Consider the following 83204-nt stretch of genomic DNA (forward strand, 5'->3'; position numbering starts at 1 on the left):
GCGGGCCGGAGCGAGGGCGGCGTCGACTGAAGGCTGGGCGGTCATGCGGTTCTCCGTGAAATTCGAGGGCTAAGCAGCGTTGCGCCGAGCACAACACCGACGATCAGCAGCAATCCGTAGGTGAATTCGATGAGGTTCGGTTGGACCCCGGCGGAAGTCAGCAGTTGCTGGAGGAGGTAGATGGCAAGCGCCCCAAAGAACGTCCCGAGCAGGCCGCCCCGTCCGCCGCCGAGACTGGTGCCGCCGAGAACTGCGGCTGCCAGGCCAAGGAGCGCATACGTGGTGGCAAGCGAGGATCCGGAGGCCTGTAACAGGGCCGACAGGGCAATCCCGGCGATGCCGGCGAACAAGCCGCCCAGCGTGTAGCCGAGCACCCGGATCGCGGTCACGTTCACGCCGGATCCGTAGGCTGAGGAGTCGCTCTCGCCGGTGGCGCGCAGGTTGCTGACAAAGACAGTCCTCTTCAACAAGAACCACACGAGTGCCGCGGCGCCCAGCGTGATGACCGCACCGGGTACGAGGCCGATGGAGCCTGCCAGCGGCCGAGTCCAGTTGTCCGGCGCGATGACGGGGTTCTTTGCGATGGTCAACGAGGCACCGATGAGCAGGAACAGTACGCCGGTGGTCGCCACCACTGGGTGCAGGCGGACGACCGCCACAAGAATGCCGTTGATGGCGCCGACCGCCATCGCGATGGCAAGCAAGAGAGGGATTGCCAGCGGCCAATTACCCAGTCCGGCGGGGATCAGGACGGCGACGAAAACGCAGTTGATCAGTGTGGCCAAGGGGCCCACGGAGATATCTATGCCTCCGGCCAGGATGGCCGGTGTGGATGCGAAGCCGACCAACACGAACGGTGCGAGGGTGGCCAGCGTGGTACCGATCCGGCCAGGGGAGACGAAGCTGGGAGAAACCATCAGGTTTATCAGCAACAGGACGGCGCAGAGCAGCATCGCAAACGCGAATGGCCATCGTTGAAACATGCTCAGCACCCGGTTCATGCGACACCTGCGACTTTCTGCCCGAAATAGGCTGCGACGATAGCTTCATGGCCGATCTCGGCCCGCGCAATTTCCGCGAACAGGCTCTGGTTTCGGAAAACGAGGACGCGGTCCACAAGCTCCACGTGTTCTTCGACCTCGCTGGAGAGCATGACCACACTCATTCCCTCCGCGCAGAGCTGTTGGAGGGCAGCGTAGATCTCACGTTTGGTGGTGATATCCACGCCCCGGGTCGGATCGTTCAACAAGAGCACCGCCGGGTCAGTTGCCAGCCACCGGGCCAGCAGTACCTTCTGTTGGTTCCCGCCGGACAGTGTTGAGATGGCGTCGGTGGCATTGCCGAATTTAATGCTCAGGCTCTTTGCGGCAGCGGCAAACCGTTCGGACATACGGTTGGAACTCAGCAGCGGTCCCCGGCCGTCTTTCTGCATGGTGGGAAGCGCGAAGTTTTCCCGGATGGACATCGGTTCAAACAGAGATTCTCCCCGACGCTCCCTGGGCAAGTAGGCGATGCCAGTTCTACCGGAGTCGGGGTGCCTCGTGCTTTCTCCGCCGGCCGGGACCTGAGCGACGACTCCGTCGCCGTCGATGAGTCCCGCCAGTCGCCTCAGGAACTGGTCTTGGCCATGTCCTTCAAGGCCCGCGAGGCCGACGAGCTCGCCGCGGCGCAATGCGAAATCGATGGGTTCTGCTGCCGGGGCAAGCCGGATACCTTCCGCCGCAAGAACGGTGGGGCCGAGTTCGCGGTCCAGCGTTCCGTGTTCGACGACGTTGGAAGTCCCGGTCATATCAGAGATCAGCTGGCCAATAGACATGCTGGCGCGGTCCACGGTGGAGATGGTCCGCCCGGAGCGGAGCACAGTGACACGGTCAGAGATCTCCTCGACCTCGTCCATACGATGCGAGATGAAGAGGATAGCGCAACCCTCAGACTTAAGCCGCCGCATTTCCGCGAACAGGCGGTCACGCGTTTGCACATCCAGCGCCGCTGTCGACTCATCCAGAACGAGGACGCGAGGGTTGCGGACCAGCGCGCGGGCAATGCAAATGGCCTGCCGGTCTGAAAGGGAAAGGGCTCCGGCAGGAGAATCCAAATGAATGCCGTCGACCAGGCGGCCCAGCACTTCTGCGGCCGTCGCGCGTTGTTCCGCGCTGCTGCGGCGGCGCCGGAACATGCCGTCCGTTCCGAGCCAGATGTTCTCGAGAACTGATTGGCTGGCCGCGGTGAGCACTTCCTGGAAGACCGTTGCGATCCCCGCGGCATTAGCCTGCCGGGGGGATCGGAAGACGAGGGCATCGCCGTCGAGCGTCAGGTCACCGTCATCCGGCCGGTGCACGCCGCCAATGATCTTGACCAGCGTGCTCTTACCCGAGCCGTTCTCTCCGAGGAGGGTGTGAACCTCGCCCGGTTTGACGTGCAGGTGGCCGTCGGCGAGAGCGATGGTTGCCCCAAAGCGTTTACGCAGCGCTGACAGGTGCAGACCTGTCGACCCTTCTTCCATATCACTCCTCCTCGAGTACGCCATGTGACGCATGCCACGAATAATACTAGACGAAACGTATCGCATCGGTCTACTGTTCTGTCAAAGGCGCATACGGCGCTGACTTAAGGAGGAGTGCAAAGATGAAGAAGCGCACGAATGTAGGGCGCCCTGCCCTGATCGGGACGGCAGTTGTCACGCTGGCGGCTCTCGGACTCGCGGGGTGCTCCGCGGCTGGGTCACCAGATGCCGATCAGGTCGCTCAGCCGGCCGCTTCGGCGGCCGCGGGCCAGTGTGGCTCTGTACCGGACCTCGGAGCGAACGATCCGGACGGGCTGCTCAAGGAGTTCAGCCCCGAGACTGCGGCGGCCTACAACGCCTACCCGCTGCCGATCAAGAAGTCGGTCTGGGCCGACTGGAAGTCGGAGAAGGACGGGAAATACACGGCAGCCATCGTCGGCATGCCTCCGGCCAGTGCGTTCGTCAACGTCATGCTGGATACGGTCCGAAAAGAGCTGGCAGCCGCCGACGTCGAGATCGTCGCCGACCTTGCACCCGACGACCCCACCAATGTGCCGTTGCAGTTGCAGCAGTTCAGCCAGGCTGTCGCTCTCAAACCGGACATCATCTTCTTCATTCCCTTGGCCGGCGAACCATCCGTCGACGCGGTGAAGGCCGCCGGTGAGGCAGGCATCCCCGTGGTCTCCATGCAGTCCATTGTCGACTCGGAGTATGCCGTATCCGTAACGGGCAACAGCGTGCTGCAGGCGATGAATGTCGGCGCGGGCACCCTGAGCGCCATCGGTGGCAAGGGCAACGTACTTCGTGTTACCGGAATCCCGGGAATCTCGAATGAACTGTACGCAGAGGAGGGCTTCCAGAACGTGCTTGAGCTGTGCCCCGACGTGTCGGTAGCTGGTGAGGTGACCGGATTCTTCGAAGCGACCACCGCGCAGACTGCCACCTTGCAGTACCTCGCTACGAATCCAGCTGGTGTCGACGGCGTCCTGCAATCGGGCACTATGGGCCTCGGTGTTCTCAACGCGTTCCACGAGTCGGGACTTGAGGCACCCCCTATTGCGGACATCGGCGCCACCCAGGGCTTCGCAAGCTGGGCTGCCCAGAATGCCGACTACCCCTACGTAGGGTCCACGACGCCAACGGTCAGGCAGTCGCAGGTAGCCGTGGATATCGGACTGCGCATCCTTAAGGGCGAGGGGCCGAAGATCAACCAGTTCGTCAACAACCCATTCGTTGTAGACCGGTCGAACCTCAAGGATTTGGTAGATCCTGCGTGGAAGACGACGGATTCAATGGATCTGGCGGGCGACCCGGAGATGTTCTTCCCGGACGAAGTTCTCAAGGAGTACTTCAACAACCCGAGCAGCTGACGCGTTCCGGGTACGGCATAGCTAAGATGGCACCCAAGCTTGCAAGTCCGACGTCGAACTAGTTCCACGGCAAGGACGACGAGACCTGCAGGCGGTCGCTCATCTGATCGGCGTGCACCATTGGTGCACGCCGATCAGTAGTCATAGGAGACAGATGAAAATGGGCTGGTTGCGCAGCGATGGGAAAGCTCAGCTCGTGATGTCGGCTGGGCTGGAGTGATGGCGCCCGTGCTGGACACCCGATCGGTATCACCCTCGGACCGTCAGGATTACTGGTCGGAGGGGATCGCGCAGCATTTTTTCCCGATGCGCGTTGAGGCAGTGGGGGCCACCTCGTTTGAGGCCCGCTTGGCAGGCGGCGACATGGGGCCGGTGGCGGTCCGGTCTATCCAGGGCCTCCCGCACCGGGTGGCACGTACACAGCAAATGATCGCGGCCGCCGATCCGGAATGCATTCTGCTTTACCTGCTGACTAAAGGGTCGATTTTTATTGAGCAGGACGACCGGAGCTGCGTTCTTCGGCCGGGAGCGATCGCCTGGCAGGACACGTCGCGGCCCTCGACGTTCGAGGGCCGCGACGGCTTCGAAGTGCTGGTGTTCAGCGTTCCGAAGTGGTTCATCGGGGCACGGGCTGATGGCATCGCCCGTCGCACCGCAACGGCGATCGGCGCAGGGGAGGGGCGGCTCACGCCCCTCGCAACGCCGTTTCTCGCGAGTCTCGCCCGGACCGTAGTCGACGGTGAGGGGTTGCCGAGCAGCGATGCCGAAGGGGCCGCCGAGATGTTGTTACCACTGCTGCGAAGTGGTGATGATCAGGAAGGAAAGCCCGAGGCAACACCGCGCTCCGAGATGCTCCTGATCCGAATGCAGCGGTATGCCATGGAACATCTTCAGGACCCTGAACTGGGTCCGGAGCAAATTGCACGGGCCCACTACGTATCGACGCGATATGTGCACAAGCTCTTTGCCACATCGGGCGCAGGCGTCTCGGCTTGGATCCGGGAGCACCGGCTTGAAGGCGCCGCGGCCGAGCTGCGAAAGTCACCGGAAACACCGATTGCAGCTGTTTCGACGAGATGGGGCTACCAAAATCCTGCAAGCTTCAGCAGAGCGTTCCGAGAGAAGCACGGTTGCGCCCCACGGGATCTCAGGCTTCTTCCGCAACTGGGATGACCCCGGCGTTAAGCCCTCCGTCCTCACCTGGCGACGTCTATAACGTCCAGATCCCGGCCAACGACCATACGTCCATCGAATCCCTTGGCGCATTCTGCCCAGACTGATTCGGGCTGGACGACAGGAACGAGGTGGGAGAGCACAAGTGTGCCGACATTCGCCTCGGCCGCGATGGCTCCCACTTCTGTCTTCAAGGTGTGCGCCTGGATCAGATGACGGTACAGGCCCTCTTCTGCCTCGCTTCTAGGGGCGGGGAACAGTGCTGCCGCCCAGTCTTCGTCGATGACCTCGTGCACCAGCACGTCGGCGTCCTGGGCCAGCCGCACCATATTCGCGCATTTTGCCGTGTCGCCGGAGAACACGACGGACCCGTCGTCCGTATCAAACCGGTAGGCCAGAGCAGGGAATACCGGAGCATGGTTCACCAAGGTAGCCGATACCTTGACACGATCATCTTCGAAGAAGGTAAATGGCTCCATATCCGGCGCTGGTGTGCCATTTGGATCCTTCAGGTACCTTTCGGGGACGGGAACATCCAGGGCTTCCCACAATTGGGATGGCGTTGGCTTTCGGTTGTCGAAGATGCGGTCGTTGAGGTCGGTCGCGAACATCTGCATCATGAGATCGGTCATCTCTTTGGTGCCAGGCGTCGGGTTACTCGGGTTGACGGGCTCAGGAGCCGGACCCTTGCCGAACAGCGGGGGAAGCGCCCCGCGGTTGCCGGGGCCCCAGACCGGGATCCGGCTGACACTTTGCAGGCCGTTATAGATCCCGTTGACCAGCACGTTGTTCAGGTCAACGACGTGGTCCGAATGCAGGTGGGTCAGGAAGACGCCGGCAAGGACGTCGAGTGGACCTTCCTGGGGCGATTTGTTCTCAGGTCCCAGATCGGCCTTGCGCAGTTGGGTAAGCACGCCGTGTCCCGCGTCGATCAGGTAGTAGCGGTCGCCGACAACCAAGGCGGAGGCGATGCCCGCGCTGTTATTGCCTGGAAAGTGGGTGGGCCCTCCGGCCGTGCCGAGCAGCACCAGCTTGGTCTTCGAACCGGAGGATGGCGGCGGCCCGAACTTGCGCTGGGGGGTCTCGGCCGTGCTGGCCTCACTCGGCGTGCAGGCTGTCAACGCGAGGCCGGCGGCACCGAGTCCGAGTCCCGCGATCAAACGGCGGCGTCCAAGGCCGGTCCGCATTTCGGCCGGTAGGTCAACACACATAAGTATTCCTCGTGTTCTAGGAGTGAAGGCCGATCGCCAACCGCAGCCAAGCGCATCGCGTGGTTTCGCAGTGGAGGGAAGATGAGTCTGAGTCGTCAGGGAAGCCCGCGCCATTAAGAGGGCGGGCTTCCCTGACTGCGCGATCAGGCTTGCGGGTAGCCGGCCTGCCGGAGGCGGCTGCCCCAGATCCCGGACTTGCCGGGAGCGATGATCCCGTTCGGGTCGAGCGTGTCCTTGATCGTCTCGTTGAAGCGACGCTGGGCGTGATCGTTGAAGCCGAACTGATCGGCCGCGAGGTCCATGAACGACAGGTGCGCGCGGTATTCGCCGTAACCGCGTTTGCCGGCCTCGGCGACCATGCGCTTCGCGATGGTGTAGGCCTTATCGACCTGCTCCGGGTTCTTCGTGTCGAACGGAATCACGTTGATGAACGTGGTTGCCCGCGCGTTGATCGGCAGCATGCCGCCGAGGAAGTCCAGCCCGGCCTCGGCGCACATTTCAGACATCAGCTTCTGCGCGGCCTGCGCGTGCTGGGACGTCAGCGGGATCACCGGCGAGAAGTCGACGTGGCCGCCTTCCTCGCCCCCGGACCAGCCGGCCATCTTGTACAGATCCTGGCTCGGCACGCCGATCTGCACCCGCTCGTGCGGATTCGGCAGCGTCTCCCACGCATCGGCGCCGTGCTTCTCACCTGAGATATCGACGCCCGGAATCTGCAGGAAACGCGCCTTGAGCTTCGCGAAGTTGTGGTCCACGACCGCCTCGTCGCCATAGAGCGCGAAGCGCATCATCCAACGGCCAATGCCGAGCTCCTTGGCGATCTTCTCGATGACCTCCTCGGGCATCGGCCCGTCGCCGTCGTACCATTCGGCGCGGGTCGAGAGCATCGAGGCGATGCACAGCGTATTCGACAGCTGCGGTCGCATGTCGATGGTGCCGGCAAGCATGAGCTCGCGCAGCGCATCGACGACGGCGGGCAGCTGCGAGTCGTCCCACAGGCGCAGCCAGAGCGGCATGTAGATTTCCGGCTTCGGCATGAGCCAGTAGCCCATCTTCGTGACGATGCCGTAGTTCGACTGCATGAACATTTCGGTAGAGGTGGGGCCGAGGCCACGCTTATACAGCGGCCAGGTCGGGTTATTGTCCATTGCGCCCGACCCGGTGCGCAGCAGGTCACCGTCGGGGAGCACGACCTCGAACCCGCAGTGCGAGGCCTGGTCGATCGAGTAGGGCATGTAGGTGAGCCCATGCTCAAGGGTGTTGGAGACGACGCCTCCCCAGCCGATGTCGACGATGGAGGCGACGAGGTCGTGTCCGCCGGCCTTGATCGCGTCATGCAGGTCGTACCAGCTCACGCCGGGCTCGACCATCGCGTAGCCGAGTTCCTCGTTAATCTCCACGCCGGTCATCTCCCGGAACGAGACCATCACGGAGCCTCGCACCTGGGGTGCGGCACCGCCGTAGCCGTTGTTCTTGCCCCGGCCGATGGGCCACAACGGAACCTTGTACTCATTGGCGATCCGCACCACTGCCTGGACGTCCTCGACGCTCGTCGGGCTGACGACGGCGGAGGGAACGTTGGTGGCGGTGCCCGGAACCTGGAAGGGATCCTGGAAGTCCTCCAGCGACGCGGCGTCGGTGGCGACCTTGTCCGCGCCGATCGCCGTGGCGAACGCGGTGAGCGCCTTTTCGAGTTCGGCCTCAGAGACTCCGGGTGGGGTCGGTAGCGTCGACGTTTCGGTGGTGCTGCTCATCGTCATCATCTCCTTTGATGCAGTGAATGTGGGTGGTGCGTGCTGTCCATGGTGCGCCACCTCACATCTGCGTAGGGGTCCACGGGCGCCATGGTGCAGTCCGTGCACAGAAGTGTGCGCGGACTGCACCATGCAACCGATCGGGTACCGGCCCGTATCGGTGCGTGGTTGCGTGGGGTGAGGTACTACGACGAGATGAACGGAGAAGATCCATGGCTGCTGGCCGCTTGGAAGGAAAAGTTGTCCTGCTGACGGGCATCGGAGGTGGGATGGGCCGTGTGACAGCGCGGCTGTTCGCGGCCGAGGGCGCGGTGGTGGTCGGAAGCGACCTCAATCCTGACAGTGCAGCTGAGACGGCCCGTCTGGTAGCGGCCGACGGCGGATCGATCGAGTCAAGCGCGCCGGTGGACCTGAGCGACCGGGCCGAGATCGATCGCTGGGTTGCCGACACTGCGGCACGCCACGGCCGCATCGACGTCCTCTACAACAACGCCAGCCTGCCGCGATTCGCGCCGTTTGCCCAGATGAGCGCTGATGACTACCAGTTCACCATCCAGAACGAACTGGACCTGGTGTGGCACGCCTGCCAGGCAGCATGGCCGCATCTGGAAGCAGCCCGCGGCGCGATCGTTAACATCGGCTCGGGAGCCGGAACCCAGGGCGCACGAGCTCTGCCGCAGGCCGCCCATGCCGCCGCCAAGGGGGCGGTCATCGCCCTCACCCGACAACTGGCGGCAGAAGGAGTCGCGGCCGGCATCCGCGTCAACTGCTTGAGCCCGGGAGTCATGGCGACGCCGCCTGTGCTCGCCATGTTCGACGAGTTCGGCGAGGATGCACCTGTCGCTCCGATCATTGAGCGCACTATCGATGGCAAGCCGGGAGACCCGCTTGCGGTCGCCTATGCGGGCCTGTATCTCGCCTCCGACGAGGCGAAGTGGGTCACTGGGATCAATCTTGTCGTCGATGGCGGAGCCAGCGCGATCATGTAGGCCGGCGAAAACTCCCACAGAACCACGACGACGGCGGTGCTCGCATAGGCGAGCCCGCCGTCGACGTCTTAACCGTTAGGGGATGGGTGCATTCAGGTTTCCCAGCAAGGGAGCCTGAATGCACCCATCTCAATCGTCAGTTCTTGGATGCCTTCGATTTTGAGCTCGCCAGCTTATCTGCGATGCCCATGAGGGTCGGTGATCCTGTGGCGGCGATCAGGGCGGCCTCCACCGGGCGCTTGAGCTTGACCGAGACGGGTTCCTTCGCCCCTCCGAGAACCGCTTCGCGTCCCATGGCCGGGTTCTTGTGGCAGCGGACGGGCACGTTGAAGATCAAACGGCGCAGGCACGAGTTGTCATGGTCGCACCAGACGATCTCCTCGAGCTTGCCCTGGAGCACCTTGTTGGGGAATTCGGGATCGGCCAGCAGTTGCCGGGCGAGCATGATGCCGTCCGCGTGGCCATTGGCGATCGCGTCGGCGCTCTGCTGCGGATCGTAGGTGCTGCTCAGGAGCAGCGAAATGTTCGGCATCGCGGCACGGAACGCCTGCGGCTCGCCGTGCTCCAGCATCGCCCCCGATGACGAAGAGACATTGGCATCCATCGACTCATAGTTCCCGTCGGTGAGCGCGATATACCCCAACCCCGCCTTCGCGACGATGGTAGCGATCTCCGCGAACTCCTCCGGACCCTGCCCGTCGGGCAGGTGGTCGTTCACACTCATCCGAAGACCTACCGGGTAGTCGGGGCCGACCTCGGCCCGGATTGCGCGCACCGTGTCGGTGAGGATGCGGGCACGGTTCTCGGCGCTCCCGCCGTATTCGTCGGTTCGCCAGTTGGTCCGCGGCGAGAGGAAGGAGGAGTAGAGGTAGCGCATGTGGGCACCGAGTTCGATGCCGTCGAAGCCGGCGGCCTTCGCGCGCCGGACAGCGGCGACCGTCTGTTCCTGGACCTTCAGGATGTCTTCCTTGGTGATCTCGGCGGGAGTCGGGTTCGTGCGCCCGCCGGGGATGTAGAACCCGTGCGGGAGGCGGGGCGCGCCCATGTGGACGGGTTTCGGGCTCGCCGCCAGCGTGGGCCGTCCTTCACCCGGCACGCCCATGGCCCCGAAGCTCGGAAAGATCTGGGCAAAGATCGGCACGTCGTGCGCGTGCACGGCATCAACCATGCGCTTGAGCCCCGGGATGAAATCGTCCCGGTCGAACCGCATCAGCGGCTGGAACGGTGCCTCTTGGTTCCCTCGTTCGGTGGCGACGCCGCCGCCGATGATCAGCAGCCCCGCGCCGCCGCGGGCACGAGTGGTGAGGAAGGCGATGGTTTGGTCGCTCGGATGCCCGTCCTTCGTGGGCTGCAGCACGGCCATCGGGCTGAGCACGAAGCGGTTCTTGATCGTGAGGCCGTCGATCTTCCAGGGGCTCGAGAGCACCTCGGCAACGGTGGTGGCTTCTGGGGACATTCTTTTTCTCCTTGGTCATCGTCAACAGTAGAGGGAGGGGGATCCGCGGGTTCACGGATCCCGGGGAAATTACGAAGGCGTGTGGTGTCCGTTGGAGTTCGCTAGTTGCTGATCGAGCGGGATCGCCGGCGGTTGCGGGACCCCGTCACGCAGGCCCTCGATGGAGTCAGTGCCTTGCTTGCCGGCTTCGAGGCGAAGACCGCCCAAGGTCAATATCAAGGCGCCGACCGGAAGCAGGAGAGCGAGGAACAGGCCGGATAAGCCCAGTCCTGCTCCGATGAGCGCGCCGCCGGCGACGCCGCCCGCTGCGGTGCCTACACGGGCTGCCAGGTTGGCCGTCCCAAGACCGGTGCCACGTGCATGGGCAGGATACGCGACTGCGGACAAGACGTCTCGGCTGGGGCCAAACCCTGTTGGCAGGATGAACCCGAGGACGGTGAAGATCACCAGGAGCGTGGCAAATTCCCGCAGGGGGAACAACCCAACGATGAGAAGTCCGACCAAGGAGGACAAGAGCACCAGAGAGATGACCGCGTACCTGGAAAACTTCTTCAGGAGAGCGCCGAGGATGAAGGTACCGACGACGCTCGCTGCGCCATAGCTGCCGACGATGGCGCTGCTTTGCACCGTGCTGAGGCCTGGGACCGGAGCCTGGAGCAACGTGGGCAGGTACTGCGCAATCAACAACTGCGTACCTAGCGCAATGAATGAGAAGACCCATAGCAGCACCGTGGTGACAGCGAAAGGGCGCGAGAGGATGAGTCGGAAGGCCCCGGAGTCAGCCTTCGACTGGCCCAACGGTGCAATGTCCACCATTGACAAGTCACGCCCTGGCGCGAGCCGGGCCAGCGCCCTTCTGGCCTTGTCGATCTCATTGCGGGATGCCAGGAGTATCGGCGATTCCGGCGTGATGACGGCAAAGGCAAAGGCGATCATGAGCGGGATGACGCCAGCGGCCACCATCAGTGGCCGCCAGCCACCCGAGGGAATGATGATACCGGCTAGCAGGGCGCCCGCTGTGGTTCCGAGGCCGACTCCCGCGTAGGCGAAGGCAAGCATCTGTGCGCGTCGTGCTGCTGGTACTAGATCGGCCAAGAGCGTGAGGGCGAGCGGCATGACTGCTCCAAGACCGAGGCAAGCCACGAATCGCCAGAGAACGAACATCTCGAAGTCCGACGCTGTGCCGCCGAGAATGGTGGCCACGCCCACGAGTAAGAGGGCAGCGGTCGTGACGCTCTTGCGTCCCCAGCGGTCGGCTAGTCTGCCGGCCACAATGGCGCCCAGGCCCATCGCAACGAATCCGCCGGTCACCACGAAAGCAATCCCGCCGATCGGGGTCCCCCATTCCTTGACCAGCGAGGGGAAGATATGGCTCACGATGGTGATGTCCATGCCATCAGCGAGCAGGGTCAGAAACAGCACCGTGAAGATCAGCCATTGACGCCAGCCGACGCCAACACTATCGATGAATCCCTGCACGTTTTGTCGTGCGGCTCCGCCTGGAGTCTTCATGCCTAGGACCGAACCTCTCTGTTCCGTTTGGTTGCAAGGAGCACTGCGCCTTCACCTCTAGAGCCAGGACCAAGGTGCCCCCAGTGCGTGGGCGATTTCCTGTGTGCTTGCCTCCAGCGGAGCAGTAAAGTGACGCCGGGTGGTGTCCTCGCTGCCCCCCGATCAACCGCTTGTCATGGGCAAGGAAAGGCCATGATGCCGTTCGGTGCAGGACGTATCGTATTGGTTAGAGTACTAGGGCAGCTGCTTGTGATCAAGGGCACGTCGTTGCGTGACGGATCTGCGGTCGCGGAGTCTGGTGTCGGGCAGCGGCATGGACGGCGGCACCCATTTGCCCACTTAATCGCCAGAGACGATGGTGAACGTTTCGTATAGGACGTTTCAGCCCGTAAAGTGAGCCTTATGGCGGTACGAAGCGAACAAAGTCACAAGGCAATTCTCGAGGCGACCATGGGGTTGCTGGACGAGTCGGGGCCTGCTGCGCTCACTGTTCAGAAGCTCTCCATCGAGCGCATCGCGCGCGAAGCCGGCGTGAGCAAGACGACGATCTACCGCTGGTGGCCGAGCAAAGCCGCCGTTGTCATCGACACTTTTCTGGAGAACCATGTCGCGCGCACTCCGGTTCGTGAAGATGTGCCTGCAATCGACGCCCTGCGGGAGCATCTCTCCTCGCTTGCAGTGATTTATGCAGGTCCGGAGGGGCGGCTCATTTCCCAACTTGTCGCGGAAGCGCAGTATGACTCGGCGACAATGGAAGAATTCAAGAACCGTTTCTGGCTTCCCCGTACACGCGCCGTGACGGCGATAGTGCGAAGGGCAATGGAAGAAGGGGCGATCCGTTCCGACCTGGAGCCAATGCTTGTGACGGAGCTGCTCTACTCCCCGGTGTACTTCCGCCTCCTCTTCCAGTCCGGTCCTCTAGACGCGGATGCGGCAAATGCCATCATGCAGGCGGCTCTCGAGGGGCTCGCGGTTTAGCGGTAGGCCGTCCACGTGGGCTCTGGGCTTTAGGAGCGGGTCCTAAATCGCGTTACGCAGCCCCATTCATCGTTGTACATCCGATACGGTTCGTATAGTATTGCGTCTCAGATGCTCGTCAGCTTCCTCTGCGTTGCGAGGACTCGCCGTACCAAGGTGGCGCCGTTGCTCGCCATGTTCCTAGAGCCTCCTGCCTGAGCTGGTTCTATCCCTCAGACTTGGACGGATCGACGAAGCATACGCTTCTCCCGAAAGGATGCTTCCTCGTGAACCCTGTCATCGGCCCTCACGACGCCGTCGTCGTCGCCTACCGCAGAACGCCCATCGGACGTGCCCGCAAGGGATCGTTCGCGGGGGAGCGGCCCGAGGATCTCGCACTGGCTGCCGTTACAGGAGTCCTTGATGCGACACCGCAACTCGACCCCACGGAATTGGCCGACGCGTATGTGGGCTGCGCGGTTCCCGAAGGGGCGCAGGGGGACAACATCGGCCGGCGGGTCATGGTCATGGCTGGGATGGACCATCTTCCCGCCGTCACGGTCAACCGCTTCTGCGCCTCGTCCCTGCAGGCGACGGCGATGGCGGCACAGGCTGTGCGCGCCGGGGACGGCGAGGCCTTCCTGGTCGCCGGTGTTGAGCACACGTCCTCGACGCCGCCGGTGACGACTTCTCCCTATCCGGGTTTTGCGGCTGCGGGGAACCGCGCCGGTGAACTCTTCGAATCCGGGGCGGAATGGTCAGACCCACGCAACCGCGGCGAGCTGCCGGACATCTACATCGACATGGGCAAAACCGCCGAGTTCGTTGCGCGATCCACGGGCACCACCCGCCGGGACCAGGATGAATGGGCGCTTGAGTCACAGCTCCGGGCCGCGCGAGCCATCGAGGCCGGCTACTTTGCCCGGGAAATCGTGCCGGTCACCACTGCCGACGGCAGGGTGGTGACGGCCGACGACGGCCCGCGCCCCGCAACAACCATGGACGGACTGTCCGGGCTTCAGCCGGTCTTCCACGCCTCGGGTACCGTCACCGCAGGCAACGCCAGCCCGCTAAATGACGGTGCCTCCGCCCTCATCGTCATGAGCGCCCGCCGGGCCAAGGAATTGGGGATCACCCCGCTGGCCCGCATTCTGGGGAGCACGGCCAGCGGGCTATCCCCGGAGATCATGGGGCTGGGCCCGGTGGGGGCCTCGCAACGGCTCTTGGCACGACTCGGTTTGTCGATTGACGACATCGACGTCGTGGAATTGAATGAGGCATTCGCCGCCCAGGTCGTGCCTGTTGTCCGCCAGCTCAAGGCGGACCCGGCGAAGGTGAACCCGTTCGGCGGGGCGATCGCGCTCGGCCATCCCTTCGGCGCTACAGGGGCCCGGCTTGTTGGCACGCTCATCAATGGCTTGCAGAGCAAGGACGCCACGCTGGGACTGGCCACGCTCTGCGTCGGCGGGGGCCAAGGCATGGCCATGGCCATCGAGCGCCTGTCATGAGCACGGTGATGACTATTGACGATCCGGCGCGCTCCATGCTGAAAGCAGACCGGAGCCTGGACCGGCTGGGCGTGATTGTGGAAGGCGCCAGCGGCGGCCGCTCGGTCGCAGTTCTCGAAGTCGAACCGTTGATGGCCAATGGGCATGGCATTGCCCATGGTGGCTTCGTTTTCAGTGTTGCCGATACTGCCTTCGCGATGGCAGCGAACACGCTGGGCCCCAGCATTGCGACGGCGGACGCATCCATCACCTACCTGTCTCCTGCGCACGTCGGCGAGCGATTGGTTGCCGAGGCCGAGGTTACTTTCAATGAATCGCGGCGGGTCATCGTGGACGTCATCGTACGCGCCGGAGACCGCACGGTGGCCATCTACCGCGGAACCGGCCGCGCACTCCGGGCACCTGCCGGCTAGGCCGCGCACCACCCTGCAGACGGGGACCCATCGCTCACCGAATCGAGCGATGGGTTCCGTCGCCTCTGGACAGCAGCACCCCCACGCAAACCGCTCCCCTGGAAGGACCGATTTCTAAGGTCACATCCAGGGGAGCGGTCTACCAGCGCTTCCTAGCCCAGGGAGCGTTAGGCCGAGACGCGGCCCCGCACGAACTCTTCATCCGGGGAGTCCGTGACCGGCAGGCCCGAGGCTACCAGCGAGGCCCGGAGCTGCTTCATGAAGCGGTCGGGCAGCTTCGGGGCGGGCGCGCGGAGGGCTCCACCGTTGAAGCCGGCGAGCCACTCCTGGTATTTCCACTGGGTGCGGTTGATCATGTTTGTCCCCGGCGTAGAGGTTGAGGACACGGCACCGTTGGCCTGGCGGGCGGGATGCACCTGCCAGTACAGCTTCATCGCTTCCTCCCACTGACCGGACTGGGCCAGTTGGAAGGCGCGGGGGTAGTAGTCACTCATCCAGTTCGTGTTGCTCGTGCCAGAGAACTGGAAGTCCAGGACGGACATCAGGGGGATGGTCTCGGCCTCGATCGGGCAAGAGATCAGCACCTCGTCGCGGAAGTGGTGGTACATCTCCATGACGCCGGGGATGCCGGGGTAGGCCTGCTCCGCCTTGATCGCGACGATGTTCGGGATGGCGTCGAGGACGCGTCGAACGAAGGCCACATCCATGCCTGCCGGGTGGATGCGCTCGAAGCCCCAGGCCGGAAGCGGGAACAGCATGGTGGCCAGCCCGGTCTCGTCGCAGAAGGCCTTGGTGTAGTCGAACACCTGGTCGTGGGACGTCGGCCAGAAGGACGCGGGGTAGGCCAGCAGTGCGCGGTCGACGCCGGCGGCTTCGGCGAGCTTGGCAGCGCGGATGTTTTCTTCCAGCGTGTTGAAGATGGCGTGGAAAAAGATGCCGAAGTCGGGTCCGGCGGCTTCGCGCGCCACTGCGGCAATTCGGGCGTATTCCTCCACCGTGACATTCACTTCGGCAACCAGAAGGGTGCCGGCAAAGCCGAGTTCCTTCAGCTTGAGCACGTCGTGGCGGATCGCGTTCTCGTTGATCCCGGAAAAGTCGGGTGTGTAGGACGGGTGGGTGACGGCGATCGTGCCGCGGAACTTCTCTTTCGCCCAGGCTCGGGCCTCGGACCGTGTGTAATCCACCATGGGTATTCTCCTTAATCCTTGTTTATTTTCTAGTGGTGACAATGCCGACGGGAAGTACGGTGCCGATGCCCTCGGCTCGGGCTCGGTTGAGGAGCATCTCGGCGACGACGATGTCCTGCAGGCCCGAGCCGGTCGATTTGTAGATCCGAATGCCCTGCTCCGGGTTGATCTGGGTTGCACCGCTGAGCACGGCGTTGAGTGTGACGACGACGGAATCCACGTCGATGCCGTCCGCGCGGGCGGCGATCATGTCGCCGCTGCCGTTGACCACCTCGTCATACGTGTCGACGACGACGACGGCGGCCCGGCCAATCAGGTCGGCGGGCAGTTCGCGCTGTGCCGGCGTGGTGGAACCGATGGAGACGATGGCGGTATTGTGGCCCACCCAGTCGCTCAGCAGGGTGGGTGACTCGTCCCTCGATCGCGCCGCACAGAGGATGAGGTCTGCACCCTCGGCTGCCTCTTGGGCAGAGCCGACCGCGACGGCCGCCGCACCAGAAACGCCGTCGAACTCGCGGGCGAACGCCTCACGATTCGAGGGTGTAGGACTGAACACGCGGATGCCGGCGAACTCGACCAGGTGGGACAGCGCCGTGAGGTGCGACCGCGCTTCGAAGCCCGAGCCGATCACGCCGATCTGCAAGGGCCGTTGCGGTACCAGCGTGGAGGCGCCGACTGCGGAGGTCGCCGCCGTGCGCAGGCCGGTGACCCGGTTGCCGTCCACCAGCGCGACCAGGTCCGCCGTGTCCTTCTCGAAGAGGGAGATGAGATAGCTGACGCGGAGCCCGTCCGCGAAGGATCCGACGATCGATTTCGCGCCGAACAGCTGGCCGCTTCCCGGGACGGACGGCATGATCCGCATCCACTCGCGTTCGGACTGGGCAAAGATCCTGCCTGGCGTCCGGGCCTCGTCGTCGGCGGCACTGTAGGCGGCGCGAATGGCCCGGATGGCCTCGGGCCAATCTGACAGCTTGGCTACATCGGAATCTGTCAGGAACAGCGGAAGGTTCTGCGGCAATTCGCCATCGGTACTCACGGGCTTTCACTCCTTCGTGTTACGGGGCCCCGCAACGAGCGGGTCGGAGAATGAGATGGGCATTACATCCGATACGAATCGTATCCCATATACTCGTCAACACAACCCCGTCTCAAGGAGGAGCGTTCAGCATATGGGAATCGCAACTGTGAACCCGACCACCGGCTTGACCGAAAAGGAATTCGAGCCCCATTCATCCGAAGAGGTCCAGGCTCGGATCGCCGAGTCCGCCGGGGCAGCAACTCGCCTCCGCGCCACCACCTACGAGCAGCGGGCGGCCTGGATGCTTGCTGCCGCGGAGATCCTCGACGACGAGGCGAACAGTCTCGCGGAGCTCATCACCGTCGAGATGGGTAAGCCCATCGCGCAGTCGGTCGCCGAGGTGCAGAAGTCCGCGAAGGCCATGCGCTACTACGCCGAGAATGCGGAAGCGTTCCTCGCCGACAGCCCGCTCCAGGACCCGGCGGCGGTGGGTGCCTCCCAGGCCTGGACCCGCTACGAGCCACTCGGCGCGGTCTTGGCGGTCATGCCGTGGAACTATCCGCTGTGGCAGGTGATTAGGTTCGCCGCCCCTGCGCTGATGGCGGGGAACTCCGGCCTGCTGAAGCATGCCTCCAACGTGCCCCAGGCCGCGATCTATCTCGACACGCTGTTCGAGCGGGGAGGATTCCCGGCCGGTTCCTTCCGGACCCTGCTGATCGGCGGCGGCGAGGTTGCCGGCGTTCTGGCGGATCCGAGGGTCAAGGCGGTCACATTGACCGGTTCGGAGCCCGCAGGGCGTTCCGTAGCTTCGATCGCAGCCGATCACGTGAAGAAAGCCGTTCTGGAACTCGGCGGATCGGATCCGTTCATCGTCATGCCGACCGCAGATATTGCCGAAGCGGCAGCCACGGCGGTGAGGGCCCGGATCAGCAACAACGGCCAGTCCTGTATCGCAGGCAAGCGCTTCATTGTCCACACCGAGGTCTACGACGCCTTCGCCGTCGAGTTCGCGGAGCGGATGGCCGACCTCGTCGTCGGCGACCCCCTCGATCCGCAGACCGAGGTTGGCCCGCTGGCCACCCGCTCCGGCCGCGACGAACTTGCCGAGCTCGTCGAGGACGCCCGGGACCGCGGGGCCCAGATCCTGGCCGGCGGAACCATTCCGGACAGCAAAGGCTTTTTCTATGCCCCCACCATTGTGGCCGGGCTGACCGACGACATGCGGCTGGTCCAGGAAGAAGCCTTCGGGCCCGTTGCCTCGCTCTACCGCGCGAACGATCGCGAGGAAGCCCTGCGGATCGCCAACCAGACCTCCTTTGGCCTGTCCAGCGCTGTTTGGACGCGCGACGAGGAAGAGGAGGGGTGGTTTATGAAGAACCTCGAGGCGGGGGCTGTGTTCATCAACGGCAGGACCGTTTCCAACCAGGAGCTGCCGTTCGGCGGGATCAAGCGCTCCGGATTCGGGCGGGAACTTGCGGCGGAAGGCATCCGCGAGTTCTGCAACCTCAAGACCGTCTGGAAGGCCTGACGCAACGTAGCGAGCGGCTCGCCGCAACCCTTGCGAGGGTAAAGTGATCGGTGTTACATTATCCGAAACGAAACGTACTGAACCGAAGGATGCCAAATGACCGACGCAGTGAATGTCGACGTGGTGGTGATCGGGGGAGGCCCGGTAGGGGTGACGGCGCTGGCGCTGCTTGGCCGGGCGGGGCTGACCGCTATTGGTTTGGAGCGCGAAACCGAGGCCTGGCCCACGGCCCGTGCGGTGCACTTCGACGGCGAAACGTTCCGCACCCTCCAGTCACTGGGGGTTGCGGAACGGTTCGCGGACGTCACGTTGCCGATGTCTTCGATGCATATCGAGAATGAGGCCGGCGAGGTGCTCATCTCCGTCCCCACCGGTCGTTTCGGGGCGCAGGCCTGGCACGACGACCTCACCTTCCACCAGCCAGACGTCGAGCACTTGCTTCGGGACGTTGTTGACGGGCTGCCCGGCGTCGAACTCCGCTGCGGAAGTGCGGCCACCGACGTCCGAAATGTAGACAACGGCGTCGAGGTCACCGTGTGCGATGCGGCTGGCCGTGAATCGGTAATCCGTGCGCGCTGGGCCATCGCGGCCGATGGCGCCCGGTCCGAGGTCCGCAATTCCTTCGGAATCGTGAACGAACGCATCGGCGAGGACGCCGAGTGGCTCGTGGTGGACGGAATCCTCAAGGACAGCCCCGGTTTGGCAACCGACATGATCTTCTTGGGCCACCACACCCGGCCCGCCCTGTGGATCCGCCTGCCAGGCGACCGGGTGCGGATGGAGTTCATGCTGATGCCCGACGACGACCCCGAGGACATCGTGACGGCGGAGTCGGTCGAACGGATTAGCCGCGGCGTGCTGCCGGCGGACAAGTTCACCGCCGACCGGCAATCCATCTACACGTTCCGGGGCCGCATCGCCGAGCAGTGGAAAGTGGGCAACATCTTCCTGGTCGGAGACGCTGCGCATCAGGCACCGCCGCTGTTCGGTCAGGGCCTGTGTGCCGGGATCCGGGACGTGGCCAACCTCGTCTGGAAGCTTGACCTGGTCAAGCGTGGATCGGCCGATGCATCACTGCTCGACTCCTACGAAACCGAGCGCAAGCCGCATGCACGGTTCTGGGTCGAGCAGGCGGCCAATGCCGCCGGCTTCCTCCAGACCACCGACGCCGAGGTAGCGAAACAGCGGGACGAGTTCATCCGGACCAATCCCGCCGCATCTGCCCCTGTGTCCCCGGCTTTGGGGCCGGGCCTCCACGAAGGCGACACCGACAAGAGGGCGGGCCATCTGGGCGTCCAACCGATCCTGGCCGACGGTGTCCGCCTTGATGACATGGTTGGTTCACATTTCCTGGTGGCGACCTCGCATGACCTCTACGAAGCCGTCTCAGCAGAACTGCGCGCACAGCTTGAGGAGGACGGCGACGTCGTTGTCCTCCTTGATCCGGCCAAGGTCGGCCAGATCCTCGACGCGGCGGGTTCCTCCGCCGTCGTCATGCGGCCGGACCATTACATCCTGGGGCTCGGCGACACGCCCGAAGAGCTCGAGCGCCTCGTCCGCCGCATCCCCACCGTCGATCGCGCCGTACCGGCGTCCATCTAGACCAACACCCGCCAGAAATCGGCACAAGACAGGAGATCACAATGGCCTTCAGCCCGATCACCCACCTGCGGCACTTCGACATCGCCGTACCCGACTACCAAAAGCAAATCGACTTTTATAAGAACCACTGGGGACTCACCGTGATGGAGGACGACGGCGGCGTCACCTACTTCGCCGCCGAGGGTTCGCCTGAGAACTACTCGGTCCGGGTCCGCAAATCGGATGAGAAACGACTCGACCTGGTCTCCTTCGGCGCCGCGGACCGTGCCGCCGTGGACCAGCTCGCGTCCGACCTCATCGCGAAGGGCGTGCAGCTGGTCGGCGAACCCGACGATGTGAAGACGTTCGGCGGCGGCTACGGCTTCCGGTTCTTCGATCTCGAAGGCCGCACCATCGAGGTTTCCAGCGACGTTGAAACCCGCAAGCACCGCAAAGTCGAAGAGCGCGAGGACATCCCGGTCAAGCTCTCGCACGTCGTGCTGAACTCGCCCGAGCCGGAAAAGATGCGGGCCTGGTACGAGCAGCACCTTGGCTTCCGCCTGTCCGACACGCTGAACCACCCGCACACCGGCGACCTGTTCTACTTCATGCGCTGCAACGCGCAGCACCACAGCATGGCCATCGCCCGCGGCCCGCACGCCTCCCTGCAGCATGCGTCCTTTGAACTGCGCGGCATCGACGAGTACATGCGCGGCAGTGGCCGCCTCATGCGCGCCGGGTTCCGGAAGATCTGGGGTCCGGGCCGGCACCGCGCCGGCGACAACACCTTCACCTACTTCATCGACCCGAACGGGAACACGATGGAGTACACCACCGAACTCGACACCATCGACGAGGATACCTGGCATCCCAGCATCTTCGACGTCCGCGAGCCGGAGACCTCCGACCAATGGGGGACCGGCGGCGAGATGGACGAATTCATTACCAAGGAGATGTTCAACGACCCGGACAAGGGCTTGTACGTAGCCCCGCCGGTCTGACGGGAAGCTGCTGTGACCGAAAAAATACCAACCGAAACGGTCGGTCCGAAGGGCTTCGCGCTCGGCAGCTTCGAGCTTGCGGGGGCGCAGTTCCCCGGGGTGGTCTTCGGTAACGCAGTCGTGGATCTCCGATCTGTCCTGCCCGGGGTGGGGCAGATCGGGGATCTGTTCGGCAGTTGGGAAGCACACCTGGACGCGCTCCAGGCCATCGATCCGGCGGCGGTCCCTGCGCATCCGCTCCAGGAGCTGCGGGTGCTGCCGCCGGTGCAACCCGTAGGCACCTTCATTGCCGCCGGCGCCAACTACCGCGAGCACGTGCTGGAAATCAGTGTGGCTCACCGGCTGGGTGCCGAGGGCGCCAACGAGTCCGAGCTCCGGGCGGAGGCCGCCGCGGAGACGGATGAACGCCGCCGGGTCGGCGACCCGTATGTCTGGACAGGAATACCGTCCGCCGCCTGTGGAGCCAATGACGACCTTCAATTGCCCGACGTCGGCGAAAACGTCGACTGGGAACTTGAGCTGGGCGTGGTGATCGGAAAGGCGGCGCATCGGGTGGGCGTTGCGGAGGCGATGGACTACGTCGCCGGCTACACCATCGTCAATGACATCACGGCGCGGACGCTGGTCCCGCGGAGCGATATCGCCATGATGGGCACCGACTGGTTCCGGGCGAAGAACCAGCCGACGTTTTTCCCCACCGGTCCTTACCTGGTGCCGGCGCGGTTCGTGGACGACCCCGCAAAGCTCCGGATCCAGCTGAGCCTGAACGGCACGCTGATGCAGGACGCCTACACGGATGACCTGCTGTTCGGTATCCCGAGCTTGATCGCCTACGCGTCATCGGTTGCGCAGCTGCAGCCCGGCGACATTCTGCTGACCGGGTCGCCGCCTGGAAACGGCTCGCACTGGGGCCGTTTCCTGCAGGGCGGCGATGTCATGGAAGCGACCATCTCCGGCCTGGGTGCCCAACGCACGCTTGTCCAGGCCCCGAGCGGGAAACTGCCATCGTGGTACGCGGACAGGCGGCCCGAGGTTGCAGCGGCTGACGGCCCAAAGCAATGACCCTGCGGCAAAGCCATTTCGTGCCGCCGGTCCCGTACCTCTTCGCGGCCCATCACGGACTGCTGGCCGGGCTGGACGTTGAAGCCACGCGTGCAACGTCCAGTGCGGTGCAGTTGGAGGGACTGCTCACGGGAGACCTGGATCTGGCAGTCACAGCCATCGACAACCTGTTCGAGTGGACGCGGGCGGGCGCGGATCTTCGACTCGTCGCACAAGTCGAGAGGACCACCCCGCTCGGGATCTATACGCGCGGCGCGGTGGAGACCTTCAACGCTCTGGCGGGGTGTCGGTTTGCGGTGGATGCGCTGTCGAATGGATTCGCTCTGGTCGCCCGCCATGTGCTCGAGGAGGCCGGCGTCGAGGTCGACTACGTCGAGGTAGGTGGAGTCCGCGAGCGCTTCGACGCCTTGGTGGCAGGGGATGCGGACGCGACGCTGCTTGGCCCGCCGTTCGGTGAGCTCGCGGTACAGGAGGGCATGCGAAACTTGGCCACCGTGAATGGCCTGCTGCCGGACTTTCCCGGCCAAGGGCTGGTGGTCCGGGCCCCGCTCGTCGATTCTGAAGAGCTTCACCACTACCTGCGTGCTTTGGCCCGCGGTGCGGTGTACTGTGACTCGCTTTCGGCCGACGACGGCGTCGCCTTCCTGACGCAAAGCGGCTTCTCAACGGCGGCAACGGCGGCGTGGGATGCCCGGCCGGAAACCCTGGAAGTCAGTTCCCCGGGCCTTGCCATGCTGACGGCCATTCGGCGGCGCCTGGGCATGCTGCCGCCCGGTATCGAGCTCGCAGCACTGTGCGATGCAGGCCCGCTGGGCCGGGCCAAAGAGGCTGTGGCGCCCTGAGCCCAGACAGGGCGAAAAGCTGCCGGACCCGCAAACCGGTACGGTCCAAAACCAGCCTCACCGCAAACCGTGCGGCACCGCAAAAACTGCACCCCGCAGATCGAACCATTGTGATCGCGGGCACTACATGCGATACTGTACGTATCGAACTGAAGCGCCATAGAAGTACTACCGAGGAGAAGACATGAAGCTAGGGAGAATCGCTGTCGCTACGCCGGACGGCGAACAAATCCGGCTCGTAGCAGCCCGGCCCGAAGAGGGGCGCGTCGTCGATCTGGCCCGCGCGTACGCGCTGACCCTGCAGCGGAAGGGTGCCGATGCGGATCGCGCCCGGGCCATCGCCCTGACCATGCTCCCGGGCAGCCTGTCTGCGGGAATCGGCGGCGGCGACGCCTTCCTCGACGCCGCTCATGCTGCGCTCGCGGCGGCAGATGACGCCTCGTTCGCCATTGACGAGGTCTCCTGGCGGGCAGCCGTTGACTCGCCGGTCATCCGCGACGGCCTGACCTTTGAACAGCACATCCAGAACTTCAGCCGTACCGTGGCCAAGGCTGCGCCAGCGCGTTCGATCTACAATCGCCCCGGATACTTCAAGGGAACCACCGCCACGTCCTTGGGACATGATGAGGTCCTGGCCTACCCGGACTTCACTGAGGCCCTCGACTGGGAGCTCGAGATCGGCTACGTCGTCGGCAAATCCGGCACCGACCTGACTCCGAACGAAGCGCTCGACCACCTGTTCGGCATCACCATCTTCAACGACTTCAGCGCCCGCGACGTGCAGGGTGTCGAAATGCCCATTGGGATGGGCCCGCAGAAGAGTAAGGACTTCGCCTACGGCATCGGACCCTGGGTGGTCACGATGGACGAAATCGCATCGATCGAGGGACTCAAGGGGCAGGTCCGTGTGAACGGCGAAGTCCTGTCCGACACCAAGGTCGAGGACTTCGTGTACACGCCGGCCGAGCTGCTGGCCTATGTCTCCATTTCCGACCGCCTGCAGCCCGGCGACATCATCGGCTCCGGCACGATGGGCTTCGGAGCCGGCGTCGAGATCGGGCGGTTCCTGCAGCCTGGCGATGTCATCGAGCTCGAACTCGAAGGCGTCGGGACGCTGCGCACCCCTATCTCCACCGAGCGCAAAAAGGCCCCGTGGTGGCCTGCGCCCCGTACCTACCCGCACGAAGGATGGCAGGCATGACCACCAGACCTCCCGTCCGCCGGGTTGTCACCGGACACGACGACGAAGGCCGCGCCATTATTCTGTCGGACGGACCGGCGCCGAATCACTGGACCTCCGACCTGATCCCGGGCTTCGGTGCCACCGTCCCCTGGCTCACCCAGGGGCCCATCGACCACGTCACCGACGAAGATCCGGCTACCGCTGATGCGGATCTGCCGAGCTTCCCCGGTCCGGGCGAAACCATCCTGCGGATTGCGGACTTCCCGCCGGACTCTGTCTATCCGGATGAAGCCGACTCGGTGATCTTCAGTGAAATCGATGGTCACGAGGAGGCTGAAGCCGGCGCGGAACACAGCAACGGAAAGCACTTCTGGTTCCACCGCACGGATTCGCTGGACTACGCGGTGGTCCTCGACGGCGAGATCACGCTGCTGGTTGACGAGGGCGAAACGACGCTGCGCGCCGGAGACGTAGCGATCCAGCGTGCCACCAGCCACGCCTGGTCGAACCGCACCGACCGCACCGCGCGGATGTTGTTCGTGCTGATCGGCACGGAGCCCCTGTCGGCGTCGGAAATTGCGGCACAGCGCAAGGAGCAGTCCCATTCCTTGGAGCGAACGTGATTGTTGATGCCCGGGCCGCAGATGGCGAGGTGATCTGGGAGCCCGGCACAGCCGTCGCCGACACCGGCATCGGGCGATTTGCCGGTTTCCTGCGCGCGCAGGGAATGGAGATTGGCCAGGACTATGACGAGATCTGGCAATGGTCGGTCGACAATCCGGAGACGTTCTGGGAGCTCTTCGCCCAGTTTGCGGGCGTGGAGTTCGGCGGCTCCCAGGGGCCGGTCTGCACACCGGATGCCATGCCGCACACGCGGTGGTTCCCCGGCCGCACCGTGAACTTCGCCCGCCACCTGCTCGAAGGCCATGACGGGACGGCGCTGATCGCCGTCGCCGAGGACGGGTCCCGGGAAGAGGTCAGCTGGGACGCGTTGCGGCGCGAGGTCGCCTCGCTCGCGAAGCACCTGCGTGAGGCGGGCGTTGGCCCCGGTGACCGGGTCGTTGCTGTCCTTCCCAACGTGGCCGAGGCGGTGGCGGGGCTCCTCGCTGCCGCCTCGATCGGGGCCGTCTGGTCCATTTGTGCACCGGAATTCGGCGCCGGAGCGATCGTTTCGCGGTTCGCCCAGTTGGACCCCAAGGTCGTGATTGCCGCGCCGAGCTACGGGCTCGGCGGCAAGGAGCGCGACCGCCGGGAAGAGTTCCGCGAAATCTTCGCCCAGCTCCCGACGGTTGAGCATGTCATCTGGGTGACCCGGCACGGCTCCACGCCACCGGTCGAAACACCGGTGCCGGCCGTCAGCTGGGAGCAGGCGGTGGCCGCACCGGCTGAGCCCGTGTATCACGACGTCGAGTTCAGCCACCCGCTGTGGGTCCTGTTTTCCTCCGGAACCACGGGCATCCCCAAGGGCATTGTGCACGGCCACGGCGGCGCGCTGCTCGAGGAGATGAAGATGCTCCTCATCCATTCGGACCTGCGGCCGGGAGACAGGTACTACAACGTCGCCTCGACCAGCTGGGTGCTGTGGAACTCGTTGATCTCCGCTCTCGGTGTAGGGGCGACGGCCGTGCTCGTCGACGGTAACCCCACGTTCCCCTCGGTTGACCGGGTCTGGCAGGTAACCGCTGCAGAAAACGTCGCGGTCCTCGGCGTCAGTGCCGGTTTCGTCCACGCCTGTGCCAAGACCGACCTGGTGCCGAAGAGCGACCATGACCTGTCCGCGCTGCGTTCGCTCCAGGTCACCGGATCCCCGCTGTCCCCGGACGGCTATCGGTGGGTCTACGGCAACGTCGGCGACATCTGGCTGAGCTCGATGAGCGGCGGCACAGACATCGCGTCGGTCTTTGTTGGCGGATCACCCACGCTGCCCGTTCGGGTCGGCTATATCCAAGTGCCCGCGCTCGGAGTCCGGGTGGAGGCATGGGACGACGGCGGAAGTCCCACCACCGGGAAGGGCGAGCTCGTCGTCACGCAACCGATGCCGTCCATGCCCCTGCAGTTCTGGGGCGACGACGGCAGCCGCTACCACGACAGCTACTTTTCGACCTACCCGGGAGTATGGCGGCACGGCGACTACATCGAGTTCAGCTGGCGGGGGATCCTCATCCACGGCCGGTCCGACTCGACGCTCAACCGCAACGGGCTCCGGCTCGGCTCGGCGGACATCTACGCCGCCGTCGAGACTCTTCCGGAGGTCGCAGAAGCGCTGGTGATCGGCGCAGAGCTAGGCACCGAGTACTACATGCCGCTCTTCGTCAAACTCTCCGACGGCGCCGACCCCGCTGCGGCAGAGGCAGCGATCGTGAAGTCCATCCGGGACAGTCTCTCGGCTCGCTACCTGCCCGACGAGATCGTGTTCATGCGGGCCATCCCGCACACCCGCACGGGCAAAAAGCTGGAAGTCCCGGTGAAACGTCTCCTGCAAGGTGCTGCGCTCGACGACGTCGCGGACCTCGGCGCGGTCGACGACCCCGAATTGCTCGAAGAATACGCGCAGTTCGCGCTCGGACGGCACGCCGTCGCGAATTAGCCGGACCTGCAATCCGGCTGGGGGAGGCCCTCCGGGCGCCGGAATGGGCCTTCCCGATCAAACTTTCAACCGGCCGCTTGGCCATCAGTAAAAGGAGATAACCATGCGGTTTTCAATTCGAAATCTGACGTCGGTGGCCACCATTGCCGCCGCGGCCCTCGTCCTCGCCGGCTGCTCCGGTGGGGAGACTTCGGCTTCTGCGGGCGGAGCGTCCGCCGGCGCCAGCGAAGTGACGGAACTGAAAGTCGGCGTCACACCGATCGCGAATGCCGCCAACCTCTACATTGCGATCGAACAGGGCTATTTCACTGAAGAGGGCCTGGACGTCACGCCCACCATCATTCAGACAGCCTCCACCGCCATTCCGTCTCTGCTCAACGACGAGCTGCAGCTGGCCTTGATGACGTCGGTCCCGACGGTGACCGCGGCGTCGAAGGGACTGCCGATCAGTGTTGTGTCGGGTAGCGACCGGTACCCCACCGACGGCGCTGCGGACACCACCGCCTTGGTGGTCTCGCCCGAGAGCGGCATATCCTCCCTCGCTGACGTCGCCGGCAAGACCGTCGCGCTCGTCGGGTTGAAGTCCGCGCCGGATCTGGCCCTACGGGTGGTCCTGGAGGAAGCAGGAGTAGACCCCTCCGACGTTGAGATGGTCGAGATCGCTTACCCGGACATGGTCTCCGCCCTGCAGTCCAACCGCGTCGATGCCGCCTTCGTCGTCGATCCGTTCCTCTCGGCGGCCAAAGCGGCGGGTCTTGACGTCGTCTCGCAGCCGTTCACCGAAGGCCTCGGTGGAATGAATGCCCTGCTGTGGGTGGGTAGCGATGCGTTCGTGCAAGCGAATCCAGAGACCGCCGGGAAGTTTGCCACCGCCATCAAGAAGGCGGGGGAGTACGCGAACGAGAACCCGGAGGCAGTGCGTGAGGTCCTTCCGGAATTCACCTCGCTCTCGCCCGAAGCCATCGCCAAGTCGATCATCCCCAGCTGGGACGGAGAGATCTCGGACACGGACATCCAGGCCTATGTAGACCTCATGAAGCGCGAAGGGTTTATTGCCGAGGACGCCCCGGGCGTCGAAGACCTGCTCTGGGTGCCCAGTGGCAACTAGCGATGCCGTGATAGTTCCCGCACGTCGTCGTCTTGCCGGGCGTTGGGCCTCGCCGCTGGCCGCCCAGCTGGCCGTGGTGGCCGTGCTGCTTGTCATCTGGCAGATCACGGCCAGCGTGGGCCAGCTCGGAGCGGTCCCCACGCCGGTTGAAGTAGCCCGGGCGTTGCTCGCGATCTTCGCGAGTGGCGCGGTTTGGGAGCCGCTGGGCACCACCCTGGCCGGGTGGGCGATCAGTCTGGTGCTCGCCGTCGTCGTTGGCATTGTGGTGGGGTTCCCGCTCGGAACCAGCCGGCTGGCTTATCGGCTGTCCGTCTTCACGTTGGACTTCCTGCGCACCATTCCCGCCCTGGTGTTGGTGCCGCTCGTCGTCCTGCTTTACGGCTCCGGCCTGGAAAGCACCATCTTGTTGGCCTTTCTCGGCGCCGTGTGGGCAGTCATCATGCAGACGATTTACGGGGCACGGGATGTCGACCCGACGGCCCTGCAGACGTTCATGTCTTTCCGGGTCCGCCGCTGGGACACGGTCAAGTTTCTGCTTGTCCCCACCGCGTTGCCCTACATCGCTACTGGAGTCCGGTTGGCGGCAGCGATCTGCGTGCTCGTGACCATCAGCGCGCAGGTCGTGATTCCGGCCGGCGGATTGGGCGAACAGATCCTCACCGCCCAACTGGGCGGAGCGGTACCGTCCATGTACGCCTACATCTTCCTGTGCGGTGCGCTTGGCGTCGGAGCAAATGCAGCCTTCGGCAAGCTTGAAGGCAGGGCACTGGCCTGGCATCCCTCTCATCGAAAGGTGTCGGCATGAGCTCACCGTTCGCACGGCTCATAGTGCCGGCTTTATTGCCCATCGTCCTCATCCTCGCGTGGTGGTACACCAGCGAGGGCGGCTCCTCGATCTTCTTCCCCCCGCTGTCGCAGATTCAGGAGAGGTTCCAAGAACTGTGGCTGTTTGCGCTGGTTCCGGAACACGTCGTACCGAGTCTTCAGTCGATTCTCTGGGGACTCTGGATCTCGATCGTGCTTGGCGTCGGCCTGGGGGTACTTCTCGGCCTGAACGGTTACGTCGCTACAGCCGTGAACCCGGTCCTGCAGTTCCTTCGCTACCTCCCGGCGGTTGCGTTGCTGCCGCTGGCCATTCAGCTGATTGGCATCGGTCAGGAAATGCGGGTCACCATCATCGTGCTAGGCGCGCTGTGGCCGATTCTGCTCAACACCATTGACGGGGTCCGCGGGATTTCCCCCGGCCTGATCGACGTCGCAAGATCCAACCGCCTGAGGAACTTCGACTGGATCTTTCGCGTAGTCATCCCGAGCGCGAGTCCGCAAATCTTCGCCGGGATCCGCGCGAGCCTCGCCGTTTCCGTCATCTTGATGTTCGCCAGCGAACTATTGGGAGCGTCCCGCGGGATCGGTTACTTCATCCTCGAGGCCCAGCGGCAGTTCTCGCTGCCGGAAATGTGGTCGGGAATGATCCTGCTCGGAATCATCGGCTACGCCTTGAACGTGGTCCTGATGGCGATCGAATACTTCGCACTCGCGTGGCACCGAAAGGCACGGATATGACAACAGGAGAACTGGACATGCAAGCCACCAAAACCCCGGTGCTCGAAGCCGTCAACATCAGCAAATCGTACGGCGAGAAGCAAGTGCTGGCCGACGTCTCATTCTCGGCTGGGGAGGGAGAGTTTGTCTGCATCGTGGGACCGTCCGGGACGGGAAAGACGACGCTGCTGAGAACGCTGTCAGCGCTTGGCACCGCCAATTCGGGAGAGGTGCGCGTCAACGGCATGGCCATCACCCGCCCTCCAGCGGAAGTGTCGGTTGTCTTCCAGGACTACAGCCGATCGCTGATGCCGTGGATGCGCGTGGGCAAGAACATTGAACTGCCGCTCCGCCGCTACAAGCTCTCGCCTGCCGAGAGGACCACGCGGGTAACCGAGGCGCTACGTGATGTTGGACTGGAGCACGCCAAGGACCTCTATCCGTGGGAGATGTCCGGCGGGATGCAGCAGCGCGTAGCCATCGCGCGGTCTCTGGCGTACCGCCCGCAGGTCTTAATCATGGACGAGCCGTTTGCCTCCGTGGACGCCCAGACACGTGCCGATCTTGAGGACCTGATGCTCGACATTCGGGCGCGCCTCGGGGTGACAATCGTGCTGGTCACGCACGATATCGAGGAAGCCGTCTATCTGGGCGACAAGGTCATCGTCCTGTCGGGCAGGCCCGCATCGGTCTCTGCCACCGTGGACGTTCCACTCGGACGAACGCGGGACCAAATCAGCACCAAGTCCCGGCCGGATTACTTGGAACTCCGTGCCAAGATCCACGCGATGATCATGCAAAGCCCGAGCTCCGTTTCCGGTTGAAGCGGCGAGTTCTGCCTGACCAGGCAGTCCGTTGCTGCCGACATGACAACGCCGGGTGTAGCTCTGTAAGTTGAGCCGTACCCGGCGTTGTGGCGCAGGAGAACCTATGAGCCTCTAGTCGTCTGTCGCCGTCTGGTAGCCGCCGGGAAAGCAAGGGCACCCGCTCGCTTAGAGTTGATCGTCGTGACAGTGGTGCGGAGCTGGAGGTCAATTGCGGAGCGATGATGGGCGCAGCGTTCTCTCCCGGGTTGTGGGAATCCTGCGGTCTTTCGGGGAGGGCAATGAGGATCTCAGCGCCAGCGAGATCAGCCGGATGGCCGGGCTGCCCATGTCCACGTGCCACCGGATCCTTGCCGCGCTCGTAGAGCAGGGGCTTCTCGAAAAGGGTGCCGAGGGTCGGTACCACGTGGGACTCGTCCTCTGGGAAGTGGCTTCGCACGCGCCGCGTTCGGTCGGTGTGCAGCGTCTGGCGCTGCCGTTCATGCACGACCTGTCCGAAATCACGCACTACCCGGTCCACCTGGCCGTCCGGGAAGGCCTCGAAAGCGTCTTCATCGAGCGCCTCGCACCGACCGATTCGCCGTTCGAGCGGCCGCGGGTGGGAAGCCGCTACCCGCTGCACGTCACGTCGGTGGGACTGATTCTGCTGGCCCATGCGCCCGCCTCGGTGCAGAACGACTTCCTCGCCGGCTCGCTCCGGACCTACACACCGCTGACCGAAACGGATCCCGTCCGACTGCGGAAAAAGCTGGCCGAGATCCGCACCCAGGGCTTCGCCGTCAGCGACAGGCAGGTTGTCCTGGATGCCATCTCGGTGGCGGCGCCGATCCGGGACTGGACCGGCGCCGTCGTCGCGGCGATCTCGGTCAACACCCCGCTGGGGCGGCTGCGCGAAAAGTCGGCGGCGCATGCCGTCCAGACCGCGGCGCTGGGCATCACCCGGTCCTGGCAGCGGTCCAGGAGCACCGACTTCTAGCGGGAAATGTGACCCAACTCTCATTCAGTGGGAACGCCCTAGGGGCACTCACTATGCGCTGAGATAGTGTCTCCAACGGTTCCCCACCGAACGAGGAGACAAAGATGTTCCGCTCAACAACGCAGCCCCGTCCATCCGTCAGCCGCCGCGGCTTCATCACCGGCACCATGGGCGTGGCCGCCCTGGGAATGGTGGGTGGTGCCCTGGCCGGCTGCAGCACCGCCTCCGCCCCTGCCGCTTCCGCCGACCTCAAGGACTTCACCTACCTGAGCTACCTGCCGATGGAGACGCTCTCCGTGGCCCCGGAACTGCTCGCCGACGCCGGCGGCTACTTTGCCAAGCACGGCCTGAACGTCACCTTCCAAACCACCAAGGGTTCGCCGCAGGCACTGCAGACGCTGATCTCCGGCGTCGCACCGCTGACCCGCGTGGGCGCGATCGACCTGATGACTGCCGCCGCCGACGGCCAGCCGCTGGTCAACGTCGGCAGCATCGTCCGAGGCTCCTCCATCCGGACGCTCTACAGCAAGCAGCACCCGCTGGAGAAGCCGGAGGACTTCCTCGGCACCACCATGGGCGTGCCGTCGGAAGGCGGCACCAGCGACAAGTCGTTGTCGCTGATGCTGCACAAGGCCGGCTTCGATCCCAGCCAGGTCAAGCGGCAGGTCGTCGGCCTCGGCCCGGGAACGTTCGAACTGGTCAAGCGCGGAGACATCGTCGGCTACATGGTCAGCATCGACCAGTCGATTGTGGCCAGCCAGCAGTTCGACGGCGAAGCCGCGGTTTTCGACGCCGGCGACTCCGTGCGCGCCGACGCCCAGGTCTACACCGCCACCCAGCAGGGCCTCGAAGAGCATGGCGACGACATCAAGAAGTACCTGGCGGCTATTCAGGAGGCTACGCAGGCCATCGTAGACGATGAAGAGCTCGACGGCGTGCTGGAAACCATGCGCTCCAAGTATTCCTTCGCATCGCTCGACGACGACACGGTGGCCAAGGAATCGCTGCGCCAGAGCCGCAACCTCTGGACTGCCAAGGGCACACAGCCGCTGCTGCAGACCGTGGAGGACTACTGGGTCGAAGGCTACGAAGAGCTCGTCGACGCCGGCATGATCCCGGCCGGCAGCGACCCCAAGAAGTGGATGGACAACAGCTATCTGCCCGCCGGCAAGTAACGGCCTGGATTGAGGAAGAATGACCATGCACGTTGACAGCACCCTGTCTTCGCTTCCCATAGCGGAGGACGCCGACCGGCCGGTGGAAATCCGGATCGACGGGCTCCAGAAGACGTACAAGACCGAACGCGGCTCGGTGGAAGCCCTCTCCGATATCAATCTGGAAATCCGCCGTCGTGAATTTGTGTCGCTGATCGGGCGATCCGGCTGCGGCAAAACCACCCTGCTGCGGATCATGGCGGGCCTCGTGGCGCCCACGGCCGGGCAGGTGGAGGTGGGCGGCAAGAGCCTCTGGCACAACGGAACCGTCGATTCCAGCGTTATCAAGCGGCTCGGCGTCGTCTTCCAGGACGCCAACCTGTTCCCCTGGTACAGCATCGAGGAAAACATCGCGCTGCCGTTGAAGCTGCGCGGCGTGAAGAAGCGCGAACGGCTGGAGCGCGCCAGGGAACTGGCCGGACTCGTGGGGCTGGAGAAGTTCCTGCGCAGCTACCCGCGCGAACTCTCCGGCGGCATGCGGCAGCGTGCGGCCATCGCCCGTGCGCTCAGCGACAACCCCGAGCTGCTGCTGATGGACGAGCCCTTTGGCGCCCTCGATGCGCTCACCCGGGAAAAGATGAACCTTGAAATCCAGCGGATCGCGCTGGCCACCGAGGCCACGGTGGTCTTCGTGACCCACGACATCGAAGAAGCCGTGTTCCTCGGCGACCGCGTCGTGCACCTCACCCCGCGGCCCGGCCGGATCAAGGACATCGCCGACGTGCCGCTGTCCCGGCCGCGGGCCATGGAGGTCCAGACCGGCCAGGAGTTCAACACCGTAGTGGCGGAGCTCCGCGCTTCCCTGAACCAGGAGGACGACCAGTGAACCGCCGGAAACTCATCAAGGTACTGCCCTGGATCACCACACCGGGCCTGCTAGTAGTCCTCTTCGTGGTCTGGGAGCTGTCGGTCAAGGCACTGAATGTCTCGCCCTTGGTGCTACCGCCACCCAGCAAGGTCTTCGAAAACCTCGGCGACCTGCTGGGGAAGGCAAGTACCTGGCAGAACGTGCAGGTCACCGTCATCGAGATCGCGATCGGCTTCTCGGTCGGTGTGGCCGCCGGCGTCGTCGTCGGTGTTCTGCTCGGCAAACTGCCGTTGCTGGAGGCCAGCGTCCGCCCATTGATCATCGCCCTGGAAGTCATCCCCAAGGTCGCCCTGATTCCGCTCTTCGTCATCTGGTTCGGCTTCGGCATGACCACCAAGGTGATCATCGCCGCACTGCTCGCCTTCTTCCCGGTGATGCTCAACGTCCTGCTGGGCGTGCGCTCGGTTGAACGCGGCCACCGCGACGTGATGCAGTCCATCAACGCCAGCCGCTGGCAGACCTTCACCCACCTGGAAGTCAAAAGCATGATGCCCCACGTCTTCGCGGGGATGGAAACGGCGATCGTGCTCGCGGTGATCGGCACGATCGTGGGCGAATACCTCGGCGGCAACGAAGGACTCGGCTACATGGTGGTGCGCACCCTGAACGAACTCAACGCGCCTGCCCTGTTCGCCGTCATCCTGATGCTGGCCTCCGTCGGCCTGGCCATGTACTTCATCGTCACCTCGTTCAAACGGGTCGCGATCCCGTGGCACGAATCGGTCTACGGTCGGAAGGCGGAAGGCTAAATGGAACTGCGCAGCAACTTTCCCGTCGGCAGTCCGCGCTGGGCCACCCGGCGCACCCAGTGGAAGGTCCTCGGCCTCACCGACGAGGACCTGACCAAACCCAAAATCGCCGTGGTCAACTCGTCGTCGAAACTGGCACCCTGCTTCAGCCACCTGGACGACATCGCCGACCGGGTCTGCGAAGCGGTCCGCGACGCCGGCGGCGTGGCGTTCGAGATCCGGACCGTCGCCCCCACGGACTTCATCATGGCGGCCGGGGCCAAGGGCGGCTACGTGCTCTCCAGCCGGGACCTGCTGGCCAACGACATCGAAGCCGCGGTCGAGGGCGCCATGCTGGACGGCATGATCTGCCTGGCCTCCTGCGACAAAACCACGCCCGGACAGCTGATGGCCGCCGGCCGGATCAACGTCCCCACCATCGTGGTCCCGTGCGGCTACCAGCCCTGCGGCGTGCTGGACAACGGCGAACCGGCCGACATCGAGGAAGTCTTCATCCAGGCCGGGCATGTGGCCACCGGCGGAATCACCGTCGAGGACCTGTGCACCATCAGCGACCGCGCCATCGCCGGCCCGGGTGTGTGCACCGGCATGGGCACCGCCAACACCATGCACATCATGGCGGAGGCCCTGGGCATGTCGCTGCCCGGTGCCGCGCCGGTGGCGGCCAACAGCCCCAAGATGTGGGACACCGCGGCACGCTCCGCCGTCGCCATCCTGGACGCCGTCCGGCAGGGGCGCACCCCGCGCAGCATCATGACCGCCGGGGCCTTCCGCAACGCGGCCGCCGCGGTGCTGGCCGTCAGCGGCTCAATCAACAGCGTCAAGCACCTGCAGGCGATCGCGGTGGAAACCGGCGTGGACGTGAACGTCAACGGGCTCTTCACCGAACTCGCCGAACACGTCCGCCCGCTGGCGGCGGTCCGCCCGAGCGGCCCGGACAGCATCGAGGACTTTGAACGGGCCGGCGGCGCCCGGGCCGTGCTCGCCCAGCTGCGGCCGGTGCTGGATCTGGACGTCGCCACCATCACCGGCGAGCCGCTGGGCCAGACGCTCGACGGCTACGAGGTTCCGGACCCGGAGCTGATCCGGCCGCTGGACAACCCGCGCGGAGTGCAGGCGACCATCCAGATCCTGCGCGGCAGCCTGGCCCCGGAAGGGTCCATCGTCAAGCTGTCCGCCACGGAGAAACGCGACGACCGATTCGCCGGCCCGGCGCGGGTCTTCGAAGAAGCCACCCAAGCCATCGCCGCGCTCGAGACCGGCGTCGTGCAGCCCGGCGAAGTCCTGGTGCTCCGCGGCGTCGGGCCGGTGGGCACCCCCGGGATGGGCATGGCCTCCAACGTGGTCTTCGCGCTGAACGGCGCCGGACTGACCGGCAAGGTCGCGGTGGTCACCGACGGCCAACTGTCCGGGCTGGTGAACCAAGGCATCGTCGTCGGCGAGGTCAAACCCGAAGGCGGCGTGGACGGGCCGCTGCGGCTGGTGCGCGACGGCGACGTGATCGCCGTCGACATTCCCGCCAAGACCGTGGACCTGGACGTTCCCGTCAGCGAACTCGACCGCCGCCGGGCGGAGTCCGCGCCCCCGCAACACGGCGGGCAGACCGGCGGGTGGCTTGGCCTCTACGCCCGCAACGTCTCGCCGCTGGAACACGGCGCCACCCTCAGCCGCTGACCCGGCGACCAACAGACTTTAAGGATTTCCATGCCTCACGAACTGACAGAAGTGAAGATTCGCACGCTGACCAAGCCGCCACACGCGCCGGCCGAGGAACTGTCCGCGGACCTGTGCATCGTCGGCGCCGGCATCGCCGGCATCTCGGCGGCGCTGACCGCGGCCAAACTGGGCCGCCGGGTGGTGATCGTCGACGCCCTGCCCGTCCTCGGCGGCCAGTGCGCCAACTCGCTGATCGGGCTGTTCTGCGGCGTCTACGGCAACGGACCCGAATACCGGCAGCTCACGCACGGCATCTTCGATCCGATGTTCGCCGACCTGGTGAAAACCGGCGACGTCTCCTACAACTACCGGCACACCATCACGGTGAACTACGACGAGAACGCCGTCGGCCGCTGGATGGAGACGCAGATTGACCAGGCCGGCGTGATTCCGGTGACCGGGGCGTCCATCCTGGACGTGGAGAACGACGGCGGCCACCTGCGCGCCGTCGTCTTCGCCACCAGGTACGGGCTGCTTCGGGTGAGCGCGGATTCGTTCATCGACGCCAGCGGCGACGCCGCGCTCACTTGGGAAGCCGGGCTGGAATGTCGGGTGCCGGAGCGCACCATCTGGGGTTCCCAGCAGGTCCGGCTGGAAAACCTGGACCCCGAACACGCACCCCCGGCCGACGAACTGGCCAACCGGGTGGCCGAGAAGGCGGACGAGTACGGCCTGCTCCGGCGCGACGGGCTGGCCTTCTTCTTCCCGGGCCGGGACACCGCCGTGATGAACATGACCCACGTGGAGGCGCCGCTGCAGGCGATCGAAGCCTCCGCGGCCCAGCTGCGGGGCAAGGAGCAGGCAGACCGGGTGGTCGACTTCCTGCGGACCGAGTTCCCGGACGCGTTCGGGCGGGCCACCGTCCGGCTGTACGGCTTCCCCGGGCGGCGGCAGACGCGCTGGATCGCCGGCGAGCACCAGCTCACCGTCGATGAGGTGCGGACCGGGTTCCGGTTCGACGACGCCGTGGCGCGCACCGCCTGGCCGATCGAGCTGCACGACCGGCCGGAGGGTTACGTCTGGGACGTCTTCGACTCCGACCATGTCCACTACGTGCCGCTGGGCAGCATCACTCCGCGGGGCGCGGTGAACCTGCTCGCCGCGGGCCGCTGCGTCGACGGCGATGCTGCCGCTCTCTCCAGCGTCCGCGTGATGGGACCGTGCGCGGCCATGGGTGAGGCCGCCGCGCATGCCCTGGATCTGGCCGACGGCGGTCCGGTCTCCGAGATCAACCTGGCCGAACTGCGCGACCGCATCCGGGCGAACATTGGCGAAGACGGAACCGACGCCGGAAAGGAGCAGGTCCTTGCAGCTGACCGACGATGACAAGGCCATGCGGGACGGCCGCGACGGATCCGCCGTCGCCGCCGCGATGGATCTGCTGATCCGCTACGGCGAGGGCCTCGGCGCCGAACGGCTGTGCAGCGTGCGGAATGTGGCCGGCACGTCCACCCAGCCGACGCCGGCGAAAAACAAGATCGCGGCCGAGGGCGGCTGGAACAAGGCGTACGCCGTCATCAACCTGGACTGCGACGAGGACATCGAGATCCCGAAGATGCGCGTCCCCACCTGCCAGTTGCAGCACGGGTTCAGCGCCGATGCCCTGAACATCACGCCGTACAGCCCGCATTTGGTGGAGCTGCAGGCCGACGCCGAATCCTTCGCGAGCGACCGCGGCATCAACATTCTGGCCACCTGCACCCCGTACCAGGTGGGCAACCTGCCGGTCCGCGGTGAGCACATCGCCTGGATGGAGTCCTCGGCGGTGGTCTACGCCAACTCCGTGATCGGCGCGAAATCCAACTGCGAAGGGACGGCATCCACCGGCGCCGCCGGCCTGACCGGGCGGATCCCGTACTGGGGTAACCACCTGGACGAAAACCGCAAGGGCACCCACCTGATCCGGTCCGACGTTCGGATCGACTCCTTCATGGACTGGGGGCTGTTCGGCTACTTCGCCGGCGACGTGGTGCAGGAGGAGCGGCCGGTGTTGACCGGAAACCTGGGCCTGCCGTCGCTGACCGACCTGAAGCACTTGGGCGCGGCGCTGGCCACTAGCGGGGGAGTGGAGATCTTCCACCTGCCCGGTGTCACGCCCGAGGCGCCGACTGTTACGGAGGCCTTCGAACCCGCGCCCTTGCCGGACGTGGTGGTTTATACGGAGGCCGACCGGCGGGCTGCCTACGAGTCGCTCAACAACCAGGGCACGTCCGAGGACGTGGACTTCATCCTGCTGGGCTGCCCGCATGCATCCCTGGAGCAGATAGCCCAGATCGCGGCACTGCTGGACGGCAAACGACTGAGCCCCAACACCGAGTTGTGGGTGATGACCCCGCGTGCCCTGCGTTCGGTGGCAGATCGAAACGGCTATTCCGCCGTGATTGAGCGCGCCGGCGGGCGGCTGCTGACCGACTCCTGCCCGGCCATGTCACGCGTGGCGCCCGAAGGAACCAAGGTCTTCGCTACCGACAGCGCCAAGCAGGCACACTACCTGCCGGCCATCCTGGGAATCGAGGCCTGGTTCGGGACCACCGAAGACTGCATTAACGCAGCATTGACCGGCAAGTGGAACGGGGCATTGAGATGATTTCGTCCGAGCAGGAGGCTGCGGAGAGCTTGGCTGGAACCAAGGCCGCTTTGGCTTCAACCGACCAGATAGTGCTGCGTGGCCGGGGCATCGTGCCCGGAAAGATCCGTGGCGAAGCGCTGGTCTCCCCGGAGACCATCTCCGGCTGGGGCGGCATCGACCCGGCCACCGGCACCATCATCGAGCGCCGGCACAGCCTCTGCGGCGTGTCCTTTGCGGACAAAGTGCTGGTCTTCCCCGGGGCCAAGGGCTCCTCCGGCTGGTCGGGATTCTTCCAAAGCACCCGCCTGCTGGGCACGGCCCCGGCCGCCATGGTCTTCACCAAAATGACCACCAAAGCCGTACTCGGCGCCGTCGTCACCCGCGTCCCCACCGTCAGCGAACTGGACCAGGACCCTGTGCAGGTCATCCGCACCGGCGACTTCGTCGAGGTCGATGCCGACACCGGAACCGTCACCATCTTGCAACGCGGAAACGGCTAATTGCGGATCAGCCGGCCGCTTTGAAAGGCGGCCGGCTGGTAGGTAGGCCCTCGAACGCTATGCCGTCCTACACGCCCCGCGACAATACATCTTGCTCTTGGAGGGTGCGTGGTTTTCCGCCCAATTTCCAACCGACCATGTCCAGTGCCCGCAGAGGGGAGATGTTTGGGTCGACGGCAACGTTTGCGAGCTCCCGCCAGTTGTCGTGCTGGCTCCGGAGATCACTCTGCAACGCCGGTAGCCAGGCGCGGCAGAAGTCCCGACGGCTCCGCTTCTTGACCGGTGGTACGGGCTTGTTGCCCAAAACGCTGTAGCAGCGGCGGATGTTCTCGTCGAATAACGGGATGAGTTTTGGCCGCTTTCGATGCAGCACTTTTGCCAATTTAGTCATGCCCACGTGCTTCACAGGAATGTCGTCGAGCACCCCAAATAAGTCAGCGATCGCTTCCAGCGTTTCTTCTCCGGCTTGGGCAAGGGTGCCCGACGTCCCAACCGCCATCAGTCGCTCATTGATCTTCGGAAGGAGCGATTCGAGAGCGTAGTAAGAAACAATCGGTTTCTGGCCAGCGTTCAGTAGGGAGACTGCAAGGAGATCCGGCAGTTCAACGCTTTCAGTGGGGCTGCCAGGGTACGCGTCGTAAGCCGGATATGACCATGTCCGCGTGCTATTCGTTATGTAGTCCCCGACGTATTTCTTTGCCTTTTCAAATTCAATGGTGGCGCCACCGACGCGCAAAAGTTCAGTCATAGTCTGATCCTGCCATGTGTTAGGTGAGATGCACGCGTATGTGTGACGATACCCAAGTGACTGGCGTCCGGAGATGATCGCTATTTACTTGGTTACCCCGAAGCCGCCTCGCCAATCGATAAAAAGTCGACGAAGTTACAACTACTGGAGCCGAAACTCTGTCGGATTTTTTCCTGAAGTTTGGCGAGCGTGGGACATCAACGGCGGCAGTCTTTCGATTGTTGCCCCTTTCGTTCGGACTCCAAACAGCCAAGGAGTTGCTCCCTGTTGAGCACTCTGGCGGATGTCCGGTACTGGGAGTTGGCGGTGCCCGCGTAAGACTGCGTCTCCAGAGGGGTTCGAGACCATGAGTCTGACTAGGCACAAGCAGGTTGGTCACGTAGGCGGTTCGTAATCGAGCATTGAAACCCGTGGACTGGCCAAAATCCTTGCGCAGCAGGCTCGGCATCGGCAAGGATACAGATGAACCCGTGCTGCGAAGAAGGGGCAGACGCGATGACGAAGTATCTGATCTCGTTTCCGAGTGCCGCCATGGACGTCCCTGAGGAAGAAGTGCCAGCGCTGTCGGATGCTTCGCACGCGGTGGTTCAGGAGGCGAAGGATGCCGGCGTCTGGGTGTTCGGCGGCGGAATCGATGAGAGCATCTCGCCTGTCATGGTCGACAGCGATGGGACCGTGCGTGAGGGTACCTACCCGCAAACAACGCACCTCGAAGGCGGCTACTCGGTACTGGAACTGCCCTCGTATGACTCGGCCTTGGAATGGGCCGCGAAGATCGCGGTCGCTTGCCGTTGCGCCCAGGAGGTACGGGCTTTCGAATACGACCCCGCCAGCTAAGTCTCGGCTGGGTGACCGACTTCGCTGGGCTCGCGGCGGGCGCATTCGCGAAGGCGGGGAGCCTTGAGCCCGATGGCTGTCTCTTTGAGCGCGTCGAAATCATTTCGGAAACCCGGATCTGGCAGGATCTGTTGCATGCAAAAATCAGAGGTCGTCTTCCGTTTCCTTGACGGAACTCGCGTCCAGTGTCAGATCGTCTCGCCTCGAGGGCAGAAGCTCACGCTGTCCGGAAACATAAACGAAGAACCTGAATTCGAGATGGGCGGGCTTGGGGATAACCGAGCTTTGGTTGGGTGCGCCTGGGCTTTCGCGAAGGCTAAGTACGAAGCGGTCACCTTGCCTGATCAGGAACAGCAGAAGAACGCTGAGAAGCGAGCGGGATCCCATCAAAAAGTGGCCGAGTGGATCGCCGATTTGGCTGACGACCTTGCGAGCGAAGAAAAGCGGGGATGGTGTTCTGGTTGCTTCGAGGAGCACGCGCACCGGAAGGCCAATCGGGCGGTCGGGAAGGCGCCCGCCTACATATGCGGCGGTTGCGGATTGCCGACACTGCCCTGCGCATGCCCCGGCTGCAAAAACATGGCAGTGCGAGGGCAAGGGCCTGTCCCGATAAAGAGGTATTGTGCCGAGCACCGCCACGAGATCCCTGGGTTTGCGAAGGCTGATCGCAAGATGGGCGAGCTCAATAACTACGAGGAGTTCCTCAAATACGACAAACGAAACCTCGCCAGCGATACCAGAGTGGCAGGCCTAGCAGGCGTGGGACTCGTAGCAGCCACACCCTTCGCCTACTTCGCTGCACCTGCGATCGGAGGGGCAGTCGGAGCACTCGTTGGCGGATACACCGGCGCTGCGGCTACCAGTTTTGGTCTGGCTTTCCTGGGTGGCGGCGCGCTAGCCGTCGGCGGCCTCGGCATGGCCGGCGGGACCTTGGTGATAACAGCTCTTGGCGCTTCCCTCGGCTGCGCGCTGGGCGCCTCGGTCATGAATGCCTATCTCCGCGAAGACAAATCTTTCCATATTGAAATGCTGCAGGGAGGATCAGGCGTACCGGTTATCGTCTGTAACGGCTTCCTTAGTGAGAGCGGCAAGGGTTGGGGCGAGTGGCGGGACATCATCACTAAGCGTTACGCGGATTCGCCCGTCTATCGGGTCCACTGGGGCGCCAAGGAACTTAGGCATCTAGGAATTCTCGGCGGTCGCGGGGCAGCCAGGGTCGTCGGCGCCGCAGCCCTAAGGGAGGCTGCCGAGAGAGCCGCAAAAATGGCAGCGAGGAGGCTCGGCCCGCTCGCGCCGGCCCTCGCCGCAGCCGACCTTGCCAAGAACCCATGGCACGTCGCCAAGAACCGCGCCGAGAAGACCGGCGTAATCTTGGCCGACCTGCTCGCCCGTACTAACGCTGATTCCTATGTGCTGGTGGGCCACAGCCTCGGCGCACGTGCGATGGTGGTCGCAGCCCAGACGCTAGGAACTAAGCCCGGTGGCCCGCGGATTCAAGCTATTCACCTCCTCGGCGCAGCCATTGGAGCAAGGAGTGATTGGCACACCCTGACCGCCGCAGTAGACGATGCAGTCTACAACTACCACTCAAGCAATGACAGCGTGCTGAAATTCGCCTACGGCCTCGCTCAAGGCCAGGCAGCGGCAGGTCTCGCAGGCTTCAGACCGAGTGCAGACAGGCTGAAAAATATCGACGTCTCGGGTCGAGTCAAGAGCCACTTTGACTACCACAAGAACGTCGGCCTCAACTAGTACCTCCTCGAGTCCCAAAACGCCGGGTGCGGCTCCATAAGTGGAGCCGCACCCGGCGTTTTGTTCACTGTGCTTCCGCAGGGGCCGCCGGTCCGCCCGACCGTCGGGCTGCATGTGGCGAAAGTAGCGTGGACCTGGCGGCCCTGCGGAAAGTCTTTGGGACCCGGCGGTTGATCGGGGGCTGGCTATTGGACCCAGGTCAACCGCCGGACAGTTAGAAGGGGTACGCCGAGGGCGCGATGCCTCGGTGGCGGGTGGGACGGCCCGGGATGTTGTGCCCATTCGCGAAGCAGTGAACAGAACATCCCGGGCAGCATCCCCCGTCCCCCACTCCCGCCCTCCGGTCCGGGCCACTGTTGCCAGCGGCCCGGACCGGAGGGCGAGGAGACTTAGGCTGCAGCAACCACCTTGGTAGGCGACTTCTCCAGCAGGTAGTTCTGGTAGGCGGGAATGGTCAGGAAGGCGGGGAACTCTTCGCCGAGGGCACACTCTTCGAAGATCTCGCGGGCGTCGTCGAACCGGTCGCCGTCGAACCGGGGCAGGGCGGCGAACTCTTCTTCGAGCAGTTCGCGGACCCATTCGCGGGTGACAATCTCGCCGTCGTCGGTCACGGCGTGGGCGTGGATCCACTGCCAGATTTGCGAGCGGGAGATTTCCGCGGTGGCGGCGTCCTCCATCAGGTTGTGGATGGCCACCGCGCCGTTGCCGCGCAGCCAGGACTCGATGTACTGGATGCCGACTTCCAGGTTGGTGCGGATGCCGGCCTCGGTGATGGAGCCTTCGGTGCCGGCGATGTTCAGGAGGGCACCGTCGTCGGGCGTGACGTCCTCACGCTGGCGGTCCAACTGGTTCGGCCGCGAACCCAAGGCCGAGTCGAACACTTCGCGGGCCACCGGCACCAGGTCCGGGTGCGCCACCCAGGAGCCGTCGAACCCGTCGGAGGCTTCGCGGGTTTTGTCCGCGTGCACCTTCTCCATGGCGATGGCGTTGGCCTCCGGGTCGCGGCGGCTGGGGATGAAGGCGGCCATCCCGCCGATGGCCATGGCGCCGCGGCGGTGGCAGGCGCGGACCAGCTGCTCGGTGTAGGAGCGCATGAACGGCGCCGTCATGGTCACCTGGGTGCGGTCCGGCAGCACGAACCGCGGGCCGCGGGCGCGGAAGTTCTTGATCACCGAGAAGATGTAGTCCCAGCGGCCGGCGTTCAGCCCGGAGGCGTGGTCGCGCAGCTCGTAGAGGATCTCCTCCATCTCGAACGCGGCCGTGATGGTCTCGATCAGCACGGTGGCGCGGATGGTGCCCTGCGGGATGCCCAGCAAGTCCTGCGCCAGGATGAACACGTCGTTCCACAGCCGGGCTTCCAGATGCGACTCGATCTTCGGCAGGTAGAAGTACGGTCCGCGGCCCTGCGCGATCAGCCGCTGGGCGTTGTGGAAGAAGTACAGGCCGAAGTCCACGATGCCGCCGGCCACCGGTTCGCCGCCGATCAGCATGTGCTTCTCCGGCAGGTGCCAGCCGCGCGGCCGGACCACGATGGTGGGCAGGTCGGTCAGCGTCTGGCCGGTCAGCTTGTATTCCTTGCCGGCCTCGGAGGTGAAATCGATCCGCCGCTCCAGCACGTCGGTCAGGTTCAGCTGCCCGTTGATCACGTTGGACCAGCTGGGCGTGGAGGAGTCCTCCATGTCCGCCAGCCACACCTTGGCGCCGGAGTTCAGCGCGTTGATGGTCATCTTCTTCTCCACCGGCCCGGTGATCTCCACCCGGCGGTCCTCCAGCCCGGGGGCCGGGGGAGCGACCCGCCAAGACGAGTCCTCGCGGATGTGCCGGGTGCCGGGCAGGAACTTCGGGTCATGCCCGCGGGCGATCGACTTGCGCCGGTTCTCCCGCTGCACCAGCAGGTCGCGCCGCCGGTCGGCCGTGGCCTTGTGCAGCTTGGCCACAAACTCCAGCGCCTGCGGCGTCAGCACTTCCTCCTGCCGGCACACCGGCGAGCCCGTCAACGTAATCCCGTTCAAAGTAATCGGATCATTCATCGCTCATTCACTCCCTAAAACTTTTGTAAGTACGACGCCGGAGCCCGGCCCAAGTGCCAAAGGTGACCTTCGGATGAGGTGCGATACTGATGGAGCCGATTGGGGGTCCGGAAAGCGGCTAATAGATTCCGTAAGGCCGCCCGCGGCCGTCGGAATGTCGTGCCGCGGCGGACCCCCAATCGGCGAAGCCGAGCACCGCCGTCGTGGTGTAGCTGTTAGTGGAACTGGCCTTCTTCGGTGGAGCCCACCAGGGCCAGGGTGCTGCCGTTGGGGTTGAGGGCAGTGGAGATGGTGTCGAAGTAGCCGGTGCCCACTTCGCGCTGGTGCTTGGTTGCGGTGTAGCCGCGGTCTTCGGCGCCGAACTCGCGCTCCTGCAGTTCGACGTACGCGCTCATCCCGTTGCGGGCGTAGCCGTGGGCCAGGTCGAACATCGAGTAGTTCAGGGCGTGGAAGCCGGCCAGGGTGATGAACTGGAAGGTGAAGCCCATCGCCCCGAGCTCGCGCTGGAATTTGGCGATCGCCGCGTCGTCCAGGTGCTTCTTCCAGTTGAAGGACGGCGAGCAGTTGTAGGAGAGCATCTGGTCCGGGAACTCGGCCTTGACCGCCTCCGCGAACTTGCGGGCCAACTCCAGATCCGGAGTGCCGGTCTCCATCCAGATCAGGTCCGAGTAGGGGGCGTAGGCCTTGGCCCGGGCGATGCACGGCTCAATTCCGTTGCGGACCTTGTAGAAGCCCTCCGGAGTGCGCTCGCCGGTGATGAACTCGCGGTCGCGCTCGTCCACGTCGGAGGTGATCAGCGTGGCCGCCTCGGCATCCGTGCGGGCAATGATGACCGACGGGGTGCCGGCCACGTCGGCCGCCAGCCGGGCCGCGTTCAGCGTGCGGATGTGCTGCGCGGTGGGGATCAGCACCTTGCCGCCCAGGTGGCCGCACTTCTTCTCCGAAGCCAGCTGGTCCTCCCAGTGCACGCCCGAGGCGCCGGAGGTGATCATGGACTTCATCAGCTCATAGGCGTTCAGCGGCCCGCCGAAGCCGGCCTCGGCGTCGGCCACAATCGGCACCAGCCAGTCCTCAACCGTCTGGATGCCTTCGGAGAACTCGATCTGGTCGGCCCGCAGCAGCGCGTTGTTGATCCGGCGGACCACCTGCGGCACCGAGTTGGCCGGGTACAGCGACTGGTCCGGGTAGGTGTGGCCGGAGAGGTTGGCGTCGGCGGCCACCTGCCAGCCGGAGAGGTAGATGGCGCGCAGCCCGGCCTTGACCTGCTGCACCGCCTGGTTGCCGGTCAGCGCGCCGAGCGCGTTGGTGTAGCGGCCCTCGGCGGCTTCCTCGGTGAGTTGCTTCCACAGCTTCTGCGCGCCGCGCTTGGCCAGCGTGTGCTCTTCCTGGACCCGGCCGCGGAGGCGGACGACATCCGCTGCGGTGTAGTCGCGAGTGATGCCCTCCCAGCGGGAATCGGCAGCCCACTCGAGCTCCAGTGCCTTGGCCGCTTCCTCAGCGTTCATCGGGGCCGGCTCAAATGATGCAGTCATTGCTGTTCTCCTCTATCGGTGGTCCATCCGGTGATCGAGCTTGTCGAGATCGAGACCCGGTCGAGCTTGTCCTGTGAGTTGATCGCGCTCCACCCGGTGATCGAGCTTGTCGAGATCCGAACTTCTTCGTGAAATCGACTATTCCGCAGGTCACAACAGGTAATCCATAGAAAATGCTGGAAAGATTTGCACTTCTTCCCGTATCCTCAAAAAATGGCAACCACCAGCTGGAATCGTCCCTCCAAGCACGACGACGGTGTCTCCGCAGAGCCCGAAGTCGACGTCATCAGCCTGGGCCGGCGGGTGCGGCACCTGCGGAAGGCCCAGGGCATGACCCTGGACGATCTCGGTGCCGCGGTTGGCGCCGCGCCGTCGCAGCTCTCGCTGATCGAAAACGGCAAACGCGAGCCCAAGCTCGGCATGCTGCAGGCCCTCGGCAAAGCGCTGGGGGTGGGAATCGACCAGCTGCTCGGGGCCGAGCCACCCAGCCGCCGCGCCGCCCTGGAGATCGAGCTGGAACGCTACCAGCGCGGGCCGCTGTACGAGTCGCTCGGACTGCCGAAAGTCCGCGTCAGTTCGCGGCTTTCGATGGATGTGCTGGAATCCTTGGTCGGCCTGCAGCATGAGCTGGAACGCCGGCTGGACGAGCAGGCCGCCACTCCCGAAGAAGCGCGCCGGGCGAATACTGAACTGCGGGCGGAAATGCGCTCGCGGAACAACCACTATGAGGACATCGAGGCGCAGGCCCAAGAGCTCCTGAAGGCAGTCGGGTTCAAGGGCGGGCCGCTGTCCCATCACGTGGCCGCGGACATCGCCGAGCACCTCGGTTTCAGTCTGCAGTACGTCAGCGACCTGCCGCATTCCACCCGGTCCGTGACGGACTTGAAGAACAGCAGAATTTATCTGACCCAGGGCCACCGGTCCGAACACGACCCGCGGTCTGTGCTTTTGCAGGCCGTCGGGCACTACGTCCTGGGACACCAGACGCCCGCTGACTATGCGGACTTCCTGCGCCAGCGCGTGTACACCAACTACTTCGCCGCCGCCCTGCTGATGCCGGAGCACGCCACCGTGGACTTCCTGCAGAAAGCCAAGGCCTCAAAGGAATTGGCCATCGAGGACCTACGCGACGCCTTCAGCGTTTCGTACGAGACTGCAGCCCACCGCTTCACCAATCTGGCCACCCACCACCTGGGCATCCCGTGCCATTTCCAGAAGGTCCACGTCTCCGGCATCATCCACAAGGCCTACGAGAACGACGGCGTGAATTTCCCGGCCGACCACACCGGCGCCATCGAGGGTCAGCCGGTCTGCCGCAACTGGACCTCGCGCGCCGTCTTCGACGTGCCGGACAAGTTCCGGGCCTTTAACCAGTACACGGACACCAAAGCCGGAACCTTCTGGTGCACCGCCATAACGGAGCGGCACTCGTCGGGGGAGTACTCGCTGAGCATCGGCATTCCCTACAAGGAGGTGAAGTGGTTCCGCGGCCGCGACACCACCGAACGCTCCGTCTCCAACTGCCCCGACGAATCCTGTTGCCGCCGCCCACCCGCCGACCTCGCCGCCCAATGGGCCGGCCACGCCTGGCCCAGCGCCCGCGCCAACTCCCACCTTCTAGCCGCTCTCCCACCGGGTGCCTTCCCAGGCGTCGACGAAACCGAGGTGTATTCGTTCCTGCAGGCGCACATCGGCAAGTAGCTAGCGAGCTACGAAGCTCAAAAGGACGCTTTCGCTCTTAAATTCGGGTGGGGTCCCGATGCCGCCCTCCGATATCCGGGGTCTCTCACGCGGAATGAAGCACAGGCCTCATGTCACACGAGTTTTAGCTGTTCCATCCAACGAAGGATCAGGGCCGCCTGCGTTGGGCTCAATCCGTTGGACGATTCTTCGCGCAGCTGCCGTCGGAGCTCATCTCGAGGGAGGGATAGTGCTTTGCTCCGTACCTCCGAAGCTCCAGCGATTCGCGACATGAACTGGTCCTGCAAGATTTCGAGAGTTCGCTCCTCGAGGAGGCGCTCTCCTGTTTCGGTCAATCGCACTCGGTCTTCTGAGAAAGAGACCAGACCCAGAGAGGCCAAAATGCCGATTCTTCGGCGAGCTTCCGACGCCAGAGTGATTGACGGAAACGCTTCTTGGAATGACTCAACGAATTGCTCATAACCGGGCTCATCTCGCGCGATTTCAGTCATTTGAATCAAGGTTTCCAAGTAATCTCCCTTGCGACCGTCTGGGAGCTTCACCACTGGATAAAGAGCTGGAGCGGCGTAGTAACGCTGTCGTTCCCGATCGAACGAGTTGCGGTCGATCCGCTCGGCCACCTCAACCGAGTCTTGGCGAATATCCAGATTGAGCGCGCCCTTCGCCCTTTCAAGCAGACTGGCCGGTCGGAGCATGAAGAGTCGGTGTCCTGACTCCCGGTTGAGTTCCTCGAAGAGCTCGATCCGTGGTCCCCGAATCTGCCCTTTCTCACGACGCCACCAGTCTTCTTTGACGTCCCCGGTAACTAAAACGATATCCATTGGCCTCGCTATGGCGACATCGAGTATCTGACGCCACAGCATGTAGTCACCATGCGGAGCCAAACCAGACTTGTCAGCGTCCTCGTAACCAGGCGGCAGTCGCTCATCGATTCGCCGCTGCGCCTCGCGGGAATGCTGCTCCACCTCATCTTCGTGAAACGGCGCACCTACACATTCGTTGGTGATAGCTACTAACCGAGCAAGAACCGGGTCACGATTGGTGTCGATGGCCGAGTCGAGGCCGCCATCGCTGAATTCTTCGACATGTACAATTACTCGATCATGAGCCGCGTCAAGAATCGTGTGTAGTTCTTGGACTCGGGAGTCGGCCAGCCCCGCGCGTTTAGCCCACCTAGATAGCGATTGCCTCGACCTGTCTGCAAGCCCGCTGAGCTCGTTCTTCAACTGGTCCGCCGCACTTGATGCCTCTCTTATAGTCGCGTCCCTGTTCCGCCAGAACTCCACTGCGACCTGATGCGGAATGAACAGCCGATCGTGGAAGGCTTCAAGTGTACGGAGCAAATCTTCGCGGGCATCTTCGTGATATCGATAAACGTTGAGCAGTACATTGGTATCAACTACTAAGAGGCCGGATTTGAGGGCTGCGGTGTATTCGTCGTCGCTGGGGGACAGATAGGCTCGAAACCTTTCGAGGAGCCCGTTGTCTCTAATCGCTTTGCTATCCATCTACCTGGCCCTCTCAATCTCATAATCTTGCTGCCCTAGTTGATTCTTCAGATTATCGCGTGGTACCAACGAAACAGGTAGCGGCTCATAGATGGCTCCCCATTCACCGGAAAGTGCGTGGGGAGCACCCATGCTGACGTTCACTTCTTGGAGTTATTCGTCGAACCTAACGAGTTCCTTCATGTACGCCTGAGTGTGTTGGCCCCAATAACTGCGCAGGTCCTCGAACTCCTCGGGCTCGCGGTGGAGGTTCTCTGCCTTTGCGTAGGCGAGGAATAGCATGTCAAGTGCCATGGACGTGCGGCGAATGAGGTTGTGCATTTCGGCGGCGTCCTGCTCGTCGAACGGCTTGTCCGCTGTCTCTCGTAGCACATCGTAGATGTCGCGGATGAACGGGTGACGGTGATTCAGGCGGAGGATGGCCTTTGCATTTAGGTGGTCGACAGTCATGAGTTCCTTGCCGGGCCAGTTGCCGTCGAGGATCGTCATCGAGTGCTGAGCAATATGTGCGCGGATCCCATCTGCCTTGTTGGCGTTAGCCTCCGTGTTGATCTCCAGTTCGTCGAGGATCTCGTCGATCTTCGCGCTTTCCTGCTCAAGGGTGAGATTCAAGCTGGCCTGTCCACGGGGCGCCGTCTGCTCGGCGCGATCGACTGCCTCCTGGACGGCTGGGTCACGGCCATCGACGCTCTCCGCCTGTTGTGTGATCCGGACTTCGTCCCAATGACGTCGGATCTCTTTACGGGCCTGTGTTACCGGGCGCTTGAGCCATTCGCGGAGCGCGTTGCGGAGCTTGCTTACTGGCTCAGCGCCCCTCTTGACATGGCGAACCTGGAAGTACTCGTCGAGCTCAGCTGGGAACGAGACCTCAATACCGATGTAACGGTCGCCAACGGTCACGCCTCCGGTGAGCATTCGGGGAACGATGTCATAGTAGATCTCGCGGCCATTACGCATCATGCTAATGCGGCCTTCGTTGTCTTGATTGATCTGGAACTCGCGAATATCCCTGCCGTCGAGATCAGTTTCACCGCCCTTCCCCTTTTCGTGACGGAAAATCTCCGGGGCGATTGACACGCTGACGTGCACTTGGTGGTCGTCGATTGTGAGATCGGTCTCCTCGATAACCTTGCCCTTGAGGCTATCGGGACCAAGCCCATCACGCATGCCATAGCGTGTCTGGATGCGAGGGTCGTCCAGCAGGAACAGCGGATCATGCAACGTTACTGGCTTTCCCGCTAGGATGATGTTCAGGCCCTGATCGAGGAACTGACGGTAAGCTCGGGCGATAAATTTGCGCAGGTCCGCGATCTTGGTGTCGAGTGAGGCACCGTACGTGCCTCCGCTTGAGAGCCGGTCGATGTGCTGCCAGAGGACGAGGGTTCCGCTCTCGAAGGGCTCACCTTTAAAATCCTTCATCAAGTCGACGTATTCTTTCGGCCAGCCGCCTACCTCAACCGACCGAATTTCCGTCTGACTCCCGGCGCTGATCTCGTCTAGGTCCAGATAAGCAAGGTAGTAGGCATTGCTACCGGCGGCTTTGGCATAGACCTCGATGCGGGTGCCGACGCTAAGAGCAGCGAGTTTGAGGCCGACACCAAATCGGCCGAGACCTTTGCGCTGCCCGTAGCGGCTCGAGTAACCCATCTTAAGGACCTTGGCGAGCACCGGAAGGTCTATACCGCGCCCGTTGTCGGCGAAGGCGATTTCCGTGATGTGCTTCCTGTCCTTGGAGTACATGGGTTCGATCCGGATGACCGTGGCGTTGGCCTCGATCGAGTTGTCGATCGGTTCGCCTACGGCCGCGGTGAGGTCGAAACCGGCGTCGCGCATGCTCTCCAGCGCCTTATCGACTTCGATGATAGGCGAGGTGCGGGCCGCATCGACAGTTGCGGAGGATGGTGCCTGGAAGATGGGGTTGGTAGTCATGTTTTCGTTCCTTTTCTCTGCCGGGGAGGCGTTCGGCGGCCCGGGCGATATGGGTGAGTCAGGCGGGAATGGACGGGATGTCGAGGCGGTTGGAGCGCACGATACGGACGGTCTCGATGCAGAACGGGCAGGGCGGCTCGTGGATTGAAGGGCGCTGTGGGTGGATAAGATTGGAGGTTTGGTCGGCGAGAGCGTGGAACAGACAGCACTCCATGGCGTAGGCGTTGTGTGCTGAGAAAACGACGTCGTAGGTGAAGTAGGCGTGTGGCCGGTTCTGGGAGTGCTCGAGCAGACGCCGGCGTAGGCTGGTGTCGCTTCGGCCCACATAGGCGGGAGTGCCGCGCGACCACAGGACGTAGGCGCCAATGACGCCCTCTGGGATGAGAGCGCGGATTAGCCATGGCCTGAGGGCATATCTGCGGGGTTTCATGCGCACGTCACCTCAGCTATGTAGCCGGCGAAGGCTGCACTTCGTGCACGCGAGATGCGCTCACGCATGCGCTTGACTGGAAGTCCGGCAGCGCAAGCGAGGGACTCGGCGTCGTGGCCCCGGGCAACGGCCTTGAGTAGTTGGCGTTGGTGCACGGTCAGGGACGGCGTGGAATCGAGCCAATCGAGCAACTCGAACTCCGCGAGCGGGTCGTAGGCGCTGGCTGCCTCTGCCTCAGCGCGCTTGGCTGCATACAGGTCGGGATCGTCGAAGGAGACCAGACCTTGCCTGGCGCGGTCTTTGACGACTTTCAGCGCGTTGGCACGCGCGCTCCTGACCATGCGAAGAGGTTGGCTGGTCTTAGTATGGTTGCGAATCAGTTCGTCGAGCGCACGGTCGATGCGGTCGAGTTCGACGGTGTCGAGAGACGCACGTGTGACTTCGGATTGCTGCTGGAGGGTGCTCACAGCAGACTGGATTTCCAAGCTCATCATTTGTTGTACCTACGTATCTGACGGTGGGGCCTTCGGCCTCACGGTCGGTAGATGGACATGAAGAATATTCAGTTGTAGGGCACTAGCATAATCGTGACCACAGACATCCGCTAGGTGCCACAAGGAAACGGATCCTCAATAGTTAAGGGGGGCTAAGTGGGTCACTTGTTGCGCTCCGGGTCATAGCGTTCTCCCCCTTCGGGCTCAGCAACAAACCGATCGCGCCCGTGGAATTCTTGCATACCCTGAACAACCATGGTGGTTCCTAGAAGCGCTTCTGTGTCAGTCAGAACTGCAGTTGCGGCCGTATCGTGCGGACGATTTTCCGGTTGACGAGGCCGAGGTCTGCTACTTCCTCGCAGCGCCCGCGCCAAGCTGTGAAGGTCTTCCGGTGCAAGGCTTCAAAGTGCTCTATGCGATTTTGGTACTCCCATTGAGTGATTTTGCATCATTGGCCTGCCTGGACAGCGGCATTCGCATCCGGCGCGGGCGGGGGTCCATCCTCCGTGGCCTGCCAACCGCTTGCGCAGTAACGATGGAACTCCATCACGTCCTCAAGTAGCTGGATGGCTTCGTTTAACGACCGTCCCGTGTGAGGGCTCGTTGAGTAGGATGTCATTAGGTTTGAGTGCGGGTATCGTTGATGCCTTCTCCAGGCCATACCTAGATGGTTTATGGCATCCCATCCGAAAAGCTCCGCCTTCCGCGACGATTCCGGCTCCTCCTGGTACATCGTCCGGAACCCTGCCTGGACTATGGCGAGCGCTCCTGCGATCGCGTCGGAGCCTTCAAACACGCACAATCCGTCATTCTCTGCTCGGACGGCTATTTCCGTCTTGGAAAGCACGGGTGTCGTGTCAGAGTGATGAGATTTCATCCATGCAAGCAGAACTTCGGCGATGAACTGATGTCCTCGTGCAAGTAGATCTTGTGAATCCAGACAGAGCCAGTCCTGAACGTCTGATTTCATCATCACGCCTGGATAGCTCGTCCACAGGTGAAGTAGCCACGGAAACGTCTGCGGTCGGAAGGCGTGAGTGTTTTTTTCAGGGAGGGTCACGGTCTTCGGGGTTTTCGGCTCCGTTTCGTCCGTTTCAGTTCGGCGAGCATCCTTCGACAGATTTTCAGCATGCGCTTCTTCCCACGCCGCAAGTGTCGCCTTCAAGTCTCGCGGAGACGCAAAGCGCTTCCGGTCTCCCTTGAGGATGATCAGAAATGTCGGAACTCCGACTTCAGCTCCGGCTATCCATCCCCTGACTCGCTCCACTGCGGGGGAGGGATCTTGTCCGCTGGTCATGTTTTTGACCTGCGCATGTGCGACTCGTCCCGAAAGGGACCAAGAGTTTCCTAACTTATTGTATTCCTGCGGTCTCAGCGGAACCTGAATGTGGAGGTCTAGTCCATAATCGGATCCGGTTAGCGAGTTCACCACCGCGCCCATAAGGAGGAACTCTTTCAGAGTATCCACTTCTCCGATGTCGCCGCTATGCTTGAGCCGCTTCCTGATTGCCATCGGCGCCTCCGATCCCATCATTGGTCTCCATTCGTCCCCGCTGTAATTGTTGGTTTAGACTACCGTCCATATGGGATTGGGCCTGTAAGTAGGCTTGCGAAGTGTTCTCACCGGATCTCCCGCAATCGCCAGGGCTGCGCCTGCGGTGGGCGAGAGAGCAAACTTACGCGTCGGATTGTGCGATCTAAAAGGCAGTTGAGGTAGCGCGAGACGTGTGCGCTGCCCGCTCCGTGCTGGCTCATAACCCAGACAAGATGACGACTTGCCGAGCCTGCCGAGAAGGGCAGGTCGCACGACTTATGGGCTGCCACGGGTATGTGTTACCGAAGCCGGTTGTTTCTGCAGGGATACAGGGAAACCGCAATGTTATCTCTAAAGTGCAGTAAGATTTAAAGCCGTTAACATTTTGACATTGTTCGTCTGACGGATATAGTCGAGTCTGACATGGTATACAGTGGGGAAATCTAATGGCTTTTTGGCGTTATGGGCGGCGGATCTCCGATCTGGAGGCGCAGTTAGGTTTGCTGGCAGTGTCCTCTTCCCGGCCGCCAGCCTCGCAGCAAGCGAGCATCTCAAAGACCTCCATTTTATCGATCGTCGCGATTCTCATCTCAATCACAGCGGTTGTAGTTCCTTGGTTGCAAAATGACCAGCTAGCCAAGGAAACACTGGAGGCCGAGAGGCGAGCAGCTATCGGCCCTATTCTTAACGATGTTGCAATTGCAGAGAGAAAACTGTGGGCAGCAAAAGAGGCTTTGAGAGCAACGGTGGGCGGGAGTGATGCCGCCGTGAATGGTGCGCGGGCCATGGTCAGCGAAATGATGACCGAATACTTGGATGCTACATATCAAGTCGTACCACATGCGGAACTTGAGGAGCTTGTCTCAATGAACAACCTCACCAGAGCCTTGATGTTTGGCGATCCTAGCCAAGACGGTGCCGCTGGTACAGAGATTACCCAAGCTCAAATTGATCAGTATGAAGACGCTTCCTCTGCGTTCCAGCGGACGTTCAAGTGTTCGGTGAATCCGTCGGTAGAAGAGAAATGTCTACAGAAGAATTAGTTACGTTCTCATTCTCGACGAACCAAGGCCGGGGAATCACGACCTAGCTTATCTGCCTGGTGTCCTCCGCCCGATGTTCCTTCCTGCAATTTTCGTTTTGTGAAATGTGTCTGCACACCCGTGGTCTGCCCGGACGATGCGGCGCAGCTCTTGTACTGCGCGCAAATATATGCGATTCTAGCGGCTCTCCCTACCCCCGACCGGAAAAGCGCTGCTTGCCTGTAGGGCTCCCAGCATCAATATGGAAGTTCTAAGGGGCCGATTGTGCTGTTGGCCCCGCAAATCCCTGGCATGTCCCACAAGACGCTGCCCTGGCTCATGACTTACCATTAGCGCTCCTGCAGAGCGCGGAGGCGCCGCGCGATCTCCCTGTAGGGAAGCCCCGCCGTTCCCGGTCCCCAAGAAAGTCGGAGCGCTCTCTCCACTCTGACTTGAGCGAGCCCCGCTGCCGTCAAGACATGACTCGGTTCGTAAGCTTGTGACGTGCAAGCTGAGCCGTTCGACAAGGCGACAATATCCTTGAGCGCCACGATGGCGGCCTCCGAATCGACGCCAGGGATGGAGACGTTGAGCGTACTAGCAACCGTCCGATTCGGATCACCATTCACTTCGGCGCCCAGCGGGGCCAAAACTGTTAGGAGTTCTTCCTTGATCTCCATAGCCGCTTGCGATCGGTGCTCCGATTCTCTCAGCGCCAATGTGGACGCTGTTCCCATCCCGGCAATGAGAGGCACAGGAAGGGTCCCAGGGCGAAGGCCGCGTTCCTGCCCGCCGCCGAACATGAGCGGTGTGAGGGGGATCCTTTTGTAACCCCGCCGCCGGCAAATGAGTGCGCCGACGCCTTTGGGGCCGCCAATCTTGTGCCCAGAAACCGCCAGGAGATCGATACGCGGGTTCCTGAGCGGCTCAATCAGCTTGCCGAACGCTTGGGCGGCATCCACATGAAAGTATGCGTCGTGGCCCGACATCACCCTGCCGATTTCCGGAATCGGTTGGATTACTCCGGTTTCGTTGTTGACGGCCATCACAGACACCAGCAATGTGTCGGGACGCAGCGCGTCCGCGACAGCTTCGGGTGAAACCCATCCGCCCTCGGTGGGGGGCAGCAGCTCGACTTCGAATCCCCGTGCCTGGAGAATTTCAAGAGGCTCCAGAACCGCCTTGTGCTCGATCTGCGTGGAGATGACATGGCGCTTGCCGCTGGCCTCGCCGTGTGCGGCTAGCCCTAAGATTGCTAAGTTGTCGCTCTCGGTGGCACCGCTGGTGAAGATGACCTCGTCGACCTGAGCGGCTACCACGGCCGCTACCTCGCCCCGCGCCTGTTTGACGCGCTCTTTAGCCCGCTGTCCGTAGGAATGCGTCCGACTGCCGGCATTGCCGAACTCGGACGCCATGTAAGTCATCACCTCTTCCGCCACGCGAGGATCTACGGGCGTGGTGGCGTTGAAGTCCAAGTAGACCGGCATTCCTGGTGTAAGGGGTCTCTCGGCGTTGGGATCGGAGTTCGTTACGCTCATATCTGCTAGCCTAACCCAGCGTATGGAGTCGTGTTTGGAGAAAAGTGGCGTGTTGTTTGGATGTAGACATCCAAACATGATTGAATCGGAACATGCCACAAAAGAGGTCGATCCCTCCAATTCCGGGCGGCGGAGTCTCAAGCGCCAAGTCTGGCGAGTTCGAATATGCCTTTCCTGCCATCCGCGGCGTCCAGGCGGGGCACGAGTACTACGTGACTATGTGCCCCCTGCGAATCGTCCCCCGCCTCTTCCTATATAATGAGGAGGAGTTGCCCCCGGAGATGCGCGCGCAGCGTTCCCTCAATAAAGCGCGGGTGCCTGAGATGGCGCGCTACATCGTGGAGAATCCGGACAGCTATATCTTCTCAGCGCTGACCGCCTCGGTGAACGCTGACGTGCGCTTTGAATCGCCGCTAGGGGACACCGGCCCTGCGGAGCGGGTCGGTACGCTGACGATCCCCATGTCAGCCACTTTTATAATCAACGACGGGCAGCACCGCCGAGCTGCCATTCAACAGGCTCTAACCGAGAATCCCGCTCTCGGTGACGAGACAATCGCCATAGTCATGTTCATTGACGTCGGCCTCAACCGTTGTCAACAAATGTTTGCTGACCTGAATCGCTACGCCATTCGCCCAGCAAAGTCGATCGGCGTACTCTACGATCATCGTGACCCGATGGCGGCCATCTCGAGGCTTGTCGTCTCCCAAAACCCGCTCCTCAGCGACTTGACCGAGATGGAGAGCAGCAACTTGGCGCCCCGCTCGCGGAAGCTGTTCACGTTATCTGCGCTGCACACAGCGACGAGTGCCCTGCTAAATGAGGTCAAGACAAACTCATTGACTGAACGCGTCGACCTTGCAACCGAGTTCTGGCGCATCGTCGCTGGCCAGTTCTCGGTGTGGCAGCAGGTCTACCGAGGTGAAGTCACGGCTGGTGAAGTTCGTCAAGACTTCATCCACACCCACAGCATCGCGCTGCACGCCCTGGGCCGAGTGGGCAACACCCTGCTCCGCGAGAGTCCCATCCCATACGCCTGGGAGGAGCGTTTGGGGAAACTGCGCACCATCGACTGGCACCGCAACAACGCTGATACTTGGGAAGGCCGCGCGACTACCGCCGGCAAGGTCAGCAAAAGCCGCACCAACGTGGAACTTACCACCGCATACATTCGAACCGTGCTTGGGATGCCGCTCCCTCCCGACGAACAGCGCGCAGAGGATGCTTTTACCCGAGGAGAGAAATGACGACGATCAGCCTGCCCATCCGCCCCCGGTCCCGGTCAGCCTTCGATGATCTCGGTTTCGCCGCTACGATCGACGGGCTAGTAGCCCAGACTCAGCAGCTGTATCTAGCTGACGGCGTACCGTGGGTTGTAGGCTATTCAGGCGGGAAGGACTCTACCGCGACGCTCCAGATCGTCTGGCTCGCGCTTCAGGGGTTGGAACCAGAGCAACGCACGAAGCCGGTGCATGTCATCAGTACGGACACGCTTGTCGAGAATCCTGTCGTCTCCGCATGGGTGACCCACTCGCTCGAAGTCATGGCCAGCGCAGCAGAGGCCCATCATCTGCCGTTGACTCCGCATAAGCTGACGCCCGCCGTTACCGATACGTTCTGGGTGAATCTCATCGGGCGCGGATACCCTGCGCCTCGCCCGAAGTTCCGCTGGTGCACCGAACGGCTAAAGATCAAGCCCTCGAACTCCTTCATCCGCGAGATGGTGCGCTCCCATGGCGAAGCCATTCTGGTGCTCGGCACCCGGAAGGCTGAAAGTTCCGGACGAAATGCTCGAATGTCAGCTCTCGAGTCACGGCGGGTTCGAGACCTCCTAAGCCCTAACGAATCCTTGCCGAACGCCCTTGTCTACTCACCAGTTGAAAACTGGTCAAACGATGACGTCTGGACATTCCTCATGCAGTCCCCCAATCCTTGGGGCTACTCCAACAAGGAACTGCTCACGATGTACCAAGGCGCCTCGGCCGACGGTGAGTGCCCGCTTGTCGTTGATTCTTCGACGCCCAGCTGTGGCAGCAGCCGCTTCGGCTGCTGGACCTGCACGCTTGTCGAACAGGACAAATCTATGGCAGCCATGATCCAAAATGACGAAGAGAAGGAGTGGATGCTGCCCCTTCTGGAACTCCGCAACGCACTCGATATCCCCGATGACCGTCACCTCAGGGATTTCCGCCGAATGAACGGCTCGGTGCAGCTCTTCCATGACCGGCCCATTCCGGGACCGTATACGCAGTCTGCCCGTGAGGACTGGCTGAGGCGGTTGCTAGAAGCACAGGTCTGGATCCGGGAGAACGGCCCGGAGTATGTCCGCTCGCTGGAGCTGGTGACCTTGGCGGAACTCGAGGAGATCCGACGAATTTGGGTCGTTGACAAGCACGAATTTGAGGACCATCTTCCCGGCCTCTATCAGGCTGCGCTCGGAGAGCCATATCCGGGCAAGCCGCTTGACGAGCACCTGCCTCTCGGGGCCGACATGATTAAGTCCCTGCAACAGGTCGTTGGGGAAGATCGCCTTCATTTCGAGCTGGTTCGTGAACTGCTGGATATTGAGCAGCGCCACCGCTCCCAGGTGCGGCGCGCCGGATTATTTGAGTCCTTGGAAAAAGCTCTTCGGCGTGGTTTCTACGACGACGAAGCGGACGCCACACTTCGGGCGCAGAAGCGCAAGACGGCTATGGATCGGACCGAGCAGGATCCGGAACCAGATGATCCTGACCCACTCGACATCGCCGATGGTTACGTGCGGGCGGTTTCGGAGTCCGCGTCATGATCCTGAATGAACTCGTTCTCCACAACGTGGGCACCTTCGCCGGACGGCACGTCATTGACCTAACTCCGCCCTCACCAGACAAGCCTATCGTGCTAGTCGGCGGCCTCAATGGTGCTGGAAAGACCACTTTTCTGGAGTCGATTCAGCTGGCTCTCTACGGTTCGCTCGCGCACGGCACCGGACGACGTGCAGGCGGCTACGAAAACTACCTCCGGGGCTTGATACATCGTGGCGTACCTGCAAGTGAAGGCGCTGTCATCGAACTTACCTTCACAGCGCACCAGGAGGGGGCGGAGCACACCTATACGGTGCGACGCAGCTGGAAGAACGCGGGCGCCTCGATCCGTGAACTCCTCTTGGTTTCCGTCAACGGTAGGTACGACCAGTCGCTGACCTCGACTTGGAATGAACACGTCGAGACGTTCCTCCCCCGAGGGATCGCTGGGCTCTTCTTCTTTGACGGTGAGCAGATCGAGGCCCTCGCCGACATGGACCGTTCCCGTCAGGTCCTCAGCTCGGCCCTTGCGGCCCTGCTTGGTCTCGATCTCGTGGAACGCCTCAGCACGGACCTCACTGTTCTCAAACGACGCCACAAGGGCGAGAAGGTGCCGGATGGTCTCCGTCAGATCGTCGAGGAGAAGAACCGACTGCTAACCGCTGGCCGCCAGGCTGAGGAAACTGCAGTCCAAGCCGAGGCAGGTCGCAGGACCGAAATGGAGCGCCGTCAGAAGGTACTCCATGAGGCAACCGAAGCGTATCGCGCTGCCGGGGGCGATCTTCTCGATCGACGCGAGTCGGCGGAAGCAGATGCAGGCATCGTGCGCTCGGGACTGGCACAGTGCGAGGACCACATCCGGCATGAGATTTCAGGGGTATCCCCACTGCTGCAGCTCGATGGACTTCTTGAACAGTTGGGTGACCAAGTGCACCGCGAGGCCGACGCCCAGCGCAACACCCTGATGCTTGAAGCCTTCGAAGCGCGCGATTTCGCTGTGCTCCGGGAGCTTCGAGGCGCCAACATGAATGGGGCTACGGTTGCCGCTGTCGAACAGCTCCTCAGGAGTGATCGAGATGGGCGGCGCGTCTTCGTAGATGCCGAGGAAATCATAGGATTCCGGGATCCGTCGGCGTTGGAAGCTTTGCTGACGACGACCCTCCCGGAGGCACGCAAACGCCTGCAGTCAGCTGTCGATCGGAGGGAAGAGCTCAAGAGCGAGCTAGACCAGGCTGAGCGAGTCTTGGCTGCCATACCCGATCCAGAAGCACTCGCCCCGCTCCGCCGGCAACGTGAGGATGCTCGCGACGAACTCCTTCGAGCCGAAGCTGCCCACACGGTTGCTGTCGAACTCGTCGCTTCCACACGCGCGGCCAGCGCCAAGGCCAACGCAGCTTACGAAGCTGCGCTAGACAAGGCAGCACTGGTGAATCTGACCGCCGACGACGATCGACGGCTGGTTGAGCACGTCGACCGTGTCCGTGCGACCTTGGAGGATCTGCGTATTGCTGCAGCACGCCGACACCTTGAGCGAATTTCGCAGTTGATCCTTGAGGCACTCGGCATGCTGCTCCGCAAGGAGAATCTCATCACCGACGTTCAGATTGACCCTGAGACGCACGAGGTATCGCTCACGGGCGCAGACGGTCGGCCGCTGCCCGCCAAGGACCTTTCCGCCGGGGAACGACAACTTCTGGCGGTCGCGCTCCTCTGGGGTCTGGCACGCGCATCGGGCCAGCCGCTCCCGGTGGTTATCGATACGCCGCTCGGGCGTCTCGACGGATCCCACCGTGAGCATTTACTGGAACGCTATTTTCCAAATGCCAGTCATCAGGTGGTGTTGCTGTCGACGGACACCGAAATCGACGAGGAGGCCTTCGCCCGCATTTCGCCCAGCACTGGCCTCACATACCACTTGGAATTCGACGTAAATGCCAATGCGACGCGCGTCGAAACCGGCTACTTCTGGGAGAAATAATGCCGATCGAACACATCCGCTTGTCGCAGACAGCCAGGGACCAACTCATCACGCTGAAGCGCCGCACGGGAATTCAGCACTGGAATGTCCTTTGCCGCTGGGCCCTCTGTCGTTCACTTGCTGAGCCTACCGCCCCGCCGGCACTCAATCTCACCTTGGACAGCAACGTTGAGATGAACTGGCGTACTTTCGGGGGCGACTTCGGCGACGTTTTGTGGGCACTGCTGAGGCTCCGCTGCCACAATGATGGCCTGCCATCGGAAGAGGAGACACTGGCGCAGCAGTTCCGGCTTCATCTGCATAGGGGCATCGGCTATCTCGTTGGAGACCCTCGGTCCTCCGATATCGCAGGACTTGCCAACATGGGTCTGAGTGAGCCGCCAGCTCCATCATGACCGACACGCCCATAGCGCGTCATAAGACGGCGCTCAGCCGAACAGGTCTCTCGCGGCCGATATCAACGGCAATCGCTGACGGTCTGTTGGGGCAGGATAATACGGTCTTCGACTATGGCTGCGGCAAAGGCGACGACATACGGCACCTTCTGGCCCTCGGTTATGCTATCGAGGGATGGGACCCGGTGCACCGACCGAATGTGGACAGACGAGCAGCCGAAGTCGTGAACCTGGGCTATGTTCTCAACGTCATTGAAAGCAAGAAAGAGCGTGCCCAGACCCTGCAGTCAGCGTGGGCTCTCGCAACGGGATTGCTTGTGGTATCCGCACGTTTGACGTGGGATGGCCGGAACCTCGGCGGGCGCCCCCTCGGGGACGGAGTCATCACGCGCACGGGCACTTTTCAGAAATTCTACGAACAGACCGAACTAGCAGATTGGATCGAACAGACGCTGGATGTCAAGCCGTACGCAGCTGCCCCGGGCGTCTTCTACGTGTTCCGGGATAAGGCGGCAGCACACCGATTCACCGCGTCGAGGATTTATACCTACCGCCCACGCATCACAATTGATCCGCATGTCCTCTATGAAGGGAATCAGAAAACGCTCGCTCCCCTGCTGTCCTTCATGCAGGCGCACGCCCGCCCGCCTCGGCCAGTTGAACTCCAGCGTGAGGAACTCTTGCGGATTCAGGATGTATTGGGAAGTGTAGGGCGCGCCGAGCGCCTGATCCGGCAGGTCACCTCTGACAGCTATTGGGAGCAGGTTGTCCTCCGGCGGCGGGCCGAGCTCCTGATCTACGTGGCGCTTTCCCGGTTTGGCCGGAGGCCCAGTTTCTCGCAACTGGACAGAGTCTTGGGCGCCGATATCCGAATGCTCTTCGGCGCTTATAGGGAGGCTTGTCTACAGGGTGATCGACTTCTTCTTGCCTGTGGAAACCAGGCGAAGCTATTTATGAGTGCCCGAAGTTCGAAAATCGGGAAGCAGACGCCTACTGCACTGTACGTGCACCACTCCGCTATGGCCCAGATCCCGCCCATACTCCAGGTCTATGAAGGGTGTGCGCGGGTGCTTGCTGGTACGGTCGAGCACGCCAACATGATCAAGCTTTCGGTGGCAGAACCCAAAGTTTCATATCTTAGCTATCCCGACTTCGACCGGGTTCCGCATCCGACCCTTCAGTCAGCCGTCACGGTCAATTTGCGGAATCTCACGGTCGACTTCAGGGATTACCGCACTTCGGAAAATCCGCCCCTCCTTCATCGCAAAGAAGAGTTCCTGGGCCCTGACGACACGAATCGAACTCGGTACGCGCGCCTCACTCGATCAGAGATGAAAGCCGGCCTCTACGATCATCCAGAGTGCATCGGAACGCTCAAAGGATGGATGGAAACTCTCGAGGCCGCACACGTGAAGATCCAAGGTCACCGGCTTATTCGCGGCTGACTCAGGCGGTCGGTCTCAGGTGCCGACCGTCTGAGACACTGCGGTCATTCGTCCGAGCCCCAGGGCGAGCCCTCGTCTCATCCCGGCTAGTAGGATTTTCCTGGTCGACTTACCATTTCACCCCGCCGAGTAGCTCATCGACGCTCATGGGTTTAATACCGCCCTCTTGAGCCAAAGCAGTAGTGACGACTTCGAGCACGACCAACGCCGCTGTCTGGTGGCGGGTGTTGATCTGTTCCTGGATGTACTCCAGCCCGCCGTTGGCGTACTCCTCGAAGATCCGGATCCGTTCCTCAAGACGGGCGGCGTCGAGGATCTCGGGGTCATCCGAAACGGCATTGACAGCGATCATGCTGATTAAGGAATCACTGTAGAGGGGGTTGGTCAACACATCGATGCGGATACCCTCGCCCCCTGTTCCGTTTAGCGGGACGCGCCGGTCCTGATTCCACCCGACGGCGGCGGCGAAGAGAAGAACATCGCGGTAAGTCGGGAAGCCGGCCTCTAGCTGCATCACTTCAATGAGCACAGCATGATCCTGTGGCCGCCTCGCGCGAACGTCTGTTTGTGGACTCGTCATCGAATCTCGATCTCCTGCAGCTTGGAGTACGCCGTCTCCGACGGCCGAATGTATGGGTAGGGTGTGCCGCTCAACTCGATGTCCTCCGGCTCGACTCCACTTCCAGACGCGTGACTCTGGATGACCCCGAGGTGGCTTAGGAAGGGTCGAAGTTCAGTCAGCACATTCCCGAGGCCTTGGCTCTTGCTCACCAGAACCACCAACTGCGGGGCCAATTTGGCAAGCGCCCTCGAAACCGCCGTCTGATAGTTTACGTCGAGTGATCCGAATGCCGCGTCCATGACGATTGGGTATACGCCTGCGTCCGGCGCACCACTGACTTCCGCATCCTGAAGCTCTTTGCTCTCCCGGGCCAAGGTCGAGACAGCGGCGACAAAGCTTAGGCTCAGGATCTGGTTCTCCCCAGTGGACTTGCCGACCGGAAGGTTCGTAACTTCGTCGTAGAGCGACAATTCGAAGTTTTCACTCAAAGTAGGAATGTAGGACTTTTTGAATGTGATTTCGCTGTAGATCTCCTTTAGCTTCGCGTCCAGGCGCCGTCTCATGTCCGCCTCTCGGATCGCAAGGATTTCTGCAAGCGCCTTTCGGACGTGAGTGACGAGGTTTGAGCGCCCCAAGGCACGAGCCGCCAGCTCATCCTCGATCTCGGCTTTGCTGCGTTCGCGGTTCTGGTGTTCCAGATCCTTCGCGATGGTCTGCAGATCGTTCTTCAAGCCGCCGATCTCCTGCAGGCGGGCGGCTATCCGATTATCGAGTTCAATACGTTTGCTCTCAAGGAGTGCGACCTCCTCGTGCCGGCTGTCCCGTAGCTTGTAGTCGAGTTCCGAGCTCTCCGCCACCAACTCGCTGATGCGATCATTCAGGTCATCGATTTCTTGGATGACGGTGCTGAGTGCTTCGCGAAGATCGTTACGGGCGCCTCCGATCAGCTCGATCTGGCCGCGCAATTTCTGCCACGCCGTCTCGACTTCCTGGAGTCCGGCCTTATGCCTCCACTCCTGAACCTGTTTCCATGCGGGCGAATGCTCGGCCAACTTGGTACCGCAGATGCAGGTCTCTTCGTCGAGCAGCTGGTCGACGAACTCGCGCTTGAGGGGAGCCGGAAGGGCGCCACGCCGGTAAAGGCTCTGTGCCATTGCCTCTGTCTTACCGCAGAGAGGATCGGTGAAGGCCAGAAACCCGCGGGTTGCGATCAGGTGAGAACGTCTGTTCTGAGCCGCTTCCATCTCATCGCGAGCGAGGTTTAGATCCTTACCTACCTGATCGCGTCTTTCTTGGATTGGAGCCGCTTCGGCGTGTTGTCGAAGAACGGCGAGGACCCCTTCTCGTTCTTCCGAGAGCGCAGCATGCTTGCCCTCGGACACGACAAGCGCATCTTTTGTTGTTGTCTCACGCTCATTCAGGTTGTCGATGGTTTCCTGAATCTTGGATAGGGCCCCACCGTCCTTTTTACGCAGGTCCGCCGTTACTTTGTTGTCGACCTTCTTAAGATGGGCTAAGGCTCTCTCCACTTGTTCGAGCCCTAGGAGCATCTTGATGTCTTTTTGGGCTTCTGCGTATGCGCCACCCGCAACCAGCTTCTCGATCCGCTCACCATTGAAGAAGAAGAAGCGACTGAAGCTCTCGGGAAGGATGCTCGAAACCTTGACTTGCGGACCCTCAACGATCTCAGAGGAGCCGTCCGGACTGGTCACCCACAACTGAATCTGGGGAGCGCCCGACTGCTGGAGATCGGATTCTTTGCGCAAGCTCATCGAGCGTAAGAGTCGGTAGTTGAGCCCCTCGTGCTCGAAATGGATGTCTACGGCGACGGTTATGCTGGCACCAATGGCGGTACGAGCCCACGCGCCGTCGCTGACCAAGCGGTTCTTCTGCTCGAGGTCGTCCGACAGAATGCCGTATAAGCACCATGTGAAAGCGTTGAGGAAGGTGGTTTTGCCGGCGCCATTCGCGCCAAAAAGCATGGCCACAGGGCGCACGTCGTCCGTTGAAAGGTCGAACGTCTGCTCACCTTCAAACTGACGGAAGTTGGTGAGAGTGATGGACTGTAATTTCAAGGCAGGATCTCCTTGACTACCGTGAGCAAGTCATCGGTTGCGTCGTAGGTGGATAGGTGCAATTTCGACCTCTCGATCTCTAGCACCCGCCTCAGCAGGTGCTGCTCCTCCTCCGTCAGTTCATCTAGCACCTGGCGCTCATTCCGTGCCTCAGCCATCGTGCCCGCTCCTTTCAGGTTTCCTTGCAATTTGTCAATTGGCTATCACAGGTCCATGAGTTGGTACCGCTCCTTCAGCGGACGCAGCACCTTCAGAGTTTCCTCGTAGTTCTCCGATAACCTACCGAACTCGTTGGCGCGCTGGAGTTCGCGGATCAGGAGTGTTCGCTCGACGTCGAAGTTGATCGGTGCGTCGGCGGGCGGCACCGCGAGGTAGTCAAAGATGATTGCATGCGTTTTGCCTTCCGCGCGCCGCAGCAGTCGTCCTCGACGCTGAATGAATTGGCGAGGGTTTGAGCTGCTAGCCAGCAGATAGCCGATTCGTGCATCGGGGATGTCAACGCCCTCATCGAGACATTTCATTGCTGCAAGGATCCGAAGGTCGTTGCCCGAGCTGAACCTCCTTAGTAGTTCCTTCCGTTTGATACGCGGCGTCTCGCCAATATAGTCATGAACTGAGAGGCGTAAGCCATTACCGATCATCCCCGTGACTTCGGAGAGTTGCCTTTGCCCCGGCGCTTCGCCGAATGGTCGGGGACATCGACCTTCAGCGCAATAGACCAGCTGAAACCAGCTGTCACGGTTTTCACGCAGGTCTGCTTCGAGTGCGGCGACCTTACCCCCGGCGTGCCCAAGTATGTTCGCCCGATCCCGTAATAGTCGACCAAGAACTGATTCGTCTTGAGAGTCCGCGATATTTTCGCCCGAGGCGATCCGTTGGGCAATCTGCGCGGTTAGATCGACATAGAACTGAGTTTCATCCGCAGCTAATTCCACTAGGCGGGGGTAATAGTGATATCGGGTGAGGGCGCCCATGGCAATCGCCTGACTCATCGGCAATTCAAATACGATCTCCCCGAAGTACTCGATGAGTTCATCGGTGCCTTCATCGTCGAACCAGCGCTCGGGTGTGGCGGACAGAGCCAGTCGGTATGTTGCGTTCGTTGGTAGCGCTGCCAAGTAGGTGGAGGATCCTAGGTTGTGCGCTTCGTCAGCTATCACGGCAAGGTGCTGCGAGATGCGCGAGAGCACTAACTGGAATTTAGAACCTGCGAAGGACGAGTTAGTTGCGACCATTACGACTAGCGATCGCTGGCCCATCCGAAGGGAGCTTAATTGGCTTTCGACAATCGGCTGCCACTTTTTGCTGGATTCATAAATCGCGATCGGTTTAACGCCGAACTCCTCGACCTCCGTGATCCATTGGTCGACCAGATGCTGCTGCGGAGCAACAATTACCGTCACAAGCGGCTGTTCGTGTTCCCTGAGGACGCGGCTCAGCTGGGTGACAGCGATCATTGCCGTTTTGGTTTTACCGGTGCCGGTCGCCATCTTGAGGATGCCCCGCCCCTGGTTACCCAGCCATGATTCGACAGCATTACGTTGGTAGTCGCGGACTGTCAGCCAATTGGGGATGGTGAGATGGGGAGGCTCCAAGGTGGCTACTGGTGCGGGCGTTAGGGCCGTGTCCCTTCCTAGCAGGGACGCTTTTGGGCGCTCTTTTGCCAGCTCGAGTAAGCGTGCGCGGGCCACGCCGGGGAAAGGTTCGATACGCAGGGATGGTGTCTGGTTGGACCACAGCTCTTGGAAGTCGCGCTCCAGGCGTAGTGCCCGGGCACCGTCGCCTGTCACCCATCCCTTGTACACTTCAACCGATTCGAAGTTTGCCATAAGGCCGCCGTAGGTTTCGTTGCTGCTGCCTGTGAAACCAACCAAGTCACCTAGATCGTCGCGGAAAATGCCGATCTTCTCGTGATAGATGCCGATGCGGCCTTCCTGCTCTATGAATGCCAATTTGATATCCAGCCGGCCTTCCGCGATGAGGCGCCCCAGCAGTCCGAGGCCCTCCAGCACAGCTTCAGAACCTTCCGAATCGAGTTCGCGAACGGTGGCGCGCTCGATAACGGCGCGCACATCATAGCCCCGCTCGATGTCGACGATGTCGTCTTCGTTGAGATGTGGAGATGCGATTAGGCGCATCGTCCCGCCACGCTCGGAGAACGTCTCGATTCCCCTTGCGTACAGCGCCAGACTGGTCGAGGTAAAGTAACCAACTGCGCGGCTGTAACTTGTAGCAACCGTAAAGGCCGGCACGAAGAAATTTGCGACAACATCTTCCTGGTCACTACGGTAGCGATCATTTAGGTGCAGTGAGCGAAGTCCTAGAGGTACTTCCGTCACAGCAAGTCCAAGATCTCGTCGACGTTACCGCGGTGCTTCGGGCGCTCAGCGCTGCCTCTCCCGTCTAGATGCTCGCGGATGCCGACCAGTAGTTCGGCAATATCCTCATCGCCGCGCTCTCGAAAAGCCCCAATAATGCTTATAACAGGGCTGGGCTCCGGCAGCCCGAGAGCAACGGCCAAGGATCGGCGAGCGCCCTCGGGGTCGAGGGTGTGGGCCGCTCCGGTCAGGCTGAGAGCGTCCAGAAGAGGCTGACCGACGGGCTCGCTGGCGGGCTCGAAGCTGAAACTACCGTCGTCCCCGAGCACTAGGAAAGCTTCTGTGTCAACTGCTATGTCCTGGTCCATTAAGAAGCGACGGATGGTTCCAAAGGAGGGCTGAGTACCCGTCCATGCGACAAGCTGTGGGCCAAGCGGCGAAGGTAATTGCCGCGACTCACCAGGCTGGAGGCCGACGATCTTGGCAATCGCTACAGGAGCGGCTGACCCGCTGCCCCGCAGATGGTCTGTGGTGATGCGGACGCGGTAGGCCCACGCGTCGGCCCTGCGGAATAGACGGCGCGTACTCGCGGGAGCTTTGCGGATTTCATGGTTTCCCGAATACAGCCGGACGACTCCGTCCTGGACCTCGAACGGTTTCATGTTGGCGTAGGCGATCACGCTGTTCGCCGTCACGGTGTATCGTCCCGTGATGTACTCGATCAGGTCATTCAGGCTGGCTCGTCCACCGCTCCTGGCCACCTGCTCCCGGATAACGGAACGGATACCAGCATACGCATCCATTCCCCACTCCCTCAGCGCCCAGAGGTCCCGATCGACACGTTCAAAGCGGTCGTCTTGGCTCAGCGCGTTCTTCACTGACCCAACGCTGCGATCAAACGAGAAACGGTCGACAATCTCCTGTCCGCTCAAAGGGGAGCCTCCCACCGACAGCACAGCGGCGGCATAGTCACCGACGGACCCGACACGTGTGTAAACGGCGTCTCCATCTACGATGTAACCGCAACGCCGCAACCACGCAGCCGTTAGCTCGGGCAGCCGTCCCGGCTGACTGGACTCGACCAGGTCAAGCTCGTCGAGCCGGGCGACACCGTATTGGTCTGCCCGCTCCTCCAGCTGAGTTCGCGTAAGCATTTCAGCGGACTGCATAGTCGGCACAACACACCAGCGGTCCTCGATTTCGTACGCGTCGTCCAGCCCATCTAGCACACGCCAAACGGGCTGACCCACGAAATCGATTGCTTTTCCGAGCGCTGGCATCAGGGCAAGCAGGTCGTCAAGCGGACGAATTGTTCCGATAAGCGTGCGGGCGGTATCCGCGACCATCGCTAAGGGGCCACCTTCCGAGATGAAGCCGAGCATGGCACCGCGAGCCTTGCCCTCAATCTGACGGATACGCTCACGGGTTACGCCGTACGATCTACCAATTTCATCCAGAGTGAGGGGAGCGTCTGCGAACAACCTGTTCGCAAGAACGTCTACGGCCCGTTTATCCAGTGTTGCAAAGGCTTTGTCGAATAGGGCGGCGACATCTGTCTCGGACTCGCCATCCAGAATTTCCTCAGCCCGCAGCATTTCGAGCCGGCGCCTGGCCATGAGCACTAAGCCGGGACTGCCCGGGGGCAATGGGGCCCCAAGCAACGGCTGCTCCGGCAGGCCAACAACAGCGTACCAAGCGGCAATTTGCCTAAGATCTTCGATGACGGACGCTAACTGAGCTGGCGGTGCCTCCGGCTGTTGCTCTTCATCCGAAGATGCAAGGGTGGTCACTGTGGGGGTAGTGGCGGATGCCGAGGAGTCTGCCAGCGCCTGCAAGATGGAGTCTATTGTGCCGACACCGATCTGGCGCCACTCCATCAATTCATAAAGTCTGAGCGGGATAAGGTCGCCGGCTGTGCTGCAACTATTACGTCCGAGGGCGTTGACCGCCCTTGCCGGTAGGCGGATCTCGAGTAGGTTTAGCTCGGGGTTCAAACCAGGAAAGATTTGCCCGACGGTCCACTGTGTGAGTCTCTCCATAGCAAGCTCAGAGACGTGTGCAAGCCTCTGAATACGAGTCGTCAGACTCACGCCGTCGATCATTTCCGTCCAGGTTGGAAGGGTGCCAGGCTCAGCAACTCCCTTTAGCCAAGGGAAAGCGTCGAGCCAACTCCGCGGACGCTGGTCGTCAAAGCCTCGCACTAGCTCGTCAGTCATGCGATGAGCCCCCTTCCTCCACCGTTGACCGGACCGCCCGATATCCGCGGCTTGTACGGTGGTCCGGCCAAACTGATGTGGCCCGCGACGCCGTGACTTTTTCATCTCGGAGGTACATGGGAAGCGGCTCATGCCCCCAGCAAGCACGGAATACCCGCAGCAGCGGGCTGCAGTCAGTAATGACCTTCGCTGGTAGGGGCACCCACTTGAGGGCGCTCCCTGACGGGGAGAGGTCCGCGCTGCGGGGATGTGTGGAGCATTCCTGTCGATGATGGCACCATCCCGTGTGAAACCAGTACACTTCCGCAGGAGTTATTGATGCGCGGACCCAGATGCCACCGCTCACTAGTTCCCCCAACACGTGTATCGATTCACCTCAGTCTATCGTCAGCGTGCAAATAAAACACCCATTTGATTTCGGGTGGGCCGGGATATCCGCGGGCGAGAGGAGTTCCTATTTATGTGGCGCGGCGGGCTTCGGCTGGATAGGCGGGGCTAGGCGCACGCGTTAAGGTGGTTCGCTGTCACGAAATACGTCTTGCGTAATCTTCTTTGACGACTTCGAGGTGGAGCCAGGAGTCGGTGCGGCTGACGCCGGGGAGGCTGCGGATTTCTTCGAGCTGGGCGAGGAGGTCGCGGGGGGATTGGGCGGCGAGGGTGGCGATGGCGTCGAAGCGGCCGACGGTTTGGGCAACGAACTCCACGTGCGATGAGCTGCGCAGGAGCTCGAGGACGGCGTCATTGTCGCCGGAGAGGTTGAGGCCGACGCCCATGGAGAGTTGCCGGCCGCCGGCGCCGCGGGACTCGACGGCGCTGATCCGGATGATCCGGGCGTCGAGCAGGCGCTGGACCCGGGAGCGTACGGCGGTGGGCGTGAGGCCCACGGCGGCGGCGAGGTCGCGGTAGCTGGTCCGGCCATCCTGCTGCAGGATCTCGATCAGCTGGGTATCGACGCCATCGATGGTGACCTCTCCGGCGTACTGCGAGATGAAGAAGCCCTTGACCAGGCGGGTGTAAACCAGCGTGTCGATATAGGCCACGTCGGGGTGCTCGCGCAGCCGGGTGAGCACGCCATGCAGTTCGTCGTGGGTGGCCACGCGGATCTCGGCGACCAGGTCATGCGTGCCGCCGACCGCGGAGACCAGCACGGCCTCCGGCCAGTCGGCCAGCCGCTCGGCAATATTGCGCACCGGCCCGGACGCCACCACGGAAACGTGCGCGATCACATGCTGGCCGAGGAACGCGGGATCCACCGCGGCCACCACCCGGACGGTGTGGGTGTCCAGCAACTCCCGCAACCGGGCGGACACCGTGGCCCGCGGGAGGCCGAGATCACGGGCCAGGTCCTGATAGCTGGCCCGGCCCTCCTGCTGCAGGGCGCGGACGAGTTTTGTGTCGATCGTTTCGGTGTAGTCCGCCAAAGTTTCCTTAACCTCCCAAGTGAGCACCGCCGTCGTCAATTATCCAGTGATGCAGCCCACATGCAAGCACATTCGGAAAATAGTGCGCCAGAACCTGCGCAAAACTGAATTCAACAGCGCCTAACGCAAAATTTCTGCTCTTGTCGGATCTTGGCCGCCGCCCTACAGTTGCATGGATCACACCGGCATCCATGCCTACACCCCAAGGTGGAAGACCATGTCACACACATCAGCAACCCGGCCGCAGTTCAGCCACGCCAGGGCCCGCCGCGCAGGATTCGCGGCCTTCGTCGGCACCGCCATCGAGTGGTACGACTTCTACATCTACGCCACGGCCGCGGCCCTGGTCTTCGGCCCGCTCTTCTTCCCGGAGGCGGACCGGCTGGCCGGCATCGCCGCGGCCTTCGCTACCTACGCGGTGGGCTTCCTGGTCCGGCCGCTGGGCGGCGTCATCTTCGGGCACATCGGCGACAAGTTCGGCCGGCGCCCGTCGCTGGTGATCACGCTGCTGGTGATGGGCCTGTCCACCGTGTTGGTGGGCGTGCTGCCCACGTACGAGAACATCGGCTCCTGGGCCGCGGTGCTGCTGGTGCTGCTGCGCGTGCTGCAGGGCCTGGCCGTGGGCGGCGAGTGGGGCGGCGCCGTGCTGATGGCGGTGGAGCACTCGCCGGAGAAGTACAAGACGTTCTACGGCGGCTTCGCGCAGCTGGGCAACCCGGCCGGCGCGCTGGGCGCCACGCTGATCTTCGGCATCCTCTCCGCGCAGGGCGAGACGTTCCTGGTGGACGGCGGCTGGCGGATTCCGTTCCTGCTTTCCGTGGTGCTGATCGGCGTGGGCTTCTGGGTCCGCTACCGGGTGGAGGAATCCCCGGTGTTCGAGGACAAGGTGGCGGGCCAGGAGCAGTCGGTGCCGATCAAGTACGCGCTGGGCAAGAACTGGAAGCCGATCCTGATCGGCATCGGGCTGCTGCCCATCTCCACCGGCGGCTACTACCTGGCCACCACCTTCGCCACCGCCTACGGCACGGATCCGTCGGTGGGCCTGGACGAGACGCTGATCCTCAACGCCATGTCCGTGGCGGCGTTCTTCGAGCTGATCACCTGCCTGGGCATCGCCTGGCTGGGCGACAAGTGGGGCCGCAAGCGGGTGATGGCCATCGGCCTGATCGGCTCCGTGGTGTTCATCGTGCCGCAGTTCCTGCTGATGTCCACCGGACCGGAATGGATGATCTTCGTGGCCTTCGCCGTGGTCCGCGTGGCGATGAACTTCACCTACGCCCCGGTGGCCACCATCCTGTCCCAGCTGTTCAAGCCGCAGGCACGCTACACCTCCATCTCGCTCTCCTACGGCCTGGCCGCCGCCATCTGGGCCGGCCTGTCCCCGCTGGCCGCCACGCTGCTGTGGGACGCGACCGGCACGGTGTGGTCGGTGATCGGGCTGTTCGCCGCGATGGGCGCACTGGGCCTCGTCTGCCTGGCGATCGCGCCGCAGCACGTTGACGACGATGTTTACCCCGGCGCTGTCGGTTCTGCCGACGCCGGTACCGAAGGTACTTGGAACAAGGAGAGCTTTAAGTAATGCGCAAGCTGAAGACGTTCGACGACGCCGCCGACTTCCAGCCGCTGCTGGTCACCGCCGGCACCATCCACACGCTGGACCCCTCCGGCAAGGGCGCGACGGCGATGCTGGTCGCCGCCGGGCGGGTAGCCGCCGTGGGCACCGAGGCGGAATGCCGCCAGACTGCGGCCGGGCTGGGGCTGCGCGAACCGGAGCACCAGGACCTGGGCGACGCCGTGGTGGTCCCCGGGTTCGTGGATCCGCACGCGCACCCGCTGATGTACGGGCAGATGAAGACCTGGGTGGACTGCGGACCGGACCAGGCCGGAAGCATCCCGGAGATCGTGGCACTGCTGCGCGCGGCCGCCGAGACCGCCCCGGCCGGGCAGCCGGTGCGCGGCTACGGCTACGAGCACCGCAACCTGGCCGAGGGCCGCCACCCCACCCGGCAGGAGCTGGACCAGGTGGCCGCGGACCGCGAGGTGTACCTGATGAACGCCTCCGGCCACGGCGGCGTGGTGAACAGCTACACGCTGGAACTCAACGGCATCACCCGGGATACCCCCAACCCGGCCGGCGGCGAGTTCTTCCGCGACGCCGACGGCGAGCTGACCGGCGAGCTGTCCGACGCCGCGTGCAACATCCTCACCGGGCTGAACGGCGTGAAGGTAGGCCACCACGGACCCAACTTCCACCTGGCCGACGCTCCGGAGGAACACCTGCGCCAGCTCTCCGCCGCGCAGCAGGACTTCCTGGCCGGCGGCGTCACCACGGTGGGCGACTGCCAGGTGTCCCGGCGCGAGTTCGACATGTACCTGCGGCTGGCCGAGGCCGACCAGCTGAAGATCCGCTACAGCATGTACTTCCTCTCCCACCTGCTGGAGGAGGGGCTGGAGATCGGCATGACCGGGGCGTTCGGCAACGCGCACCTGAGCTTTGCCGGCTTCAAGTTTTACGCTGACGGCACGCTGGGCGGCTGGACCGCCTACTTCCCGGACGGCTATGTGGGCGACCCGTGCCGCACCGGCCAGCTGTATCACGACCCGGCCGACTACGCGGCTCTGATCCTGAAGGCGCACGCCGCCGGGCTGCAGACGGCCACGCATGCCCAGTCGCCCACGGCGCTGGAGATGGTGATCTCCGCGATCGAGGCCGCGCAGGCCGAGCACCCGGACTCCGACGCCCGGCACCGGATTGAGCACTGCGGGCTGCCCGCGCCGGAGCAGATCACCCGGATGGCCGACGCCGGCATCTTCCCGGTGAACCAGCCGCAGCACTACTACAACTGGGGCGAAGGGGTGACCGCCGCCGTCGGCACGCCGGGGGAGCGGTTCAACCCGCTGGGCGAGTTCGTGGAAGCCGGAGTGCCGGTGACCCTGAGCTCCGACGCTCCGGTGGCCGAGCCTCGCCCGCTGGAAGCGATCCAGGCGGCGGCGACCCGGGTGACCCGTCGCGGGCACCAGTTGGGATCGGACGCGCTGCGGATCACCGCGGCCCAGGCACTGGAGGCGCACACGCTGAACGGCGCCCGGGCGCTGGGCCGCGAGGACGACCTCGGCTCGTTGGCGGTGGGCAAGCGTGCCGACTTCGCCGTGCTCTCCGCCGACCCGCTGGTGGTGGCGCCGGAGACCATCGCGCAGATCCAGGTGCTGCAGACCTGGGTGGGCGGCAAGGCGCAGTATGCCGCGGACGCTACCCGGGAGCCGGCGCTCGCCGGAGACAGCCATGTCTGAGCAGGCCCTGTCACAGCCGGCCTTGTCTGACCGGGCCCCGCTGCCGACCCAATCCCAAGCCGGGCCGGGCGCCCAGTCCGTCCCCGCCGTCGAACTTCCGGACGGCGTGGTGGCGGAGAACGTGGGCCTGACCGTGCTGACGCTGCTGCACAACTACGGGATTGACGCGGTGTTCGGCATCCCCGGCACGCACAACCTGGAGTTTTACCGGCATCTGTCGCCGCTGGGCATCCGGGCGGTGACCAGCCGGCATGAACAAGGTGCCGGGTACGGCGCCGACGGCTGGTCGCAGCAGACCGGGCTGCCCGGCGTCGTCATCACCACGTCCGGGCCGGGCCTGCTCAACGCGCTCTCCGCAGCCGGCACCGCGTACTGCGAGTCGCGGCCGCTGATCATCCTGTCCCCGGGCGTGCCCGAGGGCGAGGAGTTCGCGGACGTCGGCGCGCTGCACGAAACCAAGGACGCCACCGGGGCCGCCGGCGCGATCGTGGAGTGGTCGCGCCGCGTCCATACCGGGACCGAGGCCGCGCAGGCCATCCACGACGCGTTCGAGCTGTTCCGCTACGGGCGCCCGCGGCCGGTGCACATCGAGGTTCCGCTCAACGTGCTCGAAGGCCCCAGCGACTGCCCGGCGGAGCTGCTGGAGCCGGCCGCCCCGCACGAGCCGGCGGGCGCCTCCGCGCAGGCCATTCGGCACGCCGCGCAGCTGCTGGCCGAGTCGCGCCGGCCGGTGATTCTGGCCGGCGGCGGTTCGCTGCGGGCTGGCGTGGAGTTGCTGCAGTTGGCCGAAGTACTGGACGCCCCCGTGGTGACTACGCTCAACGGCAAGGGCGCGGTGCCCGAATCGCATCCGCTCTCGCTCGGCTCGGACATCCGGCTGCCCGCCGCGCAGCAGCTGTGCGAGGAAGCGGATGTCTTGCTGGTCATCGGTTCCAAGGTGGGCGAGGCCGAACTCTGGTTCAACCAGCTGCACCCGAGCGGCACGGTGATCCGGGTGGACATCCTGCCGGGCCAGATGGCCAAGAACATTGTGGCCGACGTTCCGCTCGTCGGCGACAGCGCCGCCGTCGTGCCCCAACTACTCGCCGCCCTCGAGGAACACAATCCCCCGGTGGTCGACCAAGCGAGCGCCAGCGAGCGCGTGGAGACCGGGCGCGTGGAGAACCGAGCGCGTGGAGACCGGGGCGCCGACCGCGTGGCCCGGCTGCGTCCGGTGCTGCGCGATGCAGCCCGCGAACTGGCCCCGCCGCTGGCTGCGCTCGCCGAACAAGTGGCCTCCGTGCTGCCGGCCAACGCGGTGCTCGGCGGCGATTCCTCGCAGGTGACGTACTTCGGCACCGCCAGCTTTGTGCCGCAGGAGCGGGCGCACTCGTTCCTGTACACGCCCGCCTACGCCACGCTGGGTTACGGCCTGCCGGCGTCGATCGGCGCCAAGGTGGCCGCGCCGGACCGGCCGGTGGTCTGCGTGCTCGGCGACGGCGCGCTGATGTTCGCCGTTCAGGAGCTGGCCACCGCGGTGGAGCAGCGGCTGGACCTGGTGGTGGTCTGCGCGGACAACGGCGGCTACGGCGAGATCCGGCAGAACGAACTGGACCGCGGGATCGCTCCGGTGGGCGTGGACCTGGTCCAGCCCGACTGGGCTGCCCTGGCCACCGTCTTCGGCGGCCACGGCGAACGGATCACCGCCGCCGAGGACTTCGCCCCGGCGCTCGCCGCAGCCATCGATGCCGGAGGACTCCGCCTACTCCACGTCCCCACCGCCTTGTTCGAGTAACCCGGCGATTCGGTGGTCGCCGGGTCTCTACTCGGCGCTGGCGCGCCTCCTTTGACCACCGGCGCCACCCGGTGGTCGACCAAGCGAGCGCCAGCGAACGCGTGGAGACGCGAGCGCACCGTCCGGCGCCACGCACCGCCGTCGTACTTTCCTCTGCACCTTATTAACAGCACCACCCGAAAGGACCAACCCGTGAGCACCACCCAGGAAACCGCCGCAGCAGTCCCCGCCGGCCTCGCGGGCGATGCCAAGGCCACCGCCCGCGAGTGGATCGACGCGAACATGGACCGGCTCTCCGAATGGCACCGGCACATCTGGGAGCTCGCCGAGCCGGCTTGGCGCGAATACCGGTCGGCCGCCTGGTATGTGGAGCGGCTGCGCGCCGAGGGCTTCGAGGTGGAGGAGGGCAGCGGCGGAATGCCTACCGCGTTCAAGGCCGAGTGGGCGCAGGGGAGCGGCGGACCGGTGCTGCTGACCTATGCCGAGTACGACGCGGTGCCCGGCAACTGCCAGGCCGCCTCCACCGAGGAAACCCCGCGCGACGGCCTGAGCGCGTTCGCTCCCGGCCACACCGACCCGCACTCGGCGCTGGGCATCTCCACGCTGGCCGGACTGCTGGGCACCAAGCACGCGATGGAGGTCCACGGCATCGCCGGCACGCTGCGCTACACCGGCGAACCGGCGGAGAAGGTGCAGGGCTCCAAGGTGGTGCACGGGCTGCGCGGCTACTACGACGGCGTGGACGCGATCGTCAGCTTCCACCCGTTCTACATGCTGCCCCTGTGCAACACTGCCCGCTGGGACACCCAGTGCGGCTCCTACTACTCGAAGGTCTACTCGTTCATCTGCGACGAGCCGGAAACCTGGCAGCTCTCGGCCAACCCGAACTCGCCTATCCCGGCGTCGCACTCGGCCGCCCGCGCGCCGGGGGCGAACGTGGCGCTGATGCAGATGTACACCAGTTCGCGGGTGATGCAGGACGCCATGCTGCCCAGCTTCGGCGGCTGGAGCCTCTCGGACGCGATCCTCGGCTCGGGGCAGGCGACTGCGGATAACCTGCCGGCGCGGATTGTGCAGATCCAGTACTCCTGGCGCTGCCCCACGCTGGAGATGGCCGAGCACGTGCTGGCCGTGCTGGACCGCAACGCCGAGCACGCCGCCGCGATGGCGCACTGCCGGGTGGAGACCACCTGGGTGGCCCGCAACCGCCCCGGCATCACCAACCACGCGCTGGCGCAGGCGCTGTACAACAACCTTGAGCAGGTGGGCGCTCCTCTATACAACGACGACGCCGTGGCCGCCGCGCGTGAGATCCAGTCCGGACTCGGGATTGAGCCGATGGACAAGCCCTTCCTGGACGAGTGCGAATCGCTGATCTCCCCGCAGGACGCCGAAACTGCTTTGCGCGAGCACCTGGCGCCGTGGCAGAAGAACTGGACCAGCGACGACTACGTGGAGATGACGCACTACGCCCCGACCGTCCGGTTCTACATCTCCCGGCCCGCGCTCAAGCCGGCACCCGGCAAGGGCGCCTACCCCGGTTGGGTCATGAACGCCCTCGGCGGCATCCCCGCCGCCATCGACCCGACCATCGAGGTGGCCGGCAAGACCATCGCCGGCACCTTCGTGGACATGCTGACCTCGCCCGACCTGCTGGCGTCGGCCACCGAGGAGTTCAAGCAGCGCAAGGCCGCGGACCCCACCGAAGCCCTGCTGCCCGCCGACTTCATGCCGCCCACCGGCCTCGCCTGGCCCGACTACGCCCCGGCCGATGGCACCGGCTTCGGGTCTGCCGCCGGCGAAAGGGCCTGGCACCCGCAGGCGCTTTAGCTGAGCAGAAGCCCCTAGCTCCGACCGCGAGCGGGTGCTTGCGCCGAGCCATATGGCAGCAGTCCCCTGTGCAGCAATGGAGGTACGGATCGTTGTTCAGCTTTCGTCCATGCGAGTCGGGGCCCTGAATCGACTCGCATGGACATATGCGTTCCCCGCAATGCCGTGACATGTGTCCCTGCCGCATTCATGGCGTGCCGTTGAGTTGACGGTCCTAACGGATACGTTGGTATGAGATGAGGGGCGGGCCGGTCCGCCGATCCTGAACAAAGTTGGGGAGACTGATGACAGCTTTAGTTGAGCGTGGCTTTGGCCCGGTGCCAAAGGTTGAGGCAGCGGGTCGCGCCATCATTGATGCTGGGTTACGTGGAGAATCCTCTCCGCTGTGGACGGAGCCGACCTGGACTGCGGAGAACGCAGAAGAGCTCCTGCGCCGCATCTTCGCCAACTACGACGATGGTCCCGGCTCCTTCATGGACAAGTTTCAGCGGCAGCTTAGTGATGCACCGGATGGTGTTTGCGTTATGGCCGCGGAGTTCATGGCCTTACAGAACCTTCCTTTGGAGAACGTCAAGGGTGAAACCAAGCTCTCCAGGATGCATGAGATCCTTGGATGGTCCCAAATCAAAGCCAGCATTCCAGATGTGGTTTTGGACGGGCTTCACGCTGGAGGTTCATTCCACGGTGGAACCGGCTACAGCGTTCGCCAATGGCAGCACTTCTGTTGGCTGGCCCGCTTTGTGCAGCACGTTCGCCGGCAGCCCATGAAGGTTATTGAGGAGGCGCTCGCCGATCCGGATGAATTCGCGCGGCTGACCGAAGGGGTCGACGACGAACCTCGGGGCATCCGCTATGCCGTGGAGTACATGGCTTGGCCCAGCTACTTCGAGCCTGTGACCAGCCGGAACCACAGGTGGCGGATTCGACAGGCGTACCTGCACGAAATCGGTGGATCTTCCGGCGATGACGACCCGTCGATCTCCCGCGATTTGGCGGCCATCCGCAAGGTTCAAGATGCTGCAGCCGGCACCCGTGTGGACTGGTACGTGGACCCCTACCTAAGCGAGTGGTCCCGCTCCGGTGTTCGCAAGGGTGGCCAAAAGGCCTGGCTGGTGCGGCAGAACCAGAGCGGTACGCCCATGCTTCAGATGTGGTTGGACGGCGGCTTCGTTTCGGCCAGAGCACAGCACCTCGGATCTCCGGAACCGGGCAGTTCCTTGTCTGAAGTGCAGCAGGCGGTGAATGACGGCTACCAGCATGTGGACTACGCGGAGCGCAAGCAGCGGTCGCTCGAATTCCACCGCTTCCTGAACCTCATGCGGCCGGAGGACCTGGTGGTCACGAAAGCGGATGATCGGTTATATATCGGTGTCGTTGTTGGTGAGGCCGAGTACGGGGACGAAGTGACGTCGAGGCTGCGCCGCGAAGTCGCCTGGCGCAGTCTTCCCGTGGCAACCCAAGACCTGCCGGCTCCGCTGCCTCGCCTGTTGGAGGAACAGGGGACCGTCGTCGACTTCACGGACGGCCTAACGGCGATCAACGAGTGGTTGCGGGAGACTCCAGACCTGCTCCCGGAAGTCCCCGATGACCCTGCGTCCGCGCCGCAGTCGCAGCGCGCCGTCGTGCCTGAATTGAGCGACGCGACCGAGGAACTGGCCGCAGCACTGCATGTACAGCGCGAGGACCTGCAGGAGATCGTTGAGCTGCTGCAGACGCGAAACCAGATTGTCTTCTATGGCCCGCCCGGTACCGGCAAGACGTACCTGGCCGGAAAGATCGCCCGCTTCCTGGCAGGCGACGAGTATGGCGACCATGTCAAAACCGTGCAGTTCCACCCGTCCTACGCGTACGAGGATTTCTTCGAGGGCTACCGGCCGGCGCTGGGCGAGGGCGGGCAGGTGAGCTTCAGCTTGGAGCCGGGACCGCTGCGCCGGATTGCGGCGGAGGCCTCCGCAGAGGGCAACCGGGACAAGCCGTTCTTCCTAATCATTGATGAGATGAACCGCGGGAACCTGGCGAAGGTGTTTGGCGAGCTGTACTTCCTGCTCGAGTACCGAGACCAGAGCATTAACCTGCAATACAGTCCTACCGAGACCTTCGTGCTGCCGCCGAACCTGTTCATTATTGGCACTATGAACACTGCCGATCGCTCCATCGCCATGGTGGACGCGGCTATCCGCCGCCGTTTCGCGTTTGTGGAACTCCACCCACTGGAGGGCATGATCGAGGGCATGCTGGAGCGCTATCTGGAAGCGCAGGGGAAGGACCCTCTGCGCGCACGGCTGCTGGATGCCCTGAACTCGGAGTTGGAGGCCGGCGACCGGGACCTGATGGTTGGCCCGTCTTACTTCATGAAGGAGCATGCCGAAAGCGATGCCGGCCTGGAGCGGATCTGGCGTTACGAGTTGCTTCCGCTGCTGGAAGAGCATTACTTCGGCCGGCTTAGCCGCGAGCAGGTCCATGAGCGGTTTGGGCTGGCCGCGATCCGGAAGAAGGCCTCGAGGACTGTTGGCGCTGTGGATCTTGTTTTGGGGGAGTACGCGGAGCTCGAAGCGGAGCCGCTTGAGGCTGTTTTCGGCGCCGGGACGGACTGAGGTGGCGCGGCACCTGGTGCTGGACGAACTCCAGCAGGAGCCCACACTGGCCGAGTTCGACGGAGACGCCGCGGCGCTGCTGAACGGCAGCGGTCTGGTCTCCGTGCAGCCGGACGTGCGCGGCGGCTGGCGGGTGCTGCCGGCTGGCCGCGTGGGCGCTGTGCAGGTAGGTGAGCTGTTGGTGGAGGTCCGGCCCAAGTCGAGGGTGGGGCTGGATCGGCTGCTGTTCCTGCTCGGCTACGCACAGAATCCGGGCTTCCGGCCCGACGAAGTGGCTGCCAGCGAAGACCAGGATCTGTTCTCGGCACTCGCTGAATCCCTGGTGCGGCAGGGTGAGCGGGCCCTGGCCCGCGGTGCATTGTCCGGCTACGTTCATGTCGAGGCCTCGCTGCGCACTGTAAGAGGGCGCATTCGGGTCAGCGATCAAATGTCACGGCGGCCCGGCATGCTTTTGCCGCTGGAGGTCTCCTACGACGAGTTCACCATCGACATCCCGGAAAACCGGATATTGCGTGCCGCGCTGCGTCGGATGCTCCAACTGCCGCGCCTATCAGCCGGGATACGCGGACGGCTGGCCCATCTGGACTCCCAGCTCGACGGCGTGGCCCCCCTCCGAGCCGGGGCGCAGCTGCCTGCTTGGAGCGAGTCCCGGGCGAATGCGCACTACCAGCCTGCCCTCCGCCTGGCCGAACTTGTCCTGAGGAATATGTCCGCCGAGGCCGGTTCCGGGAAACATCGGGTTGCTTCCTTTGTGATCAACATGGCTGCGGTGTTCGAGGACTTCGTCACCACCGCGCTGAAGGAGGCGTTGGCCGCTGCACCCGGGCGGACCGAGCCGCAATACCGCTGCTTCCTCGACGAGCCGGACGGTACGCGACGACCGCGCGTGACCATGTTCGCCGACGTCGTACATGTGATTGACGGGAAACCCGTGGCCGTATTCGACGCGAAGTACAAGGCGTCATCGTGGTCCGGCTACCCTAACGCGGACCAATACCAAATGCTGGCCTATTGCACCGCGCTGAACGTTTCGCGGGCTTGGTTGGTCTACGCCGACGCCGGTCCGATGCGGGTGCGCAAAGTGCGAAACGCCGACGTAGAGATCGTAGAGTTCCCGCTGGACCTGTCGCGTTCGCCCGACGAACTGCTGGGAAGTATTACAGCTTTAGCACGGCTGGCGCTGCTTCCAAATTGAGGTGCACCGGCTATTCCGGTCGAAAGCCCTAACAGCCCCGGCAAGGCTAACAGGTGCGTCTGGAGAGTGGGATGTCGACTGGGCGAACTGCCAACGTCCCTTGGGGAGGATGGTCGATACTTAAGTTGCAAAGTCGAGCAACTAGGTATTCTTAGCTCTCAAGGCTGCACACTCGGAGCGCCTCCTGATGACATTTGACACATTCCCGCGCCCTATGCGAACATGGGATTAGAGGTTCGTTCTGCGAGCCTTATTTTGCTTTCCGAGTGGTTACAGTTTCTGTCAGATCGAAATATGTTTTAACGGATTCGTCGCAGAATAAAGAATCCGAAGAATAATTGCCGTCACCTTCTGGTGGCGGTTTTTCGCGTCTAAGGGGAAAACATGAATTCTGGAATTGCTGTTTTTATGGACTTCGAGAACATCCGCCGGACCGGTCACCAGTTGTTCGCGAGGGGTTTCGATGAGTCTGAGGTAACCGTGTCTCCGGTACTTCTGGCAGAACTGATCGCGTCACGCCGGCAAAACGCTGTGCCGGTGACGGAGATCTCCGTCGTGCGAGGACAGCCGAACCGGTTCCGCGACCCGGTCGCTGCCCGCCGGTTTGAGCGTGATGTCGCCGCCTGGTCCGAAGACTCAAGAGTCAAAGGTGATTATCTGCCCCTTCATTATGGCCCGCAGGGTGCTCGGCCGAAGGAAGCAGGTGTGGATCTGCGGCTCGGTCTGAACCTTGTGGAGGCAGCGAGGCGGCACCGTCATGAATCCGTTGTACTTTTTACCGGTGACACCGATCTGAAGCCGGCCATCGACGACGCGGTCGCTGCCGGTACGAGAGTGGAAGTAGCGTTCTGGAGCCGCCGGAGCTATGGGTTCGAGAACCCGCTGGCCGAGTACGCGGTTCGACAGAAGCGGCTTTGGCACCATCGGCTGACAGAAGAAGACTTTTGGCGCTGTGTTCCCGAGTGCCGGAGCGCAGCTTAACCGGCTGTACGGGAGGTGGGCGAACGCGTGCAGGCCCAGAGTCCGCGAAGGTTTCTGAGCGGCGTTCTTGAGCGGTCGTGATGTCTCCTTTGTATGCCGCGGTGTATCCGATGGGCGGTGCACAACGCACTGCTTCCAACGCAACCGATGGAAACTGGAAAAACAAATCTGTGTGCTTATTGAGAAAGGTACGGGAAAGATGGCTAATTCATCGAGTGTGATGGGGCGTCGCCGGGAAGTGCCCGAAGTCTTTAGCAGGGGTAAACAGGCTCATCGGAATCGAGAGTGTAGATAGCGTTGGCGCGTCGGTTCCCGGATAGAGGTCGAGGTCTTCCGATGATGGAAGTTCTCACACTGCCCATCCGAAAGACCTCGACGTGTCCAACGCTA

The 83204-nt window shown here is 63.2% G+C and carries 65 protein-coding genes (1 of these 65 running past the window's edge); 42 read left to right on the forward strand and 23 right to left on the reverse strand.

Annotation, left to right across the window (positions count from 1 at the left end):
* The 3 genes in view from E4J89_RS10925 to E4J89_RS10935 are tightly spaced (each overlapping or abutting the next) and all read right to left on the reverse strand, a layout consistent with a single transcriptional unit that may run on beyond the window.
* Positions 1 to 45: the start of an ABC transporter permease gene (locus tag E4J89_RS10925; protein WP_136786166.1), read on the reverse strand. It extends 981 nt beyond the left edge of the window; only the first 45 of its 1026 coding nucleotides appear in the window; the start codon lies at positions 43 to 45; its stop codon lies beyond the left edge, outside the window.
* Positions 42 to 1001, reverse strand: a complete 960-nt coding sequence (locus tag E4J89_RS10930; protein WP_136786167.1) for an ABC transporter permease — start codon at positions 999 to 1001, stop codon at positions 42 to 44. The genes E4J89_RS10925 and E4J89_RS10930 overlap by 4 nt, the downstream gene beginning before the upstream one ends.
* Complete coding sequence (locus tag E4J89_RS10935) at positions 998 to 2536, reverse strand: sugar ABC transporter ATP-binding protein (protein ID WP_169303980.1); 1539 nt, start codon at positions 2534 to 2536, stop codon at positions 998 to 1000. The genes E4J89_RS10930 and E4J89_RS10935 overlap by 4 nt, the downstream gene beginning before the upstream one ends.
* Before the next feature lie 89 nt (positions 2537 to 2625).
* Between E4J89_RS10935 and E4J89_RS10940 the strand changes: the two genes are divergently transcribed.
* Together E4J89_RS10940 and E4J89_RS10945 are read left to right on the forward strand one after the other, a co-directional pair.
* The gene (locus tag E4J89_RS10940) at positions 2626 to 3873 is read left to right on the forward strand and encodes a substrate-binding domain-containing protein (protein WP_136786169.1); all 1248 of its coding nucleotides are present in this window, start codon (positions 2626 to 2628) and stop codon (positions 3871 to 3873) included.
* A 219-nt stretch (positions 3874 to 4092) separates the two neighbouring features.
* Positions 4093 to 5046 carry a helix-turn-helix domain-containing protein gene (locus E4J89_RS10945; protein WP_136786170.1) on the forward strand — a complete coding sequence of 318 codons (954 nt, stop codon included), beginning with the start codon at positions 4093 to 4095 and terminating at the stop codon, positions 5044 to 5046.
* 23 nt (positions 5047 to 5069) lie between these two features.
* On the opposite strand, the gene E4J89_RS10950 is transcribed toward E4J89_RS10945, so the two are convergent.
* The gene (locus E4J89_RS10950) at positions 5070 to 6257 is read right to left on the reverse strand and encodes an MBL fold metallo-hydrolase (RefSeq protein ID WP_240691852.1); all 1188 of its coding nucleotides are present in this window, start codon (positions 6255 to 6257) and stop codon (positions 5070 to 5072) included.
* Positions 6258 to 6400: 143 nt separating this feature from the next.
* Positions 6401 to 8011, reverse strand: coding sequence for an FAD-binding oxidoreductase (locus E4J89_RS10955; RefSeq protein ID WP_169303981.1), 1611 nt, complete (start codon positions 8009 to 8011; stop codon positions 6401 to 6403).
* 212 nt (positions 8012 to 8223) lie between these two features.
* On the opposite strand from E4J89_RS10955, the gene E4J89_RS10960 reads away from it, so the two are divergent.
* The gene (locus tag E4J89_RS10960) at positions 8224 to 9000 is read left to right on the forward strand and encodes an SDR family oxidoreductase (RefSeq protein ID WP_136786172.1); all 777 of its coding nucleotides are present in this window, start codon (positions 8224 to 8226) and stop codon (positions 8998 to 9000) included.
* A gap of 136 nt (positions 9001 to 9136) precedes the next feature.
* On the opposite strand, the gene E4J89_RS10965 is transcribed toward E4J89_RS10960, so the two are convergent.
* Together E4J89_RS10965 and E4J89_RS10970 are read right to left on the reverse strand one after the other, a co-directional pair.
* The gene (locus E4J89_RS10965) at positions 9137 to 10456 is read right to left on the reverse strand and encodes an NADH:flavin oxidoreductase (RefSeq protein ID WP_136786173.1); all 1320 of its coding nucleotides are present in this window, start codon (positions 10454 to 10456) and stop codon (positions 9137 to 9139) included.
* Positions 10457 to 10525: 69 nt separating this feature from the next.
* On the reverse strand, positions 10526 to 11968 hold the full coding sequence (locus E4J89_RS10970) for an MFS transporter (protein ID WP_136786174.1): 1443 nt from the start codon (positions 11966 to 11968) through the stop codon (positions 10526 to 10528).
* Positions 11969 to 12370: 402 nt separating this feature from the next.
* Between E4J89_RS10970 and E4J89_RS10975 the strand changes: the two genes are divergently transcribed.
* The 3 genes from E4J89_RS10975 (at position 12371) to E4J89_RS10985 (ending at position 14846) form a co-directional block, all read left to right on the forward strand.
* On the forward strand, positions 12371 to 12946 hold the full coding sequence (locus tag E4J89_RS10975) for a TetR/AcrR family transcriptional regulator (RefSeq protein ID WP_136786175.1): 576 nt from the start codon (positions 12371 to 12373) through the stop codon (positions 12944 to 12946).
* A gap of 266 nt (positions 12947 to 13212) precedes the next feature.
* Positions 13213 to 14433 carry an acetyl-CoA C-acyltransferase gene (locus E4J89_RS10980; RefSeq protein ID WP_240691853.1) on the forward strand — a complete coding sequence of 407 codons (1221 nt, stop codon included), beginning with the start codon at positions 13213 to 13215 and terminating at the stop codon, positions 14431 to 14433.
* Between the two features lie 8 nt (positions 14434 to 14441).
* Positions 14442 to 14846 carry a hotdog domain-containing protein gene (locus tag E4J89_RS10985; RefSeq protein ID WP_169303982.1) on the forward strand — a complete coding sequence of 135 codons (405 nt, stop codon included), beginning with the start codon at positions 14442 to 14444 and terminating at the stop codon, positions 14844 to 14846.
* Between the two features lie 167 nt (positions 14847 to 15013).
* Here the strand turns inward: E4J89_RS10985 and E4J89_RS10990 are convergent, their stop codons facing one another.
* Positions 15014 to 16033 carry a dihydrodipicolinate synthase family protein gene (locus tag E4J89_RS10990; protein WP_136786177.1) on the reverse strand — a complete coding sequence of 340 codons (1020 nt, stop codon included), beginning with the start codon at positions 16031 to 16033 and terminating at the stop codon, positions 15014 to 15016.
* Positions 16034 to 16055: 22 nt separating this feature from the next.
* Positions 16056 to 17069, reverse strand: coding sequence for an ornithine cyclodeaminase family protein (locus E4J89_RS10995; RefSeq protein WP_136786178.1), 1014 nt, complete (start codon positions 17067 to 17069; stop codon positions 16056 to 16058).
* A gap of 133 nt (positions 17070 to 17202) precedes the next feature.
* On the opposite strand from E4J89_RS10995, the gene E4J89_RS11000 reads away from it, so the two are divergent.
* From E4J89_RS11000 to E4J89_RS11095, 20 genes are all read left to right on the forward strand, one after another.
* A complete protein-coding gene (locus tag E4J89_RS11000; protein WP_136786179.1) occupies positions 17203 to 18579 on the forward strand; it encodes an aldehyde dehydrogenase family protein in 1377 nt (458 codons plus the stop codon).
* A gap of 96 nt (positions 18580 to 18675) precedes the next feature.
* Positions 18676 to 20181 carry a bifunctional 3-(3-hydroxy-phenyl)propionate/3-hydroxycinnamic acid hydroxylase gene (locus tag E4J89_RS11005; RefSeq protein ID WP_136786180.1) on the forward strand — a complete coding sequence of 502 codons (1506 nt, stop codon included), beginning with the start codon at positions 18676 to 18678 and terminating at the stop codon, positions 20179 to 20181.
* Positions 20182 to 20222: 41 nt separating this feature from the next.
* The gene (locus E4J89_RS11010) at positions 20223 to 21161 is read left to right on the forward strand and encodes a VOC family protein (RefSeq protein WP_136786181.1); all 939 of its coding nucleotides are present in this window, start codon (positions 20223 to 20225) and stop codon (positions 21159 to 21161) included.
* Positions 21162 to 21173: 12 nt separating this feature from the next.
* Positions 21174 to 22223, forward strand: a complete 1050-nt coding sequence (locus E4J89_RS11015) for a fumarylacetoacetate hydrolase family protein (protein WP_240691854.1) — start codon at positions 21174 to 21176, stop codon at positions 22221 to 22223.
* Entirely contained in the window at positions 22220 to 23065 is an 846-nt protein-coding gene (locus E4J89_RS11020; protein WP_136786182.1) for an ABC transporter substrate-binding protein, read from the forward strand. The genes E4J89_RS11015 and E4J89_RS11020 overlap by 4 nt, the downstream gene beginning before the upstream one ends.
* 184 nt (positions 23066 to 23249) lie before the next feature.
* The gene (locus E4J89_RS11025) at positions 23250 to 24266 is read left to right on the forward strand and encodes a fumarylacetoacetate hydrolase family protein (RefSeq protein WP_136786183.1); all 1017 of its coding nucleotides are present in this window, start codon (positions 23250 to 23252) and stop codon (positions 24264 to 24266) included.
* Entirely contained in the window at positions 24263 to 24871 is a 609-nt protein-coding gene (locus tag E4J89_RS11030) for a cupin domain-containing protein (RefSeq protein WP_205754469.1), read from the forward strand. Before E4J89_RS11025 ends, E4J89_RS11030 begins: the two co-directional genes overlap by 4 nt.
* Positions 24868 to 26835, forward strand: a complete 1968-nt coding sequence (locus E4J89_RS11035; RefSeq protein WP_205754470.1) for an acetoacetate--CoA ligase — start codon at positions 24868 to 24870, stop codon at positions 26833 to 26835. Before E4J89_RS11030 ends, E4J89_RS11035 begins: the two co-directional genes overlap by 4 nt.
* A gap of 103 nt (positions 26836 to 26938) precedes the next feature.
* Positions 26939 to 27943, forward strand: a complete 1005-nt coding sequence (locus tag E4J89_RS11040) for an ABC transporter substrate-binding protein (RefSeq protein ID WP_136786185.1) — start codon at positions 26939 to 26941, stop codon at positions 27941 to 27943.
* Positions 27933 to 28748, forward strand: a complete 816-nt coding sequence (locus tag E4J89_RS11045) for an ABC transporter permease subunit (protein ID WP_169303983.1) — start codon at positions 27933 to 27935, stop codon at positions 28746 to 28748. The genes E4J89_RS11040 and E4J89_RS11045 overlap by 11 nt, the downstream gene beginning before the upstream one ends.
* Positions 28745 to 29506 carry an ABC transporter permease gene (locus E4J89_RS11050; RefSeq protein WP_136786187.1) on the forward strand — a complete coding sequence of 254 codons (762 nt, stop codon included), beginning with the start codon at positions 28745 to 28747 and terminating at the stop codon, positions 29504 to 29506. Before E4J89_RS11045 ends, E4J89_RS11050 begins: the two co-directional genes overlap by 4 nt.
* Positions 29503 to 30309 carry an ABC transporter ATP-binding protein gene (locus E4J89_RS11055; RefSeq protein WP_136786188.1) on the forward strand — a complete coding sequence of 269 codons (807 nt, stop codon included), beginning with the start codon at positions 29503 to 29505 and terminating at the stop codon, positions 30307 to 30309. The genes E4J89_RS11050 and E4J89_RS11055 overlap by 4 nt, the downstream gene beginning before the upstream one ends.
* A gap of 211 nt (positions 30310 to 30520) precedes the next feature.
* On the forward strand, positions 30521 to 31285 hold the full coding sequence (locus tag E4J89_RS11060) for an IclR family transcriptional regulator (protein ID WP_136786189.1): 765 nt from the start codon (positions 30521 to 30523) through the stop codon (positions 31283 to 31285).
* A 104-nt stretch (positions 31286 to 31389) separates the two neighbouring features.
* Positions 31390 to 32460, forward strand: a complete 1071-nt coding sequence (locus tag E4J89_RS11065; protein WP_136786190.1) for an ABC transporter substrate-binding protein — start codon at positions 31390 to 31392, stop codon at positions 32458 to 32460.
* A 19-nt stretch (positions 32461 to 32479) separates the two neighbouring features.
* On the forward strand, positions 32480 to 33325 hold the full coding sequence (locus tag E4J89_RS11070) for an ABC transporter ATP-binding protein (protein WP_136786191.1): 846 nt from the start codon (positions 32480 to 32482) through the stop codon (positions 33323 to 33325).
* Entirely contained in the window at positions 33322 to 34116 is a 795-nt protein-coding gene (locus tag E4J89_RS11075) for an ABC transporter permease (RefSeq protein WP_136786192.1), read from the forward strand. Before E4J89_RS11070 ends, E4J89_RS11075 begins: the two co-directional genes overlap by 4 nt.
* On the forward strand, positions 34117 to 35790 hold the full coding sequence (ilvD, locus tag E4J89_RS11080; RefSeq protein ID WP_136786193.1) for a dihydroxy-acid dehydratase: 1674 nt from the start codon (positions 34117 to 34119) through the stop codon (positions 35788 to 35790). It abuts the gene before it with no gap.
* Positions 35791 to 35820: 30 nt separating this feature from the next.
* Positions 35821 to 37158 (forward strand): FAD-dependent oxidoreductase, encoded by a 1338-nt coding sequence (locus E4J89_RS11085; RefSeq protein WP_136786194.1) that lies wholly within the window; start codon positions 35821 to 35823, stop codon positions 37156 to 37158.
* Positions 37139 to 38419, forward strand: coding sequence for an aconitase X catalytic domain-containing protein (locus E4J89_RS11090; RefSeq protein WP_136786195.1), 1281 nt, complete (start codon positions 37139 to 37141; stop codon positions 38417 to 38419). Before E4J89_RS11085 ends, E4J89_RS11090 begins: the two co-directional genes overlap by 20 nt.
* Entirely contained in the window at positions 38398 to 38901 is a 504-nt protein-coding gene (locus E4J89_RS11095; protein ID WP_205754471.1) for a DUF126 domain-containing protein, read from the forward strand. Before E4J89_RS11090 ends, E4J89_RS11095 begins: the two co-directional genes overlap by 22 nt.
* 67 nt (positions 38902 to 38968) lie before the next feature.
* On the opposite strand, the gene E4J89_RS11100 is transcribed toward E4J89_RS11095, so the two are convergent.
* Positions 38969 to 39649, reverse strand: coding sequence for a DUF6308 family protein (locus E4J89_RS11100; RefSeq protein WP_136786196.1), 681 nt, complete (start codon positions 39647 to 39649; stop codon positions 38969 to 38971).
* Between the two features lie 495 nt (positions 39650 to 40144).
* On the opposite strand from E4J89_RS11100, the gene E4J89_RS11105 reads away from it, so the two are divergent.
* Both E4J89_RS11105 and E4J89_RS11110 read left to right on the forward strand, forming a co-directional pair.
* Positions 40145 to 40486 (forward strand): YciI family protein, encoded by a 342-nt coding sequence (locus tag E4J89_RS11105; RefSeq protein WP_136786197.1) that lies wholly within the window; start codon positions 40145 to 40147, stop codon positions 40484 to 40486.
* Positions 40487 to 40621: 135 nt separating this feature from the next.
* Positions 40622 to 42238 carry a DUF726 domain-containing protein gene (locus tag E4J89_RS11110; protein ID WP_136786198.1) on the forward strand — a complete coding sequence of 539 codons (1617 nt, stop codon included), beginning with the start codon at positions 40622 to 40624 and terminating at the stop codon, positions 42236 to 42238.
* Between the two features lie 389 nt (positions 42239 to 42627).
* On the opposite strand, the gene aceB is transcribed toward E4J89_RS11110, so the two are convergent.
* Positions 42628 to 44268: a malate synthase A gene (gene aceB / locus E4J89_RS11115; protein ID WP_136786199.1), complete on the reverse strand. Its 1641-nt coding sequence runs from the start codon at positions 44266 to 44268 to the stop codon at positions 42628 to 42630.
* 215 nt (positions 44269 to 44483) lie between these two features.
* Positions 44484 to 45800, reverse strand: a complete 1317-nt coding sequence (gene aceA / locus E4J89_RS11120; protein WP_136786200.1) for an isocitrate lyase — start codon at positions 45798 to 45800, stop codon at positions 44484 to 44486.
* A gap of 186 nt (positions 45801 to 45986) precedes the next feature.
* On the opposite strand from aceA, the gene E4J89_RS11125 reads away from it, so the two are divergent.
* Positions 45987 to 47501 (forward strand): helix-turn-helix transcriptional regulator, encoded by a 1515-nt coding sequence (locus E4J89_RS11125; protein WP_136786201.1) that lies wholly within the window; start codon positions 45987 to 45989, stop codon positions 47499 to 47501.
* Positions 47502 to 47614: 113 nt separating this feature from the next.
* Here the strand turns inward: E4J89_RS11125 and E4J89_RS11130 are convergent, their stop codons facing one another.
* From E4J89_RS11130 to E4J89_RS11150, 4 genes are all read right to left on the reverse strand, one after another.
* Positions 47615 to 49009, reverse strand: coding sequence for a PIN domain-containing protein (locus tag E4J89_RS11130; RefSeq protein ID WP_136786202.1), 1395 nt, complete (start codon positions 49007 to 49009; stop codon positions 47615 to 47617).
* A 153-nt stretch (positions 49010 to 49162) separates the two neighbouring features.
* Complete coding sequence (locus E4J89_RS11135; protein ID WP_136786203.1) at positions 49163 to 50938, reverse strand: ATP-binding protein; 1776 nt, start codon at positions 50936 to 50938, stop codon at positions 49163 to 49165.
* 426 nt (positions 50939 to 51364) lie between these two features.
* Entirely contained in the window at positions 51365 to 51862 is a 498-nt protein-coding gene (locus E4J89_RS11145) for a hypothetical protein (protein WP_136786205.1), read from the reverse strand.
* A gap of 448 nt (positions 51863 to 52310) precedes the next feature.
* Complete coding sequence (locus tag E4J89_RS11150; protein WP_205754472.1) at positions 52311 to 53375, reverse strand: hypothetical protein; 1065 nt, start codon at positions 53373 to 53375, stop codon at positions 52311 to 52313.
* A 467-nt stretch (positions 53376 to 53842) separates the two neighbouring features.
* Here E4J89_RS11150 and E4J89_RS11155 point away from each other — a divergent pair, with 467 nt between their 5' ends.
* The gene (locus E4J89_RS11155; protein WP_136786207.1) at positions 53843 to 54439 is read left to right on the forward strand and encodes a hypothetical protein; all 597 of its coding nucleotides are present in this window, start codon (positions 53843 to 53845) and stop codon (positions 54437 to 54439) included.
* 329 nt (positions 54440 to 54768) lie between these two features.
* On the opposite strand, the gene dndA is transcribed toward E4J89_RS11155, so the two are convergent.
* The gene (gene dndA / locus E4J89_RS11160; RefSeq protein WP_205754473.1) at positions 54769 to 55956 is read right to left on the reverse strand and encodes a cysteine desulfurase DndA; all 1188 of its coding nucleotides are present in this window, start codon (positions 55954 to 55956) and stop codon (positions 54769 to 54771) included.
* Positions 55957 to 56048: 92 nt separating this feature from the next.
* Between dndA and dndB the strand changes: the two genes are divergently transcribed.
* From dndB to E4J89_RS11185, 5 genes are read left to right on the forward strand one after another with little or no spacing between them, the layout of a single operon-like run.
* Positions 56049 to 57203 carry a DNA sulfur modification protein DndB gene (dndB, locus tag E4J89_RS11165; RefSeq protein WP_136786208.1) on the forward strand — a complete coding sequence of 385 codons (1155 nt, stop codon included), beginning with the start codon at positions 56049 to 56051 and terminating at the stop codon, positions 57201 to 57203.
* The gene (dndC, locus tag E4J89_RS11170) at positions 57200 to 58744 is read left to right on the forward strand and encodes a DNA phosphorothioation system sulfurtransferase DndC (RefSeq protein ID WP_136786209.1); all 1545 of its coding nucleotides are present in this window, start codon (positions 57200 to 57202) and stop codon (positions 58742 to 58744) included. Before dndB ends, dndC begins: the two co-directional genes overlap by 4 nt.
* Positions 58741 to 60717, forward strand: a complete 1977-nt coding sequence (dndD, locus tag E4J89_RS11175; protein WP_136786210.1) for a DNA sulfur modification protein DndD — start codon at positions 58741 to 58743, stop codon at positions 60715 to 60717. The genes dndC and dndD overlap by 4 nt, the downstream gene beginning before the upstream one ends.
* Complete coding sequence (dndE, locus tag E4J89_RS11180) at positions 60717 to 61112, forward strand: DNA sulfur modification protein DndE (protein WP_136786211.1); 396 nt, start codon at positions 60717 to 60719, stop codon at positions 61110 to 61112. The genes dndD and dndE overlap by 1 nt, the downstream gene beginning before the upstream one ends.
* On the forward strand, positions 61109 to 62557 hold the full coding sequence (locus E4J89_RS11185; RefSeq protein WP_136786212.1) for a DNA phosphorothioation-associated putative methyltransferase: 1449 nt from the start codon (positions 61109 to 61111) through the stop codon (positions 62555 to 62557). The genes dndE and E4J89_RS11185 overlap by 4 nt, the downstream gene beginning before the upstream one ends.
* 109 nt (positions 62558 to 62666) lie before the next feature.
* On the opposite strand, the gene E4J89_RS11190 is transcribed toward E4J89_RS11185, so the two are convergent.
* The 6 genes from E4J89_RS11190 to E4J89_RS11210 form a co-directional block, all read right to left on the reverse strand.
* Positions 62667 to 63137, reverse strand: coding sequence for a DNA phosphorothioation-associated protein 4 (locus E4J89_RS11190; protein WP_136786213.1), 471 nt, complete (start codon positions 63135 to 63137; stop codon positions 62667 to 62669).
* Positions 63134 to 65194, reverse strand: a complete 2061-nt coding sequence (locus E4J89_RS11195; RefSeq protein WP_136786214.1) for an AAA family ATPase — start codon at positions 65192 to 65194, stop codon at positions 63134 to 63136. The genes E4J89_RS11190 and E4J89_RS11195 overlap by 4 nt, the downstream gene beginning before the upstream one ends.
* Positions 65191 to 65325 (reverse strand): hypothetical protein, encoded by a 135-nt coding sequence (locus E4J89_RS19890; protein ID WP_276606343.1) that lies wholly within the window; start codon positions 65323 to 65325, stop codon positions 65191 to 65193. Before E4J89_RS19890 ends, E4J89_RS11195 begins: the two co-directional genes overlap by 4 nt.
* 72 nt (positions 65326 to 65397) lie before the next feature.
* Positions 65398 to 67533, reverse strand: coding sequence for a DEAD/DEAH box helicase family protein (locus E4J89_RS11200; RefSeq protein WP_136786215.1), 2136 nt, complete (start codon positions 67531 to 67533; stop codon positions 65398 to 65400).
* Entirely contained in the window at positions 67530 to 69614 is a 2085-nt protein-coding gene (locus E4J89_RS19735; protein WP_169303986.1) for a sigma factor-like helix-turn-helix DNA-binding protein, read from the reverse strand. The genes E4J89_RS11200 and E4J89_RS19735 overlap by 4 nt, the downstream gene beginning before the upstream one ends.
* Positions 69615 to 70252: 638 nt before the next feature.
* Positions 70253 to 71176 carry an Lrp/AsnC family transcriptional regulator gene (locus tag E4J89_RS11210; RefSeq protein ID WP_240691855.1) on the reverse strand — a complete coding sequence of 308 codons (924 nt, stop codon included), beginning with the start codon at positions 71174 to 71176 and terminating at the stop codon, positions 70253 to 70255.
* A gap of 190 nt (positions 71177 to 71366) precedes the next feature.
* Here E4J89_RS11210 and E4J89_RS11215 point away from each other — a divergent pair, with 190 nt between their 5' ends.
* From E4J89_RS11215 to E4J89_RS11245, 7 genes are all read left to right on the forward strand, one after another.
* On the forward strand, positions 71367 to 72728 hold the full coding sequence (locus E4J89_RS11215; RefSeq protein ID WP_205754474.1) for an MFS transporter: 1362 nt from the start codon (positions 71367 to 71369) through the stop codon (positions 72726 to 72728).
* A complete protein-coding gene (locus E4J89_RS11220) occupies positions 72728 to 74440 on the forward strand; it encodes an amidohydrolase (RefSeq protein ID WP_136786218.1) in 1713 nt (570 codons plus the stop codon). The genes E4J89_RS11215 and E4J89_RS11220 overlap by 1 nt, the downstream gene beginning before the upstream one ends.
* Complete coding sequence (locus E4J89_RS11225; RefSeq protein WP_136786219.1) at positions 74433 to 76214, forward strand: thiamine pyrophosphate-dependent enzyme; 1782 nt, start codon at positions 74433 to 74435, stop codon at positions 76212 to 76214. The genes E4J89_RS11220 and E4J89_RS11225 overlap by 8 nt, the downstream gene beginning before the upstream one ends.
* Positions 76215 to 76406: 192 nt before the next feature.
* Positions 76407 to 78044 (forward strand): amidohydrolase, encoded by a 1638-nt coding sequence (locus tag E4J89_RS11230; RefSeq protein WP_240691856.1) that lies wholly within the window; start codon positions 76407 to 76409, stop codon positions 78042 to 78044.
* Positions 78045 to 78328: 284 nt separating this feature from the next.
* Positions 78329 to 80638, forward strand: coding sequence for an AAA family ATPase (locus E4J89_RS19740; protein WP_136786220.1), 2310 nt, complete (start codon positions 78329 to 78331; stop codon positions 80636 to 80638).
* 1 nt (position 80639) lies between these two features.
* Positions 80640 to 81833, forward strand: coding sequence for a restriction endonuclease (locus E4J89_RS11240; protein WP_136786221.1), 1194 nt, complete (start codon positions 80640 to 80642; stop codon positions 81831 to 81833).
* A 408-nt stretch (positions 81834 to 82241) separates the two neighbouring features.
* Positions 82242 to 82814 carry an NYN domain-containing protein gene (locus tag E4J89_RS11245; RefSeq protein ID WP_205754475.1) on the forward strand — a complete coding sequence of 191 codons (573 nt, stop codon included), beginning with the start codon at positions 82242 to 82244 and terminating at the stop codon, positions 82812 to 82814.
* Positions 82815 to 83204 lie beyond the last annotated feature (390 nt).

The sequence above is a fragment of the Arthrobacter sp. CAU 1506 genome, assembly GCF_005047635.1.
In the GTDB taxonomy this organism is placed as follows: Bacteria; Actinomycetota; Actinomycetes; order Actinomycetales; family Micrococcaceae; genus Crystallibacter.

Excerpts from the sequence above, each read along its gene's own strand:
- E4J89_RS10930 (WP_136786167.1), bottom strand. The coding sequence starts at position 1,001 with ATGAACCGGGTGCTGAGCATGTTTCAACGATGGCCATTCGCGTTTGCG.
- E4J89_RS10935 (WP_169303980.1), bottom strand. The coding sequence starts at position 2,536 with ATGCGTCACATGGCGTACTCGAGGAGGAGTGATATGGAAGAAGGGTCG.
- E4J89_RS10940 (WP_136786169.1), top strand. The coding sequence starts at position 2,626 with ATGAAGAAGCGCACGAATGTAGGGCGCCCTGCCCTGATCGGGACGGCA.
- E4J89_RS10945 (WP_136786170.1), top strand. The coding sequence starts at position 4,093 with ATGGCGCCCGTGCTGGACACCCGATCGGTATCACCCTCGGACCGTCAG.
- E4J89_RS10950 (WP_240691852.1), bottom strand. The coding sequence starts at position 6,257 with ATGTGTGTTGACCTACCGGCCGAAATGCGGACCGGCCTTGGACGCCGC.
- E4J89_RS10955 (WP_169303981.1), bottom strand. The coding sequence starts at position 8,011 with ATGAGCAGCACCACCGAAACGTCGACGCTACCGACCCCACCCGGAGTC.
- E4J89_RS10960 (WP_136786172.1), top strand. The coding sequence starts at position 8,224 with ATGGCTGCTGGCCGCTTGGAAGGAAAAGTTGTCCTGCTGACGGGCATC.
- E4J89_RS10965 (WP_136786173.1), bottom strand. The coding sequence starts at position 10,456 with ATGTCCCCAGAAGCCACCACCGTTGCCGAGGTGCTCTCGAGCCCCTGG.
- E4J89_RS10970 (WP_136786174.1), bottom strand. The coding sequence starts at position 11,968 with ATGAAGACTCCAGGCGGAGCCGCACGACAAAACGTGCAGGGATTCATC.
- E4J89_RS10975 (WP_136786175.1), top strand. The coding sequence starts at position 12,371 with ATGGCGGTACGAAGCGAACAAAGTCACAAGGCAATTCTCGAGGCGACC.
- E4J89_RS10985 (WP_169303982.1), top strand. The coding sequence starts at position 14,442 with ATGACTATTGACGATCCGGCGCGCTCCATGCTGAAAGCAGACCGGAGC.
- E4J89_RS10990 (WP_136786177.1), bottom strand. The coding sequence starts at position 16,033 with ATGGTGGATTACACACGGTCCGAGGCCCGAGCCTGGGCGAAAGAGAAG.
- E4J89_RS11000 (WP_136786179.1), top strand. The coding sequence starts at position 17,203 with ATGGGAATCGCAACTGTGAACCCGACCACCGGCTTGACCGAAAAGGAA.
- E4J89_RS11005 (WP_136786180.1), top strand. The coding sequence starts at position 18,676 with ATGACCGACGCAGTGAATGTCGACGTGGTGGTGATCGGGGGAGGCCCG.
- E4J89_RS11010 (WP_136786181.1), top strand. The coding sequence starts at position 20,223 with ATGGCCTTCAGCCCGATCACCCACCTGCGGCACTTCGACATCGCCGTA.
- E4J89_RS11020 (WP_136786182.1), top strand. The coding sequence starts at position 22,220 with ATGACCCTGCGGCAAAGCCATTTCGTGCCGCCGGTCCCGTACCTCTTC.
- E4J89_RS11025 (WP_136786183.1), top strand. The coding sequence starts at position 23,250 with ATGAAGCTAGGGAGAATCGCTGTCGCTACGCCGGACGGCGAACAAATC.
- E4J89_RS11030 (WP_205754469.1), top strand. The coding sequence starts at position 24,263 with ATGACCACCAGACCTCCCGTCCGCCGGGTTGTCACCGGACACGACGAC.
- E4J89_RS11040 (WP_136786185.1), top strand. The coding sequence starts at position 26,939 with ATGCGGTTTTCAATTCGAAATCTGACGTCGGTGGCCACCATTGCCGCC.
- E4J89_RS11050 (WP_136786187.1), top strand. The coding sequence starts at position 28,745 with ATGAGCTCACCGTTCGCACGGCTCATAGTGCCGGCTTTATTGCCCATC.
- E4J89_RS11055 (WP_136786188.1), top strand. The coding sequence starts at position 29,503 with ATGACAACAGGAGAACTGGACATGCAAGCCACCAAAACCCCGGTGCTC.
- E4J89_RS11065 (WP_136786190.1), top strand. The coding sequence starts at position 31,390 with ATGTTCCGCTCAACAACGCAGCCCCGTCCATCCGTCAGCCGCCGCGGC.
- E4J89_RS11070 (WP_136786191.1), top strand. The coding sequence starts at position 32,480 with ATGACCATGCACGTTGACAGCACCCTGTCTTCGCTTCCCATAGCGGAG.
- ilvD (WP_136786193.1), top strand. The coding sequence starts at position 34,117 with ATGGAACTGCGCAGCAACTTTCCCGTCGGCAGTCCGCGCTGGGCCACC.
- E4J89_RS11085 (WP_136786194.1), top strand. The coding sequence starts at position 35,821 with ATGCCTCACGAACTGACAGAAGTGAAGATTCGCACGCTGACCAAGCCG.
- E4J89_RS11100 (WP_136786196.1), bottom strand. The coding sequence starts at position 39,649 with ATGACTGAACTTTTGCGCGTCGGTGGCGCCACCATTGAATTTGAAAAG.
- E4J89_RS11105 (WP_136786197.1), top strand. The coding sequence starts at position 40,145 with ATGACGAAGTATCTGATCTCGTTTCCGAGTGCCGCCATGGACGTCCCT.
- E4J89_RS11110 (WP_136786198.1), top strand. The coding sequence starts at position 40,622 with ATGCAAAAATCAGAGGTCGTCTTCCGTTTCCTTGACGGAACTCGCGTC.
- aceB (WP_136786199.1), bottom strand. The coding sequence starts at position 44,268 with ATGAATGATCCGATTACTTTGAACGGGATTACGTTGACGGGCTCGCCG.
- aceA (WP_136786200.1), bottom strand. The coding sequence starts at position 45,800 with ATGACTGCATCATTTGAGCCGGCCCCGATGAACGCTGAGGAAGCGGCC.
- E4J89_RS11130 (WP_136786202.1), bottom strand. The coding sequence starts at position 49,009 with ATGGATAGCAAAGCGATTAGAGACAACGGGCTCCTCGAAAGGTTTCGA.
- E4J89_RS11135 (WP_136786203.1), bottom strand. The coding sequence starts at position 50,938 with ATGACTACCAACCCCATCTTCCAGGCACCATCCTCCGCAACTGTCGAT.
- E4J89_RS11145 (WP_136786205.1), bottom strand. The coding sequence starts at position 51,862 with ATGATGAGCTTGGAAATCCAGTCTGCTGTGAGCACCCTCCAGCAGCAA.
- E4J89_RS11150 (WP_205754472.1), bottom strand. The coding sequence starts at position 53,375 with ATGGCAATCAGGAAGCGGCTCAAGCATAGCGGCGACATCGGAGAAGTG.
- E4J89_RS11155 (WP_136786207.1), top strand. The coding sequence starts at position 53,843 with ATGGCTTTTTGGCGTTATGGGCGGCGGATCTCCGATCTGGAGGCGCAG.
- dndA (WP_205754473.1), bottom strand. The coding sequence starts at position 55,956 with ATGAGCGTAACGAACTCCGATCCCAACGCCGAGAGACCCCTTACACCA.
- dndB (WP_136786208.1), top strand. The coding sequence starts at position 56,049 with ATGCCACAAAAGAGGTCGATCCCTCCAATTCCGGGCGGCGGAGTCTCA.
- dndC (WP_136786209.1), top strand. The coding sequence starts at position 57,200 with ATGACGACGATCAGCCTGCCCATCCGCCCCCGGTCCCGGTCAGCCTTC.
- dndD (WP_136786210.1), top strand. The coding sequence starts at position 58,741 with ATGATCCTGAATGAACTCGTTCTCCACAACGTGGGCACCTTCGCCGGA.
- dndE (WP_136786211.1), top strand. The coding sequence starts at position 60,717 with ATGCCGATCGAACACATCCGCTTGTCGCAGACAGCCAGGGACCAACTC.
- E4J89_RS11185 (WP_136786212.1), top strand. The coding sequence starts at position 61,109 with ATGACCGACACGCCCATAGCGCGTCATAAGACGGCGCTCAGCCGAACA.
- E4J89_RS11190 (WP_136786213.1), bottom strand. The coding sequence starts at position 63,137 with ATGACGAGTCCACAAACAGACGTTCGCGCGAGGCGGCCACAGGATCAT.
- E4J89_RS19735 (WP_169303986.1), bottom strand. The coding sequence starts at position 69,614 with ATGATCGACGGCGTGAGTCTGACGACTCGTATTCAGAGGCTTGCACAC.
- E4J89_RS11215 (WP_205754474.1), top strand. The coding sequence starts at position 71,367 with ATGTCACACACATCAGCAACCCGGCCGCAGTTCAGCCACGCCAGGGCC.
- E4J89_RS11220 (WP_136786218.1), top strand. The coding sequence starts at position 72,728 with ATGCGCAAGCTGAAGACGTTCGACGACGCCGCCGACTTCCAGCCGCTG.
- E4J89_RS11225 (WP_136786219.1), top strand. The coding sequence starts at position 74,433 with ATGTCTGAGCAGGCCCTGTCACAGCCGGCCTTGTCTGACCGGGCCCCG.
- E4J89_RS19740 (WP_136786220.1), top strand. The coding sequence starts at position 78,329 with ATGACAGCTTTAGTTGAGCGTGGCTTTGGCCCGGTGCCAAAGGTTGAG.
- E4J89_RS11245 (WP_205754475.1), top strand. The coding sequence starts at position 82,242 with ATGGACTTCGAGAACATCCGCCGGACCGGTCACCAGTTGTTCGCGAGG.